The sequence below is a fragment of the Actinomadura rugatobispora genome (assembly GCF_042656285.1).
GTDB classification, from domain to species: Bacteria; Actinomycetota; Actinomycetes; order Streptosporangiales; family Streptosporangiaceae; genus Spirillospora; species Spirillospora rugatobispora.
The window spans coordinates 1-109,316 of sequence record NZ_JBHSON010000021.1 but is presented as its reverse complement, the minus strand read 5'-3'; the positions used below and the strand labels follow the sequence as shown (position 1 = coordinate 109,316).

The 109,316-nt window shown below is 72.4% G+C and carries 118 protein-coding genes and 1 riboswitch (1 of these 119 running past the window's edge); of the genes, 54 read left to right on the top strand and 64 right to left on the bottom strand.

The genetic code is table 11. The features are described 5' to 3' along the window. The 6 genes in view from ACFPZN_RS17330 to ACFPZN_RS17305 are tightly spaced (at most 13 nt apart) and all read left to right on the top strand, a layout consistent with a single transcriptional unit that may run on beyond the window. Positions 1–78, top strand: partial view of a serine/threonine-protein kinase gene (locus ACFPZN_RS17330; protein ID WP_378283009.1) — the 3' end only. The gene continues 2,466 nt to the left of window position 1, outside the view; the window shows 78 of its 2,544 coding nt (coding positions 2,467–2,544); its start codon lies off the left edge, out of view; its stop codon occupies positions 76–78. A gap of 2 nt (positions 79–80) precedes the next feature. Next, positions 81–1,355, top strand: a complete 1,275-nt coding sequence (locus ACFPZN_RS17325) for a protein phosphatase 2C domain-containing protein (RefSeq protein WP_378283008.1) — start codon at positions 81–83, stop codon at positions 1,353–1,355. Then, positions 1,352–2,776 (top strand): VWA domain-containing protein, encoded by a 1,425-nt coding sequence (locus tag ACFPZN_RS17320; protein WP_378283007.1) that lies wholly within the window; start codon positions 1,352–1,354, stop codon positions 2,774–2,776. The genes ACFPZN_RS17325 and ACFPZN_RS17320 overlap by 4 nt, the downstream gene beginning before the upstream one ends. Positions 2,777–2,780: 4 nt before the next feature. After that, complete coding sequence (locus ACFPZN_RS17315) at positions 2,781–3,560, top strand: FHA domain-containing protein (protein ID WP_378283006.1); 780 nt, start codon at positions 2,781–2,783, stop codon at positions 3,558–3,560. Continuing rightward, positions 3,557–5,080: a hypothetical protein gene (locus tag ACFPZN_RS17310; RefSeq protein WP_378283005.1), complete on the top strand. Its 1,524-nt coding sequence runs from the start codon at positions 3,557–3,559 to the stop codon at positions 5,078–5,080. Before ACFPZN_RS17315 ends, ACFPZN_RS17310 begins: the two co-directional genes overlap by 4 nt. A 13-nt stretch (positions 5,081–5,093) precedes the next feature. After that, positions 5,094–5,921, top strand: a complete 828-nt coding sequence (locus ACFPZN_RS17305; RefSeq protein ID WP_378283004.1) for a glutamate ABC transporter substrate-binding protein — start codon at positions 5,094–5,096, stop codon at positions 5,919–5,921. A 2-nt stretch (positions 5,922–5,923) separates the two neighbouring features. On the opposite strand, the gene ACFPZN_RS17300 is transcribed toward ACFPZN_RS17305, so the two are convergent. Then, a complete protein-coding gene (locus tag ACFPZN_RS17300) occupies positions 5,924–6,280 on the bottom strand; it encodes an STAS domain-containing protein (protein ID WP_378283003.1) in 357 nt (118 codons plus the stop codon). Between the two features lie 400 nt (positions 6,281–6,680). Between ACFPZN_RS17300 and ACFPZN_RS17295 the strand changes: the two genes are divergently transcribed. The 7 genes from ACFPZN_RS17295 to hisC all read left to right on the top strand — a co-directional run bounded on the left by ACFPZN_RS17295 (position 6,681) and on the right by hisC (position 12,299). Continuing rightward, positions 6,681–7,352, top strand: coding sequence for a lysophospholipid acyltransferase family protein (locus tag ACFPZN_RS17295; protein WP_378283026.1), 672 nt, complete (start codon positions 6,681–6,683; stop codon positions 7,350–7,352). A 223-nt stretch (positions 7,353–7,575) separates the two neighbouring features. Continuing rightward, on the top strand, positions 7,576–8,295 hold the full coding sequence (locus tag ACFPZN_RS17290) for a hypothetical protein (protein ID WP_378283002.1): 720 nt from the start codon (positions 7,576–7,578) through the stop codon (positions 8,293–8,295). Positions 8,296–8,372: 77 nt separating this feature from the next. Beyond that, a complete protein-coding gene (locus tag ACFPZN_RS17285; RefSeq protein ID WP_378283001.1) occupies positions 8,373–8,573 on the top strand; it encodes a hypothetical protein in 201 nt (66 codons plus the stop codon). 111 nt (positions 8,574–8,684) lie between these two features. Beyond that, a complete protein-coding gene (locus ACFPZN_RS17280) occupies positions 8,685–10,007 on the top strand; it encodes a flotillin family protein (protein ID WP_378283000.1) in 1,323 nt (440 codons plus the stop codon). 107 nt (positions 10,008–10,114) lie between these two features. Then, on the top strand, positions 10,115–10,789 hold the full coding sequence (locus tag ACFPZN_RS17275; protein WP_378282999.1) for an NUDIX hydrolase: 675 nt from the start codon (positions 10,115–10,117) through the stop codon (positions 10,787–10,789). 77 nt (positions 10,790–10,866) lie between these two features. Then, the gene (locus tag ACFPZN_RS17270) at positions 10,867–11,175 is read left to right on the top strand and encodes a DUF6401 family natural product biosynthesis protein (protein WP_378282998.1); all 309 of its coding nucleotides are present in this window, start codon (positions 10,867–10,869) and stop codon (positions 11,173–11,175) included. A gap of 35 nt (positions 11,176–11,210) precedes the next feature. After that, positions 11,211–12,299: a histidinol-phosphate transaminase gene (hisC, locus tag ACFPZN_RS17265; protein WP_378282997.1), complete on the top strand. Its 1,089-nt coding sequence runs from the start codon at positions 11,211–11,213 to the stop codon at positions 12,297–12,299. Between the two features lie 173 nt (positions 12,300–12,472). On the opposite strand, the gene ACFPZN_RS17260 is transcribed toward hisC, so the two are convergent. Both ACFPZN_RS17260 and murA read right to left on the bottom strand, forming a co-directional pair. Continuing rightward, positions 12,473–13,801 carry a transcriptional regulator gene (locus tag ACFPZN_RS17260; protein ID WP_378282996.1) on the bottom strand — a complete coding sequence of 443 codons (1,329 nt, stop codon included), beginning with the start codon at positions 13,799–13,801 and terminating at the stop codon, positions 12,473–12,475. Positions 13,802–14,757: 956 nt separating this feature from the next. Continuing rightward, the gene (murA, locus tag ACFPZN_RS17255) at positions 14,758–16,044 is read right to left on the bottom strand and encodes a UDP-N-acetylglucosamine 1-carboxyvinyltransferase (protein WP_378283025.1); all 1,287 of its coding nucleotides are present in this window, start codon (positions 16,042–16,044) and stop codon (positions 14,758–14,760) included. 344 nt (positions 16,045–16,388) lie between these two features. Between murA and ACFPZN_RS17250 the strand changes: the two genes are divergently transcribed. Beyond that, positions 16,389–17,456 (top strand): suppressor of fused domain protein, encoded by a 1,068-nt coding sequence (locus tag ACFPZN_RS17250; RefSeq protein WP_378282995.1) that lies wholly within the window; start codon positions 16,389–16,391, stop codon positions 17,454–17,456. Here the strand turns inward: ACFPZN_RS17250 and ACFPZN_RS17245 are convergent. The 4 genes from ACFPZN_RS17245 to ACFPZN_RS17230 are packed head-to-tail and all read right to left on the bottom strand — an operon-like array spanning position 17,446 to position 19,863. Continuing rightward, positions 17,446–18,276, bottom strand: coding sequence for an aminoglycoside phosphotransferase (locus tag ACFPZN_RS17245; protein WP_378282994.1), 831 nt, complete (start codon positions 18,274–18,276; stop codon positions 17,446–17,448). The two genes, ACFPZN_RS17250 and ACFPZN_RS17245, sit on opposite strands and share 11 nt — an antisense overlap. After that, positions 18,273–19,214 (bottom strand): hypothetical protein, encoded by a 942-nt coding sequence (locus ACFPZN_RS17240; protein ID WP_378282993.1) that lies wholly within the window; start codon positions 19,212–19,214, stop codon positions 18,273–18,275. Before ACFPZN_RS17240 ends, ACFPZN_RS17245 begins: the two co-directional genes overlap by 4 nt. Positions 19,215–19,237: 23 nt before the next feature. Then, on the bottom strand, positions 19,238–19,591 hold the full coding sequence (locus ACFPZN_RS17235; protein WP_378282992.1) for a hypothetical protein: 354 nt from the start codon (positions 19,589–19,591) through the stop codon (positions 19,238–19,240). After that, positions 19,588–19,863 (bottom strand): hypothetical protein, encoded by a 276-nt coding sequence (locus ACFPZN_RS17230; protein ID WP_378282991.1) that lies wholly within the window; start codon positions 19,861–19,863, stop codon positions 19,588–19,590. Before ACFPZN_RS17230 ends, ACFPZN_RS17235 begins: the two co-directional genes overlap by 4 nt. Before the next feature lie 207 nt (positions 19,864–20,070). On the opposite strand from ACFPZN_RS17230, the gene ACFPZN_RS17225 reads away from it, so the two are divergent. The 3 genes from ACFPZN_RS17225 to ACFPZN_RS17215 all read left to right on the top strand — a co-directional run bounded on the left by ACFPZN_RS17225 (position 20,071) and on the right by ACFPZN_RS17215 (position 23,157). Next, positions 20,071–21,375 (top strand): XRE family transcriptional regulator, encoded by a 1,305-nt coding sequence (locus ACFPZN_RS17225; RefSeq protein ID WP_378282990.1) that lies wholly within the window; start codon positions 20,071–20,073, stop codon positions 21,373–21,375. A gap of 229 nt (positions 21,376–21,604) precedes the next feature. Further along, positions 21,605–22,012 (top strand): YciI family protein, encoded by a 408-nt coding sequence (locus ACFPZN_RS17220; protein WP_378282989.1) that lies wholly within the window; start codon positions 21,605–21,607, stop codon positions 22,010–22,012. An 8-nt stretch (positions 22,013–22,020) separates the two neighbouring features. Next, on the top strand, positions 22,021–23,157 hold the full coding sequence (locus ACFPZN_RS17215) for an RNA polymerase sigma factor (RefSeq protein WP_378283024.1): 1,137 nt from the start codon (positions 22,021–22,023) through the stop codon (positions 23,155–23,157). Positions 23,158–23,163: 6 nt separating this feature from the next. On the opposite strand, the gene ACFPZN_RS17210 is transcribed toward ACFPZN_RS17215, so the two are convergent. Beyond that, the gene (locus ACFPZN_RS17210; protein ID WP_378282988.1) at positions 23,164–24,078 is read right to left on the bottom strand and encodes an NmrA/HSCARG family protein; all 915 of its coding nucleotides are present in this window, start codon (positions 24,076–24,078) and stop codon (positions 23,164–23,166) included. Positions 24,079–24,170: 92 nt separating this feature from the next. Between ACFPZN_RS17210 and ACFPZN_RS17205 the strand changes: the two genes are divergently transcribed. Then, positions 24,171–24,749: a TetR/AcrR family transcriptional regulator gene (locus ACFPZN_RS17205; protein WP_378282987.1), complete on the top strand. Its 579-nt coding sequence runs from the start codon at positions 24,171–24,173 to the stop codon at positions 24,747–24,749. On the opposite strand, the gene ACFPZN_RS17200 is transcribed toward ACFPZN_RS17205, so the two are convergent. Genes ACFPZN_RS17200 through purD form a run of 4 tightly spaced genes read right to left on the bottom strand, consistent with a single transcriptional unit; the run spans position 24,742 to position 29,038 of the window. Further along, on the bottom strand, positions 24,742–25,599 hold the full coding sequence (locus tag ACFPZN_RS17200; protein ID WP_378282986.1) for a phosphoribosylaminoimidazolesuccinocarboxamide synthase: 858 nt from the start codon (positions 25,597–25,599) through the stop codon (positions 24,742–24,744). The genes ACFPZN_RS17205 and ACFPZN_RS17200 overlap by 8 nt on opposite strands. Then, a complete protein-coding gene (locus ACFPZN_RS17195) occupies positions 25,596–26,408 on the bottom strand; it encodes an MOSC domain-containing protein (protein WP_378282985.1) in 813 nt (270 codons plus the stop codon). The genes ACFPZN_RS17200 and ACFPZN_RS17195 overlap by 4 nt, the downstream gene beginning before the upstream one ends. 15 nt (positions 26,409–26,423) lie before the next feature. Then, complete coding sequence (purB, locus tag ACFPZN_RS17190; protein ID WP_378282984.1) at positions 26,424–27,734, bottom strand: adenylosuccinate lyase; 1,311 nt, start codon at positions 27,732–27,734, stop codon at positions 26,424–26,426. 47 nt (positions 27,735–27,781) lie between these two features. Then, positions 27,782–29,038, bottom strand: a complete 1,257-nt coding sequence (purD, locus tag ACFPZN_RS17185) for a phosphoribosylamine--glycine ligase (protein ID WP_378282983.1) — start codon at positions 29,036–29,038, stop codon at positions 27,782–27,784. Positions 29,039–29,447: 409 nt separating this feature from the next. On the opposite strand from purD, the gene ACFPZN_RS17180 reads away from it, so the two are divergent. Beyond that, entirely contained in the window at positions 29,448–30,548 is a 1,101-nt protein-coding gene (locus ACFPZN_RS17180; protein WP_378282982.1) for a magnesium and cobalt transport protein CorA, read from the top strand. 178 nt (positions 30,549–30,726) lie between these two features. Here the strand turns inward: ACFPZN_RS17180 and ACFPZN_RS17175 are convergent, their stop codons facing one another. The 3 genes from ACFPZN_RS17175 to ACFPZN_RS17165 form a co-directional block, all read right to left on the bottom strand. Continuing rightward, entirely contained in the window at positions 30,727–31,653 is a 927-nt protein-coding gene (locus tag ACFPZN_RS17175) for a glycerophosphodiester phosphodiesterase family protein (protein ID WP_378282981.1), read from the bottom strand. Between the two features lie 66 nt (positions 31,654–31,719). Then, on the bottom strand, positions 31,720–33,003 hold the full coding sequence (locus ACFPZN_RS17170) for an adenylosuccinate synthase (RefSeq protein WP_378282980.1): 1,284 nt from the start codon (positions 33,001–33,003) through the stop codon (positions 31,720–31,722). A gap of 114 nt (positions 33,004–33,117) precedes the next feature. Continuing rightward, the gene (locus ACFPZN_RS17165; protein ID WP_378282979.1) at positions 33,118–34,209 is read right to left on the bottom strand and encodes a LuxR C-terminal-related transcriptional regulator; all 1,092 of its coding nucleotides are present in this window, start codon (positions 34,207–34,209) and stop codon (positions 33,118–33,120) included. 145 nt (positions 34,210–34,354) lie between these two features. Between ACFPZN_RS17165 and ACFPZN_RS17160 the strand changes: the two genes are divergently transcribed. Continuing rightward, complete coding sequence (locus tag ACFPZN_RS17160) at positions 34,355–35,788, top strand: FAD/NAD(P)-binding protein (RefSeq protein WP_378282978.1); 1,434 nt, start codon at positions 34,355–34,357, stop codon at positions 35,786–35,788. On the opposite strand, the gene ACFPZN_RS17155 is transcribed toward ACFPZN_RS17160, so the two are convergent. The 4 genes from ACFPZN_RS17155 to fbaA all read right to left on the bottom strand — a co-directional run bounded on the left by ACFPZN_RS17155 (position 35,785) and on the right by fbaA (position 38,441). Beyond that, entirely contained in the window at positions 35,785–36,216 is a 432-nt protein-coding gene (locus tag ACFPZN_RS17155) for a DUF3151 domain-containing protein (protein ID WP_378282977.1), read from the bottom strand. The two genes, ACFPZN_RS17160 and ACFPZN_RS17155, sit on opposite strands and share 4 nt — an antisense overlap. 25 nt (positions 36,217–36,241) lie before the next feature. Beyond that, entirely contained in the window at positions 36,242–36,772 is a 531-nt protein-coding gene (locus ACFPZN_RS17150) for a GNAT family N-acetyltransferase (RefSeq protein WP_378282976.1), read from the bottom strand. A 68-nt stretch (positions 36,773–36,840) separates the two neighbouring features. Then, positions 36,841–37,296, bottom strand: a complete 456-nt coding sequence (locus ACFPZN_RS17145; RefSeq protein ID WP_378282975.1) for a winged helix-turn-helix transcriptional regulator — start codon at positions 37,294–37,296, stop codon at positions 36,841–36,843. Positions 37,297–37,418: 122 nt separating this feature from the next. Next, positions 37,419–38,441 carry a class II fructose-bisphosphate aldolase gene (fbaA, locus tag ACFPZN_RS17140; RefSeq protein ID WP_378282974.1) on the bottom strand — a complete coding sequence of 341 codons (1,023 nt, stop codon included), beginning with the start codon at positions 38,439–38,441 and terminating at the stop codon, positions 37,419–37,421. A gap of 379 nt (positions 38,442–38,820) precedes the next feature. Here fbaA and ACFPZN_RS17135 point away from each other — a divergent pair, with 379 nt between their 5' ends. Beyond that, positions 38,821–39,549 carry a DedA family protein gene (locus ACFPZN_RS17135; protein WP_378282973.1) on the top strand — a complete coding sequence of 243 codons (729 nt, stop codon included), beginning with the start codon at positions 38,821–38,823 and terminating at the stop codon, positions 39,547–39,549. Positions 39,550–39,618: 69 nt separating this feature from the next. Then, the gene (locus tag ACFPZN_RS17130; protein ID WP_378282972.1) at positions 39,619–40,050 is read left to right on the top strand and encodes a hypothetical protein; all 432 of its coding nucleotides are present in this window, start codon (positions 39,619–39,621) and stop codon (positions 40,048–40,050) included. A gap of 47 nt (positions 40,051–40,097) precedes the next feature. Here ACFPZN_RS17130 and pyrE read toward each other — a convergent pair whose 3' ends face one another. Beyond that, a complete protein-coding gene (pyrE, locus tag ACFPZN_RS17125; protein WP_378282971.1) occupies positions 40,098–40,643 on the bottom strand; it encodes an orotate phosphoribosyltransferase in 546 nt (181 codons plus the stop codon). A gap of 90 nt (positions 40,644–40,733) precedes the next feature. Between pyrE and ACFPZN_RS17120 the strand changes: the two genes are divergently transcribed. After that, a complete protein-coding gene (locus ACFPZN_RS17120; protein ID WP_378282970.1) occupies positions 40,734–41,276 on the top strand; it encodes a hypothetical protein in 543 nt (180 codons plus the stop codon). A 14-nt stretch (positions 41,277–41,290) separates the two neighbouring features. Here the strand turns inward: ACFPZN_RS17120 and ACFPZN_RS17115 are convergent, their stop codons facing one another. The 5 genes from ACFPZN_RS17115 to ACFPZN_RS17095 form a co-directional block, all read right to left on the bottom strand. After that, positions 41,291–41,932, bottom strand: coding sequence for a tol-pal system YbgF family protein (locus ACFPZN_RS17115; protein WP_378282969.1), 642 nt, complete (start codon positions 41,930–41,932; stop codon positions 41,291–41,293). Between the two features lie 90 nt (positions 41,933–42,022). Continuing rightward, positions 42,023–43,603: an NYN domain-containing protein gene (locus ACFPZN_RS17110; RefSeq protein WP_378282968.1), complete on the bottom strand. Its 1,581-nt coding sequence runs from the start codon at positions 43,601–43,603 to the stop codon at positions 42,023–42,025. A 457-nt stretch (positions 43,604–44,060) separates the two neighbouring features. Next, positions 44,061–46,730: a sigma-70 family RNA polymerase sigma factor gene (locus ACFPZN_RS17105; RefSeq protein WP_378282967.1), complete on the bottom strand. Its 2,670-nt coding sequence runs from the start codon at positions 46,728–46,730 to the stop codon at positions 44,061–44,063. A 329-nt stretch (positions 46,731–47,059) separates the two neighbouring features. Continuing rightward, positions 47,060–48,745 (bottom strand): alkaline phosphatase D family protein, encoded by a 1,686-nt coding sequence (locus tag ACFPZN_RS17100; protein WP_378282966.1) that lies wholly within the window; start codon positions 48,743–48,745, stop codon positions 47,060–47,062. A gap of 123 nt (positions 48,746–48,868) precedes the next feature. Continuing rightward, positions 48,869–49,732 carry a LysR family transcriptional regulator gene (locus ACFPZN_RS17095; RefSeq protein WP_378282965.1) on the bottom strand — a complete coding sequence of 288 codons (864 nt, stop codon included), beginning with the start codon at positions 49,730–49,732 and terminating at the stop codon, positions 48,869–48,871. Positions 49,733–49,801: 69 nt separating this feature from the next. Between ACFPZN_RS17095 and ACFPZN_RS17090 the strand changes: the two genes are divergently transcribed. Next, positions 49,802–50,536, top strand: coding sequence for an SDR family NAD(P)-dependent oxidoreductase (locus tag ACFPZN_RS17090; protein WP_378282964.1), 735 nt, complete (start codon positions 49,802–49,804; stop codon positions 50,534–50,536). Between the two features lie 4 nt (positions 50,537–50,540). On the opposite strand, the gene ACFPZN_RS17085 is transcribed toward ACFPZN_RS17090, so the two are convergent. Continuing rightward, a complete protein-coding gene (locus ACFPZN_RS17085; RefSeq protein WP_378282963.1) occupies positions 50,541–52,322 on the bottom strand; it encodes an acyl-CoA dehydrogenase family protein in 1,782 nt (593 codons plus the stop codon). Positions 52,323–52,407: 85 nt separating this feature from the next. Here ACFPZN_RS17085 and ACFPZN_RS17080 point away from each other — a divergent pair, with 85 nt between their 5' ends. The 3 genes from ACFPZN_RS17080 (at position 52,408) to ACFPZN_RS17070 (ending at position 56,607) form a co-directional block, all read left to right on the top strand. Next, positions 52,408–53,148: a PaaX domain-containing protein, C- domain protein gene (locus ACFPZN_RS17080; RefSeq protein ID WP_378282962.1), complete on the top strand. Its 741-nt coding sequence runs from the start codon at positions 52,408–52,410 to the stop codon at positions 53,146–53,148. Between the two features lie 251 nt (positions 53,149–53,399). After that, positions 53,400–54,689 carry an IS200/IS605 family accessory protein TnpB-related protein gene (locus ACFPZN_RS17075; RefSeq protein WP_378282961.1) on the top strand — a complete coding sequence of 430 codons (1,290 nt, stop codon included), beginning with the start codon at positions 53,400–53,402 and terminating at the stop codon, positions 54,687–54,689. 445 nt (positions 54,690–55,134) lie between these two features. Then, entirely contained in the window at positions 55,135–56,607 is a 1,473-nt protein-coding gene (locus ACFPZN_RS17070; protein WP_378282960.1) for an amino acid permease, read from the top strand. Between the two features lie 21 nt (positions 56,608–56,628). On the opposite strand, the gene ACFPZN_RS17065 is transcribed toward ACFPZN_RS17070, so the two are convergent. From ACFPZN_RS17065 to ACFPZN_RS17030, 8 genes are all read right to left on the bottom strand, one after another. Beyond that, positions 56,629–57,207, bottom strand: coding sequence for a copper resistance CopC family protein (locus ACFPZN_RS17065; RefSeq protein ID WP_378282959.1), 579 nt, complete (start codon positions 57,205–57,207; stop codon positions 56,629–56,631). 16 nt (positions 57,208–57,223) lie between these two features. After that, complete coding sequence (locus ACFPZN_RS17060) at positions 57,224–57,874, bottom strand: cupredoxin domain-containing protein (RefSeq protein ID WP_378282958.1); 651 nt, start codon at positions 57,872–57,874, stop codon at positions 57,224–57,226. Positions 57,875–57,987: 113 nt separating this feature from the next. Next, positions 57,988–58,968 (bottom strand): cupredoxin domain-containing protein, encoded by a 981-nt coding sequence (locus tag ACFPZN_RS17055; RefSeq protein WP_378282957.1) that lies wholly within the window; start codon positions 58,966–58,968, stop codon positions 57,988–57,990. A gap of 57 nt (positions 58,969–59,025) precedes the next feature. After that, the gene (locus ACFPZN_RS17050) at positions 59,026–60,378 is read right to left on the bottom strand and encodes a copper resistance CopC/CopD family protein (RefSeq protein WP_378282956.1); all 1,353 of its coding nucleotides are present in this window, start codon (positions 60,376–60,378) and stop codon (positions 59,026–59,028) included. Between the two features lie 6 nt (positions 60,379–60,384). Further along, the gene (locus ACFPZN_RS17045; RefSeq protein ID WP_378282955.1) at positions 60,385–60,954 is read right to left on the bottom strand and encodes a hypothetical protein; all 570 of its coding nucleotides are present in this window, start codon (positions 60,952–60,954) and stop codon (positions 60,385–60,387) included. 186 nt (positions 60,955–61,140) lie between these two features. Beyond that, on the bottom strand, positions 61,141–62,277 hold the full coding sequence (locus ACFPZN_RS17040; RefSeq protein ID WP_378282954.1) for a zinc-binding dehydrogenase: 1,137 nt from the start codon (positions 62,275–62,277) through the stop codon (positions 61,141–61,143). Further along, complete coding sequence (locus ACFPZN_RS17035) at positions 62,274–62,687, bottom strand: acyl-CoA thioesterase (RefSeq protein ID WP_378282953.1); 414 nt, start codon at positions 62,685–62,687, stop codon at positions 62,274–62,276. The genes ACFPZN_RS17040 and ACFPZN_RS17035 overlap by 4 nt, the downstream gene beginning before the upstream one ends. Before the next feature lie 52 nt (positions 62,688–62,739). Continuing rightward, positions 62,740–62,901 (bottom strand): hypothetical protein, encoded by a 162-nt coding sequence (locus ACFPZN_RS17030; RefSeq protein WP_378282952.1) that lies wholly within the window; start codon positions 62,899–62,901, stop codon positions 62,740–62,742. A gap of 170 nt (positions 62,902–63,071) precedes the next feature. Here ACFPZN_RS17030 and ACFPZN_RS17025 point away from each other — a divergent pair, with 170 nt between their 5' ends. From ACFPZN_RS17025 to ACFPZN_RS17015, 3 genes are read left to right on the top strand one after another with little or no spacing between them, the layout of a single operon-like run. Further along, positions 63,072–63,674, top strand: coding sequence for a hypothetical protein (locus ACFPZN_RS17025; protein ID WP_378282951.1), 603 nt, complete (start codon positions 63,072–63,074; stop codon positions 63,672–63,674). A gap of 20 nt (positions 63,675–63,694) precedes the next feature. Beyond that, the gene (locus ACFPZN_RS17020) at positions 63,695–64,288 is read left to right on the top strand and encodes a hypothetical protein (protein WP_378282950.1); all 594 of its coding nucleotides are present in this window, start codon (positions 63,695–63,697) and stop codon (positions 64,286–64,288) included. A 40-nt stretch (positions 64,289–64,328) separates the two neighbouring features. Continuing rightward, positions 64,329–65,423, top strand: a complete 1,095-nt coding sequence (locus ACFPZN_RS17015; RefSeq protein WP_378282949.1) for an RDD family protein — start codon at positions 64,329–64,331, stop codon at positions 65,421–65,423. A 124-nt stretch (positions 65,424–65,547) separates the two neighbouring features. On the opposite strand, the gene ACFPZN_RS17010 is transcribed toward ACFPZN_RS17015, so the two are convergent. From ACFPZN_RS17010 to ACFPZN_RS16980, 7 genes are all read right to left on the bottom strand, one after another. Beyond that, entirely contained in the window at positions 65,548–66,810 is a 1,263-nt protein-coding gene (locus tag ACFPZN_RS17010) for an RNA polymerase sigma factor (RefSeq protein WP_378282948.1), read from the bottom strand. A gap of 9 nt (positions 66,811–66,819) precedes the next feature. Further along, the gene (locus ACFPZN_RS17005) at positions 66,820–67,158 is read right to left on the bottom strand and encodes a YciI family protein (RefSeq protein WP_378282947.1); all 339 of its coding nucleotides are present in this window, start codon (positions 67,156–67,158) and stop codon (positions 66,820–66,822) included. Between the two features lie 54 nt (positions 67,159–67,212). Continuing rightward, positions 67,213–68,493, bottom strand: coding sequence for an MFS transporter (locus ACFPZN_RS17000; protein WP_378282946.1), 1,281 nt, complete (start codon positions 68,491–68,493; stop codon positions 67,213–67,215). Continuing rightward, the gene (locus ACFPZN_RS16995; protein ID WP_378282945.1) at positions 68,490–69,872 is read right to left on the bottom strand and encodes an MBL fold metallo-hydrolase; all 1,383 of its coding nucleotides are present in this window, start codon (positions 69,870–69,872) and stop codon (positions 68,490–68,492) included. The genes ACFPZN_RS17000 and ACFPZN_RS16995 overlap by 4 nt, the downstream gene beginning before the upstream one ends. 182 nt (positions 69,873–70,054) lie before the next feature. Further along, a complete protein-coding gene (locus tag ACFPZN_RS16990) occupies positions 70,055–70,735 on the bottom strand; it encodes a cation efflux transmembrane domain-containing protein (protein ID WP_378282944.1) in 681 nt (226 codons plus the stop codon). Beyond that, positions 70,732–71,067: an ArsR/SmtB family transcription factor gene (locus ACFPZN_RS16985; RefSeq protein ID WP_378282943.1), complete on the bottom strand. Its 336-nt coding sequence runs from the start codon at positions 71,065–71,067 to the stop codon at positions 70,732–70,734. Before ACFPZN_RS16985 ends, ACFPZN_RS16990 begins: the two co-directional genes overlap by 4 nt. Positions 71,068–71,080: 13 nt before the next feature. After that, the gene (locus ACFPZN_RS16980; RefSeq protein ID WP_378282942.1) at positions 71,081–71,572 is read right to left on the bottom strand and encodes an ATP-binding protein; all 492 of its coding nucleotides are present in this window, start codon (positions 71,570–71,572) and stop codon (positions 71,081–71,083) included. Positions 71,573–71,671: 99 nt separating this feature from the next. Here ACFPZN_RS16980 and ACFPZN_RS16975 point away from each other — a divergent pair, with 99 nt between their 5' ends. Genes ACFPZN_RS16975 through ACFPZN_RS16965 form a run of 3 tightly spaced genes read left to right on the top strand, consistent with a single transcriptional unit; the run spans position 71,672 to position 72,880 of the window. Further along, on the top strand, positions 71,672–72,490 hold the full coding sequence (locus ACFPZN_RS16975) for a DUF5753 domain-containing protein (protein WP_378282941.1): 819 nt from the start codon (positions 71,672–71,674) through the stop codon (positions 72,488–72,490). Next, positions 72,487–72,681, top strand: coding sequence for a DUF397 domain-containing protein (locus tag ACFPZN_RS16970; protein ID WP_378282940.1), 195 nt, complete (start codon positions 72,487–72,489; stop codon positions 72,679–72,681). Before ACFPZN_RS16975 ends, ACFPZN_RS16970 begins: the two co-directional genes overlap by 4 nt. Continuing rightward, a complete protein-coding gene (locus ACFPZN_RS16965; RefSeq protein WP_378282939.1) occupies positions 72,665–72,880 on the top strand; it encodes a DUF397 domain-containing protein in 216 nt (71 codons plus the stop codon). Before ACFPZN_RS16970 ends, ACFPZN_RS16965 begins: the two co-directional genes overlap by 17 nt. Positions 72,881–72,887: 7 nt before the next feature. Here the strand turns inward: ACFPZN_RS16965 and ACFPZN_RS16960 are convergent, their stop codons facing one another. From ACFPZN_RS16960 to ACFPZN_RS16930, 7 genes are all read right to left on the bottom strand, one after another. Further along, on the bottom strand, positions 72,888–73,631 hold the full coding sequence (locus ACFPZN_RS16960; protein WP_378282938.1) for a hypothetical protein: 744 nt from the start codon (positions 73,629–73,631) through the stop codon (positions 72,888–72,890). A 261-nt stretch (positions 73,632–73,892) separates the two neighbouring features. Continuing rightward, a complete protein-coding gene (locus tag ACFPZN_RS16955; RefSeq protein ID WP_378282937.1) occupies positions 73,893–74,801 on the bottom strand; it encodes an NAD(P)-dependent alcohol dehydrogenase in 909 nt (302 codons plus the stop codon). 392 nt (positions 74,802–75,193) lie between these two features. Further along, entirely contained in the window at positions 75,194–75,388 is a 195-nt protein-coding gene (locus ACFPZN_RS16950; protein WP_378282936.1) for a hypothetical protein, read from the bottom strand. Positions 75,389–75,494: 106 nt separating this feature from the next. Continuing rightward, complete coding sequence (locus tag ACFPZN_RS16945) at positions 75,495–75,914, bottom strand: YybH family protein (RefSeq protein WP_378282935.1); 420 nt, start codon at positions 75,912–75,914, stop codon at positions 75,495–75,497. A gap of 33 nt (positions 75,915–75,947) precedes the next feature. Further along, the gene (locus ACFPZN_RS16940) at positions 75,948–76,310 is read right to left on the bottom strand and encodes a MerR family DNA-binding transcriptional regulator (RefSeq protein ID WP_378282934.1); all 363 of its coding nucleotides are present in this window, start codon (positions 76,308–76,310) and stop codon (positions 75,948–75,950) included. Then, positions 76,307–77,503, bottom strand: coding sequence for an MFS transporter (locus ACFPZN_RS16935; RefSeq protein WP_378282933.1), 1,197 nt, complete (start codon positions 77,501–77,503; stop codon positions 76,307–76,309). Before ACFPZN_RS16935 ends, ACFPZN_RS16940 begins: the two co-directional genes overlap by 4 nt. Positions 77,504–77,559: 56 nt before the next feature. Next, a complete protein-coding gene (locus ACFPZN_RS16930) occupies positions 77,560–78,129 on the bottom strand; it encodes a TetR/AcrR family transcriptional regulator (RefSeq protein WP_378282932.1) in 570 nt (189 codons plus the stop codon). 101 nt (positions 78,130–78,230) lie between these two features. Here ACFPZN_RS16930 and ACFPZN_RS16925 point away from each other — a divergent pair, with 101 nt between their 5' ends. The 4 genes from ACFPZN_RS16925 (at position 78,231) to ACFPZN_RS16910 (ending at position 80,370) form a co-directional block, all read left to right on the top strand. Beyond that, on the top strand, positions 78,231–78,800 hold the full coding sequence (locus ACFPZN_RS16925; protein ID WP_378282931.1) for a dihydrofolate reductase family protein: 570 nt from the start codon (positions 78,231–78,233) through the stop codon (positions 78,798–78,800). Positions 78,801–78,808: 8 nt separating this feature from the next. Continuing rightward, entirely contained in the window at positions 78,809–79,378 is a 570-nt protein-coding gene (locus tag ACFPZN_RS16920) for a dihydrofolate reductase family protein (RefSeq protein WP_378282930.1), read from the top strand. 69 nt (positions 79,379–79,447) lie between these two features. Next, positions 79,448–79,819: a PH domain-containing protein gene (locus ACFPZN_RS16915; RefSeq protein WP_378282929.1), complete on the top strand. Its 372-nt coding sequence runs from the start codon at positions 79,448–79,450 to the stop codon at positions 79,817–79,819. Further along, complete coding sequence (locus ACFPZN_RS16910; RefSeq protein ID WP_378282928.1) at positions 79,819–80,370, top strand: DUF4240 domain-containing protein; 552 nt, start codon at positions 79,819–79,821, stop codon at positions 80,368–80,370. The genes ACFPZN_RS16915 and ACFPZN_RS16910 overlap by 1 nt, the downstream gene beginning before the upstream one ends. 39 nt (positions 80,371–80,409) lie before the next feature. Here ACFPZN_RS16910 and ACFPZN_RS16905 read toward each other — a convergent pair whose 3' ends face one another. Beyond that, positions 80,410–81,408, bottom strand: coding sequence for a ribonucleotide-diphosphate reductase subunit beta (locus ACFPZN_RS16905; RefSeq protein ID WP_378282927.1), 999 nt, complete (start codon positions 81,406–81,408; stop codon positions 80,410–80,412). Further along, positions 81,405–83,786, bottom strand: a complete 2,382-nt coding sequence (locus ACFPZN_RS16900; RefSeq protein WP_378282926.1) for a ribonucleoside-diphosphate reductase subunit alpha — start codon at positions 83,784–83,786, stop codon at positions 81,405–81,407. Before ACFPZN_RS16900 ends, ACFPZN_RS16905 begins: the two co-directional genes overlap by 4 nt. 107 nt (positions 83,787–83,893) lie before the next feature. Beyond that, positions 83,894–84,162, bottom strand: a riboswitch (cobalamin riboswitch). Positions 84,163–84,268: 106 nt separating this feature from the next. Here ACFPZN_RS16900 and ACFPZN_RS16895 point away from each other — a divergent pair. From ACFPZN_RS16895 to ACFPZN_RS16880, 4 genes are all read left to right on the top strand, one after another. Next, on the top strand, positions 84,269–84,886 hold the full coding sequence (locus tag ACFPZN_RS16895; RefSeq protein ID WP_378282925.1) for an MFS transporter: 618 nt from the start codon (positions 84,269–84,271) through the stop codon (positions 84,884–84,886). A gap of 108 nt (positions 84,887–84,994) precedes the next feature. Beyond that, a complete protein-coding gene (locus ACFPZN_RS16890; RefSeq protein ID WP_378282924.1) occupies positions 84,995–85,723 on the top strand; it encodes a YcnI family copper-binding membrane protein in 729 nt (242 codons plus the stop codon). Beyond that, positions 85,720–86,307, top strand: a complete 588-nt coding sequence (locus ACFPZN_RS16885) for a copper resistance CopC family protein (protein ID WP_378282923.1) — start codon at positions 85,720–85,722, stop codon at positions 86,305–86,307. Before ACFPZN_RS16890 ends, ACFPZN_RS16885 begins: the two co-directional genes overlap by 4 nt. 112 nt (positions 86,308–86,419) lie before the next feature. Next, complete coding sequence (locus ACFPZN_RS16880; protein ID WP_378282922.1) at positions 86,420–87,187, top strand: group II truncated hemoglobin; 768 nt, start codon at positions 86,420–86,422, stop codon at positions 87,185–87,187. Here ACFPZN_RS16880 and ACFPZN_RS16875 read toward each other — a convergent pair. Then, positions 87,169–88,548 carry an MFS transporter gene (locus ACFPZN_RS16875; RefSeq protein ID WP_378282921.1) on the bottom strand — a complete coding sequence of 460 codons (1,380 nt, stop codon included), beginning with the start codon at positions 88,546–88,548 and terminating at the stop codon, positions 87,169–87,171. The two genes, ACFPZN_RS16880 and ACFPZN_RS16875, sit on opposite strands and share 19 nt — an antisense overlap. 75 nt (positions 88,549–88,623) lie before the next feature. Here ACFPZN_RS16875 and ACFPZN_RS16870 point away from each other — a divergent pair, with 75 nt between their 5' ends. From ACFPZN_RS16870 to ACFPZN_RS16850, 5 genes are all read left to right on the top strand, one after another. Then, positions 88,624–89,259: a TetR/AcrR family transcriptional regulator gene (locus tag ACFPZN_RS16870; protein ID WP_378282920.1), complete on the top strand. Its 636-nt coding sequence runs from the start codon at positions 88,624–88,626 to the stop codon at positions 89,257–89,259. Between the two features lie 150 nt (positions 89,260–89,409). Beyond that, positions 89,410–91,098, top strand: coding sequence for an AMP-binding protein (locus tag ACFPZN_RS16865; protein WP_378282919.1), 1,689 nt, complete (start codon positions 89,410–89,412; stop codon positions 91,096–91,098). Next, positions 91,095–92,816 carry an AMP-binding protein gene (locus ACFPZN_RS16860; protein ID WP_378282918.1) on the top strand — a complete coding sequence of 574 codons (1,722 nt, stop codon included), beginning with the start codon at positions 91,095–91,097 and terminating at the stop codon, positions 92,814–92,816. Before ACFPZN_RS16865 ends, ACFPZN_RS16860 begins: the two co-directional genes overlap by 4 nt. A gap of 65 nt (positions 92,817–92,881) precedes the next feature. Continuing rightward, on the top strand, positions 92,882–93,730 hold the full coding sequence (locus tag ACFPZN_RS16855) for a LuxR C-terminal-related transcriptional regulator (RefSeq protein WP_378282917.1): 849 nt from the start codon (positions 92,882–92,884) through the stop codon (positions 93,728–93,730). 193 nt (positions 93,731–93,923) lie between these two features. Then, positions 93,924–94,391, top strand: coding sequence for a hypothetical protein (locus ACFPZN_RS16850; RefSeq protein ID WP_378282916.1), 468 nt, complete (start codon positions 93,924–93,926; stop codon positions 94,389–94,391). A gap of 83 nt (positions 94,392–94,474) precedes the next feature. Here ACFPZN_RS16850 and ACFPZN_RS16845 read toward each other — a convergent pair whose 3' ends face one another. From ACFPZN_RS16845 to ACFPZN_RS16830, 4 genes are all read right to left on the bottom strand, one after another. Continuing rightward, complete coding sequence (locus tag ACFPZN_RS16845; protein WP_378282915.1) at positions 94,475–95,038, bottom strand: DUF6069 family protein; 564 nt, start codon at positions 95,036–95,038, stop codon at positions 94,475–94,477. A 42-nt stretch (positions 95,039–95,080) separates the two neighbouring features. After that, the gene (locus ACFPZN_RS16840; protein ID WP_378282914.1) at positions 95,081–95,542 is read right to left on the bottom strand and encodes a nitroreductase/quinone reductase family protein; all 462 of its coding nucleotides are present in this window, start codon (positions 95,540–95,542) and stop codon (positions 95,081–95,083) included. Positions 95,543–95,633: 91 nt separating this feature from the next. Next, entirely contained in the window at positions 95,634–95,759 is a 126-nt protein-coding gene (locus tag ACFPZN_RS16835; protein ID WP_378282913.1) for a hypothetical protein, read from the bottom strand. A 44-nt stretch (positions 95,760–95,803) separates the two neighbouring features. Next, positions 95,804–96,226: a PPOX class F420-dependent oxidoreductase gene (locus ACFPZN_RS16830; RefSeq protein WP_378282912.1), complete on the bottom strand. Its 423-nt coding sequence runs from the start codon at positions 96,224–96,226 to the stop codon at positions 95,804–95,806. Positions 96,227–96,325: 99 nt separating this feature from the next. Between ACFPZN_RS16830 and ACFPZN_RS16825 the strand changes: the two genes are divergently transcribed. After that, a complete protein-coding gene (locus ACFPZN_RS16825; protein ID WP_378282911.1) occupies positions 96,326–96,847 on the top strand; it encodes a MarR family winged helix-turn-helix transcriptional regulator in 522 nt (173 codons plus the stop codon). A gap of 481 nt (positions 96,848–97,328) precedes the next feature. Here the strand turns inward: ACFPZN_RS16825 and ACFPZN_RS16820 are convergent, their stop codons facing one another. Further along, positions 97,329–97,748: a hypothetical protein gene (locus tag ACFPZN_RS16820; RefSeq protein WP_378282910.1), complete on the bottom strand. Its 420-nt coding sequence runs from the start codon at positions 97,746–97,748 to the stop codon at positions 97,329–97,331. A 181-nt stretch (positions 97,749–97,929) separates the two neighbouring features. On the opposite strand from ACFPZN_RS16820, the gene ACFPZN_RS16815 reads away from it, so the two are divergent. Then, positions 97,930–99,006, top strand: a complete 1,077-nt coding sequence (locus ACFPZN_RS16815; protein ID WP_378282909.1) for a hypothetical protein — start codon at positions 97,930–97,932, stop codon at positions 99,004–99,006. Here ACFPZN_RS16815 and ACFPZN_RS16810 read toward each other — a convergent pair. Then, the gene (locus ACFPZN_RS16810; protein ID WP_378282908.1) at positions 98,993–99,403 is read right to left on the bottom strand and encodes a hypothetical protein; all 411 of its coding nucleotides are present in this window, start codon (positions 99,401–99,403) and stop codon (positions 98,993–98,995) included. The two genes, ACFPZN_RS16815 and ACFPZN_RS16810, sit on opposite strands and share 14 nt — an antisense overlap. A gap of 111 nt (positions 99,404–99,514) precedes the next feature. On the opposite strand from ACFPZN_RS16810, the gene ACFPZN_RS16805 reads away from it, so the two are divergent. Next, a complete protein-coding gene (locus ACFPZN_RS16805) occupies positions 99,515–100,312 on the top strand; it encodes an alpha/beta fold hydrolase (RefSeq protein ID WP_378282907.1) in 798 nt (265 codons plus the stop codon). 377 nt (positions 100,313–100,689) lie between these two features. Here ACFPZN_RS16805 and ACFPZN_RS16800 read toward each other — a convergent pair whose 3' ends face one another. Continuing rightward, positions 100,690–100,956, bottom strand: coding sequence for a hypothetical protein (locus ACFPZN_RS16800; protein ID WP_378282906.1), 267 nt, complete (start codon positions 100,954–100,956; stop codon positions 100,690–100,692). Between the two features lie 242 nt (positions 100,957–101,198). Here ACFPZN_RS16800 and ACFPZN_RS16795 point away from each other — a divergent pair, with 242 nt between their 5' ends. Further along, positions 101,199–102,488: an XRE family transcriptional regulator gene (locus ACFPZN_RS16795; protein ID WP_378282905.1), complete on the top strand. Its 1,290-nt coding sequence runs from the start codon at positions 101,199–101,201 to the stop codon at positions 102,486–102,488. A gap of 328 nt (positions 102,489–102,816) precedes the next feature. On the opposite strand, the gene ACFPZN_RS16790 is transcribed toward ACFPZN_RS16795, so the two are convergent. The 4 genes from ACFPZN_RS16790 to ACFPZN_RS16775 all read right to left on the bottom strand — a co-directional run bounded on the left by ACFPZN_RS16790 (position 102,817) and on the right by ACFPZN_RS16775 (position 104,897). Next, complete coding sequence (locus tag ACFPZN_RS16790; RefSeq protein WP_378282904.1) at positions 102,817–103,356, bottom strand: RDD family protein; 540 nt, start codon at positions 103,354–103,356, stop codon at positions 102,817–102,819. A gap of 53 nt (positions 103,357–103,409) precedes the next feature. Then, on the bottom strand, positions 103,410–103,952 hold the full coding sequence (locus ACFPZN_RS16785; protein ID WP_378282903.1) for a hypothetical protein: 543 nt from the start codon (positions 103,950–103,952) through the stop codon (positions 103,410–103,412). Further along, positions 103,909–104,223: a hypothetical protein gene (locus tag ACFPZN_RS16780; protein WP_378282902.1), complete on the bottom strand. Its 315-nt coding sequence runs from the start codon at positions 104,221–104,223 to the stop codon at positions 103,909–103,911. Before ACFPZN_RS16780 ends, ACFPZN_RS16785 begins: the two co-directional genes overlap by 44 nt. A gap of 95 nt (positions 104,224–104,318) precedes the next feature. Further along, complete coding sequence (locus tag ACFPZN_RS16775; RefSeq protein ID WP_378282901.1) at positions 104,319–104,897, bottom strand: TetR/AcrR family transcriptional regulator; 579 nt, start codon at positions 104,895–104,897, stop codon at positions 104,319–104,321. A 77-nt stretch (positions 104,898–104,974) separates the two neighbouring features. On the opposite strand from ACFPZN_RS16775, the gene ACFPZN_RS16770 reads away from it, so the two are divergent. After that, positions 104,975–105,649, top strand: coding sequence for a hypothetical protein (locus ACFPZN_RS16770; RefSeq protein WP_378282900.1), 675 nt, complete (start codon positions 104,975–104,977; stop codon positions 105,647–105,649). Between the two features lie 48 nt (positions 105,650–105,697). Here the strand turns inward: ACFPZN_RS16770 and ACFPZN_RS16765 are convergent, their stop codons facing one another. Next, a complete protein-coding gene (locus tag ACFPZN_RS16765; RefSeq protein WP_378282899.1) occupies positions 105,698–106,207 on the bottom strand; it encodes a MarR family winged helix-turn-helix transcriptional regulator in 510 nt (169 codons plus the stop codon). Between the two features lie 82 nt (positions 106,208–106,289). Between ACFPZN_RS16765 and ACFPZN_RS16760 the strand changes: the two genes are divergently transcribed. Together ACFPZN_RS16760 and ACFPZN_RS16755 are read left to right on the top strand one after the other, a co-directional pair. After that, positions 106,290–106,799: a cupin domain-containing protein gene (locus ACFPZN_RS16760; RefSeq protein ID WP_378282898.1), complete on the top strand. Its 510-nt coding sequence runs from the start codon at positions 106,290–106,292 to the stop codon at positions 106,797–106,799. A 20-nt stretch (positions 106,800–106,819) separates the two neighbouring features. Continuing rightward, the gene (locus ACFPZN_RS16755) at positions 106,820–107,365 is read left to right on the top strand and encodes a dihydrofolate reductase family protein (RefSeq protein WP_378282897.1); all 546 of its coding nucleotides are present in this window, start codon (positions 106,820–106,822) and stop codon (positions 107,363–107,365) included. A gap of 10 nt (positions 107,366–107,375) precedes the next feature. Here ACFPZN_RS16755 and ACFPZN_RS16750 read toward each other — a convergent pair whose 3' ends face one another. Then, entirely contained in the window at positions 107,376–108,545 is a 1,170-nt protein-coding gene (locus ACFPZN_RS16750; RefSeq protein WP_378282896.1) for a Kelch repeat-containing protein, read from the bottom strand. A gap of 135 nt (positions 108,546–108,680) precedes the next feature. Between ACFPZN_RS16750 and ACFPZN_RS16745 the strand changes: the two genes are divergently transcribed. Then, on the top strand, positions 108,681–109,199 hold the full coding sequence (locus ACFPZN_RS16745; protein ID WP_378282895.1) for a DinB family protein: 519 nt from the start codon (positions 108,681–108,683) through the stop codon (positions 109,197–109,199). Positions 109,200–109,316 lie beyond the last annotated feature (117 nt).

Below are 109,316 nucleotides of genomic sequence, written 5' to 3'. Positions count from 1 at the left end.
AAGCTCGCCGACGGTGCCGGTGACCGCCACGCCCTGGTCAAACGGGCCAACGCCGTACGTCCGAGGACGCTGTTCTGACGATGGACGACGGCACGGGTGAGAACGGCGGCGGGCACGAGCCAGCGGGTGACGAGGACGTGGTGCTGTCCTGCCCCTGGTGCGGCGAGCCGCTGGAGCCGGGCGACCGGTTCTGCGAGGCGTGCGGGCGGGCGCCGCACGGTCCGCGCGCCGTCATCGAGATCCCGGAGATCCGTCCCGAAGCGGTGCTGGAGACCTCGTCCCGGCGCACCCGGACCGAACCGGGCCCCGCCTGCGGCGACTGCGGCGGCACCGACATCGATGCCGAGGGCTACTGCGGCGACTGCGGGCTGCGCCGGCCGGCCGGCAACGAGCATGTCGAGATCGAGCTGGCCGGTCCGGCGGCGGGGTGGGTGCGGGCCGCCGGGATCAGCGATCTCGGGCACCGCCGGGGCCGCAACGAGGACGCGATCGCGATGGCCGCGCTGCCCCGCACGGTGTGCGCGGTGGTGTGCGACGGCGTCGCCTCCGCGCCCGGCTCGGACCGGGCCGCCCAGGTCGCCGCCGACACCGGGGTGGTGACGCTGGCCGAGCGGCTGGTCGAGGGCGACGGGCCGGAGGACGCGACGCGCGGCGCCGTCGACCGGGCCAACAGCGCCGTGACCCGTCTCGCCGAGTCGCCGCACAACCCGCCCGCCTGCACCTACGTCTCGGCCGTCGTGGGGCAGGGGAGCGTCACCATCGGCTGGGTCGGCGACAGCCGCGCGTACTGGATCCCCTTCGAGGGCGACGGCGCCGCCCCCAACGGCACGTCGAACGGCACCAACGGCACGAACGGCCACGGTTCGGCGCTGCTCACCCGGGACGACTCCTGGGCCGACCTGATGATCGCGCGCCGCACCATGACCGAGGCCGCCGCCCGCTCCGACCCCCGGGCGCACCTGCTGACCGGCTGGCTGGGCGCCGACGCCGACGTGTTCGCCCCGCACGCGGTGACGTTCCGTCCGCGCGGCCCCGGCATGGTCCTGATCTGCAGCGACGGCCTGTGGAACCACCTGCCCGAGCCGTCCCTCCTGGAGGAGGTCCTGACCAGGGCCGCCGCCTCCCCGTCCCCCGAGCCCCCCGCCGCGTCACCCTCCGCCGAGCCCGGTGCGCGCCTGCTCCCGCTGGCGCGCAGCCTCGTGCAGGCCGCGCTCGACGAGGGCGGGCACGACAACGTCACCGTCGCGCTCATCCCGTACCCGCCGAGAACACCCGCCGTCGCCCCCGCTCCCGCCCAAGCGCGACCGCCCTCCCCCGATGCCCCGGACGGACCCCCCAGGGAGCCCCCCAGATGAGCGACCTACCCGAGTTCACCATCCGTGTCGACCAGAACCCCTACCTCCCGGCGGGAGGCCGGGAGATGCACGCCATCGTCACCGTCGAGGCGTCCGGGGCGGCCCCGGGCACCGCCTCGGGGGCCGGTCCCGCGGACACGGCGGCGTCCTCCGCGGAGGCGGCCGAGGTCATCATCATCGACTCGTCCGGCTCGATGTCGTACTCGGGCAAGATGGCGGCGGCCAAGCGGGCCGCCAAGGCCGCGCTGAACGTGCTGCGCGAGGGCGTGCACTTCGCGGTGGTCGCGGGCGCCAACCAGCCGCGGATGATCTACCCGCGGGAGCAGCGGACGGCCCGGCTGGACGCCGCGACCCGGCAGGAGGCGCTGACCGCGGTGAACCGGCTGGACGCGGCGGGCGGCACCGCGATCGGGTCCTGGCTGCGGCTGGCCGACCGGCTTTTCGAGGACCACCGGGACGCGGTCCGGCACGCGATCCTGCTCACCGACGGCAAGAACCAGCACGAGAGCGACGCCGAACTGGACGCCGCCCTCGAGCAGTGCTCCGGCTCGTTCGTCTGCGACGCGCGCGGCGTCGGCACCGACTGGAACGTGGCCGAGCTCCGCAAGATCGCCTCCGCGCTGCTGGGGACGTTCCTGGACGTCCCCGACCCGCAGGACCTGGAGGCCGACTTCCGCGAGATGACCGCCGCCGCCATGGACAAGCGGGTCGCGGACGTGGTGCTGCGCGTGTGGACGCCGCAGAACGCGAGCCTGCGCTTCCTCAAGCAGATGGTGCCGACCGTGGAGGACCTCACCGCCCGGCGGGCCGGCTCCGGGCAGATCGGGGACTACCCGCTGGGCGCGTGGGGCGCCGAGGGCCGCGAGTACCACCTGTGCGTGGAGGTCCCGGCCGGGGACGTCGGACGGCAGATGCGCGCCGCCTGGGTGAAACTCGTCGTCCCGGACGCCGGCGAGGGGGACCGCGAGCTGGCCGCGGGCAACGTGCTGGCCGAGTGGACCGAGGACGAGGGCAAGTCGACCAGGATCAACGCCCGCGTCGCCATCCACACCGGCCAGTCGGAGCTGGCCGAGGCCATCCAGGAGGGCCTTGAGGCGCGCCGGGAGGGCGACGAGGAGCACGCGACGGCCCGGCTGGGACGCGCGGTGGTGCTGGCCGGAGAGGTCGGCAACGAGCAGATCGCCGGGCTGCTGGACCGGGTCGTGGACGTCATCGACCAGGAGTCGGGGACGGTGCGGCTGAAGAAGGAGGTCTCCAAGGCCGACGAGATGTCGCTGGACACCCGGTCGGTGCGGACCGTGCGGACCGCCCACCGCACCGGGGAGGCCCCGGACGGCAACCCGCGCACCCGTGCCACGCGTCCCACTTCCCAAGGGCCGCCGGGGCCGCAGGGTTCCCGGGCGCCCCGGGACGAGGGGTGAGGCCATGCCGATCTGCCCGAGCGGCCATACGTCCGGCTCCGCCGACTTCTGCGACGTCTGCGGGGAGCTGATCCCGGGGGCACCGCGCGTCCGGCTCGACGCCGGCGCGACCGGGCCGCCGCCGTCCGGGACCGCGCGGGGGACCGGGGCGGAGGGCGGCGAGCCCTGCCCGCTGTGCGGGACGCCGCGCTCGGGGCGCTTCTGCGAGGTGGACGCCTACGATTTCGAGACCGGGGAGGTGAGCGGCAACGCCCAGATGTACGCCGAGCCGCCGTCCACCCCCTCCCCTCCGATCGACACGGCCCGCCCGGAGGCGCTCTGGACGGTCGTGATCAGCGCCGACCGCGCGTACTACGGCTCGGTGATCGCGCTCGGCGGCCCGGACGCCGCCTCGATCGCGTTCCCCCCGTACTGCCCGGAGCGGCGCGTCGACCTGGCCGGAGAGCTGCGCCGGGGCGGAGCGATACGCATCGGGCGGCGCAGCGCGTCCAGGGGCCTGGCCCCTGAGATCGACCTGAGCGTCCCGCCGGAGGACCCGGGCGTCTCCCACATGCACGCCGTGCTGCTCGCCCGGCCGGACGGCACGTGGACGCTCGTCGACCCCGGCTCCATGAACGGCACGACGCTGAACGGCGGCACCAAGCCCGTCGACGTCAACGTCCCGATCCCGGTCGGCGACGGCGACCGGATCCACGTCGGCGCCTGGACCACTCTCACCCTCGTGCTCCGAGCGGGGCCGCCGGGCGGTTCCCCGGCCGGGTCCCGGGGAGGTTCGCCCGCATGAGCAGCCCGCAGACCACGACCACGGCGAAGCCCGCGCCGCGGCCCCCCGAGGCAGGCCGGCCCGCGACGATGTCCGTGGCCCACCCGGGCAGCCTGCTGAGGACGTTCTTCCGGGGCCGCTGGCTGGAGACCGTGCCCGGCCGCATCCGCCTGTACGTGGCGCTGTCGCTGGGCGCCGCCGCCCTCCTCCTGGCCGCGCTGACCATGGCGATCGGGAACGCCCGCGACGGCGTGCAGACCATCGGGCACGACGCGGGCCCGCAGGTCGTCGCCACCGGCGACCTGTTCTTCGCGCTCAGCGACATGGACGCCCAGGTCGCCGACGTGCTGCTGATCGGCCGCGAGCACGGCCTCGGCATCGGCCACGACCGGTCGCTGCAGCTGTACGACCAGCGCCGCCGCGAGGCCGCGCAGGCGCTCGTGCAGGCCGCCCAGCTCGCCGGGCAGGACGCCGACCGGCAGCGGACCGTCCGGGAGACGATGGCGGCGCTCGGCTCGTACGAGCGGCTGGTGGGCGAGGCGCTCGTCCTGGACCGGCAGGCCGCGCACGCCGCCGGGGAGCCGCCCGCCGCCGTCCTGAACGCCTACCGGCAGGCGACCGACCTGATGCGGATGGAACTGCTCCCCCGCGCCTACAACCTCACCCTCGACAGCGGCGCGACCGTGCGGCAGGAGTACGAGGACAAGCGGCAGGCCGTCCAGAACGGCCGGGCCTGGGTCGCCGCCGCCGGCGGGCTGCTCCTGGTGGTGCTGCTCGCCGCGCAGTTCTCCCTCGCCCGCCGCTTCCGCCGGACGGTCAACCCGCCGCTCGCGGTGGCCACGCTCGGCACCCTCCTGCTCGTGGGGACGGGCCTGGGCGTGCTGTCCGCGCACGCCGACCACCTCAGGACGGCCAAGGAGGACGGCTTCGACTCGATGCTGACGCTGTCCCGGGCCCGCGCGATCAGCCACAGCGCGTTCGCCGACGAGAGCCGCTACCTCCTCGACCCGCGGCGCGCCGACACCTACGAGCAGACCTACCTCGACAAGGCGCTCTCGGTGCTCTACCTCGACGCGGGGGAACGCCCGCTCAACCTGGAGACCTACTACTCGCTGGTCGGCCGGACGGTCCAGGTGTACTCCACCAAACCCGACCAGATCGACTTCCTCGGCTTCTACGGCGACCAGGCCGCCAAGGCGCGCACGGCCGCCGAACGGCGCACCCTGGCCCGCACCATGACCGCGTACGCCGCCGTCCTGGACAACGACCGGCGGATGCGGGAGATGGTCGCCGACGGCGACCGGGCGGGCGCGATCAGGCTGCGGATGAGCCAGGGGAACGCCGGCGCGATCAGCGCGTTCCAGGAGTACGACGAGGCCCTCGTGCGGCAGGCCGCGGTGCACCGCGCCGCGTTCGACGGCGCGATCAGGTCGGCCGACGGCGGGCTGCGCGGCTGGACGGTGCTGCCGCCGGTCGCGGCGCTGGCGATCGCGGGGCTGGTCCTCGCGGGCGTGCGGCCCCGGCTGGCCGAGTTCCGCTGAGGAGGAGCAGAGCATGCGAAGGATCGTCCGAAGCGCGGCCGCGGCGACGGCGCTGGCCGCGGCGGTCACGGCGGCCGGCTGCGGCCTGGACGGCGGCGAGCGGGAGTCCGTGGCCGCCAAACGCTCCCTGGTGATCGGCGTGAAGGCCGACCAGCCGGGGCTGGGCCTGCGCGACGCGTCCGGCGCCTACACCGGCTTCGACGTCGACACCGCCCTCTACGTCGCCGGGCGGCTCGGCGTGCCGCGCGACCGGGTCAGGTTCGAGACCACCCCGTCGTCGATCCGCGAGCACGCGCTGGCGGCCGGCACCGTCGACATGATCTTCGCCACGTACTCCATCACCGCGCCCCGCAAGTCCAAGGTCACCTTCGCCGGGCCCTACTACGTCCCGCACCAGGACACCCTGGTCCGCTCCGACGACGACTCGATCCGCAACGTGCGCGACCTCAAGGGCAAGCGGCTCTGCGAGGTCACCGGCTCCAACTCCTGGCGGCGGGTGATCGAGGAACGGAAGATCGCCGCCGAGCGGGTGCGGTCGCCCACCTACAGCGCGTGCATGACCATGCTCGCCGAGGGGCGGATCGACGCCGTCTCCACCGACGACCTGATCCTCGCCGGATTCGCCCGCGGCCGCCCGGTGAAGATCATCAACGCCCCGTTCACCGACGAGAAGTACGGCGTCGGGCTGCGCAAGGGCGACCTGGACGGCTGCGAGGCGGTCAACCGCGCGATCACCCAGATGTACCAGTCGGGCCACGCCCAGCGGCTGCTGGAGAAGTGGTTCGGCGAGTCCGGGCTGCGGCTGACCACCGGCGTCCCCCAGTTCGAGGGCTGCTCCTGACCTCAGGAGGACGAGGTCGCCGACGGCAGCGCGCTGATCGCCTCCCGCAGCGTGTCGTAGATCGGGATGAACTCGTCCACCGCGGTGATCCGGAACACCCGCCGCACCCGCGGCGGCAGCGCCACCAGCGCGATCGCGGTGCCGCGCTCGATGGCCCGCTTGTTGGCGGTGACGATCGCGTTCAGCCCGGTGGAGTCGCAGAAGGTGACCTGCCGCATGTCGACGACCATCGGGCCGCCCGCCTCCAGCGCCTCCGACATCGTGGCCTCGAACGGCTCGCGGGACACCACGTCGATCTCGCCGCGCACCCGAACGACGGAGCAGCGGTCCTGGCGGAGCAGATTCACGTCGAAGTCCATGGGCAACCTCCCGCCCCGAGTATGAGCTACCCGCGACCCGACCCCGTGCGCTCAGGATCGCGCACCCGTGCCCGCAATCCAAGCCCGCTGGGCAAAGGTCCTGGTCGCCCCGTACGTCCCCGACGTTAACCGATCTTCGCCCGTGCGGGGGCCCCGGAACCCCCAATCCGGCCGGGAAAGCTACCGATCGGAAACCTACTTTTGGGTAAGAAATGGCCGGGGATTGGATCGCCCGTCCAATGTCGGCGACTTCCGCCGCGCCCGCCCACCCCCGTACCCGCCCGCCCTGACCTGCGCCATCCCACATTCCGGGACGTTCAAGACCGGGGCAAAAGGTGATGGAGGTGGGGGACGGAACGGCGCAGACGTTACAGTGGCGGTGCCGAATTCTGGAGGCTGGGTGTTCTACACGTTCATGTCGCGCGTCGTCGCCCCGATCCTGCGCGCCCTTTTCCGGCCGCGGGTCGAGGGGGTCGAGAACGTCCCGCTGTACGGGCCGCTCATCGTGGCGAGCAACCACCTGTCGTTCATCGACAGCTTCATCATCCCGCTGGTGCTCCCGCGCCCGGTGACCTACATCGCCAAGGCCGACTACTTCGAGGGCAAGGGCCTCAAGGGCTGGTTCGTCCGCTGGTTCCTGACCACGCTCGGCCACGTCCCCATCAAGCGCGGCGCCCAGCGCGCCGCCATGGGCGCCCTCGAACAGGCCGCGGACGTCCTCGACAACAGCGGCGCCTTCGCCATCTACCCCGAGGGCACCCGCTCCCTCGACGGCCGCCTCTACCGCGGCCGCACCGGCGTCGGCTGGCTCGTCCTCGCCTCCGGCGCCCGCGTCCTCCCCGTCGCCCTCGAAGGCACGGAGAAGGTCCAGCCCATCGGCGCCGGCATGCCCCGCTTCCTGGGCCCCCGCCCCACCGTCCGGATCGGCCCCCCGATCGACTTCTCCCACTACCGCGACCTCCCCCCGGCCAAGGCCCGCCGCGCCATCACCGACGAGATCGTCGAAACCATCCAGAAGATGTCCGGCCAGGAGTACGCCGGCACGTACAACGAGCGCGCCGACTCTCGTTGATTGTGGAGGGGCGACCCTCCACACCACCCGCCCGTCCCTCCACTCCGCTGGCGCTCCGCTACGGGCCGGACAGTATTTGGCGGTCGCCGTTGCGGTCGCTGCGGGGCCGGGCATTCATAGCCGGCGTTGACCAGGGCGTCGGGGGATGGCTGGGCGCCACGGTTGGGTAAAGGGCGTGTCGGCGGGGGTGGTCGCCGGGGTGGCGGTCGTAGTGTCACCAGGCATGGCCCAGAGGCTCCTTTCGACGGCGATGCTCCTGACGGTGACGGCCACGGCCGCGGTCGCGTGCGGCGGTGGCGGTGACGACGATCCGGGGCAGCAGGTGAAGGCGAACGGGCGGGCCGCGCTGGCGGGTACGTCCTACACCTCCGACCAGCTCGAACAGGCGCTGCTCGCCGAGCTTCCCGGTTACCGGAGGGCGGGGGAGCCCGACTCCGGCGAGTACGGCGGGCTGAAGTCCATCCAGAACTTCAACCAGCTGCAGCGCCAGGTCACCATCGACAAGCCGCGGTGCAGCAACGCGGGCGGGGCGCGGCCCGGGTCGCCGCCGATGGACAAGAGCGCGCCGACGGCGATCACCGCGTTCGTCAAGGACAACGGGCAGAACGTCACCGAGACGCTCATGGCGATGCCCGCCGACGCCGCCGAGAAGCACGTGAGCGCCCGTGTGCCTCCGGGGTGCCTGACGTTCCGGACCAAGGTCGGCGACCAGTGGGCCGACCACAAGGTGTTCGAGTCCCCGCCCGGCACCATCGGGGAGGGGTCCCGCACGGTCGGGGTGAGCACGCTCAGCGGGTCGTCCCAGCTCAAGACGTGGTACGTGGTGCTGCGGGGGCGGCGTTACCTGGCCACGATCAGCCTGATCGGGGGGGCGGCGACGCGGGCCGAGGCGGAGCAGCTCGCCCGGCTGGCCGACGCACAGGCCAAGCGCATCCTTCCTTGATCGGGTCCCACTCGCGGCCGGTCGGGCGGAACGGATAGCGTTCCCCTACCTGACGGCGTGAACGAGCGGGGGAGCCCTTGATCGGCAAGGAGGGACGGGTCACCGGCAGGATCGGGCCCGGTCTGGTCGGAGAGGTCATGATCCCGGTCCGCGGCGGGGCGGAGGCGTTCTACGCCCATCCGAGCGATCCGCGCGACGAGTTCACGGTGGGGATGATCGTGGTGGTCGTCGAGTACCACCCGCCGCGCACGGTGTACGTGGCCCAGGCGCTGGTCTAGGGATTCGATACGGGTTCGAGACCTTCGGGGAGAACCGAACGCGCGTTTTCTGCGTCCAAGGGGGCACAACGAGGGGTTTGTTCCACTCCTCCTGGCCCTTGAGGAGGTCGTATGCCCGTGGTCATGGTGGCGGTTCTCGCGGTCGTCGCCGTCATCGTCCTGATCATTCTCTTCAAGATGGTCTGGCGGGTGGCGGAACCGAACGAGGCCCTGATCATCTCGGGGCTCGGTGCCAAGTCCAAGCCGATCGACGGGGTGGACAGCCTCGGCTTCAAGATCATCACCGGCAAGGGCACCTCGGTGCTGCCCGGCTTCCAGGTGGCGCGCCGGCTCCGGCTCGACAGCCGGGCCGCCAACCTCGAGGTCAACTGCGTCACCCAGCAGGGCATCCCGGTCAAGGTGCGCGGCGTGGTCATCTACAAGGTCGGCGACGACTTCGTCTCCATCGCCAACGCCGCCCGGCGCTTCCTGGAGCAGCAGGACTCCATGAACGACGCCATCCACGAGCTGTTCACCGGCCACCTGCGCTCGATCATCGGCAACCTGACCGTCGAGGACCTGATCCTCAACCGGGAGCGGCTGACCAGCGAGACGCGCAGCTCCGCGGCCGACGAGATGAGCAAGCTGGGCCTGGTCGTCGACTCGCTGCAGATCCAGGAGATCGACGACGAGACCGGGTACATCACCAACCTGGGCCGCCCGCACGCCGCCAAGGTGGCCGCGTCGGCCCGGATCGCGGAGGCCGAGCGGGACCAGGAGGCCACCCAGCGCGAGCAGGAGACCGAGCGGCTCAAGGCCGCGGTCATCCGCGACACCGAGATCAAGAAAGCCGAGTACGACGGCCAGGTCAAGCAGGCCGAGCAGCAGGCCCGCCAGGAGGTCATCCAGCGCGAGACCCGCAACGCCGAGCTGGAGGCCGAGCGCACCGAGCGGCAGCTGGAGAGCCAGATCCGCAAGCCCGCCGACGCCAAGGCGTACGAGCAGGTCAAGCTGGCCGAGGCCGAGCGCGAGGAGCGCATCGCCTACGCCCAGGCGGCGGCCACCGAGGTCCAGCTCAAGGCGCAGCGCGAGTCCGAGGCCGTCCGGCTGATGGGTGAGGCCGAGGCGGAGGCCACCCGCCGCAAGGGCCTGGCCGAGGCCGAGGCGATCAAGGCGCGGGCGCAGGCGCTGGCGGAGAACCAGGAGGCCGTCATCGCCCAGCAGCTCGCCGAGAACTGGCCGCAGATCGTCGAGGCCGGCGCGGGCGTGTTCGGCAACGTCGACAACATGGTCGTCCTGAACGGCGCCGAGGGTGTGGAGGAGATGCTCGCCAAGGCCCTCACCCTGGGCGGCACCGGCCTGGGCCTGGCCCGGACCCTGCTCGCCAACATGAACGGCGCCCATGGGCCCAATGGCGTCCCGGTGGTGAAGAGCGCCCCGTCCGACAACGACTGACCCGGTTCGACGGCCCCGCACTCTCCGGAGTGCGGGGCCTTTCGTTTCCCGCAGGGGCCCTTGCTTTCGGGGGTGTGTGGTGGCGCGGCCCCAATAGAGTCGGTGGTATGTCCGTGCCCCGCCTGGCCGTCACCGTTGATCTTGTCGTGCTCACCGTGCGGGAGCAGCGGCTCAGTGCGCTGATGTGGCGGCGTGACCGGGCGCCCTACGACGGGTGCTGGTCGCTTCCGGGCGGGTTCATCCAGTTGGACGAGGACCTGCCGGTGGCCGCTTCGCGCTTGATGGCGGAGCGGGCGGGGTTGGCCGACGTGCGGATCCACCTGGAGCAGCTCGCCACGTACGGCTACCCGGACCGCGACCCGCGGCAGCGCGTGGTGAGCGTGGCGTACCTGGGCCTGGCGCCGGATCTGCCGGCGTCCAGCCGGGCGCAGGTGCTGTGGACGGCCGTGGACGATCTCAAGGAGCGGGACCGGGCGGCGTTCGACCACCGGCGGATCCTGTGCGACGGGGTGGAGCGGGCGCGGGCGAAGCTGGAGTACACCTCGCTGGCGGCGGCGTTCTGCCCGCCCGAGTTCACCGTGGCCGAGCTGCGGCGGGTGTACGAGATCGTGTGGGGGACGCCGCTGGATCCGCGGAACTTCCACCGGAAGGTGACCGGCGCCGACAGGTTCCTGATCCCCACCGGGCGGACCACGACGCGGGACGGCGGGCGGCCCGCGCAGCTGTATTCGCGCGGCGACGCCGAGCAGTTGCGGCCGCCGATGCTGCGGCCCCGTCCCTGACCTGGTCAGGCCACGATCGGGGGATCGTGCGGGCCAGCGGTCCGGCATTGCTAGCTTGGGGCACTATGGATGGCGATTTGTCCGAAGAGCTGGGGTTTCTCGTCCGGGACATCGGTGATGCCGGTATCGCGGAGATGGCCGGTTCGCCGGCGCTGGCGGCGGCCGTCGACCAGCACGCGGCGGCGGTCCGCGACCTGCTCGTGGGTCCCGGCGGCTCCCGGCCCGCGCCGGACGCGCTGATGAACTACCTGCACGGGTTCGCCGAGGAGGCGTTCGAGCGCGGCTGGTGGCCGGACAGCACGCGGGACTGGGAGTTCGTCCGGATCGTCACCATCTGCTGGATGATGCGGCAGGGCGTGCCTCCGTCGTCCCCGGACGGCTCGTAGGCTGAGCGCACGACCGTAGAACGAGGAGGACAACGGTGTCCGAGGCAATCACCCCGCGCTTCCGCTCCGTGCTCGACCGGTTCCAGGCGTACAAGCCCGGCAAGGCCGTGGTGTCGCCCGAGGGGCGCTCGTTCAAGCTGTCGTCGAACGAGTCGCCGCACGGGCCCCTCCCCTCGGTTCTGACCGCGATCAGCGAGGCGGCGCAGCGGGTGAACCGCTACCCGGACAACAACTGCACCGCGCTCGTGGAGGCGATCTCCGCCCGTTACAAGATCCCCGCGGATCACGTAGCGGTGGGCTGCGGGTCGGTCGGGGTCACCCAGATGCTGCTGGAGGCCGTGTCCGAGCCGGGCGCCGAGGTGGTGTACGCGTGGCGGTCGTTCGAGGCGTACCCGCTGCTGGTGGCGCTGGCGGGCGCGGAGCCGGTGCAGGTGCCGCTGCGGGACGAGACCCACGACCTGGACGCCATGGCCGACGCGATCACCGACCGCACCCGACTGATCCTGGTCTGCAACCCGAACAACCCGACCGGCACCGTGGTGCGCCGCGCCGAGTTGGAGAGGTTCCTGGACCGGGTGCCGGCCGACTGCCTGGTGGTCCTGGACGAGGCGTACCGCGAGTACATCCGCGACGCCGACGTCCCCGACGGCTTCGACCTCTACCCGGAGCGTCCCAACCTGGCGGTCCTGCGGACGTTCTCCAAGGCGTACGGGCTGGCGGGCCTGCGGGCGGGCTTCCTGGCGGCGCATCCGGTGGTGGCCGAGGCGATCCGCAAGACGCACCTGCCGTTCAGCGTGAACGCGATCGCGCAGGCGGCGGCGGTGGCGTCCCTGGCGGCGGCGGACGAGCTCCTGGAGCGGGTGGAGAGCACCGTGCAGGAGCGCGAGCGGGTCCGTGACGGCCTACTGGCCGACGGCTGGACGGTGCCCCCGACGGAGGCCAATTTCGTCTGGCTGCGGCTCGGAGAGCGCACCCTGGACTTCTCCGCGGCCTGCGACGCGCAGGGGGTCAGCGTCCGCCCGTTCGCGGGCGAGGGTGCCCGCGTCTCCATCGGGTCGCCCGAGGAGAACGAGGCCTTCCTCGCCGTGGCGAAGGCCTACCCCCACCGCGCTGTGTCCCTGTAACCCCGGCCCAGGCGACTCGCCTGGCGGCTCGTCCCCTGACCGGGGTCAGGCGACCGCGGCATCGCTTCGCGATCTGCCCGGCGAGACTCGCCTTCGGCGTCGCCTCACCGGGCAGGTAACGCGCTCGCGCGGTGGCTGAGGTCCGGCGACCTTGAGAACTGGACGCCTCCCTCTCAGGTCCCGGCCTTGGGGCCCAGCTTTTCGACGATCAGCCGGTAGAGCTGCCGCGGCCGGCCCGGCTGCGGGGTCCGGTTCGGCGGCAGCGGCCAGGCCAGGCCCTCCTCGACCAGCGTGCGCAGCAGGCGCCGGGCGGTGCGGGGGGTGACGCCGAGCATCTTGCCGGCGTTCTCCGCGTCCACGATCAGCGGCTGCTCCTGGTCGCCGAGCTTGTCGGCGAGCCGGGCGAGGATCTCCAGGCCCTTCGGCTTGGCCTGCGGCTGCGCGCGCGGTGGCGTGCGCGGCGCCGGGACGAGCGCGCGGCCGTCGCGGTCCAGGGCGAAGCCCTGCGCGCGCTGCGAGCTCTGCGAGCGGGCCAGCGCGGCGCGGGCATGCGTCTCCGCCTCGTGCGCCGTGCGGCCCATCCCGATGCCGACCTCGATCGCCAGCCCCAGTTCCTCGCGGACGCGCTCGACGAACGGCGGCGTCCGGAAGCCCTCGGTGCTGGCGGTGACCGAGCCCCGGGTGGCGATGACGAGGTAGCTGTGGTCGTCCAGCGGCCACACCGACGCGTTCATCCGGTGCGCCTCCTGGAGGAGCACCCGGTGCAGCGCCAGTTTCAGCTCGTCGCGCCAGTACCTGGGGGTGACGCGGCGCGGGGTCTCGCGCAGCGTCGGCACGTCCACCAGCACGACCACCAGCTGCGACTCCTCCAGCCGGTGGTGGGCGCCGAGCAGCGCCGCGGTCTGCAGCGAGCTGCGGATCGCCGCGCCGGTGGGGCGCACCCGGATGGTCGGCACCCCGGCCATCTCCATGCGTTCGGCGGTGGCGTGCACGCACGTCATCGCGACGGTGGTCGCGCCGCGCCGCCACAGCCGCTCGTGGAAGGCGGCCAGCGTGCCCGGCCCGGCGGCCTCCTCGCGCAGGTGGACCTGCTCGGTGCCGAGGCTGATCTCCGCGTACGCCTCCTCGACCTCGGCCCGGCCGAGCACGTCGATGCTCACCCGTCCCGGGTCGAAGCGCTCGTCGAGGGAGGCCCGCAGCAGCGCGCCCTGCAGGGCGGCGCCGTTCAGCGGCACGTAGGTGGCCGGCATGGTCAGCACGCCGGCCTTGCGGGCGAAGTCGTACGGCACCGGGCTGGCGAACAGGCACACGTCCACCCCGGAGCCCAGCCGTACGACCTTGTCGGCCGCCTCCTGCTCGTCCCGATATGCGGCGGCCACCAGCCGGCTCGGCACCGGCGTGGGACCGTGTCCCATCAGCATGACCCGTTCGACCAGGTCATGCGGGCCGACGACGCCGATCGTGAGATCGGGCGTGACCGATCCCGTTCTCGTGGCCGTCATCGGCGATCGCTCGCTTCCCGACCATGCTCTTGGTGGGGGTCCTGCCCCGGCCATGCGTTCGCGCACGCTCCGCCCAACGGTTGACTCATGGCTTGTCGCCCCTGCCTTCTGACCCTGCACCGCAATCCCGCGATTCGTTCCTCAGTGGGCAGATCGGGTCAGGGCGACCTGGTGTGACGCCCAGACGCGAAATCGAATCAAGAGTGCGGCGAAAAAGTAACCTACGCGACCCCCTAGTCAGTAATTTGTCACCAATCGGTCAGTCTTGATCCTGCATCTTCGGTCGTCCGAAGTTGAAAAACAAGACCCGAAAACACCGCGAGGGCCTGTGCACGGCGCCGATGCGCACTACGGGAGCCCCTGTCACGTCCGATTAGTGTACGCAGGGACCGAAAATCGACCGTCCCGTCTTCGGGGGGCCCTGAAATGCGAGCGATCCGCACTTTTTTCGGTGACCGGAGTGCCGGGACGCGTCCGCACGAAAGTTTTCGCCGGTCATACGGGCGCCGGGACGGCCGGTGACCTCCGAACCGTACGAGGACGCCCCAAACCTTGACCCGCGTGTTGACGTCCACCATCGGCCACGGAACGTGCCCGCGGCGCGGACTCCGGGGCCGGTTCGGGGCCCGGGAAGTCAGATGCGGGTCAGGAGAAGCGGTCAGATCCGCTGTAAGGGGTCTTCTGACCGGCCCGCGGACTCCGGCGTCGGAACGGCCGGAAGTTCCCGCAGGGAGGACGTGAGGACGCCCGGAGACCATCTCCGCTGAGGGGTCCCCGGGCGGGCGCGGCCTCCGGGCGACGCCGGAGGCCGGACGGGCGTTCCGGACGGCGCTTCGCAGGCCCTTTCCGGACGGCGGTTCGGCGCGCTCGGACGGCGTTTCGGAAACCGTGCGAGGCGCTTCGGGGGCGCTTCCGCGGCCGCCTCGCCGGCGGGTGCCGCGGAGGCGCCCCGAGGGTCAGTCGGTCTCGCGGGTGATCTCGGCGCCGAGCTGGGACAGCCGCTCGGCGGTGTGCGCGTGCCCGCGGTCGAGGTAGTAGGCCGAGGTGATCGTGGTCTCGCCCTCGGCGGCCAGGCCGGCCAGGACCAGCGCGCTCCCGCAGCGCAGGTCGTGCGCCTCCACCTCGGCGCCGCGCAGCGAGCCGGGGCCGTTGACCTTGGCCCGGTTGCCGTTGACCTCGATGTCGGCGCCCATCTTCGTCAGCTCGTCGGCCAGCTTGAAGCGGCCGTCGAAGATGCGCTCGTAGATGTAGGAGGGCCCGTCGGCCAGGCAGGACAGCGCCATGATCGGCGACTGCAGGTCGGTGGCGAAGCCCGGGTACTCGTCGGTGATGACGTTTATGGGGCGCAGCCCGCGCTCCCGGCGCACCTGCAGGACCGCGCCCTGCTGGTGGAACTCCAGGCCCATCTGCTCCAGCTTGTCGGCGGCGACGCCGAGGTGCTCCAGGTTGGCGCCCACCAGGTTGAGGTCGCCGCCGGTGATCGCGGCGGCCATCACGAACACGCCGGTGTCGATCCGGTCCGGCATCACGGTGTGCTCGACGGCCGACAGCTCGCCCACGCCCTCGACGGTGACGAAACCGGTGCCGCCGCCGCTGATCCGGGCGCCCATCGCCTGCAGCAGCGCGATGTTGTCGAGCACCTCGGGCTCCAGCGCGGCGTTCTTGATCAGCGTGGTGCCGCGGGCCAGCGCCGCCGCCATGATCAGGTTCTCGGTGCCGGTGTGCGAGGGGGTGTCGCAGTAGAGCGTGCCGCCGCGCAGGTCGCCGGCCTTGATGTGGATCTGGCCCGCGCCGTTGGCGCCCATCTGCTCGGTCACGGTCGCGCCGAGCCGCTTGAAGCCGTTGTAGTGGAAGTCCAGGTTCCGGCTGCCCAGGTTGCAGCCGCCGACGCCCTCGATCACCGCCTCGCCGAGCCGGTGCAGCAGGGCCGGCACGAACAGGAACGAACCCCGGAAACGGGCCGCGATGTCGGCCGGCAGCACGGGGCTGTCCAGCTCCGAGGCGTCGATCACGAGCGTGCGCTCGGCCTCGTGCAGCTCGGCTTTGGCGCCCACCGCGCGGGCGAGTTCCACCGCGCGCCGCACGTCTTCGATGATCGGAACGTTGCGCAGGACCGTGCGGCCCTTGGACGCCATCAGCGAAGCGCCGATCATCGGCAGGACGGCGTTCTTCGCGCCCTGGATGAAAACGGTGCCGTGCAGCCGCCTGCCGCCGCGCACGCGGTAGCGAACCTCGTGGCCCATGCTCATGCCGCCTTACTCCTTAACTGCGGGTACGGTCCTGTCGGTTCAAAACGGACTGCCGCCCTCCGTCCGCTGCGGGAACGGCGGGGTCACGAGGGCCGGGCGCACGCCGGACGGGTCCCCCCCCCGTTATCGCACGTCCTTCATTGCACAACGCGGTCCCAGTAAACCACCGGGACGGAGGCGAACGGTCCGGAGCGCGCCCCATCGGGCGCCAGTCTTGTCTCTTTGACCGGCGAATGTGGCGGGAAGTTCGGGTTTTTGCGCTAAGACTCGGATGTGAGTCGTGACGCACTCCGTCATCTGGGCCCGTACCACCGCTTTCTTCCCTAAGGTGAACGCCCATGGACGAGTCCACGGAGGCCGCGGACGAAGCGCCCGGCTGGCACGCCATCGACCGCGCCCTGGAGCCCCTCTACGGCGATGTCGAGCCGCTCCACTGGGGGACGATCCTCAAGTGGCGGCTGGGCGGGAAGGACCCGCTCGACGGCGTCAGCGCCTACCCCAGGACCGACCCGGTCCCGCACTGGCATTTCGTCTCGTACGGCATGAGCGAGCTCTACGAGAAGGGCGAGGGGAGCGACCCCGAGGAGTCCGGCTGGGGCTTCGAGTTCACCTTCCGCCTGGTCCGCGACCCGTCCGAGACCACCCCGCCGGTCTGGGCGGTCAGTCTCCTGCAGAACCTCGGCCGCTACGTGTTCACCTCCGGCAACTGGTTCGAGCCGGGCCACCACATGGACATCAACGGGCCGATCGCCACGTCCCGGGAGGACTCGGCCATCCGCGCGATCATGTTCGCCGAGGACCCCGAGCTCGGGACGATCTCCACCCCGCACGGCTCCCTGCAGTTCCTCCAGGTGATCGGCCTGGCCCGGGAGGAGTACGAGGCCGCCCGGCAGTGGAACACCATGGCGCTGCTGGACGTCCTGGCGCCGCGGCTGCCGCTCTACGTCACCGACATCGACCGGGGCTCGCTGCTGGCCGATCCGGAGCTGGCGGCGGCGGTCCGCGCCGGCGTCGAGCGGGACGGCTCCAGCAGCGGCCTGCTGTTCGTGGGCACCGCCGGGTGGGAGGAGGAGGGCGGCGGCACGACGCTGCGGCTGGGCGCGCTCCAGGCGCCGATGATCCGCCAGTCCCTGCGCGGGCGGCTGCCGTTCGGGCGGTCGCTGGCGATCCAGGCCCAGGACGGCGGCGTGCTCCACTTCGTGCCCGCCGACGGCTTCGAGGTGGAACGCCTTGAGGGCGGGCTGTCGATCAGTGTCCCGGACGCGGCGCTGAACGGCCTGATCGACGCGATCCGCTCCGAGGCGGGCCGCGTCCCGGTGCCGTCCCTGCCGGGCCTGACCGTCGAGATCGTCCCCACCCGCATGCGCGACCAGTACGGCGAGGAAACCGGCGAGGTCATCGGCTGAGCCGATGGGCGAGGGCCGCGAGCGGCTGATCCAGATCGCCGATGTCGGGATGGCGGCGCAACTGGACGATCACGCACAGCTGCGCGATACGGCCGTCCGGGGTGTCGAGCAGATGCGCGAAGCGCCGGTGGATGTCGGCGGCCAGCTCGGGCACCAGCAGGCTGGTGCACATCAGCGTCGCCGCGTCCGCGCCCACCGGTGCCAGCCCCCAGAACTCCCAGTCCAGCAGGTAAGGGGTATGCGCGGTGAGGTTGGTCCAGCGCAGATCGCCGTGCTGGACGGCCCACCGCCGGACCCGGGTCGGCACACCGGGCCCATAGGCGCGGCGCATCACAGCGGTGATCTGCTCCTGGGTACGGGGCACGCGGTCGGTGCGATGGCGGGCGAGCCGGTCGAGCGAGGTCTCCAGGCTCGTCCACCAGGCCGTGGACAACCGGAGCTGACGGGCACGCCGCGGAGTGAGCGTCTCGTGCGGGGCGCAGGCCGGTTCGTCGACCAGCTCCCACACCTCTGCGCGCACCGACTGCTCGCGGTCGGCCCAGGTCTCGGTCGCCAGCAGCGCAGGGCGGCTCAGCCCCGGAATCGCCGGGGCGGTGATCGGCCCATACCACAAGGCACCGCACGCCCGCTCAGCCGGGACGGCCAGCACGCGCAGCCAACGCGCGCCGCCAGATACCGGGTCGGCAACGCGCCCGGACAAAGTCCGCCCGGCCACGCCCGGCACCAGCCGCCCGTCCACTACCAGCCCGAAGGCACGCAGCGCACGCTCGAACTGCGCCTGCATCCATTGCGTGCGGGGGCCTGTCGGCTGGACGGTCACCGCTCGCCCTCCCCTCCGGTCTGTTCGGCTTCGGCACGGCGAGCACGCAGGGTTTCGCAGCCCAGCACGACCCGGTACCGCGTGCCATCGCGGAAGAAGACAGGCAGCGGCGGTCCGAACAGTTCGTCTCCATTCCGCAGCCAGCCGGAGTGTCCAGCTCGATACGACAGCAGCACGCTACCGTCACTGAGCGTATAGCGGGAGGGAAAGAAGATCCCTTCAGCGGCGTCCAGCACCCACAACCGGTCGATCGCCTCAACGCCGGAGTCGGTGCAGTCCCCGGCGATCAGGGCGCGCGTGATGGTGTGCTCGCCCGTCAGATACCGAGGGTCCAAGGTGACCTTGGCACCGGGAGTCCGGAAGTGCGGATGATGCGGGTGGTCGGCGGGACGAGGAGGAACGACTCCAGCGGCGCGGGCGGCCACACGGCGGGAGGCGTCCCGTCCGTAGACCACGATGTCCAGATCGCGGGCGGTCCCCGGAGGCTTGTACATGGCCGAGCCGTAGACGCCGAACTTGTCGCGGTCAACGCCGCACCAGGTGGCCAGCGCGTCCAGGGCCGCGGCGTGTGCGGCCAGCAGGTACGGGTCCCGGGTGGACCTGGCGGCGACGATGCCGGCGGCGCGGATGCGGGCGATCTTGCCCAGATGCGGGACGAGCGCGTCCGGCTGACGGGCGGCGATCAGCGGCGCGTAAGTGGCGTACGGCAGGTTCAGGGTGCGTTGCCACTCCCGGCCCCAGAATCGGCTCCGCGGCCCCTCACCGTCGCGGCCGGGACGGGCATCGTTGGCAACGTAGCCCACCAGCGCGTACATGGAGTCGCCCATGCTGGTGATCTTCGCCGCGAGCAGGCCGCCGTCGGTGAGCACCATGGAACACGGCGGCAGCATCTGGTGAGGGATGGCCAGGGCGGGCCACCCGCAGGCATGCGATTCCATTGAGTCCACCTTCCACAACGCGTTCAGAGGCGCAGCCGCCGCCGCAGCCACCCACGCCGGGTGCGCCTGGGAGCGGCGTGGATGGGCGCGGCGGGGCGGGGCATCCTGGACGGTGTCGACCGCGCCGCCGCGCCGGTCTTGGGGGGCGTGCGGGAGAAGCGCGGCACCGTCCGGGCGCCGATCGCCTCCAGGTGTCGAGCGAGCTCGGCCGGATCGGGCGCCTCGATCAGACGGTCACGGCCCCACGGGTCCCGCGCCAGTGCCCACCAGGCACCCGTGTACGTGCCGCGCCACGCGCACGCCCCCGGGAACCGGCGCCGCAACTCGGTCACGACCAGGTCGACGTCGAGCGCCGCCCACGGCGCGACGGCGGTCACCGTCCGCCTCCCCCGGCCAGGTTGCCGAGGATGACCTTGGACGCGTCGGTGATCGGTTCGCCCCACGACGTCCAGAACCACATCCGGCCGTCGTCCTCGCGGCGCGCGTGGCAGGTGATCGTGTCCGCCGGGTGCGCCGCGTCGTCGCAGCATCCGCCCGCGTGCGGGTTGGTCACCCGCAGCCCTTTCTCGGTGAGGCCGATGGTGAGGCCACGTGCGACGAGATGCGCGCCGAGTGCGGCCAGCCGCTGCTGCGAGGTCATACGATCCATCTGGGCCGGGTCCCTTCCGGTCAAGGCCCCGGCCGACGCTGTCATCGTCGCGTCCGGGGCCGCCTTGTCTTCGGGACGGGATGCTCCCGCCGCGTCTCAGTGAATCCGGGGTACGTGCCGCAGGTCACCGTGGTATGCAGGAAAAGCAGCGGATACGCTCCGCGTTTCCGTGGCTACCCACCGCCCCCGGCGAGAGGTGCACGCGACATGACCTCCGACAAAAGGATCATCGGCGCGGCCCTGCGCGCAGAGCGCAAAGCCCAGGGCTTGGTCGTCTCCGACCTGGCCGCGCGGTTCCGCGAGGTCGCGCCACCCCACGTCCGGCTGCCCGACCGGGAACACGTGGAGACCACCATCCGAGGGCACGAGCGCGGCGCCCACTCCGTGAGCGAGCGGTACAAGCTGCTGTACTGCCTCGCCCTGGGCAAACCCGAAGAAGAGCTGTTCCCCTCAACTCCGCAGGCGCCGTCCGCCGCGGGTACCGTGGATCAAAGTCCTACTCCCGGTCAGGGGGACGACGACGTGAAACGCCGTGCCGCACTCCAGCTCCTCGCCGCGATCGGCACCGGGGCCAGCGTCCCGCCCGGCGTCCTGGAAGAGCTGCTTTCCGGCGTCGATCACGTTCTCGGCCGCACCGCCGATGTCGAGGAGTGGGAACAGACCGTTCGTGATTACGGTCATCAGATCTATCGGCGGCCGTTCGATGCGCTCATACCCGACCTGATCGCGGATATCGTCGCGGTGGGCGAACTGCTCAAGAAAGGCCGCCCACCCCGTGAGCAGGCCGGTCTTCTGCGGGTGAGCGCCGGACTTACCGGCGTCCTGGCTGAAACGCTGTGCAACGTCGGGGAAGATCGCGCCGCGCGTCGTACGTGGAGCACGGCACGCCGTGCCGCCGACGCGTCCGGCGACCGTGAGCTACGGGTCTGGGTACGGGGTAGAGCCGCCCAGCACGTCAGTTGGGCAGGCAACTCGCACCATGCCGTCATGACCATGGTCGACGACGCCGCCCACATCGCCAACGGCACCCCGTTCTCAGGACTGGCGCGCGGCTACGCCGCCGGGGCCTACCAGGCAGCCTCTCAAGGTGACAACGTCACAGCGCACAAGAGCCTCGACATGCTGAAGCGCACGTTCGAGCAGCTACCCCGCAGTTCCAGCGAACCGACGGTGCTGGATTTTCAAGAAAGCCAATTGCTCTGGAGTGAGGCGTACGTCCGCACGATCTCTGGAGATCGGCGCGCTGTGACGGCGGTCGAGAACGCCCGTGCCCTCTATCCATCCACCGCCAGAGTGCCGATCACCAATCTCGATCTGATGCGCGCCATCGACCTGGTCAAGTCCGGCGAGGTGCGCGAAGGGCTTGATCTGGCCGTCACATCGCTCACCGATCGTCCCCGTCCGGTCCTGGCCACGCGGCAGCTGGTCGGCCAGGTGCTGAGCACGCTGCCCGAACCCGCCCGGACGCTCCCGGCCGCGCGCGACCTTCGCGCACTCAGCGTCGGCGCCTAGAACGGCTCGAGGTCACCACCCGCCGCGTTCTTGAGCGATGCCCGAGCGGGCTCGCTTCCAGCCGCACGGGGACTCCGAGCGCTGACGGCTGGGGTGTGACCTCGGCGTTCAGCGCCACCGGTATGAGAGCCAAAAAATTTCGTGGTGGGGATGTCGAGATCCCGTGGGCGGCTTCGTCCCTGGTGTGAGCGCGACCAGAATGGGTCGCACCAGCGCGAGGAGAACCACGATGGCCAAGTACCTGCTGCTCAAGCACTACCGCGGCGCGCCGGCGGCGGTCAACGACGTGCCCATGGAGAAGTGGACGCCTGAGGAGATCTCGGCCCACGTGCAGTACATGAACGACTTCGCGGCCCGGCTGGAGGAGACCGGCGAGTTCGTCGACGGCCAGGCGCTCGCCCCCGAGGGGACGTGGGTCCGGTACGACGGTGAGGGGCGCCCGCCGGTGACCGACGGCCCGTTCGCCGAGACCAAGGACCTCATCGCGGGCTGGATGGTGATCGACGTCGACGGCTACGAGCGGGCCGTGGAGTTGGCCGGGGAGCTGTCGGCCGCGCCCGGGGCGGGCGGGAAGCCGATCCACGAGTGGCTCGAGCTGCGCCCGTTCCTGACCGAGCCGCCCACCGTCACCGAGTGACCTCTCCCATCGACGAGGTCCTGCTCCGGAGCCTCACGCCGAGCGTGCTCGGGATCCTCGTCCGCCGCGGAGCCGACTTCGCGGCGGGCGAGGACGCCGTGCAGGACGCGCTGGTCGAGGCGGTCCGGGTCTGGCCGGACGACCCGCCGCGTGACCCCAAGGGCTGGCTGGTCACCGTGGCCTGGCGCAAGTTCCTCGACGCGACCCGGGCCGACGCCGCCCGCCGCCGGCGTGAGGACGTCCTGGAGGAGGAGCCGCCGCCCGGGCCCGCGCCCGCGGTGGACGACACGCTCCAGCTCTACTTCTTGTGCGCCCACCCGTCGCTGACGCCGTCGTCGGCGGTCGCGCTCACGCTGCGCGCCGTCGGCGGGCTGACCACCCGCCAGATCGCCCAGGCGTACCTGGTGCCCGAGGCGACCATGGCGCAGCGCATCAGCCGGGCCAAGCGCACCGTCTCCGGCGTGCGGTTCGACCAGCCCGGGGACGTCGCCACCGTGCTGCGCGTCCTCTACCTGGTCTTCAACGAGGGCTACTCCGGTGACGTCGACCTGGCCGCCGAGGCCATCCGGCTGACCCGGCGGCTCGCGGCCGCGATCGACCACCCCGAGGTGGCGGGGCTGCTGGCGCTCATGCTGCTCCACCACGCGCGGCGGGCCACCCGGATCGCGCCTGACGGGAGTTTGGTGCCGCTGGCCGAGCAGGACCGCGGCCGGTGGGACACCGCCTCGATCGCCGAGGGCGTCGAGATCCTCCAGGCGGCCCTGGCGCGCGACCGGCTGGGCGAGTTCCAGGCCCAGGCCGCCATCGCGGCGCTCCACGCCGACGCGCCCACCGCCGAGGAGACCGACTGGGTGCAGATCGTCGAGTGGTACGACGAACTCGCGCGCCTGACCGACAGCCCGGTCGTCCGGCTCAACCGCGCGGTGGCCGTGGGCGAGGCCGACGGGCCGCGCGCCGGGCTGGCGGCGCTCGCGGACCTGGACGACTCGCTGCCCCGGTACGCCGCGGTGGCCGCCTACCTCCACGAGCGTGACGGCGACCTGGCCACGGCGGCACGGCTTTACGCCGAGGCGGCCCAGAAGGCGCCCAACCTGGCCGAGGTCGTCCACCTGACGCGCCAGGCCGCCCGTCTCAACGCTCGCTGATTGCGGTCAGGCCGCGGGGTGCATGTGCTCGCGGGCCCACTCCTCGAAGCTGGTGAGGGGGATGCCGAGGTCCCTCGCGTACTGCGGGCGGGCCGGTTGGCCGTGGACGTTCATCCACTCGTGTGAGGCGCCCATCCCCGGCATTCCGGCGGCCACTGCCTCCTCCTCGGTCATGTCCGGCGCGGACAGCGGCGTGCCCAGGACGCGGGAGAGGACCTCGGCGATCTCCGTCATCGACAGGTAGTCGCTCGCCAGTTCCAGCTCGACCCGGTCGAACAGGCCGGGTTCGGTGAGCGCCGCGGCGGCCGCCCTGCCGATGTCGTCCACCGCGGCCAGGGACAGCCGGGTGCCGGGGTTCAGGACGCTCACCAGGCCGCCCTCGATGCCGCGCGGGAACAGGAACGCCATGGACGGGCGGAAGTTGTCCATGAAGAAGCCCGGCTTGAGGATCGTCCAGTGCGGGAAGCCGGCTTCGCGGACCCGGTCCTGGATCGTGCTCTTGGTGTCCAGGCTGGGCACGATCGCGGACCAGTGGTCGTCCCAGCCGGGGGCCTCGGCGTGCTGGCCCGCGCCGGAGGTGGACGTGTGCACGAACTGCGGCACTCCGGCGGCCTTCGCACCCTCGATGAGGTTGACGGCCTGGGCGATCTCGCCGTCGAAGTCGAAGGCGTCCCCGGTGAAGGGCGCGATCTGCACGGAGAAGACGGCGCGGGCGCCCTCGGCGGCGCGGGTCACCGAGGCGCGGTCGTGGAGGTCGCCGGTGACCAGTTCGGCGCCGAGCGCCTCGACGGCCTTGGCGCGGTCGGTGGACGGGTCGCGGACCAGGGCGCGGACGGGAACGCCCGCCGCGAGCAGGGCGCGGGCGGTGGCGCCCCCCTGCTTTCCGGTGGCGCCGGTGACCAGGACGAAGGCTGAAGACATGATGCTCCCAGGATTAAGTGGCGGGGCCCGCCGTTTTTCACTTCGGTACGATACGGCGGGGCCCGCCACTTAACAACCCTGGAGATGACGCCATGCCCGACCGCCAGCGCGCGGACGCCCGGCGCAACTACGCGCGCATCCTCGCCGTCGCCGAAGAGGAGGTCGCCGCCCACGGCGCCGCCGCCTCCCTGGAACAGATCGCCCGGACCGCGGGGGTCGGGTCGGCGACCGTGCGCCGGCACTTCCCCACCCGCCGCGCCCTGCTGGAGGCCGTCTCCCACCAGCGGATCGAGGCCCTGTGCGTGCGCGCGCAGGAGCTGACCGGCGAGGGCGACAGCCGGAACGCGCTGCTGGAATGGCTGACCGACGTCGTCGCCTACTGCGTCGACGCCCGGGGGCTGGCGGCCGCGCTGCTCTACGACGAGGACCCGCTGCGCGAGAACAGCTGCGCGACGCTGATCGAGGAGGCCGGCGAGCCGCTACTGCGCCGCGCCGTGCGGGACGGCGCGGCCGCGGCGGACGTCACCGTCGCCGACCTGATCGCGCTGATCGTCGGCATCGTCCTCGCGACCGAGCACCACCCCGACCCCGCCGCCGCGGCGGACCGGCTGTTCCGGATGGCCGTGGCGGGGCTGAGCCCGTGCGGCCCGACCGGTGACGCGGTCAGGTGAAGGTGCGGCCGGTGATGCGTTCGTAGGCCTCGACGTACTTGGCGCGGGTGCGTTCGACGATCTCGTCCGGGAGCGGGGGCGGGGCCTCGCCCGACGCCCGGTCCCAGCCGGACTCGGGCGAGGTCAGCCAGTCGCGGACGAACTGCTTGTCGAACGACGGCTGCGCGTGGCCGGTCTCCCAGGCGTCCGCGGGCCAGAAGCGGGACGAGTCGGGCGTGAGGACCTCGTCGGCCAGGATGAGCTCGCCGTCCGGGGCCCGGCCCAGCTCGATCTTGGTGTCGGCGACGATGATGCCGCGCTCGCGGGCCAGCTCGGCGCCGCGCCCGTAGACCGCGACGGTGAGGTCGCGCAGCCGGGCCGCGAGCTCGGGGCCGACCTTGGACTGGACGTCGGCGAAGGTCATCGGCTCGTCGTGCTCGCCCACCGGGGCCTTGGTGGTGGGGGTGAAGATCGGCTCGGGGAGGCGCGAGCCGTCGACCAGGCCGTCCGGGAGCGGGACGCCGCACACCGAGCCGGTCTTGGCGTAGTCGGCCAGGCCGGAGCCGGTCAGGTAGCCGCGGGCCACGCACTCCACCGGGACCATGTCGAGCCGCCGCGCCACCACCGCGCGGCCCGCCCACTCCGCGGGCGCCCCGGGCGGCAGGTCGGTGGACAGGATGTGGTTGGGCAGCAGGCCGGTGAGCCGCTCGAACCACCACAGCGACAGCTGCGTCAGGATCCGCCCCTTGTCGGGGATCGGCGTGTCGAGGACGAAGTCGTACGCCGAGATGGTGTCGCGGGCGACCATCAGCAGCTCGCCGCCGGGCAGCTCGTACAGGTCGCGGACCTTGCCGCTGTGCAGGTGCTTCACCGGTCCTCCTCCACGGTCTCCAGGACCTCCACGGGGTCGCCCACGGCCAGCGGGCCCGGCGTGCGCGGCACCGCGTTCTGGCCGAAGCGGATGCCCCGCTCGTAGGTCCGGTACGAGGCCAGCGTGCGCAGCGGCTCCCGGCCGCGCTCCCCGCTGTCCTGATCGGTCGTCGTGATCACGCAGCGGGCGCAGGACCGGACCATCTCGATCACCGTGCCGCCGACCCGCAGCAGTCTGACCCGGTCCTCGCCGTACGCGCCCAGGCCCTCGACCACCAGGTTGGGCCGGAACCGGTTCATCGGCAGCGGCCCCTGATCGCCCAGCCGGTCGTTCAGGTCGGCCAGGGACTCGGCCGAGATCACCAGCAGCGGGTAGCCGTCGGCGAACAACACCTCCCCGCCGCCCCGGGACGTGGAACGGCGGCCCGTGAAGCGCACGAGGCGGCACTCGGTGTCCAGGAGGGCGGCGAACCAGGCCGCGGCCTCGTCGCCCTGGTCGATCCCCTGGCACTCGTACCGGTGCACGTAGACGTCCCGCACCGGCCCGTCGTCCACGGGCTTGTGGGTGAGCGGCGCGAATGACAGGGCGGGGTCGGCGACGTCCACGGTGAGGACGTCCCCGTCGTACACCGGCCGCATCACCGCCATCCGCCCCAGGTCGCGCTGCGACAGGAACCGGCCCTCCGGGGTGACGAGCATGAACTCGCGGTCGTACCGCAGCCCGGTCGGCAGCAGGTCGGCCGCGCGCAGGGCGGTGCCGCCGCCGCTCTTGAGCGGGTAGACGTTCAGCTCGGTCAACCGGGCAGCCATCGGGTCTCCTGGGGGTCAGGTGAGCGCGGACAGGCGGTCGAACACCGGCCCGAGACGCTCGACGAACCGCTCCGGACGGCACACCTCGTCCAGCCGCCCCTCGTTCAGGCTCAGCCCGGCCTCGGCCGCGTGCGCGCGCAGCGTGTCGCGGAACGGCTCACCGGTCTGCCACGTCTCCATCGCGGCCTTCTGGACGAGCGGGTACGCCTCGTCGTCGCGGGACATGCCCGCCTCGACCAGCTCCAGCAGCACCGTCGAGGTGTAGATCAGCCCGCCGGTCGACTCCAGGTTGGCCAGCATCCGATCGGCGTCCACCACCAGCCCCGACATCAGCCGGTTCGTGAGGTTCAGCATGTAGTCGAGCGCGATGGACGCGTCCGGCAGCGTGATCCGCTCGGTGGAGGAGTGCGAGATGTCGCGCTCGTGCCACAGCGGTATGCCCTCCATCACCGGCACCACCTGCGCCCGCACCACCCGCGCCATCCCCGCCAGCCGCTCGGAGATGATCGGGTTCTTCTTGTGCGGCATGGCCGAGGAGCCCTTCTGGCCCTTGCCGAACGGCTCCCACAGCTCCCGGACCTCGGTGCGCTGCCCGTGCCGCACCTCCAGCGCGATCGCCTCGCACACCGTCGCCATGATCGCCAGCGCGGAGACCCACTCGCTGATGCCGTCCCGGATGACCACCTGCGTGGACACGTCGGCGCTCTTCAGCCCCAGCCTCCGCGCGACATGCCGCTCGATCTCGGGGTCGATGTTGGAGTACGTGCCGACCGCGCCGGAGATCGCCATCACCCCGACGGCCTCGCGGGCGCGGCGGAGGCGGTCGCGGGAGCGCGCCATCGCGAACGCGAAGTCGGCCACCCGGTGGCCCCACACGTCCGGCTCGCCGTGGATGCCGTGCGTGCGGCCCACCCGCAGGGTCGCGCGGTGCTCCAGGGCGTGGTCGCGCAGCGTCCCGACCAGCGTGTCGGCCTTCGCCAGCAGGATGTCGGTCGCCTCGGCCAGCTGGATCGCCAGCGCGGTGTCCAGCAGATCGGACGAGGTCATCCCGAAGTGGACGTACCGGGCCGCCTCGCGCGGCTCGGTGTTGTCCGCCCACGCCGTCAGGAACGCGATCACGTCGTGCTGGGTGACCGCCTCGATCGCGTGCACCGCCTCCGGGGTCGGCGGCGGCGCCTTGCGGATCGGCTCCACCACCTCCGCCGGGATCGTGCCGGCCTCGGCGTGGGCCTCGACCACCAGGGTCTCGACCTGGCACCACAGCTCGTACTTGTGCGCGTCGCTCCAGACGCGGCCCATCTCCGGAAGGGTGTAGCGCTCAATCACCCGACGATTCTCCCAGGTCGTACGGGATGCTCGGGCCCCGCCCCCGATCAGGCCGGACCGGCCTGCGCGGCCTGCAGGGCGATGTCGGTGCGGTGGTGCGAACCGCGGAGGCCGATCCTGCCGGCGGCCTCGTACGCGGCGGCGCGCGCGGCGGCCAGGTCGGGCCCGGAACCCACCACGTTCAGCACCCGGCCGCCCGTGGCCACCAGGCGGCCGTCCTCGTTCAGCGCCGTCCCGGCCTGCAGCACGTACGCCCCCGGCACCCGCTCGGCCTCCTCGATCCCGGTGATCACGTCACCCTTGACCGGGGACGCCGGGTAGCCCTCCGCGGCCACCACCACCGTCACCGCCGCGCCCTCGTGCCAGGCCGGGCGGAACGACGGGTCCAGCCCGCCGATCGCGCACGCCTGCAGCATCCCGGCCAGCGGCGAGGCGAGGCGGTCGAGCACCACCTGCGTCTCCGGGTCGCCGAACCGCGCGTTGAACTCCACGACCCGGACGCCCTTCGCCGTCAGCGCCAGGCCCGCGTACAGCACGCCCACGTACGGGGTCTCGCGGCGCCGCAGCTCCTCGATCGCGGGCAGCACCACGGTGGCCATGACCTCGTCCACCAGCCCCGGCGGCGCCCACGGCAGCGGCGTGTACGCGCCCATGCCCCCGGTGTTGGGGCCCTCGCCGCCGTCGTAGGCGCGCTTGAAGTCCTGCGCGGGCAGCAGCGGCAGCGCCGACCGCCCGTCCGACAGCGCGAACAGCGACACCTCGGGGCCGTCCAGGAACTCCTCGATGACCACCCGGCCGCAGTCGGCCGCGTGCGCCACGGCCTCCGCGTGCTCGACGGTCACCACCACGCCCTTGCCGGCCGCGAGCCCGTCGTCCTTCACCACGTACGGCGGCCCGAACTCCTCCAGCGCCGCCAGCACCTCCGACTCCGACTCGCACACCCGCGCCGCCGCCGTCGGCACCTCCGCCGCCGCCATGATCTCCTTGGCGAACGCCTTCGAGCCCTCGATCCGCGCGGCCTCCCGATCCGGCCCGAAACAGGGGATCCCGGCCCGGCGCAGCGCGTCCCCGACCCCCTCCATCAGCGGCGCCTCCGGGCCGATGACCACCAGCTCGGCGCGCAGCCGGGCGGCCAGCTCGACGACCGCCGTCGGGTCGGCCGCGTTCAGCGCGTGGTTCTCCGCGATGGCGGCCGTCCCCGGATTCCCCGGGGCGCAGTGCAGGGCGGTGACGGCAGGGTCGCGATGCAGGGCGCGGGCGAGCGCGTGCTCGCGGCCGCCGGATCCAAGGACGAGTACTCGCACGCCGGGAGCCTATCCGCCCCGCCGGCACCGGCGCCCGCCCGCGCCGTGACCGCCGCCACACGACCCCCCGGTGAACCCCCCGGCGCGGCCGGACGTCCCACTACCGGGCGGCTTGGGCGCCTTCGGGGGTGCGATTCCCCCGATTCCCAGGCTGGTAGGCTTCTGTCGGCTTACGTGGCTGATGATGGCGAAGGGAGGTGGTCGGGATGAGTCCTGGTGATCCTTGCAATACGCCGGAGATCCCTCACAGTCCGAACTTCCCTGTTCGGAGTGTCCGTCCGTCCGCCTTCGTTCGGCGTCCGGCCCACGCCTTCGCGCGCTCCCCTCGCTAGCCGCCGGGATTCCTCCCCGGCCTCCAGGGTCGAGCGCGCCCAGACGCGCGTGCCGGCCGGCGGGTTAGGAGCACCCCATGGCCATGACACGAGTCCGCCCGGGACGCGCGACCAGGTCGCTGTTCAAGTCGCGCGGCCGCCCGCACGCCCTCCCCGCCTCCGGCCGCTCCGGCGACACCGCCGTCATCGACTGGGCCGCCTACATCGACGGCCACCGCGTCTGCACCGACACCGTCGCCGACGCCGTACGGCTCATCCGCGACGGCCGCCTCACCGCCCAGGAGGAGAGCGCCGGCTTCGTCTGGGTCGGCCTCCACGAGCCCTCCGCCACCGAGCTCTCCGACCTCGCCGAGGTCTTCGGCCTCCACCCGCTCGCCGTCGAGGACGCCATCAACGCCCACCAGCGGCCCAAGCTCGAGCGGTACGACGACGTCAACTTCTTCGTGATGAAGACCGTCGGGTACGTCCGCAAGGAGCCCGGCGCGCCCGAGGTCGTCGAGACCGGCGAGATCATGGTCTTCTGCGGCCCCGACTTCGTCGTCACCGTCCGGCACGGCGCCCACGGCGAACTCGGCCCCGTCCGCACCCGCCTGGAGCACGCCCCCGAGCGGCTCGCCCTGGGCCCCGCCGCGGTCGTCCACGCCATCGCCGACCGCGTCGTCGACGGGTACGTCAACGTCGCCGACGCCGTCCAGGAGGACATCGACGAGGTCGAAGAGGCCGTGTTCTCCCCCGAGCGCACCGACGAGTCCCGCCGCATCTACCGGCTCAAGCGCGAGGTCATCCAGCTCAAGCGCGCCGTCGGCCCGCTCGCCGGGCCCCTGCGCAACCTCGGCTCGCGGCGCTTCGTCCCCACCGAGATCAAGGAGTACCTCCGCGACGTCGAGGACCACCTCACCCGCGTCCGCGAGCAGGTCGAGTCCTACGACGAGCTCCTCAACCCGATCCTGCACGCCCACATGACCCAGGTCACCGTGGCCGACAACAAGGACATGCGGAAGATCTCCGCCTGGGGCGCCATCTTCATGGTCCCCACCGCCATCGCCGCGATCTACGGCATGAACTTCGACTTCATGCCCGAGACCCAGTGGAAGTTCGGCTACCCCATGATCCTCGGCGTCATCGCCATGGTCTGCCTGTCCCTGTACCGCGGCTTCCGAAGGAACGGCTGGCTCTAACACTGTGGAGGGGCGACCCTCCACACCACCCGGGACGGCGCGAAACGCCTCCTCCGCTCGCCTGGGGGCTCGCTGCGGACCCGCTCCCCGCCGCCCTGCCCGTCCCTCCACTCCGCTGGCGCTCCGCTCCGGGCCGGCCAGTGAAAAGCAAGGGCAGAGCGGGGCTGGGGTCGCGGGTCTAGTTGGGGACGGGGAGGGTCGTCTTCAGCCAGGGGTCCGGGACGGGGAGGCCGTGGGCCTGGAGGACGAGCCGTAGGCGGTCCGGGTAGTCGGTGACGATGGCGTCCACGCCGTAGGCGAGGTAGCGGGTCATGTCGTCCGGCTCGTTGACCGTCCAGACCGCGACCGGGAGGGCCAGGCGCTGGGCGCTCTCGACCAGGGACGGGCCGGCCAGGGCCCATTCCGGGGAGAGGGCGGTGGCGCCGATGTCGAGGGCGGCGCCGGCCGGGTCGGTGTGGGGCTGGCCCGCGAACCAGAGGGTGCCGGGCACGGTGGTCCGCCGGTCGATCAGGGCGACCCGGCCCGCGTCGGGGGCGTAGCGGCGGGCCTCGACCAGGACGCGCCAGTCGAAGGCCAGCAGGCGGCTGCGGGCGGTCACGCCGAACGCCTCCAGGACCTCGGCGACCGCGGCGGTGAAACGGGTGATCTCCGTGTCGGGCCAGTCCGGGTCGGTCTTGAGCTCGACCGCCAGGTGGACGCCGGGGACGGCGCTGAGGAGGGCGCAGACCTCGGCGAGCGTGGGCAGCGGGGTGCCCGGGATGGGGAGCTGGGTGAGCGCGAACGGGTCGTCGTCGTGCTGAGGGCGGCGGGTGCCCGCGTCGACGGTCCTGACCTGGGCGAGCGTCAGGTCCCGCAGCGGCCTGCCGACGTAGGGGAACAGCGGGTCGCCGGGACGCACCGGGCCGGTGTCGGCGGTGGTGAGCGGTGACAGCACCTGGTCGTGGCTGAGGACGACGACGTCGTCGGCGGTCAGCCCGACGTCGAACTCGAGCGCGTGCACGCCCAGCGCCAGCGCGTGCGCGAACCCGGGCAGGGTGTTCTCCGGCCGGAGACCCCGAGCGCCCCGATGCCCGTGCAGCTCGACGGCCTCCCCGGTGAAAGTCACGGCAGGCACGCTACAGCCCGTGGCGGAACTCGTCGTGGCCGAACGGTGAGAATCGATCGAACGGGCTCAGATCAGCGGGCGCAGCGACAGCGTCTGGTCGCGGCCGGGGCCGACGCCGATCGCGGAGATCTGGGCGCCGGACATCTCCTCGATGGCGCGGACGTAGGCGCGGGCGTTCTCGGGAAGGTCCTCGAAGGTCTTGGCGCCGGTGATGTCCTCCTGCCAGCCGTCCAGGTACTCGAGGATCGGCTTGGCGTGGTGGAACCCGGTCTGGGTGGTGGGCATCTCGTCGACGCGCTCGCCGTCGACGTCGTAGGCGACGCAGACCGGCACCCGCTCCAGGCCGGACAGGACGTCCAGCTTGGTGAGGAAGTAGTCGGTGACGCCGTTGACCCGGGTGGCGTAGCGGGCGATGACCGCGTCGAACCAGCCGCAGCGGCGGTCGCGGCCGGTGGTGACGCCGTACTCGCCGCCGGTCGTGCGGAGGTATTCGCCCTGCTCGTCGAGCAGTTCGGTCGGGAACGGGCCCGAGCCGACCCGGGTGGTGTACGCCTTGATGATCCCGATCACCTTGGTGACCTTGGTGGGGCCGACGCCCGAGCCCGCGCACGCCCCGCCGGCGGTCGGGCTGGAGGAGGTGACGAACGGGTAGGTGCCGTGGTCGATGTCCAGCAGCGTGCCCTGGGCGCCCTCCAGCAGGACGACCTTGTCGTCGTCGAGGGCCTTGTTGAGCACGAGGGTGGTGTCGGCGACGAACGGGCGCAGCCGCTCGCCGTAGGCCAGGTACTCCTGGACGATCGGGCCGGTGTCGATCCGGCGCCGGTTGTAGACCTTGGTGAGGACCTGGTTCTTCTCGCGCAGCGCGAGGTCGAGCTTCTGGGTGAGGATGTTGGCGTCGAACAGGTCCTGCACCCGGATGCCCATCCGGTTGATCTTGTCGGCGTAGGCGGGGCCGATGCCGCGTCCGGTGGTGCCGATCCGGGCCTTGCCGAGGTAGCGCTCGGTGACCTTGTCCAGCGCACGGTGGTGGGGCATGATCAGGTTGGCGTTGGCGGAGATCAGCAGCCGTTCGCAGCCGATCCCGCGGTCCCGGAGGCCGTCGATCTCCTGGAGCAGCACGGCCGGGTCGATGACCACGCCGTTGCCGATGACGGGGACGACGTCGGGGGACAGCACGCCCGAGGGGAGCAGGTGGAGGGCGTAGCTCTTGTCGCCGATGACCACGGTGTGGCCGGCGTTGTTGCCACCCTGGTAGCGGACGACGTAGTCGACGTCGCCGCCCAATAGGTCGGTGGCCTTGCCCTTGCCCTCGTCTCCCCACTGGGCCCCGACAAGAACGATGGCCGGCATGCCGTTACACCTCTCCCACGACGAAGGCCCCTGATCGCAAGCGCGAAGGGGCCTCTTGCGATCAAATCGTACCCGGGAGCGGGCGATGAAGAAACCGCGCCTCGCCCTGGGGCTTCAGCGGCCGGTGCGGGGCCAGTGGTTCTCGGTGAAGAGGCGGGCGACGAGTTCGCCGCGGCTGGAGACGCGGGCCTTGGCGAAGATCGCCTTGATGTGGTCGCGGACGGTGTGCGGCGAGATGACCAGGGCGGCGGCGATGTCGCCGGTGGGGAGCCCGCGCGCGATCATCTGGGTGATCTCCAGTTCGCGGGGGGAGAGGCCGTACGCCTCGGCGATGATCGGGGCCATGTCGGATCCGGCGGCGGGCTGGATGACCATCGCGGTGCCGCCGGGCGCGCCGCCGGGGCCGTCGAGGGCGGAGGCGTGGCAGATCAGCCACCGGCCGTCGCGGGTGCGGATCCGCACCCGGGCGCCGCCGCGGTCGCGTTCGGCGGCGACGGCGCGGGCCTGGGCGGCGGTGCCGGCGAGCCAGATCGGCAGCCGCAGCCCGGACGGGTAGCGGGCGGACGGCCCGGCGGGCATGAGGTCGATGTACCGGCGGGCCTCGTCGTTGATCGAGATCGGTGCGCCGGACGGGTCGAACAGGACCAGGCCGGGGCCGGGCGCGGCGTCCGGCGCGGGCCGCGGGACGGGACGGGCCAGGTCGCGGAGCCGTCCGGCGAGCGGCGCGGACAGCCCGGCGACGAGCGCGACGTCCGCGGGCCCGAAGGGGGCGCGGCCCTTCTCCCGGAACAGGCTGACGACGCCCCAGGGCCGGTCGCCCGCGCGCAGGACGGCCCGCAGTTCGTCGCCCACGCCCTGGCGGGCCAGCAGCTTGCGGAACTGTGCGCTGCGCGCGGGCAGGTCGCCGGTGCTGGCGCGGATCCCGGCGGCCGGGACGGCGGCGCGGGCCAGTTCCCGGTACGGGACGACGTCCTCTTCCAGGAGGGCGGTCTCCCAGTAGGAGAAGCAGTGCTCGCCGCCGCCCAGGTTCTCCACCAGCATCGGCGCGGTGATCAGTCCCGTCTCGGGGTCGGTGGCGGACCAGGCTGCGGCATCGAAGGGCAGCATCCGGCGCAGGCGCGCGGAGGCGGTGCCGAAGAGCTCCGTGGCGTCCCGGGCGTGGGCGGCCCGTTCCAGGAGGGCCCGCGTGCCGCGCTGTTCGATCATCGTGTCCAGCCTGCCCGGGGAGGTGGAGCGTTCGCACCCCCTCGAATGGGGGATCGCGCCCGGCGCGGATCCCCGAACCGGGGGGATGGGGGCGGCGCGGCCCGGCGACCAGGCTTCCTCAGGTCGGACGAGATCGGAGGAAGGCATGGAGATCGGGATCATCGGGGCGGGCGCGGCGGCCGTGGGGCTGCTGGACGCGCTGCCGCCCGGGACCGCCGAGGCGGTCACCGTGTTCGACCCGGCGCGGCTGCCGTGGCGGGGGCGGCCGTACCAGCCGGATCTGGACTCCGTACGGGTCAACGTCACGCCGGAGATCAGCTCGATCCGGTTCCGGGACGGCGGCCATTACGTGCGGTGGCTGGGGGAGCGCGGGGCCGTCCACATGGACCGGCTGCTGGGCAGGCCGCTGGTGCCGCGCGGCGTGTTCGGCGGCTACCTGGAGGACACGGCGCGGGCGGCGCTCACCAAGTTCGGGCGGGCGCGGGTGGTGCGGGCGGCCGTGACCGGCGTCTCCGCCGGTGAGCGCCTCACGTTGACGACGGGGGACGGGCGCCGCCATGAGGTCGACCGGGTGGTGCTGTGCGTGGGCGGCGGCGCGCCCCTCGACCACTACGGGCTCACCGGCACGCCCGGGTTCGTCCCGGACCCCTACCCGCTGGAGCGGACGCTCGCGGACGTCCCGGCGGGCGGCGACGTGGCCGTCCTCGGCAGCGGCCTGACCGCCGTCGACATCGTGGTGTCGCTGGCCGCGCGCGGGCACACGGGGCGGATCTCGCTGGTGTCGCGGAGCGGGGCGCTGCCGTACGTGTGGCAGCGACCGAGGGAGATCGAGCTGCGGCATCTCACGTTCGAGCGGGTGCGCGCCCTGACCGGCCCGGTGACGCTGGACGCCCTGGCCGGGCTGATGCGCGCCGAGCTGGCGGAACACGGCGAGGACTGGGACGAGCTCGCCGCCCGGATCGCCGCGGACGCCCGGTCCGCCGACACGGCCGGGATCCTGCGCCGCGGGGTCGACGAGGTGGACTCCCCCGCCGTGGGCCGCCAGATCCTGCGGATCACGGCGCACGGCCTCGCCCCGCGGGTGTGGCGGATGCTGCCCGGCGCCGACCGCCGCCTGCTCCGGGAACGCCACTTCCGCACGGCCGTCGGCCTGGCCTCCCCGATGGTCCCGGTGAACGCCGCCGCGCTGCTGGACCTCTTCGACTCCGGGCAGCTCGAAGCGGTGCGGGGCATTCAGAAGATCGAGCCGGGACGCGGGGCGCGCGGCGGGTTCCGGCTCGCGCACGCGGCGGGCGAGCGGACCGCCGACGTCGTGATCAACGCGGTGAACCCGCCCCCGCACGCGGTCCCCCGGACCGCCGAGCCGCTGGTGACGGCGCTGCTGGCGGCGGGGGCCGCGCTGGATCCGTCCGGCGGCCTGCGCACCGACCCGTCCACCGGGCGGCTCCTGGTCGGCGGGCGGCCCGACCCGCGCGTGCACGTGGTCGGCGACCTCGCGGGCGGCGGGTCGTTCGTCACCTCCGGCATCCCGGCCGTCGCCGCCCGGGCGCACCTGGCCGCGGCGTCGCTCGCGCGCTAGGCGCTGGGGGTGCCGTTGAGGGTGTCGGCGGCGGTGGCGCTGCTGTCGCGCAGGAAGGTGCGGCAGCGCTCGGCCTCGTGGTCCTCGCCGATGGCGGCGGCGGCGCGGCCGAGGGCGTGCAGCGCCCGCAGGAACCCGCGGTTGGCCTCGTGCTCCCACGGCACCGGGCCGTGACCCTTCCACCCCGCCCGGCGCAGCTGGTCGAGGCCCCGGTGGTAGCCCGTGCGCGCGTACGCGTACGACTCGATCACGCTGCCGCCGGCGAAGGCGCGATCCGCCAGCGCGGCCCACGCGCCCGGGTACTCCGGATGGCGCGCGGCCACCTCGACCGGGTCGGTGCCGGCGTCCAGGGCCTCGCGGGCCTCGGCGTTGTCCGGCAGTTCGGTCGGTGGCGGGCCGCCGAGCAGATTCTGGGTCATGCGGGTCATGGTAGGTGGCCGGGACCGGGGCCGCTCAACCCGGGGTCACCACCGGGTTCACCGGCGGGTTCGCGGCCGGGACCGGCAGCGGGAGGCTGTAGCGCGCGGCGCCGTCGGCGCCGACCGGGCGGGCGGCGGGCCAGCTGCTGAGGATCGCCAGCGTCGCGGTGCGGTTCTCCAGCAGGACGTCGGCGTCGAACTCGGTGATGCCGCGCCGTCCGGCCAGCGCGGCGAGGTAGCCGACCAGCGCGGTGGCGAGGCCGTGCCGCTGCCACGGGTCGGCGATCAGGACGGCCAGCTCGGCGCGCCAGGGGCGGTCCGGGTCCCGGACGTACTCGGCGATGCCGATCATCTCGCCGTCCAGCAGGGCGGCCATCGCCTCCCGGTCCCAGTGGTCGAGTACGGCGAGGGCGGCCGCGTACTCCTCGGGGATCCGCGGGGTGCCGGACCAGAACCGCGTGTAGAGGCTGTGCCGGGAGAGCCGGGCCGACATCCGGCGCAGCCGCTCCCCGTCGGTGATCCCGTACGGGCGGAAGCGCACCTCGGAGGCGATGAGTTGCTTCATAAAACTCATTGGACCGCAGTGCGTTTCATGAAGCAACTATGTCGGAGGTAAAACCGGGCGGCGGAGTGTCAGAGACCGGCGCCCGGACCGGGACGCGTCTCGACCTCGTCCGGCTGCAGGCGCTTGCCGCACGCGTCGCAGCTCAGGTCGTCGCCCAGGACGCCGCCGCAGCCGGCATGCGCGACGATCACCGGCGGGCCCGCCGGGGCGTAGTGCCGGTCGCCCCACCGCATCAGCACCATCATCGCGGGCCACAGCTCCACGCCCTTGCGGGTCAGCCGGTACTCGTAGCGGTCGGGGCGCTCCTGGTAGGGCACCTTCCGCAGGATCCCCTCGTCGCAGAGCCGGGTGAGCCGGTCGGTCAGCACGTTCCGGGCGATCCCGAGCGCGTCCTGGTAGTCGTCGAAGCGCCGCACGCCCTCGAAGGCGGTACGGATCACCAGCATCGTCCAGCGGTCGCCGACGACCTCCAGCGAGCGGGCGACCGAGCAGTTCTGTGAGTCGTAGGTGCGGGGCAGTACCACGCTCCGAGCCTACCCAGGTTGTGTGACACAACGAACCCGTGAACGGTGCGGGAACCGGTCCGCGACGGCAAAGGCCGGCGGGCCCGGAGCGGGCCCGCCGGCCTCGGCGGTCTCGGGGGCGATTACTTGATCTTCTGGCCGGCCGACTGCAGGCTCTGGCAGGCCTCGACGACCCGCTCGGCCATGTTGGCCTCGGCGGCCTTGCCGTACGAGCGCGGGTCGTACTGCTTCTTGTTGCCGACCTCGCCGTCGATCTTCAGGACGCCGTCGTAGTTGCTGAACATGTGCGCGGCGATCGGGCGGGTGAAGGCGTACTGGGTGTCGGTGTCGACGTTCATCTTGATCACGCCGTACGACACCGCCTCCCGGATCTCCTCCAGGGACGAGCCGGAACCGCCGTGGAAGACCAGGTCGAACGGCCGGTCCTTGCCGTGCTTGGCGCCGACCGCCTCCTGGATCTCCTTGAGGACCTCGGGACGCAGCTTCACCGCGCCCGGCTTGTAGACCCCGTGCACGTTGCCGAACGTCGCCGCCAGCATGTAGCGGCCCTTCTCACCGATGCCGACCGCCTCCGCGGTGGCCAGCGCGTCGCCGGCGGTGGTGTAGAGCTTCTCGTTGATCTCGTTGGCGACGCCGTCCTCCTCGCCGCCGACCACGCCGATCTCCATCTCCATGATGATCTGGGCCTTGGCGCACTCGGCCAGCAGCTCCGCGGCGATCTGGAGGTTCTCCTCCAGCGGCACCGCCGAGCCGTCCCACATGTGCGACTGGAACAGCGGCCGCTCGCCGCGCGCCACCCGCTCCTGGGAGACCTTGATGAGCGGCCGCATGAAGCCGTCCAGCTTGTCCTTGGGGCAGTGGTCGGTGTGCAGGGCGATGTTGACCGGGTACTTCTCGGCCACCACGTGGGCGAACTCGGCCAGCGCCACCGACCCGGTCGTCATGTCCTTGACGGCCGAACCGGAGAGGTACTCGGCGCCGCCGGTGGAGACCTGGATGATCCCGTCGCTCTCGGCGTCGGCGAAACCGCGCAGCGCCGCGTTCAGCGTCTGGCTGGAGGTGACGTTGATGGCGGGGTAGGCGAAGCCCTCCTGCTTGGCACGGTCGAGCATCTCCGCGTAGACCTCGGGCGTTGCGATGGGCATTTCAGCGTCCTTTCTTACGCAGCGGTGCCGCCGGGCATCCGGCCGGGCGGTGCGCCCCGGCCCGCGCGCCCCGGCCGAGGCCGGAGGGACGCGGGGCCCGGGCAGGGCGTGCCGTCCACGGTCAGTATCTCGTGCCGATCCTCACCCGCCATAAGGGTGGGCTCCACAGCCGCCAGTATCCCGGATTACCCGTCACGGCGTCCGCCAAGCCCCCGTGCGAACGACGCAGAAGCCCGCAGAGGCGCGCGGGCGTTCCGGACGACCCCGGACATGGCGGATACATGTCACGTTCCCCGTAGAGCCCTACAAAAGCGTCCAGGCCCAACCGGGTCCGCGCCGCTCACGGGAAGGCGGAGGCCCCGCGGGTACTCTCGCTGGCGTGGACCCTGCACTCGTCCCGCTCGACCTCGTCGAGTGGCTGCATCCCACGCCCTGGCTGGAGCTCTTCGGAGCCTTCGCCACGGCCGGCGTCATCGCCGTCATCTTCGCCGAGACCGGGCTGCTCTTCGGGTGCGTCCTCCCCGGCGACTCGCTGCTGTTCACCGCGGGCCTGCTCACCGCCGTCCCGGTGGCCGCCGAGCAGGAGGGCACTCCGCTCTCGCTGACCTGGCTGATGATCGGCGGGCCGATCGCCGCCGTCCTCGGCGCCCAGCTCGGGCACTGGCTCGGCGCCCGCTACGGCCGCAGGCTCTTCGACCGCCCCGACTCCAGGATCTTCCGGCAGGAATGGGCGGAGAAGGCCGAGTACTACTTCGCGCGCTTCGGCCCCGCCCGCGCCGTGGTCCTCGCCCGCTTCATCCCGATCGTCCGGACGTTCCTCAACCCGCTCGCCGGGATGGTCGGGATGAGCTCCCGCCGGTTCCTCCTCTGGAACCTCGTCGGCGCCGTGATCTGGACAGAGTCGCTCTTCCTCGCCGGGCACCTCCTCGGCGCCTCGGTGCCCGGCCTGCAGCACTACATCCTCCCGGGGATCGCGGTACTGCTGGTGCTGTCGATGATCCCGATCGCCCGCGAGATGGTCCGCGGCAGGCGCGGATCGGGCAACGGTACGAATAAGAATGCCTCTGAAGAGTCACGTCCGTCGCTCAGCGGTGACAGTTATCGCTAACCTCCCCATGTGGGACGTCATCGGTCGGACCCTAGGGGTCTCGCGCGCATACTCATAGCGGCCGTAGCCGTGCTGCTCGCATTAGGGCTGTTGGTCGCGGGCGGCATCGCGCTGGTGAACGCGCTGACCTCCAGTTCGCACGATCCTGGGCCCGCGGGCACCGCGGGCTCCAGCGATCCCGGGCAGGTGGAGCCGACCGCGAGCGAGCCGGCGTCCCCCCGGACGACGAGGTCGGCCCGTACCAGCTCCAGCACCGCGTCGGTCACGCCGCTGCTGATCCGCGTCACGGGTGCCCCCACCCAGGTCTACGTGCGGGTCCCCGGCAGCGGTGAGGTGCTCCAGCAGGGCGTCCTCAACACCGGCGAGGCGCTCCAGTACGAGCAGGCTCCCCTCAACGTGGTCGCGAACAACGGCGCCGCGGTCGAGGTCGTCATCTACGGCAAGAAGCAGCCGCAGAAGGCGGCCGGCGAACGCGGCGAGTGGTTCGTTCCCGAAAGGTGAGCCGGCGGTCCTCGCCCCCGCGAGGATCGCCGTCGCGCCGCCCGGCGTCAGCCGGTGGCCGCCACGCCGAGATCGGCGACCGTGAACGGGTACCGGTACTCCAGGCCCGCCGCGGCGATCCGCTCGGCGGCGCCCCGCTCGACGATCGTGGCGACCGCGACGACCTCGGCGCCGGCCTCGCGCAGCGCCTCCACCGCCGTGAGCACCGAGCCGCCCGTCGTCGAGGTGTCCTCGACGGCCAGCACCCGCCGTCCGGTGACGTCCGGGCCCTCGATCCGGCGCTGCAACCCGTGCGCCTTCCCCGCCTTGCGCACCACGAACGCGTCCAGCGCGCGCCCCCGGGCCGCCGCCGCGTGCAGCATCGCGGCCGCGACCGGATCGGCGCCCAGCGTGAGCCCGCCGACGGCCTCGTAGTCCAGGTCCGCGGTGGCGTCCAGCATCACCCGTCCCACCAGCGGTGCCGCCGCGCCGTCCAGCGTCACCCGGCGCAGGTCCACGTACCAGGACGCGCGCTTCCCCGACGACAGCACGAAGTCGCCGTGCACGACGGCCTTGGACTTGATCTCTTCCAGCAGGTCATCACGTTCGCTCACATCGAGCCACCCTATTCGGGCCTCCCACACGCGCCGCACGCTGCCCTGAACTCCGGCCCGAACCCGGTACGGTTGGTCACGGGAGGTGACGTGACCCCCGGAACCCTCGTGCTCCTGCACTCCCCGTACGCCCGCTCCGCCGCCTGGGGCGACCTGCCCGAGATGCTCCGGCTGCACGGGCTTGACGTCGTCACCCCGGACGTCCCCGACAGCTCAGGCCCCCGCTACGTGGCGCGCGCCTCGCTGGTGATCTCCGCGACCGCCCCCACCGCGCCCCTGGTGCTCGTCGCCCGCGGCGGCGCCGGCCCGCTGCTGCCGGGCATCGCCCTCGCGCAACGCGCGGCCCACCGCAAGGTGGGCGGCTACGTCTTCCTGGACGCCGAACTGCCCCGCCTGGGCCACGGGCACGCCCACGACCACGACGAGCCCTCGGTACCGGTGCCGCCCGATTGGCCCGAGGCCCCCTGCGGCTACCTCCGCACCACCACGCGCGGGGCGCAAGGGACCGGTGGTGACGCCGGGACGGCCGACCCCGCGCTCCGCGAGGCCCGCCTGCGCGGCTGGTCCGTGGTGGAGCAGCCCCCGAAAACCTCCCTGGCCCGAACCCTCAACGACCTGATAGCGACCCTCTGACACCGCCGCAGCGGTCAGGCGTTCTTCAGGAGGTCGTCGAGGAGGGCGTCGTAGTCGTCCTCCTCGCGGCCCAGGTCGACGCGGGCGCGGTAGCGCAGGCGCAGGAGGGCCTCCAGGCTGTCCTCGGCCAGGGCGACGTCGTCGGGGCCCGGGGTGAGGGAGCGGTCCTCGTCCTCGGGCGTGCCGCCGGTGCCCGCCCCGACGCCGACCGCGCGGTCGCGCAGGGCCAGGACCACGTCGGCGCCGCCGGTGGCCCACTCGTGCGCGCCCGCCGCGTCGCCCTGGGCGTACAGCACCTCGGCGACGGCCCGGTAGACCTCCGGGTCGCGCGGCTTGTCGGCGCGGATCTGCTCGACGAGCTTGCGCGCGTCGTCGGCCTGGCCCAGTTCGAACAGCGCGTCGGCGAGGTAGGCGCGGGCGTCGCCGTAGGTCTCGCCGCCGTCCTCGAGGGCGGCGCGGTACAGCTCGGCCGCCCTGGCGTGATCTCCCGCGTGCTGCCATTGCTCGCCCGCCCGCAGCAGCACATTGGCACGCGACACCCCGCCGGACACCGACTCGGCGAGTTCGGAGAGCCGCCGTGCCGCCGAGATGTGATCGCCCGTGCGCAGGGTGTCGAACTCCAGATCGTCGAGATCGTCTTCCGTCACATGCGTCACGCTTCAACGCTACCCGTCGCTCGGCGAGCGAAGCGGGTGAATCGAGGAGGATCGTGAATTACCTACGCGTACGGTGTCGCCGTCAGCGGTTCACCTGCGGGAACGTTCGAGGGCGTCCCAGAAGCCGCGGCGCAGCGCGTGGCGGACCTCGTCGTGCAGCAGGAAGTCGATGGGCAGCGCCGACCCCTGGAGCAGCCGCGCCTCCAGGTCGGAGGGCATCCGCGGCTTGCGGGCCAGCACCGCCTCCAGCCACAGCGCGGGCGCGTCGCGGGCCACGGACTCGCCGAAGTCCTGGCCCTCCTGGTGGGCGGCCTTGACCGCGTCCGCGAGCGTCGGGGCGGACTGCTGCACGGCGGGGACGGGCGTGATCTGCTGCGGCCCGGTGTAGGGACCGTGCTGCTGCGCCGGCGGGACGGACGAGGTGGGCGGCAGGTACTGGGGGCCCGTGCTCGGCTGCGGCGGGGGCGCGGAGGTCACGGGGCCCGTCGTGCTGGGGCCGAGGACGCTCGGGCCCGTGATGCCGGGGCCGGTCGTGCTGGGGCTGGGCGTCGGGGCCGCGTGCAGGGGGGACGGGGGGATGCTCGGCGGGGGCGGTGCCGGAGGCGCCGGGGGTGTCTGCGGCGCGCTGGAGGCGCTCGGCCCGGAGCCGTTGCCGTTGCCGTTGCCCGGGACGGGATAGGCGCCCGTGCCCATGCCTGGGGTGGAGCCGTTGACGCTGCCGTTGCCCAGGTTGGAGTATCCGGTCCCGGGGGTGAAACCGCCGGTGGTGCTGGAGCCGAAGCCGAGGTTGGACGGCGTGTCGTATCCGGACGAGCCGAGGCCGTAGGTGGAACCGGTGTCGGACACGTAGCCCAGGCCGGGAGGCGGCTGCGGGGACGGGTCCGGGGCGGACTGCCCGACGGGCTGCGCCGGACCGGTCAGCGGGGTGGACGGGGGCGCGCCGTTGTGCGCGTCGGCGGTGTGGAGCGGGCCGATGTGGCCGCCGGTGCCGTGGCCGTTCGACAGCGGGCTGGGGATGTCCGCCGGCGTGCCCGCGCCGATCGCCCCGATGGCCCCGATCCCGGTGCCCCCGACGGAAGGCGCCTCGATGGCGGGGCTCTCGCGGACGGCGCCCGTGTCGCGGACGCCTTCGAGACCGGCCAGCAGGCTGACGTACGGCCGCAGATGCCCGGACCCGACCTCGATGAGGTCGTCGCACTCCTGGCGGAGCGAGCGCGCGATCGTCCAGCCGCCGTCCATGGTGACGTGCACGACCGTGACCCGGACGCCGAAGTCCTGGGCGTCGACCACGACCTGGGCGAGGTCCTCGTCGCCGCTGACCACCACCGCGTCGGCCAGCGCGCCGTTGCGGGCCAGCGTCATCAGGTCGCGGTGGATCTCGGTGTCGACGCCCTCGCGCCGCCCGGGGCGGACCCGGCCCAGCCGCAGCTTGAGACCGGGCAGGTCGGCCAGGGCCTCGTGCTCGGGGGCGCGCCGGCCCTCGACCGTGGCCTCGTACCAGTAGCAGCGCAGCAGCGGGAGGCCGGTGCGTTCGCGGGCCAGGTTGCCCAGCAGTTGCAGCAGGCCGCCGAAGTCCCACGAGACGGTCTCGCGATGGCGGGTGCCGTGCACCGCCATGGCGCCGTCGGCCAGCAGGTAGCCGGCGTCTACGAACAGCGCGCAGCGATCCATGCGACATCGCCCTTCCTCAACGCGGGACCTCTCCGGAAGCCCATTCCTCGGTCAGGGTGGCGCGGGTGACCATCGTGCGGCGGTCTCCCCCTCCTGCTCTCGGGGACGCGGGCGGAGAAAGCCCCGGGCTTATAGCGTAGTGAAGCCCGTTAGCCCCGTAGGCGAATACGGCGATTCGCCACTCTTTCATGACACTTAGCCATATGCGAGCCACCCGGACTCACAAATCCGCGGTCGGCGGTGCGCTCCCGCGACGAACCGGCGGACCTGGTTCGCGAACGCGGGGGAGCCGTGCGCACCGGAGGGCGCGACGCCGTGCCACGTCACGGCATCGCCTTAGTGATCGTCTTTCCTGATCGAGGTGTCAGCGCGGACGCTACCAGCCGTTCCGGTCTGTCCCTAATGAGTGCACATGATTTTTACACGAAGAATCGGTTGACGGCCGTCCGGACTGCGGTCAGTGACCTCCGGGGGCGGTAACGGTGACCGCTCCGGTGATCACCGCATCGCGCCGGGTCACGAGCGCCAAACCGGGACTCTGACCGAGCGTGGCGGTGAAGTCATCGATATCTGTCCCGAAAGTCATGGCCGGGCCGATCGCCCCCGTCGCGGAACCGTCGAGAACGTTTCCCGGCGAACCGTCGCCGCCCGCCGGGACCAGTTCCCGGCCGTTCAGCAGCAGCTGGTCGCCGTCCAGTCCCGCGTCCCCCTCCCACGCCACCAGTCCGATCCGGGCCGGACGGGACGAGGGCAGCAGGCCGTGCAGCGGGATGCCGAGGCCGCCGGGCGCCTCCGGGCCGAGCGGGCGCGCGCCGTCCAGCACCATCGCCCGCCCGTGCGGGGCGGCCGGGTCCTCGACCACGGCCACCAGGCTCCACCCGGCGTAGTGCCCGGCCCGGGGAACGTCCGTGAGCGGCCCCCCATGGGCGACGTCCCCGGCCCACCACGTACCGCCGCCGTGCCGCTGCACGAGCGCCGTCACCTCGGCGAACGCCTGGTAGGCGCCGGTGGACCCGGGTAGCCGAACCCACTCCACCTCGTTGGCGCGGACGGTCTCGTACCGCTCCGCCCCCGGGGGCCGCACCCTGGCGACCCGCGCCCTGCCCGCGCCGCCGGGGAGCTGCCGGGGGTGGTGGGGACTGACGCTGCCCGACCAGTAGAGGCCCGCCCACAGCACCTTCGCGCCGTCCGGGAAGGCCACCCGCGCGGCGCTGGAGCTCGTGGTGGTCTCGTCGTCGTCCCGGTCGACCGGGTGCATCGCCCAGAAGTCGTTGTCGCGGGCCTGGCCCTTGCGGGCGAGCGCGCGGCGGCATCCGGGGACGCGCTCGTCGCAGCCGAGCAGCGCGTTGCCCGCCTCCAGGGCGCGGACCCGGCCGTCGGCGGCGAAGCGCGCGGACAGGCCCTCGGCCGCGACGCCCGCCGGCGCCTCGGCGGAGGCCCGCGCGGGGCCGGAGCGCAGCGTCATCGTGGGCGGGGTCCGGTACGGCGCGGACGATCCCACCTGGACGTGCAGGTAGGCCGTGGTCGTCGCCCCCGGCTCCAGCGGCGCGCGGGTGCAGCGCACGCGGTTACCGTCGCCGCTCGGGCCCGCGGTCGTGCCCGTGCCCGTACTTGTGGCCCCGCCCGCGGTCGTATCCGCGCCCGCGGTCGTGCCCGTACTTGTGCCCGTATTTGTGGCCGTACTTGTGCCCGCGTCCGTGCCTGGGCTTGGACTTGTGCCGGGGCGGCCTGGGCGGCAGGTCCACCCGTCCCCTGGGGGGCGTGCCGGGGTGAACATCGCCGCGTTCCTTCCCGTCGCGCCTCCCGGGTAGGTCACGTCCGGGGGAAGGTCGACATCGGCGGTCAGGTCCCGTGACCGGCCGGCGCCCGCGTTCCGCACCGCCATCGCGAGGATCCCGGCCTCTTCGCGGAGAAGGACTCCCACCGTTCCGAGGCTTGCCGTCAGTCGGGCAGGGCTGCCCGGAGGGGGAGGTGGCGCCGGGACTGCCGGGGCTGCCGGGGGAGCCGCCGGGGGTCGGGGTGGCTCCCCCGGCGCGCTCGGGCCGGCCGTTGGTGGCTGGGGACGGGGCTGTGGACCAGCCCCCGGCGCTTTTGGGTCCGCTCCCGGGGGGCTCACCGCCGCCGGCGGAGGCGGGCCGGGCCTGTTGGGCTCGTCGCCCGAGACCAGGACCAGGGCCATCGCGACCGTGGCCGCGACCGCCGCGGCGCCCACCCCGAGGCCCTGCTGCTGCAGCGTGGGCATCCGCCGCAGCGCGTGCCACCAGGCGGCGTAGGCGCCGCCCGTCGCGGCGCCCTCCTTGGACGCCAGGAGGGCGGCCGACGCCGTACCGAGGATGAACGGCCCGACGGCGTCCCGCAGCCGCGTGTTGACGTCGACGAGTTCGCCGTAGACGGCCGTGCAGGACTCGCAGTCGTCCAGGTGCCGCTCGACGGTGCGGGAGTCGCGCCTGGCGAGGCCGCGGCGCACGTACGCGCCGAGCATGTCCAGGACGGGGCGGCAGCGCTCGTCGATCGCCGCAGCCGCCTCCCCGCCCGCGCCGGACGCCGCGTCCGGCGGATCGGCCAGGTGCATCCGCAGGTACGCCTGCCGCAGCCCCTCCCTGGCCCGGTACACCAGCGCCGCGACGCCGTTCGCCGACAGGCCGAGGATCGGCGCGATGTCGGCCGGCCGGGCGCCCTCGATCTCGGTGTGCCAGAGCACCGCCTGCCAGCGCTCGGGGAGCGACTGGAAGGCCCGGACGATCATCGTGCGCTCCAGCCCCTCCAGGGCCGGGTCGACGAACGGCACCCCCGGGTCGTACAGCTCGATCCGGTCGGTCGACTGCAGCCGCCGCTCCCGGCGGTGGCGGTCGTAGACGGTGCGGCGGACGGCGGTGAGCAGGTAGGGCCGGAACCCCGACCGCGGCCCCCCGCCCCGGCCCAGCACGTCGAGGATCTTGGCGAAGGTCTCCTGGACGGCGTCCTCGGCCGCGTCCCCCTCGGCCAGCTGCCGGGCCAGCCCCCGCGCCGCCCCGATGTGCCGCTCGTACAGGAGCCCGTACGCGTTGACCTCGCCGGCACGGATCCGGGAGATGAGCACCGCGTCGCTGGACTCCGCCAAGGGCAGGTTTGACGCGGTCTCGCTCACGATCACTCCTTGCCTTACCCGGAATATGACTCGCCCATTGTTACTACATGACCACCGAACGTCGCTGAAGAAGATTCCGCAAACCGCGTCATGGTCAAACAGGCTCGCCGTCATCCTTTGCGTGAGGATTTTCCGAAGGTCGCCGCCCGGCGACGACTCCCGGCGCCGCCGGGAGTCGCCCGTGAAACCCACAGAACGCCATCGGCGTCCTGGGCCGCTCCCGAGGAGGGGGCAAGGGCGGGGACGCCGATGGTCCGGCGAGGTGCGTCCGCTCCGTTGAGGGGGCGGAGCGGACGCACCTCACGCCGCGGGCGTCTCGGTTCGCCGGGTCAGCAGATGTGGGCGCGGCCCATCTCGCCGATCTCGGTCGCCGACAGCGGCGTGTCCCAGCGCACCTGGGAACGGCGTCCGGCCAGCTCGACGGTCGCGATGGCGTTCTCGAACCAGGGCCCGTCGGTGATCTTCCACTTCAGCGGCGGCACCGGCACCTTCGCGGACTTGGCCAGCATCCGGAACATCCCCGGCAGCAGCGGCGTGCCCGCGACCTTGTTGGCCGTGCGGAACTTGCCGGCCAGCGGGTTGCGCAGCGGCGAGCACACCACCTGCGTGATCGCCGTCCCGCCGATGGCCCGGCCCGCCGCGTCGGTCCGGCCGGTGTCGGGCTTGGTGACCCGGGCGAGGTAGGAGTAGTGGATGTCGCCGGACAGAAACGAGATGCTCACCGGGGCCGTGCCGCGCTCGCCCCGCGCCACGGCCAGCACGTAGTCGGCCATCGCGCGGAACGAGCGGTCGAACGCCGCCCAGTGCTCCAGGTCGGCGGCCTGCCGGATCCCCTCGGCGAGCTGGGCGCCGCGCTTGCCCCAGGCGCCGTCGGCCATCGCCTCGTTCCACGCCTCGGCGTGGTGGATGGAGCGCGGCAGCAGGTAGGGCAGCGAACTGGCGATCAGCAGGTGCTCCATGCCGCCCTGGACCTGCCCGTCCAGCCAGGCGAACTCCTCCTCGTCCAGCATCCCGCGGCTGTCGGCGGTCAGCAGCCGCGACGCCCGGCTGTCGACGACGATCAGGCGGGTGCCGCCCCAGTCGTGCGCGTAGCTCCAGCGGGCGGTGGCCGGCTCCCGGTCGGCCCGCTCGGCGAACTCGTCGATGATCTTCCCGACGTCGCCGCCCTCCGCGGCCGCGAGGCGCACCGCCACGTACACCGGGTCGGCGGCGCGCTCCTCGGGGGAGAGGTTGCCGAGGTGCTGGTAGACCCAGTACGAGCCGATGCCGCCGGTGATCCGGGCCCGCCACCAGGGCTTCTTCCACATCTCCTGGCGCCAGGCGTGGGAGGTGTTCCAGTCGTCGCGGACGTCGTGGTCGTCGAACACGGTGAACGTCGGCAGCGTCGACAGCAGCCAGCGCACGGCCGGGTCCTCCTGCCAGGCCAGCTCGTAGAGCTTGGTGTACTCCTCGAAGTCGGCCACCTCGCCCTTCGGCTCGGTGTCGGGGCCGCGGCGCTCGTGCAGGTAGGCGAGCATCTCCTCGCCGAGCTCGTCGGCGTAGATCTGGTCGCCGACCATCAGCAGCGCGTCGGGCCAGGCGCGGCCGCCGTCGCCGCGGCCGCCCGCGTCGGCGGCCTGCTGGGCGGCGAGGTGGTGGGCGAACGCGGACAGCGCGTCCAGGCCGTGCACCCCGGCCCGGTCGGGGGAGCGGCGGCACGAGCCGAAGGAGACCCGGACCATCCCGGCCGTGTCCATCGTCCGGATCTGGCTGGCGGGGAACGGCGAGCCGGGCTCCGGCCACACCGTCTCGCCGTCCAGCGCGACCGCGTACGGGACCCGGGCGCCCGGGTCCAGCCCGTCGATCTCGACGAGCGCGTAGTGGTGGCCGTGCGCGGTGAAGGTGCGCGCGGCGGCCTCCACGCCGGGCGCCCCGGTGGACACGCGGACCTCGCACGGACGGTCGGTCTCGACCCAGATCGTCGCCGTGCGCTCGGACACGTGCCGGAGCAGGGGACCCAGTACCAAAGCGGTCATAACACGTTTCTCTAGCGGACGGACGGTGGCCGCGTCCATCGTTTCGGCGGTTCCGGCCCGGGGTGCCCCGCCGCTGTATCGGCTGCGCCACCGGCGGGGGTACGGCTGGCTGTACCGGTGACGTTACCCGCGGACACGACGCCCCGCGGCCGCACCCCCGGCGGCCGCGGCCCCGGCGGCGCGCACCAGGGCGGCCACGGCGGGCGACCGGGTCCGCTCCGGCCAGGCGATCACGACCGTGACCGCGGGCGCGTCCGGCACCGGCACGCACACCAGGTCGCGGCGCAGGTGGTCGGCCACCGACTCCGGCGCCAGCATCGCGACCCGGCCCAGCGCGATCATCTGCATCAGGTGCCCGGCCTCGGGCATCCCGTCCCGCTCCCGGTCGAAGAGGCGTTCGCCGTCCAGGTCGGCGAGGGTGACGTGCCCGCGCCCGGCCAGCCGGTGCCCGCGCGGCACGATCAGGACCTGCCCCTCGGTCACGAGCTCCTCGGTGTCGAAGCCGGTCAGGTCCTCGTAGGGGGTGTGCAGCAGCCCGGCGTCCGCCGATCCGTCGCGCAGCGCCCGGCCGCGCTCCCCGATCCCGCACATCATCACCTCGACGGGCACGGGGTCGGGTTCGGCGGCCTCGTAGGCGTCCAGGATCGCGGGGAGCAGGCCGCCGTCCCCGCCCGGCTTCATGACCAGGACGATCCGTTCCGTGCCGGCGCCCGCGCGGCGGGTCCGGCGGACGGCGGCGTCCACCGCCTCCAGGGCGCGCCGCGCCTCGCGCAGCAGCACCTCGCCGGGGCCGGTGAGCGTGACGCCGCGGGGCGTGCGCTCCAGCAGCAGGACGCCGAGCCTGCGTTCGAGCCGCTGGATCGCCCGTGACAGCGGCGGCTGCGCGATGCCCAGGCGGGCGGCGGCCCGCCCGAAGTGCAGCTCCTCGGCGACGGCGGCGAAGTAGGCGAGCTCCCGCGTCTCGATCCGGTCCGGACCATCGGCCATACCGCCAGGGTATTGCCCGGGACCGGGATGATCCTGGACCGGGCGCGGAGGGCGGTGTGCAATCGGGCCATGACCGATGACACGAAGATCGCTCTGGTGACGGGTGCCAACAAGGGGATCGGCTTCGAGATCGCCGCCGGGCTCGCAGGACTCGGCATGACCGTCCTGGTCGGGGCCCGGGACGAGGGGCGCCGCGCGGACGCGGTGGCCCGCCTGAAGAACGCCCGCGGCATCGCCCTGGACGTCACCGACCAGTCCACCGTCGACGCCGCCGCGGCGGAGATCGGCGACCGCTACGGCCGCCTCGACGTGCTGGTCAACAACGCGGGCGTCCCCGGGACGCTGACCCCGCCGAGCGCGTGCGAGGTGGCGGAGATCAAGGAGGTGTTCGAGGCCAACCTGTTCGGGGTGGTGCGGGTGACCAACGCCATGCTGCCGCTGCTGCGGCGGTCCCCGTCCGCGCGCATCGTGAACGTGTCCAGCGGCACCGGTTCCCTCACCAACATGACCGACCCGGGGCACTACTTCACCGCGATGCCCGCCGCGGCGGCGTACGTGTCGTCCAAGTCGGCGCTGAACATGCTGACCGTGCAGTACGCCAAGGAGTTGCGCGCCGACGGCGTCCTGGTGAACTGCGCGATCCCGGGGCCCTGCAACACCGATTTCCTCAAGGGGCTGGACCTGGGCATCCCGATCACGCGCACCGCCGCGGACGGCGCCGCCATCGCCGTGAAGCTCGCCACCCTGGGCCCGGACGGCCCGACCGGCGGAGCCTTCGACGACAACGGCGCCTATCCCTGGTGAGGCGCTAGGAGCGGTCGTCGAGCAACGCGCCGCCGGCCAGTTCCTCGAAGCGGTCGAGGTCCTCGGACGGGGCGTCGATGCCGCGCAGCGCGCCCTGGTCGGCCAGCCGGGCGCCCGCGTACAGGCGGGCGACCAGCGCTTTGCGGTCGGTGCCCAGCTCGGACCGCTCCCACCCGGCCTGCTCCAGCAGCAGCGCCGCCGCGTACACGTCGGCCATGTACTGGGCGAGCGGGTAGAGGCGGGCCTCGGCGGTGGCCCGGTCGAGGCCGTGCCACCGCTCGATCGCCTTGCGCAGGTCGCCGATGCGCTCGCGGACGAGGCCGGCGGTCGCGCCGTCGCCCTCCGGCGCCCGGGCGGCTGCGCTCTCGAGCCGGTCGAGGAACGGCAGGTGCGCCCGCTCGCGTTCCATCGCGCGCCGCACGTCCAGGCACAGGACGTTGTCGCCGCCCTCCCAGATCGGGTTGACCTGGGCGTCGCGCAGGATCCGGGCCACCGGCCACTGCTCGATGTAGCCGTTGCCGCCGTGGATCTCGATGGCGTCGCTGGCGGCGGTCACGCCGAGCCGCGCGGTGCGCAGCTTGATGAGGGCGGCGCCGATCCGGAGCCGGGGCCGGCCCAGGTAGCCGTCGAAGACCAGGGCCTGGGCGGCCTCGGTCTCCACGATCAGCTCGGCGAGCTTGCGGCGCATCAGCGGCTGCTCGTACAGCGGTGCCCCGAACGCCTCGCGGGCCCGCGCGTAGCACAGCGACTCGACCAGCGAGCGGCGGGCGCAGCCCAGGCCCATCGCGGCGATGCCGAGCCGGGCGCCGTTGGTGAGCTCCATCATGCGGGCCAGGCCCTTGCCGTCGCCCGCCGCTCCTTCCACCGGGGCGCTGGAGGCGGGGGCGAGGAGGAACGCCTCGGCGTCGGTGAACTCGATCTCGGCCGAGGCGACCGAGCGGGTGCCGAGCTTGTCCTTGAGGCGGCGGACGCGGATGCCGTTGCGCGACCCGTCCCGCCGTTCCCGCAGCACGAGGAACGGCGCGATGCCCCGCACGCCGTCCACCGCTCCTTCGGGTTTGGCCAGGACGACGAACGCCGAGCCGTTGGCGTTGGACGCGAACCACTTGAAGCCGTTCAGCCGCCAGGTGTCGTCGCCGTCCGGCGTGGCGGTCGACTCCAGGGCGCCGAGGTCGGAGCCGCCGGACCGTTCGGTGAGCATCTGCGCGGCCTCGCCGGAGAACTCCCCGGCCGCGAACAGCTCGCGCACGCGTTCCTTGACGTCCTCGGGGGCGAACGGCTCGGTCAGCCCGACGACCATGTCGCCGCCCGTGCCGAGCGCGCAGGCCATGCCGATGTCGGCCTGGTCGAGCAGGTAGCTCCAGGCCACGCCCAGCGGCGCCGGGTCCACGCCCGCCGCCTTCGCCTCGGCGACGAAGCCGGGACGGGTGAACCCGGTCGCGACCAGGTCGGCGCGGGCGGCCTCGAACGACGGCGGCATCACGACCCGGCTGATGTCCCGGCCCCACCGGTCGTACTTCTCCAGGCGGGGCGGGTCGCGGTCGGTCTCCTCGGCCCGCTCGGCGATCGGGCCGCCCATGAGCGCGCCCAGCTCGGTCAGCCGCGGCTCGGCCCAGGCGAGGCCGTCCGCGCCGAGGTGGCGCCGCATGAGGAGGCGCAGCGTGGGGTCGCAGGTGTACCAGTTGAGGCCCGCGGCCCCCTGGTAGCGCTCGGTCGCGTACCGGCGGGCCTTCTCCGGGCCGCCGAACGGGAGCCGGTCCACGGGCTCGATCAGATAGGACGCCATGGCCGGACATTACACTCTCGCTACAGTCGACGAAAGTCTGTAATTTCATCCTGGACGGTTCCGTGCCGGTAAGGTCCTGCCCCACATGGCGAACACTCTGGAACTCAGACCGCTGACGGCGCGCTCGGTCGTCCTGAGCACGCTCCTCGGCCTGCACCCGCCCCGCATCGGCGCCCGCCAGGCGGTCCGGGTCGGCGAGCTGTTCGGCATCGCCGAGGGCACGATCCGGGTCGCGCTGTCGCGGATGGTGGCCTCGGGCGACCTCGTCCAGGACGAGAAGGGCCGCTACGAGCTCACCGACCGGCTCCGCAACCGCCAGACCCGCCAGGACGAGAGCCGCTTCCCCCGCACCCGCCCCTGGGACGGCACCTGGGAGATCGCCGTCATCACCGCCGAACGCCGCTCCCCCGCCGAGCGCGCCGCGCTGCGCCAGGCGATGTCCGCGCTCCGCCTCGCCGAGCTCCGCGAGGGCACCTGGCTGCGTCCGGCCAACCTCAGCCGCCCCGGACGGCCCGAGATCGTCCAGCGGCAGTGCACCTTCCTGGAGGGGCGGCCCGAACGCGACCCCGCCGCCCTCGCCGCCGTCCTCTGGGACCTGGACGCCTGGACGGCCACCGCCGGCGACCTGCGCGCCGCCCTCGACCAGGCCGACACTCTGGCCGAGCAGTTCACCGTCTCCGCCGCCGTCCTGCGCCACCTGCTGCGCGATCCGCTGCTGCCCCCGCCGCTGCTCCACTCCGGCTGGCCCGGCCCCGGCCTGCGCGAGCACTACGAGCGTTTCGAGGCCGCCTTCGAACGCCTCCTGAGCGAGCACATCTTCGCCTGAGGCGCTCTGGGCCCGCACGCCCGAGCCCCTCACAGGACCTTGCTCCAATCGTGATCGGCTCCCCTGGCGCGGCCGCCGAAGCGAGGGAAGGAGACAGGGAGAGGTCGGGGGTTCGGAACTGTTGGCGGGAGGGTGTTCGGGGGGTGTCCATGACTACCCGTGCGTGCCCATCCCATGGCGGCGTGCCGCCACGGTGTCCGAGTGGTGCGAGTCGATTGCATGTTCGAATCCTGTCACTTAAAGTGTTTGTCATGTCGCGCACCGCTTCCGGTGGTGTGGTCGCCGAGACGGCGCCCCGCCACGCCGCCCCCGGCCGCACAGCCCGCCGCCCAGGCGGCGGGGTGCGTGCGATCGCGGCGCCGTTCGTGGCGGCGGGCCCGTCGGGGGTGGCGGTGCGTGACCGTCTCAAGGGCCTGACGGCTGAGGACGAGCGGGTGTTGCGGCTGGCGGGGGCGTATCTGGGTTCGCTGGCGGCCCGGGATCTGAAGGTCCGGTGCGGTGATGGCCTGGAGCATGATGCGGGCCGGTGGGCGGCGCGTAAGCGGGAGTTGACCGGGGTGTCGTCGGCGCGGTGGGCCGGTTCGATCACCAAGGCCACCCATGACCAGTGGGCCTTGGCCCGCCGCGCCCAGCACGCGCACGTCCAGGGTTTGGAGTCGGGGGTGCGGACGCTGGAGCACCGGCTGTCGCTGCCGATCGGAGCCGAAGGCACCAGACGCGTCCCGGGCGGGTACGGGTCGCGGCGCGAGTGGTTTGCCAAGTCCCGCCGCCTGGGCGTCCTGAAGGACCGGCTCGCCCGTGAGCGGGCCGACCGGGACGCCGGGATCGTGCACGTGGTGCGCGGCGGCAAGAGACTCGCCCGCCTCCGCCACCATCTCGGCGATGCCGGGCTCACCGAGCGGCGGTGGCGGGAGCGCTGGGAGGCCCGGCGATCGTTCCTGGCCGCCGATGGCGAGAGCGGGAAGCGGTACGGTAACGAGACCATCCGCCTCACCCCCGGCGGCCAGGTGTCGATCCGCCTCCCCGCCCCGCTGGCCCATCTGGCCAATGCTCCGCACGGCCGCTACGTTCTCGCCGCCCGCGTCGCGTTCCGGCACCGGGGAGCCGAGTGCGCCGACCGCATCGAGGCCGACCGTGCCGTGGCCTACCGCATCCACCACGACCCCGAACGTGACCGCTGGTATCTCACCGCGTCCTGGCAGCGCACCCCCGCCCGAACCCTCCCCCTCCAGACGGCGTGCGCGCGGGGTGTGATCGGGGTGGACGCCAACGCCGACCACCTGGCCGCATGGCGGCTCGACGCCTGCGGCAACCCCGTCGGCGACCCGCACCGGTTCGACTACACCCTGACCGGTACCGCCTCGCATCGCGACGCGCAGATCCGGCACGCTCTGACCCGCCTGCTGCACTGGGCCGCGTCCTGCGGCGTGGCCGCCATCGCCATCGAAGACCTCGACTTCGCGGACCACAAGACGCGGGAGAGGCACGGGCGGTGCAGGCGGTTCCGGCAGCTGATCTCCGGCTTCCCACCGGGAAACTGAAGGCACGGCTGGTGTCGATGGCGGCCGAAGCGGGCTTGGCGGTCGTGGCCGTCGACCCGGCCTACACATCCCAGTGGGGTGCCCAGCACTGGCAGAAGCCACTGCGCACCCCACGCCGTGAAGTTTCCCGGCACGATGCCGCGAGCATCGCGATCGGGCGACGCGCCCTCGGGCACCCGATCCGGCGACGGACGGCACCGCCCCGCGACGACCGGAGTGATCGTCGCGGGCATCGGACCGTCCAGGCCGGACCAGGCGCACGGGAGCGTGAGGGAACCCGCCCACCCGTCACGGACCGTGCACACGATGCACCCGGCCGAGCGGGCAGACGAACGCGGGAGACCAGCGCATCCAACACCGTTCGGGATACGCGCAGTTCCGGGAGCCGACATCGACTGTCACTCCCGGACACTGTTTAGGAACGGTCACCAGAGGAGGTACCGCCATGGCCACCGCCCACAGCACGTTCCGCTCCCTGGTCCGGCGCAAGCCCATCGACCGCATCGAGGACGACACCGGCGAGACCGGCGGCCTGCGCCGCACGCTGGGCCTCTGGCAGCTCACCGCGATCGGCATCGGCGGCATCATCGGCGCCGGGATCTTCTCCCTCGCGGGCGCCGTCGCCAACGAGACGGCCGGACCGGCCGTGGTGATCTCGTTCCTGATCGCCGGGATCGCCAGCGCCGCCGCCGCGCTGTCGTACGCCGAGTTCGCCGGGCTCATCCCGAGGGCCGGGTCCGCCTACACCTACGGGTATGTCGTCCTCGGCGAGTTCGCCGCCTGGTTCATCGGCTGGGACCTGCTCCTGGAGTACACCGCCATCGTCGCGGTCGTCGCGATCGGCATCTCCGGCTACTTCAACGACCTGCTCGGCTTCATCGACGTCGACCTGCCGCTGTGGATGGTCGGCGCCCCCGGCACCGAAACCGAGGGCGTCGCCGCCGGCAGCTACAAGATCAACCTGTTCGCGGCGCTGCTGTGCCTGCTCATCGCCTACGTCCTCAACCTGGGCATGAAGAGCGCGGCCCGGTTCGAGACGGCGCTGGTCTACCTCAAGGTCGGCATCGTGCTGCTGGTCATCGTGGTCGGCGTCTTCAAGATCAACACCGGCAACTACGCGCCGTTCTTCCCGTTCGGGCTGGGCGGGGCGGTCACCGGGGCGGCGACCGTCTTCTTCGCGGTCTTCGGCTACGACGCCATGTCCACCGCGGCCGAGGAGTCCCATGACGCCCGCCGGCACATGCCCAAGGCGATCATCTACTCGCTCGCGGTCTCGATGGTCCTGTACGTGCTGGCCTGCCTGGTGCTGACCGGCATGGTCGACTACCGCGACATCAACCCCACCGCCGCGTTCTCCTCGGCGTTCGCGTCGGTCGGCATGAAGACGGTCGGGCTGGTCATCGCGGTGGGCGCCATCCTCGGGATCCTCACCGTGCTGTTCACGTTCATGATGGGCGCGGCCCGGGTGTGGTTCTCGATGAGCCGGGACGGGCTGCTGCCCGGCTGGTTCGCCAAGACCCACCCGACCCGCAGGGTGCCCACCCGGATCACCTGGATCCTCGGTGCCGGGTCCGCGCTGATCGCCGGGTTCCTGCCGATCGGCGAGGCCGCCGAGCTGACCAACATCGGCATCCTGCTGGCCTTCATCGTGGTCTGCGTCGCGGTGATCGTGCTCCGCTACCGCCGTCCCGACCTGCCGCGCGAGTTCCGCCTCCCGTGGATGCCGGTGATCCCGGCGGTCGGCGTGGTGTTCTCGGTCTGGCTGATCACGTTCCTGGCCTGGCAGACCTGGGTGCGGTTCGCGCTCTGGTTCCTGATCGGCCTGGTCGTCTACTTCGCCTACAGCCGCCGGCACTCCCTGCTCGCCGCCGCCCCGCCGGAGCCGCCGGCGGAGCGGGACGAGCGGCCCGCCCGCTAGGTCAGGCGGCGCGGGCGGCGGTCACCGGTCCTCTCCGCGCGGGCGCCGGATCGCGTACCCGATGCCCGCGGCGACGGCGGCGGCGAACACCGCCAGCAGGGCGAGGTACCAGAACCCGCTCGCGCCGGACTCCTCCCGCGCGGCCGGAACGGCGGCCGGTCGCGCGGACGGGGGCGGGGACGCGGCCCCGGCTCCGGAGGCCCCGCGGACGGTCAGATGGACGACCCCGCTCGCGACGTGCCCGTCGGCCGCGCTCACCGCGCGCCAGGCGACCACGACCGGCCCGCGCACGGTGTCCGGGACCTTGCCCAGGTCGGCGACGAGCGTGTCGTCCCTCCCCGCGGGCTTGCTGAGCGCGAGCCGGGTCGCGCCCAGCGTGACCAGTGACGTCTCCGCCGACGGCGGCTCGGTGAAGGTGAGGGTCATGGTGCCGGGCAGCGTGGCGAGCACCGCGCCCTCGGCGGGATCGGACGAGCGCAGCTCGGCGTGCGCCCGGACGGGGGTGGCGGTGAACGCGATCAGCGACGCGGCGGCGCACAGCGGCAGCAGGCGGCGCGCGGACCGGGAAGCCGGCGGGCGCCGCGGGACGGGCAGGGGCATGACAGGTGTCCTCCGGTCAGTCGTCGAGGTGTTCGGGGCCGGCGGCCGGTGAGGTGAGCAGGAGCAGGCAGAACACCGCGACCGCGCAGACCAGCCCGGCGATCGGCAGCAGCGGGTTCACCGACTTGCCGGGGGCGGCGGACGCGTTCGCGGCGGGCTGCGGCTGCGCGGCCGCCGGCGCGGACGGCGTGGACGTCGTCGACGGTGCGGGCGTGGACGTCCCGTCCCGCGGCGTCGAACTCGCGGAGGCGGTGGGCCTCGCCGTGCGCGAGGGCGCCGGATCGTGCCCGGCGTGCCCGCTCGGCGCCGGGGTGGCCGCCCGCGGCTGGACGACGATGCGCCCCCGCATCGCCGGGTGGACCGAGCAGTAGTACGCGTACGTCCCCGCCACGCGGAAGGTGAAGCTCCAGGAGCGGCCGCGCTGCAGCATCGGGGACCGCAGTGCCTGCGGTCCGCTGGTGGTCACCACGTCGTGCGGGATCTGGTCCAGGTTGGTCCAGGTGACGGTGTCGCCGACGCGGATCGTCAGGGTGGACGGGCTGTAGGCGGTGTTCTGCATCCGCACCTGCGCGGTGTCGGCCCTGGCCGGTTCGGCGGCGGGGCCGAGCAGGCCCGCCAGCAGGGACGGCGAGCCCAGCGCCAGGACGAGCCCGATGCGCTTGGCCATGGGTTTCTCCCAACTGTTCGACTGTCGAGGTCTCGGGGCACAATGGCCGCGGGTGCGGCGGACCGGCCGACTGCGACTCGGCCGGTCCGCCGCACGTTCCGGACCGGCGTCGCTCAGCAGCCGCCGCCGAGCAGCCCGTCGAGACCGGGCTTGAGCATGTCCTGGACGAGGACGGTGTGGCTCTTCAGGTAGGAGTCCAGCGCCAGCGCGTCCGTGACCTGCTCACCGGGGGAGCGCTGCAGGTGGGCCGCGTAGACGTGCTGCAGCAGCGGCTGGAGGCCCTTGAGGAACTCCTGCGCCCCCTTCACGCCCGACTCCGCGATCATCTGCACCCACGCGGTGTGGGTCTTGACGTAGGCGTCGAGCGCGAGCGCGTCGGCGACCTGCTGCGAGGGTGAACGCTGCAGGTGCGCGGCGTAGACGTGCTGCAGGATCACCGTGAGCACCTCGCTCGCCGCGCCCGGCGAGCACGGCGTGCCACCGCCCGGCGGCGGCGCCGTCGGTGCTCCGGTCGGCCCGGCCGTCGGCCCGGGGGTGGGGTGGCCCGTCGGGTGACCGGTGGGCGCGGCCGTGGGGGACGCGGTGGGTGCCGGCGACGACCCGCCGCCCGTGACCGTCACGCCCGCCTTCATGTCCGGGTGGTAGGCGCAGTAGTACGCGTAGGTGCCGGGGGTGCTGAAGGTGTACGAGAACGACTCGCCCTGCTTGATCTCCCCGGAGTCGATCTTCGTGGGGCCCGAGGTGGTCGTGACCGTGTGCGGGGCGGCGTCGTCGTTCACCCAGGTGACCTTCTGCCCGGCGGGCACCTGGAGCGTGCTCCGCGAGTAGGTGTTGTTCTTCATCCGGATGACGATCGGCTCCGCCGCCGCGCTCTGTGCGGGACCGCCCGGCGCGGCTGCGGGCACCGCCTGCGCGGGCTGCTGGAGCCCGCCGGTCTGGGAGGCCGGACGGGACGCGCCCAGCCCGCCGCCGGACTCGTCCCGGTTGGTCAGGCCGACCAGGCTCAGCAGGGCCAGCGCGATCGCGAGGGCGGCGCACACGACCAGTGCGAGCCGTCCCCGGGCGGCGGCCGGGGGTGCGGGAGGTTGTCTCACGGGGGGTTTCCTTCCATGGGGACGGTCGCGGCCCGGACGGCCGCGACGATCAGGGGGTCAGCGGCCGGGGGAGGCCGTGACCAGCAGGGCGGCGGCGAGCAGCACGACGCACAGCAGCGCCGTCTCGATCGCCACCGAGTAGAGGAACGGGCGCACGGTCGCCGCGTTGCTGCGCAGCGACACGGCCGCGTCCAGCCGGGCGGCGACCCACCGCTTGCTGCGCTGCGCCGCGCCGAGCACCAGCGCGAACACGGCCAGCTTCGCCAGCAGCAGCCGCCCGTAGTCCGTGGTGAGCAGGCCGCCGAACGAGCCGACGAGCTGCCAGGTCAGCAGCAGCCCGGAGGCCGCGATGGTCAGGACGGAGACGAGCGCGAGCGTGGAGTAGCGGGGCACGACCTCGGCCAGTTCCGCCGGACGGCGCCGCCGCAGCACGCCGACGAGCAGGACGGCCAGCCCGCCGAACCACAGCGAGACGCCGGCCAGGTGCAGCAGGTCCGCGGTCTGGCTGAGGAAAGGCCGCGGCGAGGCGGCGGCGTGCGCCGTCATGCCGGTGGTCCGCAGCAGTCCGAACCCGACCGCGAGCGCGGCGATCCGCCACGCGGGCCGCCGTACGGCCTGGTCCCCGCCGCGCATCGCCCAGGCGAGGACCACGGCCGCCAGCAGCCACAGCAGTCCCTTGACCGCCCCCACCTCGCCGATGCGGTCGGTCAGGACGGCGCCGAGCAGGCCGGGGTCGACGACGTCCGACAGCGGTCTCACCCGGGTGTGGACGGCCTGCAGCCCGAGGCCGGCGACGGCGGCGAGGGCTCCGGCCGTCCAGGCCGTGACGAGGGCGCCGCGGACCCGGCGGTCCCAGGCCCCGCGCGGCCACAGCAGCGCCAGGAAGGCGAGCCCGCCCACGAACAGCGCCAGCCCCACGAAGCCGATCACCTTCACCGCGACCAGCAGGGGCCGTACGGCGGGGTCCTCGCGCGGCACGGGTTCGGCGGCGGGGGGCGGGGCGACCACGGGCGCGGGCACCGCGTCCACGGTGAAGCGGAGCGTTCCACGCGCGGTGTGACCGTCGGTCTCGCTGCTCGAACGCCACGCCACCGCGACCTTGCCCGAAAGGGGACGGTCGAGCCGGGACAGATCCGCGACGAGCGTGCGCGGCGCGCCGGACGCGCGGCTCAACGGAAGCTTCTCCCCCGCGACCTCGACCGACGAGCCCCGTTCCGACACCGCCTCGCCGAAGGTGAGCGACAACCGCCGGGGCGCCTCGGCGAGCTCAGCGCCTTCCTTGGGATCGGACCTGGTCAGTTCGGCGTGGGCGTGCGACACGGAGCCGGGAAGTACCAGCCAGAACAGGACGGCGGCCATCACGCAGAGCGCGACCCGGTACCGGCGCGGCCGCGAGCGGGGTACGGCCATCCCCGGTCACCTCCCCGGACGCGCGGACGGCGCCGGCGCGGTCGCGGGCTGCGGGCAGGCCGCCGCACCGCCCAGCAACGGCACCAGCAGCGGGTCCAGAACACCGGGCGGGGCCGGAGTCGTCCCCAGCGGCAGGACGGGCCCGATCAGCGGCCCGGTCACCGAGTTCACCGTGGGCCCGAGCAGCCCGGGGCACGGAGTCTGGGCGGGCGGCTTTTCCGGAGGGGGCGTCGAGCCGGGCGGCGCCGGGGTGTGCCCGGGCGGATGCGGCGTCGCGCCGTCCCCCGGCATCGGCGGATGGGACGGTGGCGTTCCCGGCGGGTCGTGCACGGCCGGGGGCGGTGCCGCGCCGACGTCCGAAGCGGGCGGGGGCGGGACGGGCTCGGCGGGCTCGGGCGACGACGGCACCAGCGGCTCGATCGGCGCGGCGTTCGGCGGTGTCGTCGCGGGCGGCCCCGCGGCGCCGGCGGTCCAGGAAACGCCGAGGCCGGAGGCGTACCCCACGAGGATCACGACGGTGCCGACGAGCACGGCGGAGACGAGAGCGCCCCGCCGGTCGGGTGAGACGGTTGCCATGGCGCGGCCTCAACGCGGCCGGGCGGCGGCGTGACGAAATGTGGCCATTGTGCTTCTCCCAGTGATCGGAGCAATGGGAGGCCACGTTTCCCGAGCGATGATCGCGCTATGTGAAGGTCCTGTTACAAGGTCACCAATTAACCTGCACTCGCCGCATCACGCTCAGTGAAATGCCCGCTTCGCGAGTCAGAGCAGGACGACCTGCCGCACGGCCTCGCCGGAGTGCAGCCGGTCGAAGCCCGCGTTGACCTCGTCCAGCGTGAGCCGGTGCGACAGCAGCGCGTCCACCGGCAGGCTCCCGGCGCGGTACAGGCCGATGAACCGGGGCACGTCCCGGCGGGGCACGCTGGACCCCAGGTAGCTGCCGCGCAGCGTGCGCTCCTCGGCGACCAGGCTGAGCGCGGGCAGCGTCACCGGCTCGCCGGGCGCGGGCAGCCCGACCGTCACCGTCGTGCCGCCGGGACGGGTCGCCGCGTACGCCTGCTCCAGCACCGGCACCACCCCGGTGGTGTCGACGACCTTCTCCGCGCCGCCACCGGTGAGCTCGCGCACTTGCTCCACCGCGTCCACGCCACCGGTGACCGCGTGCGCGGCCCCCAGGCCCAGCGCCAGCTCCAGCTTGGACGGGACGACGTCGACCGCCACGATCGTCGACGCCCCCGCGGCCTTGGCGGCCAGCAGTGCGGCCAGCCCGACACCGCCGAGCCCGAACACCGCGACGCTGTCGCCCGGCTTGACGTCCGCGCTGTAGAACGCGGCGCCCGCCCCGGTGAGGACGGCGCAGCCGAACAGCGCGGCGATCTCGTACGGCAGGTCCGGGTCGACCTTCACCGCCGACCGCGACGACACCACCGTGTACTCCGAGAACGCGGAGACGCCCAGGTGGTGGTACGGGCGCGTGCCGTCCCCGGCGGTGAACCGCGTCCCGCCGCCGAGCAGCGTCCCGGCGCCGTTGGCCCGCGCGCCCGGCCCGCACAGCGCGGGCCGTCCGCCGACGCACCGCTCGCAGCTCCCGCACGCGGGGACGAACGCCAGGATCACGTGGTCGCCGGGCGCGAACTCGGCGCCGTCCCCGGCCGCCACGACCTCACCGGCCGCCTCGTGGCCGAGCGCCATCGGCAGCGGCCGCGGCCGCGACCCGTTGATGACCGACAGGTCGGAGTGGCACAGCCCCGCCGCGCGCACCCTGACCAGCAGCTCGCCCGGACCCGGCGGGTCGAGCCGCAGCGTCGCGACCTCGATCGGCGCGGACGCCGCGTACGGCTCGGGCCGTCCCGACTCCACCAGCACCGCGGCCCGCGTCTCGACGATGCCCCCGCTCACGCGACCACCAGTTTCTGCATCTCGGCGCGGATCGGCTCGGGGACCGCGACCGGACGGCGGCTCTCCCGCCCGACGAACACGTGCACGAAGTACCCCTCGGCGACCAGCGTCCCGTCCGAGCGGTACAGGCCGATCTCCCAGCGCACGCTGGAGCGTCCCAGCTTCCCGATGCGCAGGCCCAGGGAGATCGTGTCGGGGAAGGCGACCTCCGCCTTGTACGAGCAGTGCGACTCCACGCACAGCCCGATCGTCTCCGCCGTGCCCGGGTCGAACCCCGCCGTCGTGATCATCCACTCGTTGACGGCGGTGTCCATCAGCGAGTAGTGGACGACGTTGTTCACGTGCCCGTAGAGGTCGTTGTCCTTCCAGCGGGTGGGGACGGTCACCCAGTGCAAGTAGTCGTCGTTCACGCGACCAGCATAGATACCGGCCGGTAACGCGAGATCGGTGAAATCGCCCGCCTCAGTGCGGCCGCCGCCCGCCGCCGCCACGGAACCTCGCCAGCACCCCGCGCATCTTCGCCTGCGTACGCGGGTCGCGGGCCATCCGCTCGGCGCGGGCCCGCGCCTGCCGTCCCTGCGGGCTGTGCAGGAAACGCTTGAGCTTGGAGACGATCGAAGCCATCTCTCCTCCTCCGCCAGGTTGTGCCGGGCGCGTGGGGGCGGATCCGGCGGCCTCATCCGGACAACGAACCGTTCCGGCCGAAGGTTGCAGGCGTCATGCCCCAACCCCGGGCCGCCAACCGGCATCGGATAGATCAACGAGCCGCTTGTCACCTCCACGGAAGGCCGACCATGACGCTCCCGTCCAGGATCGGCGCCGCCGGCCTGCTGCTCCTCGCCGCGGCGGCGCTGGTCACGCTCAACCCGTTCCGCTGGATCGTGTTCGGCGACGCGCTGCACTACCGGCTGGGCACAACGGCCCTCGGCCTGCTCCTCCTCGTCGTCGCCTGCGTCGTGACCATGGTCAAGACGGCGGATTGGCGCCGGTGGACCGCACTGCCCCTGGCCGTCTGCTCCACGCTCGCCGCCCTCTGGTGCGCGTACAACGCCCTCGGCTACCTCATCTTCGCGAACCCCGACAAGCTGCAGCCCGTGGCGGTGTCGCCCGACGGCCGGCTCAAAGTCGTCCTGCACGACAACTCCGGCTGGGCCGGCTACGACCAGGGCCTTTACGTGCAGTCGACCGACGGCTTCTTCAGCAAGCGCGCCTACCTGGGCTGCCGCAACCTGTACGAGGGCGAGACAAAGTTCGACCGGGTGAGGTTCACGGCCCCGGACACGGTGGTCGTCAAGGCGGGCGAAGAGGAGTGGACACTGCGCTTCGACCCGAAGGACGTCAAGACCATCAACACGACCTCCGAAAACTTCTGCAAGCAGGACCTCTACACCGGCTGACACGACGCGAAAGGCTCGGGATGCGACTCTCCAAAGTTCTGGGGGCCGCCGGCCTTCTGCTGCTCGCCGTGGTGGGCCTGGCGTGGCTGAATCCGTTCCGCTGGGTCGGGGCCGGGGACCTGATGTCGTTCACGCCCTTCGCGGTGGCCGCCGCCCTGGCCCTGATCATGGCGGCGGGGTTCTTCGCCGCGCCGAAGGTCCGGAGGGGATGGCGCTGGGCCACGTGGGCCGCGTCCGTCTGCGTTGGCATGGTGGCGGTGCTGAGCGTGATGACCGGGTGGTTCGTCCTGGCGTTCAGGGACACCGACATGCGGGTGGCGGCGGTGTCACCCGACGGACGGTTCAAGCTGATCGTCCACGAGACCTCCAACGTGATCGACCCGGTGGAGGGCCTGTACGTGCAGTCCACCGACGGGCCGTTGAGCAGGCGCGCCTACTTCGGCTGCTTCAACCACGACGCGACCGAGCCGCTGGAATGGGCGCGATTCACGGGCCCGGACACCGTCACGGTCAAGGCCGAGGGGCAATGGACCCTCCGGTTCGACCCGGACGAGGTCCGAGCCATCGACACCCTTCCCGACGGCATGTGCGCGCAGGGCCTCTACACGGGTTGACCGTTCCCTGTTTCGGTCCGTTGTGCTTCCATGGCTCACCGTGCCGCAACCCCTGTACGTCCCCTCGGAAACGCCCGTACAAGAGCTCCCCCAGCACGACGACCGCGTCGTCCTGGTCCTGGCGAGCACGCGGCGGCGCGTCGTGGCCCGGCTCGTCGACCTCCTGGCCACGTGCCTCACGGCGATGGCCGTCCTGTCCCCCGCCTTCGCCTTCGCGCTCTGGACCGAGGACAGCTCCAGTGCGCTGATGGCCGTGTCGCTGGCGACGGCCATGGTGCTCGTCTTCCCCGCGATCATCGCGCTGCGCGTGGGACGGTACGTGTGGTGGGGCTGCACCGTGGGCCAGCGCGTCGCCGGACTCCGCGTCGTGTGCAAGGACGACGGCACGAGCCTGCCGAACTGGAGGCAGGCGTTCAGAAGATGGATCATTCCCCAGCAGGCGCAGGGCTTCCCGCTGGTGACCGACTTCTGGACGCACAAGATGGACAAGCGGCTGGGCCAGTGCGTCCACGACCAGAAGGCCGGAACGGTCGTCGTCCGAGCCCTGCCCGACGAACGCACGCACCGCATCGTCCTCGGCTCCGCCCTGGGAGTCATCGGGGCGGCCGTGGTGGCCACGCCCCTCGTGTTCGGAGCGCTGGAGGCCAGGGGCCCGGCCTTCGAGGTGAACACCTTCTACGACGACGACATCCGGTTCGAGAACCGCCGCAACGGCCTCGCCGTGGCGTACGAGCGGACCGCCGCCAAGGTCCTGGACGACGAGAAGGGCTGCCTCGCGGGCGCCACCACCGACCAGGCCCGGTCCGTCCTGCGCCAAGCAGGATGCGAGGGCCGTATCGAGGCCGCGTTCAGGACCACCGACGGCGTGCTGGTCGGCGGCCACGTCCTGAAGTTCCCCGACGCCGCTGCCGCCTCGACCGCGCAGCAGCGCCTGACGTTCACCGACCTGCGCTTCGTCCCCGGCGGCCGCATCGACCCTCCGGGCGGTGCGAACATCGGCCAGGTCGGGGACGAGGACCGCTACGTGGTCGTCACGATGGCCGTCTCGCCCAAGCAGCCGGAGGCGCCCGTCAAGGCCAAGAACGCCTTCGCCCTCATCCACGCCCCGGTCCTGAGCACCATCGTCTGGTTCTGATCAGCGAAGGTCCTGGCCCGCGGGACGCCACGGCCCCGAGCAGCACCGGCCACGCCCTCGCCGAGGACGGCGGCACGGCCGCCCAGCTCATGGCCGCACCCCCACTGGAAACCGCCTGACCAGTTCAGGTGAGGTGTTGGTCCAGCCGGTGCCGGAGGAGGGCCTGCTGCGCCGGGTTGGTGGTCAGGGCCAGGGCTTGCTCGTCGGCGGTGTGGGCGGCTTCGGGGTCGCCGAGGGCGCGCAGGAGTTCGGCACGGGTGGCGTGGTAGAGCGAATAGCGCTGTAGGGTGCGCTGCTCGCCTGGGGGCAGGGCGTCGAGGGCGGCGAGCGCGTTGGCCGGGCCGCCGCGGGGCGGCGGGGCGTGGTGGACGGCGATGGCGCGGTGCAGCCGGTGGATCGGGGACGGCGCCAGCGCCAGCAGCATGTCGTAGAGCACCAGGATCTGGGCCCAGTCGGTGTCGTCCCAGCTCGGGGCCTCCGCGTGGCAGGCGACGATGGCGGCCTGCACCTGGTAGGGGCCGGGCCGTTTGCGGGCGGCGGCGCGTTCCAGCAGGCCGATCGCCTCGCCGATCGCGGGCCCGTCCCAGCGGGCGCGGTCCTGGTCGCGCAGCGGCACCAGGTCTCCGGCGGCGGTGAAGCGGGCGGCGGCGCGGGCCTGGTGCAGCCGGATGAGCGCGAGCAGCCCCAGCACTTCGGGCTGCCCGGGCATCAGCCAGGCGAGCTGGGCGGCGAGCCATTCGGCGTCGCCGGCCAGGTTGGCCGCGTGCGGGCGGTCGCCGGCGCTGGTCAGGTAGCCCTCGTTGAACAGCAGGTAGACGACGGCCAGGACCTGGCCGAGCCGGTCGGGCAGTTCGGTGTCAGAGGGGACGCGGTAGGGGATGCCCGCTTCGGCGATCTTGCGTTTGGCGCGCGTGATGCGCTGCGCGACGGTGGACTCGGGGACCACGAACGCGGCGGCGATCTGCGCGGTGGTCAGCCCGCACACCGTCCGCAGCGTCAGCGCGATCTGCGCGGACCGCGGCAGGGCCGGATGGCAGCAGGTGAAGATCAGCTTCAGCCGGTCGTCGGGGTCGGGCCGGGGCGGCCACCGCAGCCGGGCGAGCTTGTCGCGGTGGGCGGCCTGGCGGCGCAGGACATCGATGCCGCGGTGGCGGGCGACGGTCAGCAGCCAGGCGTCGGGATGCTCGGGGACGCCTTCGGCGGGCCAGCGGCGCAGCGCGGTCTCCACGGCGTCGGCGACGACGTCCTCGGCGGCCGCGAAGTCGCCCAGGACCCGTACCAGGCAGGCCGTCAGCCGGCCCGCGTGCTCGCGCACCACGCGGGCCAACTCGGCGTGCGCCTCGTCGCCCGCCTGGCGGCGCGCGCCGGGGCGGCGGTCGGCGGTCATGCGGGCGGCTCAGGTGATGGGACGGATCTCGACGACGGGGCAGGCCGGCCAGGCGCGGGCGATGGCGAGGGCCTGATCCAGGTCGTCGACCTCGATCTCGGCGTAACCGGAGACGACCTCCTTGCCCTCCACGAAGGGGCCGTCGGTGACCACCGGCCCGCCGCCGTCCAGACGCACCGTGGTGGCGGTCTCGGCCGGGTGCAGGTACGCGTGGTGGGTGATCTGCGCGGCGTGATCGGCGAACCACAGCCCGACCCGCTCGAACGCCGCCTGGCGCTCGCTCTCGCCCATGGCCTCCAGGTCGTGCGCGAACTCCTCGGTCTCGACGAACATCAGCACGTATTTCACGGTTCTGGTCCTTCCCAGATGATGGTGGATGAGCCGGAGCATTCCGGCTGCCTGTCATCCCCAAGACGAACGGCGCCGCCGCCGATCCGACACCTTGCGCGGGAAATCTCCACTTTCTTTTTCGGTGATCCAGCGGGCGGCGAGCAGGCCGGAGCCGGCGGTGAGGACGGCGGCGGCGATGACGGTGGCGTTGAGGCCGAGGGCGTCGGCGAGGACCCCGGCGACCAGGGCTCCGGCGGCGTAGCCGATGTCGCGCCAGAACCGGTAGGTGCCCAGCGCTTTCGCTCGCCAGGCGGGATGGGCATGATCGGACACCGAGGCGATCAGTGCCGGGTAGACCATCGCCGTCCCGACGCCCAGGAAGACGGCCGACATGATCCCCGCCAGCAGAGGCCGGTCCAGCAAGACCAGCGCCAGAACGAACCCCCCGGCCTGGACGAGCATGCCGGCCACGATGAGGGGTTTGCGGCCGATGCGGTCGGCGAGGTGGCCGGTGTAGATCTGCCCGATCCCCCACAGCAGCGGGTAGAGGCCCTTGATCAGGCCGACGGCGGCCAGGCCGAGGCCGTGGTCGGTGAACAGCAGCGGGAACACGCCCCAGGTGAGGCCGTCGTTGAGGTTGTTGACCAGCCCGGCCTGGCTGGCGCCGCGCAGCGAGCGGTCGCGCCAGGAGGTGCGCGCGAAGGCGGTGGCCAGGCCGGTCGGCTCGGTGGCGGGCCGTGGGTGCCGGGCCAGTTCGAGCGCGAGGTGGGCGGCGGTGTCGCGGACGATCAGGGACAGGGCCAGGCCGGCGGCGACGAACACGACGCCGATCAGTTCGGGGGCGGGCCGCAGGCCGTAGACGGTGGCCAGATAGCCGGTGGCCAGGGCGGTGGCGCCGACGGCGACGTACCCGGCGGCCTCGTTCAGCCCGGTGGCCAGGCCCCGCCGCGCCGGGCCGACCAGGTCGATCTTCATGTTGACGGTCATCGACCAGGTCAGGCCCTGGTTGATGCCCAGCAGCACGTTCGCGGCGATGATCCAGTTCCACGACGGTGCCCACGCCAGCGCGAACGGCACCGGCACGCCGGCCAGCCAGCCCGCGATCAGCAGGTGCCTGCGGCGGAACCGGGCGGTCAGCGCGCCCGCGGCCAGGTTGGTCAGGGCCTTGGTCACGCCGAAGGCGATGATGAAGGAGAACACGACCAGGTCGCTGGTCAGCCCGAACACCCTGGTACCGATCAGCGGGACGGTGGTGCGCTCCAGCCCGACCAGCGCGCCCACGCACACGTTGACGACGACCAGCAGGGTGAACTGCAGCCAGTTCTCGCGCAGCCCCAGCCTGGTGGTGCTCACACCGCGGGCTCCAGGCGCAGGCCGTGGGCGGCGGCGTACTCGTCGGGGGTGCCCCGCAGGACGGTGAGGTCGGTGTGCCCGGCGCGTTCTAGGACGCTGGCGGCGGTCATGGCGCGCTCGCCGTGCGCGCAGGCCACCACCGCGCCCGCCGGGGCGTCACCGGCATGGTCGGCGAGGTCGCCGAGTTCGAGGTTCAGGGCACCGGGCACGTGCCCCGCGTCGTACTCGGACCGCTGGCGCACGTCGACGTACGGGGCCGCCGGGGCCTGGTCGGCCGTGACGAACGCGGTGGTGGCCTCGGCGGACGTCCAGGCGGGCATCCCACCGGCCAGGTGCCCGGCCAGGCGCTCGTACCCGATCTTGTACGCGGGCCAGACGATCTCGTCCAGGTCCTGGTCCGCACCGGCGACGAAGGCGATGGGGGCGGTGGCGGGCAGCAACCAGCCCAGCCAGGTGGCGAACTGGTCGCGCAGCGCGATGGACAGGGCGCCCGGGATGTGCCCGGCCGCGAAGTCGGCCGCCGGACGGACGTCCACCACGTACCCGCCGTCGTCCAGCAGCGCCTTGACCTGCCCGGCGTCCAGTTCCGGCAGTGACGGCGCCGCCGTGAGCACGGCGGGGCCGCGCCGGTTGAGCTCGTTGAGGCGGGCGAAGTACTTCGGGTAGGAGCCCAGGCCGTCCACCAGCCGCCGCACGAAGGTGTCCTCGTCGGGCGCGGCCAGCAGCGGGTTGTTCCGCTTCTGGGCACCGATGGTGGTGGTGCGTTCGCCGCCGGGCGGTGCAGAGCAGAACGAGCCCGCCCCGTGCGTGGGCCACACCGCGGTGTCGTCCGGCAGCGTGACCAGGTGGCGCAGCGACCGGTACTGGGCGCGGGCCAGGACCTCGGTACGGTCGGCGCCCAGCAGGTCGGTGCGGGCGGCCGAGTCCACGATCAGCGAGCCGCCGGTGAACACTCCCAGCACGCGCGTCCCGTCCAGCAGCAGGAAGGACAGGTGCTCGTCGGTGTGCCCGGGCGTGGCCACCGCGCGCAGCGTCAGCCCGCCCAGATCGACCTCGTCGCCATCGTCCAGGCCACGGTGCGGAAAGGCACGGTGCCCGGCGGCCGGGGCCAGCACGGTCGCCCCCGTGTCGTGCCCGAGCTGGAGGGCCCCGGACAGGAAGTCGGCGTGCAGATGCGTCTCGGCCGCGTACGCCACGGTCAGTCCGCGCCGCCGCGCCGCGGTGTGCAGGTCGCGCAGATCCCGACTCGCGTCCACGGCCAGGGCGCGTCCGTCGCCCAGATCGACCAGGTAGGCGCTGTTGCCCAGCCCCTCGTCGACCAGCGGCACCAGGTGATCCTCGGCGAAGCCCATGCGGTCCTCCCATCCGCTCGGCGGCATCACCCACCACATTCCATGGATTTGCGGAGGAAACCATGGCGGGGACCGGCAATGCGCCACGACGTCGCCCGGCTTCTGCGCAAGGTGGACGTGCGTCCGGTGGAGGAGTACCGGGCCGGGCACAAGCGTCCCGGTCGCCGAACTGGCCGACCAGCCCGTAGAGGTCGGACAACCCGCCTGGCTCAGCAGCAGGCGCAGCCGGGGCCGCAGGACTGCGGCACGGCGGCGGGAACCGCGCAGCAGGCGTCCCCGCGCCACGCCTCGCGGCCTTCCTTGACGGCGACGGCGGCGATGACCAGCGCGGCGATCGGGTCGGCCCAGGCCCACCCGAACAGCGTGTTGACCGCCAGCCCGACCAGCAGCACCGCCGACAGGTAGGTGCACAGCAGGGTCTGCTTGGAGTCGGCGACCGCGCTGGCCGACCCCAGTTCGCGTCCCGCGCGGCGCTGCGCGTACGACAGGCCCGGCATGATCGCCAGGCTGAGCCCGGCCAGCACCAGCCCGGCCGTGGAGTGCTCGGCGTCGCCTCCGCCCAGCAGCGCGGCGATGGCATCGGCGGTCACGTAGGCGGCCAGCGCGAAGAACGACACCGCGATGATCCGCAGCGCCCTCCCCTCCCGCCGCGCGACCACCTCGGGTTCGCGGGCGGAGAACTGCCAGGCCACCGCGGTGGCCGAGGCCACCTCGATCACCGAGTCCAGCCCGAACGCCACCAGCGCCCCCGACGAGGCGACGCTGCCGGCCGTGATCGCGATGGCGGCCTCGACCAGGTTGTAGGCGATGGTGGCGGCCACCAGCAGGCGCACCCGCCGGGCCAGCACCGCCCGCCGCCGCGGCGAGGGCCCCAGCGACAGCGCCGTCATGTCCGCGCGGTATTGCCGTAGGTGGGGCACAGCGCGACGGCCCGGTCGGTGGCGGACAGCAGGTGCTCGGCCGCGCGCAGCAGGTCCAGCAGTTCGGGGGCGGCGATGAAGTAGAAGGACTGGCGGCCCTCGGCCCGGTAGTCCACCAGCTCGCAGCCGCGCAGGCAGGCCAGATGCTTGGACACCGTGGACTGTGCCAGCCCCAGTTCACGGGTCAGGTCCACCACCCTGGCCTCGCCCCGGGCCAGCCGTTGCACGATCGACAACCGCACCGGGTCGGCCAGCGAATGGAACAGCGCCGCCGCCGGCGCCAGCCCGTCCAACGAAGTCATTCCACAATCGGAATCAATCGCCATACCGCGATGATAGCTCTGGTGCGTGGTCGGTCAAGGAGATGCGCGCCCAGACCCACTTGCCCTGCGGCTCGGTCCTCTGGACGCCGCATCCGTCCGAGAGCGCCTGGACGATCGGCAGTCCCCACCCGCCCGTACCGTCGTCGTGCCCGTCGTCCAGGGCCCGCGCATCGGGCTCGATGTCGTCCAGCGTCAGCTCTTTGACGGGAGTGGCCACCGGCATCGCGTCGGAGGAGTCCCACACCGCCAGCAGCACGGCCGCCTCGCCCTCGCGCGCGAACCGCACCCGGATCTCCCCGTCCGGCGTGGTCTGCACGGCGTTGGCCACCAATTCCCCGGCGATGAGAACCGCGTCGTCGACAAGGCGGTCGAGCCCCCAGCCCGCGAGCCGATATTCGATCAAGGACCGAACCTGCCCCGGCGCCGTCCAAGCGGCAAGACACACAATGTCCAGATCGCCGGTAATCCCGGTAATGCCGCCCATATTCCTCACCCCTATTCTCTGATTCCTGGGGCAACTGTGGACTTGACCGGCTAGCTTGTCGCGTGTCGATGAAACTCCCGACACACCGGAGCGTGACCCATGGCCCCCGTAGAGTCGCTGAACCCGGATCACTCTTTCAAGCACTGGATCGCCTCTGACCTGCGCTTCTTTCGGGAGCGCGAAGGGCTCTCGCTCTCCCAGATGGGCCAGATCATGAAATGCAATCGGCACACCGTGTCGAACATCGAGCACGCCCGCGACACCTGGAACATGAACGAAGATCAGGCGGATCGTCTCGACGCCTTCCTCCGGCTCAATGGACATTTCGCGCGTCTCGTCCGCTACGCCCGCACCGCCCACGACCCCGACTGGTTCGCCGAGTACGCCAAGCACGAGGCAAAGGCCTTGGTCATCAGGCTCTACCGGCTCTCGCTGATCCCTGGAATCCTCCAGACGCCTGACTACGCCCGCGCGGCCATCACCGCCTCGCGCATGGTCACAGACATTGAGGCTGCGGTGAACGCTCGAATGGAACGGTTCGAGGTGCTGATGCGCCCGAAGCCGCCGACGCTGTGGGTGGTGCTCGACGAGGCCGCTCTTTACCGGCCCATAGGTGGGCCATCTGTAATGGGCGAACAACTCGCAAGGCTGCGTGAGGTGGTAGAGCTCCCGCACGTGATGGTGAGGATCGTTCCACGATCCACAGGCTTCTATCTAGGGCTGGAGGGTTCCTTCAACAGCCTGACCATGGAATCTGGGGAAATGTCCTTCGTGGAGGCTCCCGGTGGAGGGAGGCTGATACAGGGCACTAGGGAAGTTCGCGAGTTCACGGTACGTTGGGACCGTATCGGGGCAAGCGCCCTACCCTGGGACCTGTCTCGAGACCTGATCACACAGGCGATGGAGCGGTTCACATGATCACTTGGCGTAAGTCGACTTACAGCGGCGGCGGCGGTTCGGGTGGCCAGGACTGCGTCGAGTTGGCCAGGCTTGCTGGAGCGGTTGGTGTTCGTGACAGCAGGGCCCCCGAAGCCGGGCATTTGGCACTGGCGCCGGAGGCATTCACGCGTCTGGTGGCTCAGGTGAAGCGCGATGAGTTGGGCGTCTGATTCCGGTCGGATCACCTGGCGTAAGTCCAGCCACAGTGGCGGCACCACGGCGCAGTCCGACTGCGTTGAGCTGGCACGGCTTTCCGGGGCGGTTGGTGTTCGTGACAGTAAGGCTCCGGAGGCTGGGCATCTGGCCCTGACGGCGGAGGCGTTCGCGCGGCTGGTTGCTCGGGTGAGGCGGGACGAGTTGCGCGGCTGATCCTGGATCAGGGGGCGGGCGGAGTGAGGCGCTGATCCATCTCGTGGAGGAACAGGTCGGGGTCGATGCCCGGTGTGGCGGCCCAGATCGCGCATCCGTGGTCGCGCATGTTCCGCTCGGCGCGCCTTCCGAGCCGTGTCCAGACCGCCGAGTCGTCCACCACCGCGACGCCCAGGAACTTCCCGTCGCACCCGACGGTCATGATGTCGTCCCACGGTATGGCGATCCGGTACTCCGGCAGCTCAAGTTGCAGGACGGTGGAAGTGCAGGCGACGTGAGCGGGCCGCCGCAGTTCCCGCCAGGCCCAGATCGTGCGCTCGATGAGGTAGATCCCGGCACCCAGGAACACCGGCGCCGATGCCGCCTGCCACCACGGGAAGGCCGCCCACCCCGTCTCGTCGGCGTCCCTGTCGGCAAGACTCACGAGCAGGGGGACGCCGCCGAGGAAGAACGACATCGGCACCGTGGCCGCCATCACGATCACGCCGAGGACGAGGCGGCGGCGCGCCAGGCCGAAGATCACGGCCGGCTCCGGTGTCCCGTCCACGTCCACGGTGCCGTGCTCGGGCGGCACGCGCGAGCGTCCCGTCACCGGAATCAGGACGAGGCAGACGATCAGCGTTGCGACACCGAGCAGCAGTGCCCCGACGAGGACGGTCAGCGCCACCTCAGCCGGTATCAGCGCTATCAGGAGCGCCATGCCGCCCACGACGGCGGCCGTGGTCACACCGAGCGTTTTCGCTCTGCCCATCGCGTCCCCCCCCGGCGGTGAAGATCGAGAGGTTAGACGCTGAAACCGGGGCGCAGGGTCGCGCCCGGGAGGCAGGAGTCCGAAGCGGTGATGGTCCATGCGCCGACCTCGTTGTAGGCCGAGCCGCCACTGCGAATGGCCGCGGGTGAGGCTGGCCACGAACTCTCTTGTCGCCGATCACGCCGGGACCGCGACCAGCCTGTGACCAGGCGAGTACGCCAGAGCCCTGGGGCTCATCGGCCCGAGCGCGGAGGCCCGACGTCAGTGGGGCGTCACGACGACCTTGCCGAGGGCGTGTCCCTCGCCGACGTGGCGCAGCGCCTCGGGGACGTCGTCGAGCGTGAAGGTGCGGTCGATGTGGATGTCGACCTTGCCCGCGGCGCAGAGGTCGGCAAGCGGCTCGAACCGCGCGGGGCCCAGACGCACCACGAGAACTCCCATCCTCCGCCCGGTGAGTAGGCCGGCGATCGATCCGATCGTCCCGATGTTGAGCACCACCGGTACGGAGCCGCCCACGCACCAGTACCGGCCGCCGCGAGCCAGCGCCCGCCCGCAGGCGAGCGGCGAGCGGGTGGCGACGAGGTCCAGCACGAGGTCGTACCGCTCGCCGGTCCGGGCGAAGTCCTGGCTCCGGTAGTCGATCACCTCGTCGGCGCCCAACGACCGCATGAAGTCGAGCTTGGCTGCGTTGTCGACTCCGGTCACATGGGCGCCGGCGCGTTTGGCCAGCTGGATCGCGAACGATCCCGAGCCGCCGCCGGCGCCGTTGATCAGTACCCGGCGCCCCGCACCGGCGGGAGCCGTTCCCTGCAGCGCGATCGCCCCCGCCTGCGGGATCGTCGACGCCTCGGCGAAGGTCAACTGCTTCGGCTTATGAGCGAGAGCCGATTCGGGCGCCACCGCGAACTCGGCGAAGCCGCCCTTCAGGCCGAGATTGTCGCCGTACACCTCGTCTCCCACGTCGAAGCGAGACACCCCCGAGCCCACGGCCTCCACCCGCCCGGCGATGTCCGAGCCGAGCGTCCTGCGCGCCGGCTTGCGCAGTCCACCGATCCGCGAGTACAGGGGATCGCCGCGCAAGGTCTCCCAATCCGAGAGATTGAGCGACGTCGCCGCCACTCGCACGAGGACCTGCCCCGGAGCCAGCGACGGCGTCGGCACGTCCTCCACGCGCAGCGCGTCCGTCGAGCCGTACCTGTCGTAGACAACCGCTCGCATCTCGTCTCCCGGCTCGGAAGCATCGCCCGAGCGGAGGGTAGCCGTCTCCGCAACCGCGGAACCAGGGCTCCGGCGTGGTCGAGTGATCCGCCTGGGTGTCCGAAAGTGGTCGGCGGGTGCCGCACACCGGGCATCCGGGTGAGCCAGACCGCCGACTGCGGCAGCCGGCTCGCGCCGATCGGTCCCGGGCGGCCCAACGAGGACGAGGCGGCGGGCCAGGCCGAAGGGATCACGGTCGGCTCCGGCGCCCCGCCCGCGTCCACGGTGCCGTGCTCGGGCGGCACACGCGAGACGAGGCAGACCGTCAGCTCAGGAACGTCACGGCCGCCCGCGGGCCAGGGGGGTCAGGAGTCCGACGTGGTGATGGTCCACGCGCCGACCTCGTTGTAGGCCGAGTCGTAGATGGGGGAGCCGTCGCCGGGCTTGAGGTCGTAGTGGTGGAGGTTGCCACCCCAGTAGCGCAGGATCCGGCCGAGTTCCTTGTCGGCGCTGCCGTCGAACGCGGTGTCGCCCATGTCGACTTCGAGTACGAACTTCATCGCTCACCTTCCTGTTCGGGGTCCTTCAAGTTTCTCATTGAAGTTGCTTGTGAGGGTTTGAAGGAGTTGGTTGGCAGGTTGGCCGCATTTCCTTGGGACGAAAGTCTCAAGTGGCGGTCGCGGTGAAGTCGGTCAGGCCGTTCTCTCGGGTGTTGTGGGCGGCGCGGATGCGCCATCCGTCCGGGGTTCTTACCAGGACGAAGGTGATGAGGCCGCGGCGGTCTTCGGCGGGGGCGCCGGGGAGGCGGTGGTCGGGCCAGGTCCAGACGGTGTGGACGAGCGCGACGTCGGCCGTGACCTCCTGGATGTCGACGACGTCCTGCGTGTAGTTCTTCTTCTGGTCGAGGACGGACGGCGGCACGTCCTTGTGCCCCGCCACGTTCTCCGCGCGCGTCCGCCACCAGAGGCCCCGGTGGGTGATGAAGTCGGAGTCCTCGGTGAAGAGGGCGCCCCACTCGTCCATCTCGTGCCGGATCCACAGGTCGGTGTGCCTGGCCATCAGGGCCCTGATCGCGTTCTCGTCCATGGCACGATGCTCTGACCTCGACCTTGGTCGAGGTCAAGGGGGTGTGGTGTTCCGGGCCAGCCGCGCGGCCTCGGAACGGAGGCGTTCGCGCAGGTCGGTGAGGGCGTCGATGCGTTCGTCCAGGGTGGCCAGGCGCTCGTTGAAGATCGCGAGGGTGTCGCCGCAACCGTCGGTGGCGGGCGGCCCGCCGAGGCAGTGGACGAACCGCAGCACGTCCTGCGAGCCGAGGCCCGCGCGCAGCAGCCGGGCGATGTCGCGGACGAGGGGCACGGTGCCGGGCTCGTAGATCCGGTAGCCGTTGCGGTCCCGTTCCGCGGTGATGAGGCCCTGCTGCTCGTAGTAGCGCAGGGCCCGCGTGGACACCCCGGCGCGGCGTGCCACCTCACCGATCCTCATGCGCGCGCTCCCTCCCGCGGACGGTTCCGAAAGGCCATCGCGAACAACGCCAGGGAGGCCAGGACGCATCCCGCCGCCGTCCCGGTCACCGCGACCGGGCCGCCGGTCTCCAGTGCCAGGCCGCCGAGGCCGCCGGCGAGCGCGAAGCCGAGGAACATGGCGCTGTTGTTGAGCGCGATGAGTTCGTTCGCGGCCTCGGGGGCGCCGCCGCGTTCCAGCAGCCATGCCTGCGTCGCGGGCGCGATCCCCCAGGTCGCCAGTCCGTACAGGGTGAGGGCCAGCGCCACCACGGGCGTCGGGTAAGGGCCGCCGGCGAGGCCGAGGAGGGTCATGAGGGCGGGCGCGGCCAGCACTCCGAGCAGCATCAGCCGCAGCGCGCGCAGGGCGCCGAGCGCGTCCACGAGCCGGCCGCCCGCGAGCGCGCCGACGATCCCGGCGGCGCCGACCGCGGTGATCAGGGGCGCGACCGCGGCGCCGCGCAGCCCGCCGAGCCTGGCGGCGATTTCGGTGACGTAGACGTACGACATCATGCCGCCCGCGCCGGAGGGGATCATCGCCGCCAGCGCGGGGAGCGTCCCGGGGTGGCGCAGGACGGCGAGCCGGTCCCGGAGACGGCCCGGGGCGGCGCCCGGTACCCGCGGCACCGTCGCGAGCAGCGCGACACCGGCCGCGGCGGCGAGCGCGGCGACGAACAGCATCGTGGACCGCCAGCCGAGGGCGCCGCCGATCCAGGTGCCGAGCGGCACGCCCGCGACGAGCGCGGTGGTCAGGCCGGCGCCGACGACGGCGAGGAAGCGTCCCCGGCGGCCCTCGGGCGCGGCGGTGGCGGCGAGCGCGAACGCGGCGGGCGCGGCGGTGGCGGCGGCCAGGCCGGAGACGATCCGCGCCGCCATGAGCGTCCCGTACGTCGGGGCCGCCGCGGCGGCGAGGTTGGCCGCGGCGAACACGGCCGCGGAGGCGGTGAGGACCGCGCGCCGCGGCAGCCGCGCGGTGAGCAGCGCGGCGAACGGCGCGCCGAGCGCGTACGTGAGCGCGAACGCGGTCACCAGCTGGCCGCTCGCGGCGACGGTGACGTCCAGGTCGCGGGAGATGGCGGGGAGGATCCCGGCGATGACCAGGTCGTCGGTGCCGATCGAGAACGCCAGCAGGAAGAGGGCGGGCAGCCACAGCGGGCGCGTCGTGTGCGAGGCCATGGCGGGACGGTAGGAGGTTGACGCCTGCGTCAAGGTCAAGCCCGCCGGGGCCGGTTTCAGGGGACGATGCGTTCGACCGTGGCGGTGATCAGGTCGGCGATCTCGTCCTCGGGGAAGACGTCCGGGAGGGTGAGGCGCTCGACGATCAGCCAGTTGAGGGCCAGGTAGAGCAGGACGACCGTGGTGGTGTCGCCGGGCATGCCGGACTCGTGGTGGAAGTCGATGTTGGCCTTGAGGTCGGCCTTGATCTGCTCGGTGAGGACCGCGCGCAGCTCGGGGCGGCGGGTGGCCTCCAGGCGCAGTTCCAGCAGGGCGAGGTAGCCGGAGCGGAACTCGGTGATGCGGCCGACGAGTTCGTGCATGAGCCGGCCGACCATGGCGCGGTCGCGGGGGCCGTGCATGAGGTCGGTGATGGCGGACGGGTCGGGCGTGAGCCGCTCGTAGACGCGCCCGCCGGCCTGGGTGAGCAGGTCGTCGCGGTTGGCGAAGTAGTTCGAGGCGGTGCCGGGGGGGACGGCGGCCCGGGTGTCGACGGCGCGGAAGGTCAGGCCGCGGGCGCCCTGGTCGGCGAGGACCTCGATGGCGGCGTCGATCAGCGCGGCGCGGCGGGCCGGGTTCTGGCGCATGGGGGGTCACTCCTCCGGGTTGACACCACTCTGGCTGTAGTACTACGTTCAAACCACTTCAAGCAGAGTACTACAGATGGCTTGGAAAGGGGGCGGGTCGCATGCGCGGGCTCACCTACTTCGTCGGCGCGTCGATCGACGGGTTCATCGCCGGACCCGGCGGCTCGATCTCGGACTTCTTCCCGCTGCCGGACGGGATGCTCGACCTCCTCGTCCAGGAGTATCCGGACACCATCCCCACCCACCTGCACGAAACGGTCGGCGCACGGCCGAACGGCCGGTTCGACACGGTCGTGATGGGCCGCGCCACCTACGAGCCCGGTGTGCGGGAGGGCGTCACCAGCCCGTACGGCCACCTCAGGCAGTACGTGGTCTCCAGCACGATGAAAAGCTCCCCTGACCCCGCCCTGGAGCTGATCCGGGACGATCCGGCGGCCGCGGTCCGCGCGCTCAAGTGCGAGGAGGGCGCCGGCGTCTGGCTCGCCGGCGGCGCCGCCCTGGCCGGGACGCTGCTGGACGAGATCGACGAGCTGGTGGTGAAGGTCTACCCGTTCGTCATGGGCTCGGGTATCCCGCTGTTCACCGCGCCCTTCGCCTCCGGCCGGTTCAGGTTGGCCGACCACCGCACGGTCGCCGGCGGCGCCGCCGTCAACACCTACGCCAAGCAGTGAGGAACCGCATGCGCAAGCTCGTCTACTACGTCGCCGTCACGATCGACGGCTTCATCGCCGGGCCCGGCGGTGAGTTCGACTTCTTCCCGATCGAGCCGGACGTCATGCGGGTGCTCACCCCCGAGCTGCCTGAGACCGTCCCGACGGCGTTCCGGGAGCAGGCCGGGGTCGCCGACCTGCCCAACCGCCGCTTCGACACGGTCGTGATGGGGCGGGGCACCTACGACCCCGCCTTCAAGGAGGGCATCACCAGCCCGTACGCCCACCTGAAGCAGTACGTCTTCTCGCGGAGCCTGGCCGGCACCGATTCCGAGGTGGAGATCGTCTCGGCCGATGCGGCGGAGTTCGTCCGGGGGCTCAAGCGGCAGGAGGGCGCGGACATCTGGCTGTGCGGCGGCGGTGACCTCGCCGCCCAGCTGGCCGGGGAGATCGACGAGATGATCATCAAGCGGAACCCGATCGTGATCGGCGACGGGATCCGCCTGTTCGACGGGCCGTTCGAGGCGCACCGCTTCGCCCTCACCGAGACCCGCCCGTTCGAGTCGGGGGTGGTCGTCATGCGGTACGCCAAGAACTAGGCCCTGGAACGGGACGCGGGCCCGGCTCGTCCTAGGGGAAAGGGCGGCACGACTCACGGGGAGGCCGGAATGGGGCGCGGCGGGATTCCGCACGACAGGTCGGGGCAGCTCAAGCAGATCGAGAGCGGGCTGCTCCCGGGGGAGCAGATCATCGCGGTCTACGACGCCGTCGGCGCCGGGACGGGCTTCATCGGCCTCACCGACCGCCGCGTGATCATCCAGGACAAGTCGTTCGTCGGCAAGAGGATCGCGATCACCAGCGTCCCGTACTCGCGGATCAGCTCGGTCAGCGTGGTCAGCAACAAGTCGTTCGCGGGGTCGTTCTTCTCCTCCGGCGCGATCGCGATCCACGTGGGCACCCAGCTCTACGAGGTCGAGTTCCGCGGCGAGGAGAAGACCCACCACGTGCACAACGTGATCATGCATCACATCTCGCTCTGATGATGACGCCGGACGAGTTCTGGACGCTGCTGGACGGCTCCGCGGCCGCGGCGGATCGCACCGGGTGGCTGACCGCCCGGCTGGCACGGCTCCCGGCCGCGGAGATCATCGAGTTCGAGGTCCACCTGACCGCCCAGCGCAGGCGGGTCGACACCCGCCTGATGTGGGGCGCCGCCTGGAACATCATGGAGGGCTGGTGTTCCGACGACGGCTTCTGGTACTTCCAGCCCTGGCTGGTCGGCCTGGGCCGGGACGCGTTCGAGCGCGTCGCCGCCGACCCTGACGCGCTCGCCGGACTCCCTGAGGTCCGCCGCCTGGCCGGCCGTCCGATGAAGGAGTGGTCCGACGACGAGTGGCCCCAGTGGGAGTCGCTCAACTACGTCGCGCTGCACGCCTACGAGCGCGCCACCGGCGACGACCTGGACGAGGCCCTGGAGGCCCGCGGCCTCGGCCGCGTCTGTGACGCCGCCCCCGAGGACCCCCGCTGGGACTACGACGACCCCACCGAACGACGGGCCCGCCTTCCGCGGCTCACCGCTCTCCTGGGCTGAGCCCCGGGCGGGAGCACGCACGCGCCCCCGCCCGGGGCGTCAGAAGGCTTCGTCGAAGGTGACGGTGCCTTCCACGCCTCTTTGGTAGGCGGAGACGCGGCGTTCGAAGAAGTTGGACAGTTCCTGGACGTCCTGGAGTTCCATGAACGCGAACGGGTTGGACGAGCCGTACCGGACGGGCAGGCCCAGCCGGGTGAGGCGCTGGTCGGCCACGTACTCCAGGTAGCCGCGCATGTCGCCGGCGCTCATCCCGGGCAGGCCGTCCCCGCACAGGTCGCGGGCGAACTCCAGTTCCGCCTCGACCGCCTCCTCCAGCATGCGGGTGACCTGCGCGGTCAGCTCGGCGTCGAACAGGGCGGGTTCTTCGGCGCGGACGGTGTCGACGACGGAGAAGGCGAACTCCATGTGCTGGCTTTCGTCGCGGAAGACCCAGTTGGTCCCGGAGGCGAGGCCGTTGAGGAGGCCGCGGGAGCGGAGCCAGTAGACGTAGGCGAACGCTCCGTAGAAGAACAGGCCCTCGATGCACGCGGCGAAGCAGATGAGGTTGAGGAGGAAGGAGCGGCGGTCGGCGGGTGTTCGCAGCTCGGCGAGGGCTCCAATGGAGTCGATCCAGCGGAAGCAGAACTCCGCCTTGGCCTTGATGGACGGGATGTGCTCGATGGCCGCGAACGCCCGCGCGCGCTCGTCGGCGTCGGGAAGGTAGGTGTCCAGCAGGGTCAGGTAGAACTGGACGTGCACCGCCTCCTCGAACAGCTGCCGTGACAGGTACAGCCTGGCCTCGGGGGCGTTCAGGTGTTTGTAGAGGTTCAGGACGAGGTTGTTGGCCACGATTGAGTCGCCGGTGGCGAAGAAGGCGACCAGCCGGTTGACCAGGTGGACTTCCTCGGGGGTGAGCTTGGTCAGGTCGGGGAGGTCCGAGGCGAGGTCGACCTCCTCTACCGTCCAGGTGTTGCGGATGGCGGCGCGGTAGCGCTCGTAGAAGTCGGGGTAGCGCATGGGCCGGAGGGTGAGGTCCATGCCCGGGTCCAGGAGCGTCACTGGCACGCCTCGCAGGTCTCGGGGTTCTCCAGGGAGCACATGACTGCTTCCTCGGGGGCGGTGACCGTTGTCTGGGTGATGCGGGTCGCGGGGCGCGAACGCAGGTAGTAGGTCGTTTTCAGGCCGCTGCGCCATGCGTAGGCGTACATCGAGGAGAGCTTGCCTATGGTGGGCGTCTCCATGAAGAGGTTCAGCGACTGGCTCTGGTCGATGTAGGGCGTGCGGGCCGCGGCAAGGTCGATGAGGGACTTCTGGGGGAGTTCCCAGGCGGTCCTGTAGAGGGTGCGGAGTTCCTCGGGAAGGTCGACGATCCCCTGGACCGACCCGTTGGAGCGCTTGATGGCGTCCCGGACGGCGGGCGTCCACAGGCCCAGCTGTTTGAGGTCCTTCACCAGGTAGCCGTTGATCTGGAGGAACTCGCCCGACAGCGTCTCGCGCTTGAACAGGTTGGACACCTGCGGCTCGATGCACTCGTAGCAGCCCGCGATGGACGCGATCGTGGCGGTCGGCGCGATCGCGATCAGCAGCGAGTTGCGCAGCCCGACCTCGGCGACCCGGGCCCGCAGCGCGTCCCACTCGGCGGCGCGGGACGGCGACGCGTCCGGGAAGTGGTCCGGGTGGAGCGTGCCGCGCGCGGTGCGGGTGCTCGCGTACGCGGGCAGCGGCCCGTTCTCGGCCGCCAGGTCGGCGGACGCCCCGTAGGCCGCCAGCGCGATCTCCTCGGCGATCCGGGTGGACAGCTCCAGCGCCTCGGCCGAGTCGAACGGCAGCCGCAGCGTGAAGAACACGTCCGCCAGCCCCATCACGCCCAGCCCGACCGGCCGCCACCGCCGGTTGGCGTCCGCGGCCTCCGGGGTCGGGTAGAAGCCGCGGTCGATCGTGCGGTCCAGGAAGCGGACGGCGGTGCGGACGGTGGACCGCAGCCGCTCCCAGTCCACCCCGTCCGGGCTGCTGCCGTGTGGGGGGCGACCCCCACGCCCCCGCACGAGGTGCGCGGCGAGGTTGACCGAGCCGAGGTTGCACACGGCGGTCTCGTCGCCGCCGGTCACCTCCAGGATCTCGGTGCACAGGTTGGACAGGTGGACGACGCGGTCCGGCTCGGCGGTCTGGTTGCAGGCCCGGTTGGCGGCGTCCTTGAAGGTCATCCAGCCGTTGCCGGTCTCGGCGAGCGTCCGCATCATGCGCCCGTAGAGGCGGCGCGCGGGGACCCGCCGCACGTACCGGCCCTCCTCCTCGGCGCGCCGGTACGCGGCGTCGAAGTCCTCGCCCCACAGGTCGGTGAGCTCGGGCACCTCCTTGGGGTCGAACAGCGACCAGGTCCCGTCGGCCTCGACCCGGCGCATGAACTCGTCGGGGATCCAGTTGGCGAGGTTGAGGTTGTGGGTGCGGCGGGCGTCCTCGCCGGTGTTGTCGCGCAGCTCCAGGAACTCCTCGACGTCGGCGTGCCAGGGCTCCAGGTAGACGCAGGCGGCGCCCTTGCGGCGGCCGCCCTGGTTGACGGCGGCGACGGAGGCGTCGAGGGTGCGCAGCCACGGGACGATCCCGTTGGAGTGCCCGTTGGTGCCGCGGATCAGCGACCCGCGGGAGCGGATCCGCGTCCAGGAGACGCCGATGCCGCCCGCGTACTTGCTGAGCCGCGCGACCTGCCCGTACCGCTCGTAGATCGACTCCAGCTCGTCGCGGGGCGAGTCGAGCAGGAAGCACGACGACAGCTGGGGGCGGGCGGCGGCGGAGTTGAACAGGGTGGGGGAGCTGGGCAGGTACGACAGGGTGCTGAGCAGCCCGTACAGTTCGGCGGCCTCGGCGGTGCCATCGACGTGCTCGCCCGAGGGGGGACGACCCCCCACGCCCCCCGGAGCGACTTCGTCGCATGCGAGGCCGCAGGCGACGCGGAGCAGGAAGTGCTGGGGTCGTTCCAGGACGCGGCGGGTGCTCGGGTGCCGCAGCAGGTAGCGGTCGTAGAGGGTGCGGAGCCCGAAGTACTCGAAGCGGTCGTCGGCGGACTCGTCGATCAGCGCGTCCAGCTCGGCGGCGCGGGCGGCGACGAACGCGGCGGACGCGTCGGCCAGCAGGCCCTGGGCGTGCGTGGCCGCGATCGACTCGGAGAAGGTCCGCACCCCTTCCGCCGCGGCCTCGTCGGCGATCTTCAGGCCGAGCAGGCGGGCGGCGACCTTGGAGTAGGCGGGTTCGGCGGCGACCAGGGCGGCGGCCTCGGCGATCGCCTGGTCGCGGTGCCCGGCGTCGCCGCGTACGGCCGCCAGGACCCGTTCCGGGTCGGCCCCGGGCAGGCCCGCGCAGGCCCGCTCCACCTCCGCGGCCCACCGGGCGCGGTCGTCGTTCAGGGGACGGGCGGGCGGTGCGATGACGTGCTGTGTCACGTGTTCTGCTCTCTCCCTCGCGAGCTGCTCGCCTCGCCGGGGGGCGCGCACGCGAACGGGAGCACGGCGGCGCGCCGTGCCCGTCCACCGGCCCTCCCGCGAGGCCTGGACGAACATCGGTGCGGGCAGGTCTTCGGACTCGCGGGCACCACGCCTCCGGTCGTCCGGAGTCCGTGACCTAGTGGCCGTCGCTTCCCGGCGCGCCACCTGGGGGTGGGCGCGCCAGTGCCGATGACGGCGGTCGTTCCCGCTCACCGCTGCGGGGCAGTCCCGGAATTGGCGGCGCCGATGGCGTGCGGCGCCCCGCACCGGGTTCCCTCTTACGACGCCCGCGCCGCTCGGCGGCGCCGGGCGAACCAGCACGGGCAAGACCCTACATCTAGTCGATCGATCTTGCGACAACCCCATATGTTGGGCGTGTTGGGCGCTACCCGGGGGGAGGTATAGAGATCGCGCACCGGGAGTGGGACGATGGGCGGGCCATGTCCCCGCACCCGCCGCATCCGCTCTTCCGGACCTCGCGGGCGGTCGCCTTCGCCGCCGTCTGCGTCACGCTGGCGACCCTGGGACACACCCTGACCTCCACCGCCGCGGTCCCGCTCTGGGCGATCGCGGCCGGATTCGGCGGGGTGCTGGCGGTGACACTGGCGCTGGCGGGCCACGAGCGCTCGCTGGCCACGATCCTGGGCGGGCTTCTGGGCGGCCAGTTCGCGCTGCACAGCCTGTACGCGGCGGCCACCGCCCCGCCCCTGCCCGCCGATCCGGCGGCGGTGGAACGGCACCACGCGGTCGCGTCCCTCCCCGGGCACGAGTCGAGCTTGGCGATGACCCTCGCGCACGTGGTCGCGGCCGTCGTCTCGGCCTGGTGGCTGCGGCGCGGCGAACGGGCCGCCTGGACGCTGGCCCGGCGCGTCATGGTGCTGGCCGGGCGGCCGTTGCGGGTCCTGCTGGCGCTGCTCGGCGCCGAACCGGCGGCGCCCGCGCCCCGTACCCCGGTGGTGAGGGCGGTCGTCCCGGCCGCCTCCGCCGGTGGCGTTCTCCGGCACCAGGTCGTACGGCGGGGCCCGCCCCGGCGTTCGAGGGCGCTCGCGCACGGCTGACCCCGGGTAGGGACGGCCGGCGGACGAGCGCCGTACGCCACCGGGCACGCCGCCTCTCGGCGCGCCCGGCTTTCCCGTACGTCTCGAACGCCCGATCGGAGACTTCCCATGCCCATGCGCGCCCATTCCCGTGCCGTCCGCAGATCCGCGGCGGTCGCGGCCCTGACCGCCGTGTCGGTGACCGGCCTGGCCACCGGCGCCGCCGCGCACGTCACCGCCAACCCCCGCACCGCCGAGCAGGGCTCGTTCGCCAAGGTGTCCTTCCGGGTGCCGAACGAGCGCGACGACGCCGAGACCGTCAAGCTGGTGATCGACATGCCCGCCGGCCACCCGATCGAGCACGTGTCGGTGCGCCAGGTGCCCGGCTGGACGGTCAAGGTCGAGAAGGCGAAGCTCGCGGCCCCCGTCAAGATCGAGGGCGGCGAGCTGACCGAGGCCGTCTCCCGGATCACCTGGTCCGGCGGGAAGATCGGCGCCGGGCGGTTCGAGGAGTTCGACGTCTCGATGGGGCCGCTGCCGTCCAACGCGGAGCGGGTGCTGTTCAAGGCCGAGCAGACCTACTCCAGCGACGAGGTCGTGAAGTGGGACCAGGATCCCGGCAGCGGCCAGAACGAACCGGAGCACCCCGCGCCGGAACTCAAGCTCACCCCGAAGGGCGCCCCGGCCGGCCCGGCCGGCGCCGCGCTGATCACCGCCCAGCCCGCGCGCGCCGTCCTGGCCGGCGACGACTCCGCCGACGGCACCGCCCGCCTCCTCGGCGGCCTGGGCCTCGCGGTCGGGATCGCGGGCCTCGGCGTCGGCGCCTTCGGACTCACCCGTGCAAGGAGGCACGCATGACCATCCGTCCCACTCTGCTCCGCACCGGGCTGGCGGGCGCGCTCGCGGCGGCGACGCTGACGCTGGGCGCGGCGCCCGCGTCCGCGCACACCGCCCTGAAGTCGTCCGACCCGAAGTCGGGCGCGGAGATCGCGCCGCCCGGTGAGATCACGCTGACCTACACCGAGACGATCCGGCTGCCCCGGGTCGTGCTGACCGGTCCGGGCGGCTCCCGGCACGAGAACGGGCCCGCGAAGGCGGTCGGCGACACGGTCACCCAGCCGGTGAACGGCACGCTGCCCAACGGCACGTACACGGTCGGCTGGCGGGTGGTGTCCGCCGACGGGCACCCGGTCACGGGCACGCTCAAGTTCACCGTGAAGGGCTCGACGGCCGCCGAGGGCCAGGGGCAAGGGCAGGCCCCGGCCGGGAACGCGGGCGCCCCCGCGACGCCCGCCGCGTCCTCGCCGTCCCCGAGCAACGCCGCCGGGCAGGAGGAGTCGGGCGGCTCCTCGTCCGGATGGGTGTGGATCGGCGTGGGGGGACTGCTGGTGGTCCTGGTGGTCGGTGGCGTGGCCTGGGCCCGCCGCCCGAGCCAGGACTGAGGCAAGCCGGAACCGCGCGGCACCGCGCGGTTCCGGCTCCGGCCAACCGATCGCGGCGGCGACGACGGCTCCAATACCGTGATCACCCGAGCCGAGCGAGATGGGGATCGCGATGATCGTCGAGTACATCCGCTACCGCATCGACCAGGCCGACGCCGCGGACTTCGAGGCCGCGTACGCGCGCGCCGCCGAGCCGCTGTCGGCCGCCCCGCAGTGCGTCGACTACGAACTCTCCCGCTGCGTGGACGAACCCGAGTGGTACGTCCTGCGGATCGCCTGGACCTCGGCGGACGACCATCTGCAGGGCTTCCGGGGCGGGGAGCACTTCCAGTCCTTCTTCGCCGAGATCCGCCCGTACGTGCAGCGGATCGAGGAGATGCGCCACTACGAGCGCACCGCCGTGCGCGGCACCGGCGCCTCCGTACCGAGCCTGTACGAGTGGGCGGGCGGAGCCGAGGCGTTCGCGCGGCTCACCGACGTGTTCTACGCGCGGGTGCTCAAGGACGACCTCATCGGCCCGCTCTTCGCGGGCATGGACCCGGGCCACCCCGAGTACGTGGCGATGTGGCTGGCCGAGGTCTTCGGCGGCCCCGCCCGCTACAGCGGCGAGCGCGGCGGCTACCACCACATGGTCGTCCAGCATCTCGGCAAGGGCATCGGCGAGCCGCAGCGCCGCCGCTGGGTGAGCCTGCTGATGGACGCCGCCGACGAGGTCGGCCTGCCCGGCGACCCCGAGTTCCGTGCCGCGTTCTCCGGCTACATCGAGTGGGGCACGCGGATCGCCCTGGCCAACTCCCAGCCGGGCGCGACGCCGCCCATGCAGGCCCCGGTGCCGCGCTGGGGCTGGGGCGTCGCGCCGCCCTACATCCCCCAGAGCTGAGCGTCGCTGGAGTCGAGCCGCGTCCGCCAGAGCACGATGATCCCGGCCGTTCCGGCGCATGCGGCGACGGCCATGCCCCAGCGCATGCCCGGCAGCGCGTACCCCGACAGCGCCCACGAGGCGGTGGCCAGCGCGGGCCCGACCGCGAAGCCGAGCTGGCGGGCCAGGCTCTGCGCCGCGCCCGCCGTCCCCGCCAGCGCGCCCGGCGCCCGCGACATGATCATCGCGAAGTTGGGCCCGGCGAACAGCCCGGTGCCGATCCCGGCCACGGCCAGCCGCCAGCTCAGGTCGGCCGGGCGCCAGCCGCCGTCCAGCGGGACGAGCAGCAGCGTGCCCAGCGTGGTGACGACCAGGCCGAGCAGCGTCGTCCGGGCGGCGCCCCAGCGGTCCCCGAGCAGGCCGCCGACCGGGCCCGCGAGCACCATCCCGGCGGGGAACGCCAGGATCGCCGCCCCGGCCGCCGCCGCCGGCAGGCCCAGCACCCGCTGGAGGTAGAACGGCGCGAGGAACTCCACCATGGAGATCGCGAGCGCGTTCAGCAGCACCAGCGCCACCGGTCCCGGCAGGCCCGGGGCGCGCGTCAGGTCCCGGAACGGCGCGCTCGCGGCGCTCCGCCACCACGCCAGCGCGGGCGGCACCGCCAGCCCGGCCAGGCCGAGCCACCCCGGCCCGTGGCTCGCGCCGAGCGACAGGCCGAGCAGCAGCGCGCCGGTCGCGGCGCCCAGCAGCGCGGTCTCGCCCGCGAACGAGCGGTCCGGACGGCGCGGCGGCGTCGCGTCCGGCGGCATCTGGACCAGCGCGATCGCGATGACCAGCAGGCCGATCGGGGCGTTCAGGTAGAAGATCCACGGCCAGCCCCAGGTGCCGGCGATCAGCCCGCCCGCCGCCGGTCCGCTGACCGCGCCCAGCGGTCCGAGCGTCATGACCAGCGCCGATGCCCGTCCGGCGTACTCCGGCCGGACCGCCCGGGTCGAGATCATCGGGATGAGGGCGAAGAGCACCCCGGCGCACGCGCCCTGCGCGATCCGCGCCGCGACCAGCACGGCGAGGGCGGGCGCCGCCCCGGCCGCCAGGCTGCTCGCGGTGAATCCGGCGACGGCGAGGACGAGCGCCGAGCGCGCGCCCGCCCCGTCCAGCCACCGCCCGGCCGGGAGGGTGAGGGCGACCAGGGGCAGCAGGTAGCCCAGGACGACCCATTCGGTCGCGGCGGTGCGCACGCCGAAGTCGCGTTCCATGGCCGGAAGCGCGACCGCGACGACGCTGGTGTCGAGCGTCGCCATGAAGACGACCAGCGCCGTCCCCGCCACCAGCCACCAGCGATTGCGCGGCCGCCGCCCGTCGTCCATGCCGAGCCCCCTCATCAACTACACACCATGTGCACTTAAAAACTACACAGCATGTGCACTTGCTTCAACGGGCAGGGGCAGTCTGGAAGCATGTCCGGCATGGTCAAGCCGATCGAGGAGCCCCGGAACGCGCGCGGCCGCCGCTCCCGCGCCGCGCTGCTGGCCGCCGCCCGGGAGATCGTCGAGACCGAGGGCGTCACCGCCGCCACCATGGCCGCCGTCGCCGAGCGCGCCGGGGTCACCCGCCGCGCCGTCTACCTGCACTTCGCGTCCCGCGCCGACCTGATCAGCGCGCTGTTCGACCACGTCAACGAGGCCGAGGACATCCAGGGCCGGTTCGCCCCGGTCGGCGACGCGCCCGACGCCGTCACCGCGCTGGAGGAGTTCGCGCGGCGGCACGCCGCGTACATGCCCCGCATCCTCGCCGTCGCCCGCGCCGTCGAGCGCGTCGCCCCCACCGACCCCGACGCCGCCCGGCACTGGGAGACCGCGATGTACTGGCGGTACGAGACCAACCGCGCCCTCGTCCGCCGCCTCCACGACGAGGGGGTGCTCGCCCCCGGCTGGACGGTCGACACCGCCGCCGACATGCTCCTCGCCCTCATCTCCAACGGCGTCAGCGAGACCCTCCTCGTCGAACGCGGCTGGACCCCCGCACAGGTCGGCGACCACATGGCCCGCCTCCTCCGCTCCACCTTCGTCTCGCCCCCCGCGCCGGACTCATAAAACGGCGCCCAGGGGTAAGGAAGAGCGCATCAGGAGCGAGGCGGGCTCGCAGGCACCCCGCGACTACCCCCCTTCGGGGGTGGTGCCGGGTCGGAGCTTGACCAACGATCCTTCTGACGGGGTGGCTGTCCGGCTACGAGGAGGAGTCACATGGCGGCAGTGGAGTTTCGTGCGGCCCGCGACTTCTTGCTCGCCCATCGCGACGACTACGCGACGGCGTACGAGAAGTTCCGCTGGCCGGTGCTGACCGGGTTCAACTGGGCGCTCGACTGGTTCGACAAGATCGCCGAGGACAACGACCGGCCCGCGCTGTGGATCGTGGAGGAGGACGGGTCGGAGGCCCGCTACACCTTCGCCGACGTCTCCCGGCGCTCCAGCCAGGTCGCCAACCGGCTGCGCGCCGCCGGGGTGCGCCGCGGCGACCGCGTCATCCTCATGCTCGGCAACCAGGTCGAGCTGTGGGAGACGATCCTGGCCGCCATGAAGCTGGGCGCCGTCCTGATCCCGACCACCCCGCTCCTCGGGACCGCGGACCTGCGCGACCGGCTGACCAGGGGACGGGCCCGCCACGTCGTGGCCGGATCCGACGCCGCCCACAAGTTCGCCGACATCCCCGGCGACTACACGCGCATCGCGGTCGGCCCGGAGGTCGAGGGGTGGCTGCGCTACGACGAGGCGTACGACGCCGACACCGCCTTCACCCCGTACGGGATCACCTTCTCCAGCGACACGCTCCTGCTGTACTTCACCTCGGGCACCACGGCCCGTCCCAAACTGGTGGAGCACACGCACGCGAGCTACCCCGTGGGCCACCTGTCGACGATGTACTGGATCGGGCTGCGCCCGGGGGACGTCCACCTCAACATCTCGTCGGCCGGCTGGGCCAAGCACGCCTGGAGCAACGTCTTCGCCCCCTGGAACGCCGAGGCGTGCGTCTTCATCTTCAACTACACCCGCTTCGACGCCGACCGCCTGCTGAACGAGCTGGAACGCTGCGGCGTCACCAGCTTCTGCGCCCCGCCCACCGTGTGGCGGATGCTGATCCAGGCCGACCTGACCCGGCTGGCCACCCCGCCCCGCGAGGTCGTCGCGGCCGGGGAGCCGCTGAACCCGGAGGTCATCGAACGGGTCCGCGACGCGTGGGGCGTGACGATCCGGGACGGCTTCGGGCAGACCGAGACGACCGTGCAGATCGCCAACTCGCCGGGCCAGCGGGTCAAGCCCGGCTCGATGGGACGTCCCGTGCCCGGCTACCGGATCACGCTGGTGGACCCGGTGTCCGGGGAGCCCGCCGAGGAGGGCGAGATCTGCGTCGACCTCAACGACGACCACCGCCCGCTCGGGCTGATGACCGGCTACCACGGCGACGAGGAGCGCACCGCCGAGGCGATGGCCGGGGGCCGCTACCACACCGGCGACATCGGCTCGCTGGACGCCGACGGCTACATCACCTACGTGGGCCGCGCCGACGACGTCTTCAAGGCGTCCGACTACAAGATCTCCCCGTTCGAGCTGGAGAGCGTGCTGATCGAGCACGAGGCCGTGGCCGAGGCCGCGGTCGTCCCGTCGCCGGACCCGGTGCGGCTCGCGGTGCCCAAGGCGTACGTCACCCTGGCCGCCGGCTGGGAGCCCACGGCCGAGACCGCGGCGGCGATCTTCGAGCACAGCCGGGCGCAGCTGTCGGCGTTCAAGCGGATCCGGCTGCTGGAGTTCGGCACCCTGCCCAAGACGATCTCCGGCAAGATCCGGCGGGTGGAGCTGCGCGCGAGCGAGGTGGACAAGCATCCCGACCCCACCACCCGCCCGGAAGGCGAGTTCCGGGAGGAGGACCTGCGATGACCGAGCGAAGCGAGGGCGGCGCGGCTGCCTTTCCGGGGGGTGTGGGGGGTCGTCCCCCCACAGGCGGCTCGTCGACGGAATTGGCCTATGCGTCGGGCACGTCGGGCAGGCCGCTGCTGGGCGACACCATCGGCGCGAACTTCGCCCGCACCGCCGCCGCGTTCGGTGACCGGGACGCGCTGGTCGAGTACGCCACCGGGCGGCGCTGGACGTACGAGCAGCTCGCCGCCGAGGTCGACTCGGTCGCGCTGGGGCTGCTGGAGCTGGGCGTGGCCAAGGGCGACCGGGTCGGGATCTGGGCGCCCAACTGCGCCGAGTGGGTGTTCGTCCAGTACGCGACCGCCCGGATCGGGGCGATCCTGGTCAACATCAACCCCGCCTACCGGGTGCACGAGCTGGAGTTCGTGCTGAACCAGTCGGGGGTGCGGACGCTGGTGGCCGCGCCCTCGTTCAAGACCTCCGACTACGCGGCGATGATCGAGGAGGTCCGGCCGCGCTGCGAGGCGCTGCGGGACGTCGTGCTGATCGGCCGGGAGTCGTGGCAGGCGCTGCACGACGCGGGCTGGGTCGGGGACCCGGCGCGGCTGGCCGAGGCGGGCGCGGGGCTCAGCGCCGACGACCCGATCAACATCCAGTACACCAGCGGGACGACCGGGTTCCCCAAGGGCGCGACGCTGTCCCACCACAACATCCTCAACAACGGCTTCTTCGTCGGCGAGCTGTGCGGCTACGACGCGGAGGACCGGATCTGCGTGCCGGTGCCGTTCTACCACTGCTTCGGCATGGTGATGGGCAACCTGGCGGCCACCAGCCATGGCGCGTGCGTGGTGATCCCGGCGCCGGCGTTCGACCCGGCGGCGACGCTGGCGGCGGTCGCGGCGGAGCGCTGCACCTCGCTGTACGGGGTACCGACGATGTTCATCGCCGAGCTGAACGACGACTCGTTCGCCGACCACGACCTGTCCTCGCTGCGCACCGGGATCATGGCCGGGTCGCCGTGCCCGGTGGAGGTGATGAAGCAGGTCATCGAGCGGATGGGCATGGCCGAGGTGGCGATCTGCTACGGCATGACCGAGACCTCCCCGGTGTCGACCCAGACCCGCGCGGACGACTCCCTGGACCGCCGGGTGTCGACGGTCGGGACCGTCCACCCGCATCTGGAGGTCAAGATCGTCGACCCGGTGACGCGCGCGACCGTGCCGCGCGGGACGCCCGGGGAGCTGTGCACCCGGGGCTACTCGGTGATGCTCGGCTACTGGGAGGAGCCGGACAGGACCGCCGAGGCGATCGACGCGGCCCGCTGGATGCACACCGGCGACCTGGCCGTCATGGACGCCGAGGGCTATGTCAACATCACCGGCCGGATCAAGGACATGGTCATCCGGGGCGGCGAGAACGTGTACCCGCGCGAGGTCGAGGAGTTTCTCTACACCCATCCGGACATCGTGGACGCGCAGGTCATCGGGGTGCCGGACGAGAAGTACGGCGAGGAGTTGATGGCCTGGGTGCGGCTGCGCCCCGGCGCCGGGCCGCTGACCGCCGAGGCGCTGCGCGAGTTCTGCTCGGGGCGGCTGGCGCACTACAAGATCCCCCGGTACGTCCATCCGGTGGACGAGTTCCCGATGACCGTCACCGGGAAGGTCCGGAAGGTCCAGATGCGGGAGGAGGCGGTCGGGATCCTGGGCCTGGACGAGGCGGCCCGCACCCGGCACGCCTGACCGCCGCGTGATCCGGATCACCGTTCCCCCTTCACTCCGCGGCGCCGTCCGGGCATGCTCTGAGCATGGGTGACGACTCCGCGGCGGTGCGCACGGCCGTCCTGTCGCTGCAGCGCGCGACCGGCCTCCCGATGGTGTTCGGCGGCGCGCTCAGCGGCCGCGACCGGATGCGGATCAGCGAGCTGGTCGGCGGCACCACGGGCTCCCTCGACGGGCTGGTGGTCCGCCGGAACTACGGGCTGGGCGGCAAGGCGATGGCGCTGGGCCGTCCCGTGTGGGTGAGCGACTACCCGCGCGCGTCGACGATCAGCCACGACTACGACGGCCCGGTGGGCGCCGAGGGGCTGCTGTCGATCGTGGCGGTGCCGATCGTGGTGCGCCGCCAGATCCGCGGGGTGCTGTACGGGGCGCTGCGCGAACCGCTGTCGATCGCCGACCGGGTGCTGGCGATGACCGTCCAGGCGGCCCGCGACCTGGAGCAGGACCTCGCGGTACAGGACGAGGCCGACCAGGCGCTGGCGCGGGCGGCGGCCCCGTCCGAGGCCGGTCCGGCGGCGGCGCGCTGGGAGGAGGTCCGGGCCGTGCACGCCGAGCTGCGCGGCCTCGCCGACCAGATCACCGATCCCGGTGTCCGCGCCCGCCTGCTGGAGGCGTCCACCCGCCTGGCCGCCGCCGGCGCCGACCCGTCCAGCGCGCCCGAGACGGAGCGCCCGCCGGGGCCGTCGCTGTCGCCGCGCGAGCTGGACGTCCTGTCGTACGTGGCGATCGGCTGCACGAACGCGCAGGTCGCGCGCCAGCTCGGGCTCCTCCCCGCGACGGTGAAGAGCTACCTGAAGTCGGCGATGCGCAAGCTGAACAGCCACACCCGCATGGAGGCGGTGAACGACGCGCGCCGCGCGGGCCTGCTCCCTTGACAGCACCCTTTGACAGGTCCCGGTCACGTCCCGGCATAACCCGTGGTCGTCCTTGCTGCGAATCTGACACATCCGTTGGGCACGGGTCGTTCATGCCGGTTCCCGGCCGCCGCCGCCCGCGATTTCTACTGCCGCCATCCCGTCTCAACAAGATCGACGGCTGGGCGGTACGCAGATTCGGCGAAGGGGCACCGTGTCCGAGAGCGAGAGCGCACCCGACGACCAGATGATCGGCGATCTGATCGCGGCGCTGGAGAAGCATCTGGAGCGGCTGTCGGAGGCCGTCCGCTGGCACGACACCGCGATCGGCCGCGCGCCGAGCCCGAACCTGCTGGTCAACGCGGGCTGGGCGTACGGGAAGGGGCTGACCGAGCTGGAGATCTCCGGTCAGGCGCTCACCATGGAGCCGGCCTTCCTCTCCGCGACCATCAGGGCGGCGACCGGCGAGGCGCAGCGCGACCTGCTGCGCCAGGCGGGCGACCTGGTCGCCGACGTCCGCCGCGAGGCCGAGGAACTGCTGGACTCCCTCGACGCCGCCCTGCTGGCCGACCTCCCCGACGACGGCCGCGCCACCCTGTACGACACCCGCGACTGGTGGCGCGGCTACGTGGAGTCCCTCCACAAGATGGACGACAACCTCCGCTTCATGAACGGCGACTGACCGCGGGGCCGACGGTGTTCTCCCGAACGTGCCCCCAGGGCCAAAGTAGTTTTGTGATCAGTCACGGTTGCGGTTCGTGCTCGTCACGAGTCGGGTGTACCGCAGCGCGGTAGTGCATCCCTGGCATTCAAGGGTTTTCCCGACCCGGAGCATCTCGACCTCGGGTTGGCGGCTTGACGCCGTGGGGCCCCGCGACTTGATCCCGGGTTCAGGACGTGGCGGTGCTCTCGGCCGGGCTGGGCGCCGGGCAGCAGGGCGGCCGGCCAGGCGATCCCGACGACCAGGTGCATGGCGGCCAGGGCGAGGGCGGTGGCGGCGTCGGCCGAGACCGCGAACGGCATCGCCGCGGAGACGAGGGCGACGGCCGGCCCGGCCCAGGCGGCCCAGCGCGGGAAGGCCGGGAACCAGCGGGCGAGCAGCCACACGATCGCGGCGCCGGCCAGCATCGGGACCACGGTCCCCAGCGCGACCATGGCGGCGTTGAGGTCGTAGGGCGCCTCGATGTCCAGGGACGCGCCCGCGGCGGTCCCGATCCACAGCAGCAGCAGGTCGATGACCAGCGCCGCGGCGGTGGCCGCCAGGACGCGGGCGGGCTGGAGCGGGCGGCGGGCGGTGGTGCGCGCGGCGGATGTTCGGGTGTGGCTCATGTGCCGGCTCCTTGGCGTGCGCAGTGGGCCCCGGGCCCGGTGTCAGGGGGCGGGGCGGGGTGACAGGCGGATGATCGGCAGGATCCGGTCGGTCTTGTCCTGGTAGGAGGCGAACTGGGCGGAGGCGGCGGCGATCTGCTCCCACGCCTGCGCGCGTTCGGCGCCGTGCAGCTGGTCGGCGACCACCGGGATCGTGCGGCCGTCGACCTCGATCCGGGCCTGGTCGGGGTGGGCGGCGAGGTTGTGGTACCAGGCGGGGTTCCCGGCGGCGCCGGCGGCGGAGGCGACGATCAGCCAGGTTCCGTCCGGGCCGGGGAACCAGCCGACCGGGGTGGTGCGCTCGGCACCGCTCTTGGCGCCGATGGTCGTCAGGACCAGGGCGTTGAAGCCCATGGCCTTGCCGGTCTTGCGGATCCGCCGGGCCAGCAGGGTGTTGACCCAGCGCATCATCCGCCCGGACGGCCGGCGCGCGCCGCGGGTTCCGGCGGGAGTGTCGAAGCTCATCTGACCTCTCCAAACAGGCACAGGGGGTTGGTGGCCGCGGGGGCCGCCGTGGTGGTGGGCGCCGCCCGCGGCCGGCGGGCGGCGCTGGGAATCAGGCCCCAGCGGTGAGCGCGGCGCGGAAGCGGAACCGGCCGGGGATCAGCTCGCCGTCGGCGCGGGCCTTGTCCAGGGCGGCCGCCCACCAGGCCAGGTCCTCGAGCATCACCTGCAGGCCCACCGCGGTGGCGGGACCACCACGGCCACAGCCTGCGAGACGGGCCGTTACTGCCCGGCGCCGGGCTGGTGGACGGTGCGCTGCACCACGACCTGCCGGTCGTGGGTGAAGGGCAGGCCCTCCAGGTTGAAGCTCCACGACAGCGTCGGGGTGATCTTCATGTACGGGGCGTTGCCGAACTGGCCCTGGCGTTCGACCAGCTCGGCCTCGCCGTAGATGCGCAGGTACCGCGGCGTCCACGGATCGGTGGAGACCAGGTCGTCGATCACGATGGCGACCTTGGGGTTGCCGGCCTGCACGTTGCGAAACTTGCGGGTCCTGGCCGGGTCCATGCCGCCCACGTACACGTGCGTCCCGTCGAACTCGAATCCCACCGGCGCCACGTCGGGCTGCCCGTCCGGGGCCGCGGTGGCGATCCGGGCCAGCCGCTGGGACCGCAGATAGGCGGTTTCCTCTTCGGTGAACGACACAGCGAACCTCCTGGTGGACGTCGTGACCTGCACATTTGGTCTGGTTAAGCCAGCGTACTGTACGCGGCATTAACCATATTTCCCGTGTACTGTATTCCTGTGGACAACACGGGGCAAACGGTCACGGAGGGGCATGCCGCGGGGCTCGGCTGCGCCGCCGGCGCGCCGCGCATCGGCGCGGACCCGGCGGACATGGACGTGGCGACCGGGCTGGTGCAGCTGACCAGCCTGGTCCAGGGCATCTACGCCGCCGTGTCCGCGCGCCACGACCTGACCCCAGCCCAGGCCAAGCTGCTGTGCGTGCTGCTGGACGGCCCTCGTGGCATGGCCGACCTCGCCCGCTGCTTCGGGGTCGAGAAGGCCGCCCTGACCGGCCTGATGGACCGCGCCGAGCGCCGCGGACTGGCCCAGCGCGCCCCCGTGCCCGGTGACCGCCGCGCCCTGCAGGCAGTCCTCACCCGCACCGGCCGCCAGGCCGCGACCGCGTTCCACGCCGAGGTCAGCGCCGAACTCGCCCACCTCACCGCACCCCTTAACCCGGCCGACAGCGAGCAGTTCCGCGCCACCATGGCCGGCATCATCCAGCGCTGCCGCGCCGCCTCCGAACCCGGACCGCGCTGAATCTCGCCAGCAGGGCCGCGGCGGGCAAAGCCCCTCACAGCCACGTGGCCGCCCGGCGCATCGGCCTTCGGAGAGCCTGAGTGCAGAAGTCGCGGTCCAGTTGGGCGGCGACGGCCAGGACGGCGAAGAGCAGCGCCGAGCCCGGCAGGGTCGTAGATTCCCGTCAGCGGCCCGGTCAGCGGCTCCAGGTGGATCCCGGCACCTTGTAGGCCGGCGGCGAGGGTCATGAGGTCGGCGGCGTTGGGGGCGGGGCGCTTGAGCTCGTGGACGGTGAAGATGACGGCCTGACGGCTGGCGCGACCGGCGGCAGGGCCTGCCATGCCGTGCCGGGCCTTCGCCCGCTCGGAACGCGGCCGTCCGGTGCTCGCTGCGGGGTCTCGCAGAACGGGTCAGTCATGGCGAGCACGAAGAGTGTCGGTCGCTACGCATAGCTACTTTGGTCCTGGGGTCACCTCGGGAGAACACCCCCGGGCCGCGTGCGTCAGGGGCCGGATGCGGGCGCGTGGCCGCAGGCGGCCTTGAGCGTCTCGTTGTTGATGTAGCCGCCGCCCGCCGTCATGCCGTCGTTGTACGCGGTCGACGTGGTGCCGGGCGGCAGTCTGCTCAGTGAGGCGGCGGCCGCGTCCAGCTCGGCCGCGATCTTGCTGGCCTCGGCCGGGCCGCCCTTGTCGATCCTCGTGCCCAGGCTGCGGATCCTGGACGCGGCGTCCCGGAAGAACGGGGCGTCGGCGGAGGACAGGGCGACAACCTGACCGGAGGACCGCATCTTCCGGCTCACGGAGTCCAGTTCGTCGAAGAGGGCGTTGCACGGGAAGAGCCGTTCCTGGATCCCGCCGCATCCGGTGGACGTGAGAACCACGCCCGCGAGGGCGACGGCGCCGGCCAGTCTGGTCATGGACATATGCGTGGGCGTTCCTTCGGAGAAGTTGCGTGCATGGAATATCAGACGCGTACTTCACCATCTTTGGATCCCCTGCCGCCCACAATAAAGGGACAAATGAAAAGGCGTAATGTCCTTGACTTGTCCGCGCTCCTCCAGGATTCCGGCCGCGGTGTCGGAGGTCTGTGGCACAGTGCGTGCCATGCCTCATACCTACCGCGCCCTGGCAAGCGAACTCGTACGGCTCCGCGCGCTCACCTCCGAACGCGCCGAAGCAGGGCTGGCGAAGGTGGCCGAGTGGGGTGACCTCGACGAGGAGGCCGAACTCCCCGACCTTTTCGAGGCCCTGCGGGAGTTCGGGCTCACGATCCACGTGCCCGACAAGGTGAACACGCTGCTGGACGGCTACACCTGGCTCATCGAGGAGGCGGTGGCCTGCGCGGGCGGCTCGATGATCATCGACGACATCGAGCTCTTCGAGGACGAGGACGACGAGGACGAGGACGACCTCCTCCACTTCCGCCGCGACGGCCACTCCATCTGGTGGAGCCTGGAGCACCAGTCGGCCCGCTACCTCGACCTGATGACGGTCTGGGAGAACCTGCACGACCTCGCCCCGGGCGGCTCCGACCCGCGCGGCTATTTCCAGATCATGGAGGAGGGGCAGGGCTCGGTCGGTTACTACCTGCTGATCACGCCCGAGCAGGCCAGGGCCCTCCGCGACGGGCTGGGCCTGCCGCTCGACGAGCACGGCATCTTCGGCCCGCCCGGCAACCCCCCGACGGCCGAGCCCGGCACGCTCGACTACTACATGCAGGACGACCGCCGCTACATGGACGACGAGTCCTGCGCCTTCCTGGACGCGTGGCTCGCCGACATGGACGCCGAACTCGACCGCTGGCGTGCCCGCCACCTGCCCGCCGACTTCCCCTTCGACTTCACCCCCGCCTCGCTCTCCGCCCTCAAAGCCCTGCTCCTCGCCGGCCCCGACCTCCCCGACGACTTCGCCGACGGGGCCGTCCGCTACATCGGCGAGACCGCCGTGCGCACCTGGCCGTGCCGCTGGGCCTACCGGCACTCCAGGGGCGACAACCCGTACACGGGAGTGCCGCTGATCCGCTCCAACACCCCGGGCGACCTGATGAGCGTCGTCGTGCCGCGCGACATCATCGAGGCGCTGCTGAGCGGGCGCGACCCGGGCCGGCTGAACGAGGACCTGGAGGAGATCCCGGACGCGGTCAGCCGATACGAGAGGGCGGTCAGCCTCAAGAACGGCTAGAGGACGCCTTCAGGCGATCCGGGACCAGCGCGCTGGCCAGGCCCATCGTGGAGCCGCCCGCCCCGAGCACCCCCAGCGCCAGGAGCGTCACGCCGATGACCCACAGGCCGCTGCCGTCGTCGCGCGACCAGTCCAGCCCGGCGGCCAGGGCCGTCCCGAGCACGCTCCCGGCCAGGGCGGCGACCACCCGCCGCCCCCACACCGCGACGGCGCCCGTCCCGAGCAGGACGACCGCCAGCCCGACCACCTGCCACGCCTGGTAGGGCCCGGTCTCGATCCCGTCGGGCTGGACGTCCCGCTTCTGGTCCCACCCAAGCCAGACCAGCCAGTTGAGCATGCTCACCGCGAACACCAGGACCGTCACACCCAGATGCGAGACCACACCGCGAAGGTTCATAACCGAACCCTCCCTCCAAGCCCCGCCCGTCCCCACCGCCGAACTACTCAACCTCGCTGAGTACTTCACCGTGCGGCGATGATTTCCGGTGACGCCCAGGGTCTTGTCCGTATGACCACCACTCACACCCTTGAGGCGCCGGGCGTGCGCCTGTACTACGAGGTCCGCGGCTCGGGGCCGCTCCTTCTGCTGACGGGCTCGCCGATGGGCGCCGCGATGTTCGGGCCCCTCGCCGACGCGCTGGCGGGCGACTTCACCGTCGTCACGCACGACCCGCGCGGCATCTCGGGCAGCCGCCTGGACGACCCGGAGCAGGACTCCACACCCGACCTGCGGGCCGCCGACCTCGTCGCCCTCCTGGACGCCCTCGGCGCCGAGTCCGCGGACGTGTTCGGCAGCAGCGGCGGCGCGGTCACCGGCCTGGCGCTCGTCGCAAGCCACCCCGGCCGCGTCCGCACGCTCGTGGCGCACGAGCCGCCGCTGCTCGACCTCCTCCCGGACGCCGCCGAACGGCACGCGGCCACCGAGGACATCGTCGAGACCTTCCACCGCGACGGCGCGGGCGCCGCCTGGGTGAAGTTCATGATCGCCGCCGGATTCGACGTGCCCGAAGAAGCCTCCGGCCCTCCAGGCGAGCCCACCGAGCAGGACCTGGCCGACAACGCGCGCTTCTTCAGCCACGAGCTGCGCGGCACCACCCACTACGTCCCGGACGTGGCCGCCCTGAAGGCCGCGTCGTCCCGCGTCGTCGTCGGCGTCGGCGCGGACTCCAAGGGCCTGGTCACCTACCGGACCTCCCTGGCCATCGCCGACCTCCTCGGCACGGAGCCGGCCGAGTTCCCCGGCGAGCACGGCGGCTTCCTGGGACAGCCCAACGAATTCGCCGAAGCCCTGCGCAAGATTCTCTGATGAGAACGGGACGGTCCGAGACCACCCGCGCCGGTGGCCCCGGGCCGTCCCGCGTCAAAACCCCAGCAACCGCCGAATCAATCCCCGCCGCCGTGGCGCCCTGGGAGGAACAGGTCGGCCCCGTCCTTCCGCGCTGGCCCTGTCGGTCCTGAACCGCATCTGGATCACCTGGGGCCCGCGCACGATCTCCAGCCGCCGTGCCATCTCAGCAGGACTGGCCGCCTCCACCAGACTGTCCCGCCCGTGCCGATCCGCCGCAACGGCCCACCACGACCCCGTCCGCGCGCCCCACCACACCCGCGCCCCCGGGAACCGCCGCTCCAGCAGGACCACGATTCGCCCGACCTCGAACTCCACCCGCACGTCACCCGCGACCGTCACCGCTCACCACCCCCGGCCAGCCGCACCATCACGAAGATCCGCGCGTCCGTGATGTGATCCGACTCCGCGATCGGCTCACCCCCCGAACCGAAGAACCACAACCGCCCCCCATCCTCCGCACGCGGATTACACGTGACCGTGTAATCCGCCCCCGCGTTCCGCACCACCAGCCCTCGCACCGTCAACTCCACCGCGAAACCGTGCGCACCCAAATGCGCACCCAACGCAGCGAGCGGATCCGTCTCGGCCGTACGCTCTCCCATGGGCCGGACCTCCTTTCCGGTCAAGGGCTCGGCCGGTGCTGAACTCACCGCGTCCGAGCCCGCCTCATGCCTGGCACCGCGAGGAAGAAATCTCGGTGCTCATCCGGTCACTGTCAGTGAATCGGCCGCGCGGGGTGCGAGGACAGAGGATTATGGCGACCAGTAGGGGACCCTCCCCTGGTCCCCTTCATGGCCGAAGGGTGTCCGCCATGACGAGTCACGAGGAACGCCCAGAGTGGGCCGTGCGCCTGGAGACCGAACGCGAGGCGCGCGGCTGGGGACGGTGGGCCATGGCCCGCCGCCTGCTCACCGCCGTGGGCATCGACCATCACGACCCGACGCGGGTCAAGAACCTCGGCCGGCAGATCCTCGGGTACGAGAAGGGGGAGCACTTCCCCCGCGACTGGTCCACCGCCTACGCGACCGCGCTCGACTTGGACGAAGAAGACCTCTTCCCAGAGGAAGAGGCGTACACCCTGCCGGTGGGTACCGTAAACGAGAGCCCTGTTCCCGAGCATGGGAGCGACGAAGTGAAGCGTCGCGCAGCATTGCAGCTCATCGGAGCGATCGGCGCGGGGACGGCCGTCCCCCCGGGCGTTCTGGAACAAGTCCTGGCGGGCATCGAGGACGCGCTCGACGGCCCGCTGGACCTCCCTGAGTGGGAGCGCGTCGTCCACGAGCACGGCCAGCGGATCGTCACCCGCCCTGCCGGCGCCCTGGTCGGAGACCTGACCGCCGACATCATCGCGGTCGGGGAACTGCTCAAACGCAAGCACACGACCCCGGAACGTGCCGGTCTGCTCCGAGTCAGCTCCAACCTCTCGGGCCTCCTGGCCATCGACGTGGGCGACATGGGCGACCAGCGTGCCGCACGCGTCACATGGAACACGGCCAAGCGAGCCGCTGACGCGTCGGGCGACCACGACTTGCGAGTGTGGGTACGAGGCCGGGCCGCGGAGGAAGCGGCCTGGGCAAGGCGACCCGCTCGTGTCGTCACCGACCTGGTGAACGAGGCGGTGGCGCTGGCGGGCGACCCGCCGTCGCGAGGACTGCGATCGGGAGGGCTGGCACGTGCTCACTCAGCCCACGCCTACATGGCGGCCGACCGCGGTGACGCTTCCCAGGCGCGTGCTTCGATCGCCGATCTGCATCGGACTTTCGAGCGGATGCCGCAGTCGGACGAGCTCTCGGCCCTGTCGTTCAGAGAGAGCCAACTGCGCTGGGTGGAGTCCTTCGTCCACACCCGTACGGGTCACAAGCAGGCGGACGCGACATTGTCGCGGGCGATGTCGCTGTATCCAGCCGAGGCGCAGGGGCCCCTCGCGAACCTCGCGCTGATGCAGGCCGCGCATCTCGTCCGGACACGTGAGATCGACGCCGGCCTCAAACGGGCGCTCACCGCGTTGGAGGACACGCACATCGCCACGACCGCACGCCTCTCGCTGGCCAACATGGTCCTGCAGGCGCTCCCCGAGCAGGCGCGCTCGCATCCGGCGGCCCGTGAGCTGAGGGAATTGACCACCGCCGCCTGACACTTACCTCCCGGCCTAGGGTTTCGGGTAGGGAACGGGTGTTGGGTCACCGAGGACCAGTACCACTCCGCGCTCGGTGACCTTCTGATCGCGCGGGCGGACACCTACGTCTGGCTCGATCTTCCCCGCCGGACCGTCATGTTCCGGGTCGTTCGCGAGTCGTTGAACCGGGCGGTGACCGGCCGCGAGCCGTGGAACGGCAACCGGGAGACCTTCCGGGACCGGCTCGACGCCGACCACCCCGTCCGCTGGGCCTGGGCGCGGCACGGGGTGAAACGGCGGCGGACGGCTGATAGGCTGCGCCGCCCGAGTCGCTCCCCTCGCCTGGTCAGGGCAACTTGCGGTCGTCCACGACGACGGTCCCGATCAGGCGGTGGCGCCACGGCCGCCGTGAGCGGACGGCCCAGGCTCCGAAATCCACGATCGTGGTCGCGACCACCAGTGATTCGGGTTGGGAGCGTTGCAACACGCGCAGTCCGAGCCTCCTGGCGAGCGTGCTCAGTCCGGGCGGGGTGCCGTCGCGTGCGGTCACCGTTCGCAGCCCCATCACGCGCTGCCCCGGGGTTCGGCCCCCCAGCACGGACGGGACGACCTCATACCCGAGTTCGAGCAGGAGCGACCACCATTCGGGGGTGCTCTGGGGCAAGGGGTTCCGCGGCATGAAGAACCATTTCAGCACCCTTTCGCGGCTCGGCGGAGCCTGCGGGGGCGTCTCCTCCACGTCGGCCTGGTCTTGCCGGAAGCTGCGGATCGCGTTCCGCAGTGGGGGACCCCAGAGCGGCGCGGACACCGCCACGAGCAGCACCATGTCGATCGACTCCGCGGCGGCCCGCCGCCGGAAAGGAGCCGGAATGATCTCGTTCGCCATGATCAATGACACCACGGCGAGCACACCCCTGGCGATCGCCGTCCGTGACCGGTTCAGGCTCCGCGGCGGGGCGGGACGGAACGGTGGTAGGCCCGTGCCTCGCTGCTGTGCAGCAGGACGACGGGGGTGGCCAGCATCAGGAGCAGGGCGCTGGGAATCGCCTGCGCGAACACCAGCAGTGCGAGGCCGATCAGCCCGTAGACGCCCGCCAGCACGGTGGCGAGCCGGCGCGACCAGGATTTGCCGCGCTTGACCTGGTCGGCGGTGACGAAGTGGGCGGCGGCCACCGCGCCCCACAGCGCGATCCAGCCGCCCCACGATCGCAGTCCGCCGAGCAGGTCGTCGCCGGTCACCGCGAGGAACAGCAGCATGGCGGCCAGCCCCCACGACAGCCAGCCCAACACCGTGCCCGCGTGTTCCACCGACGCGGGCACCGGGACCTCTGGACGGCGGGACCGGGCGAACACCCCGTTGTGGGCGCGCACGTCCCGGTGCAGCAGTGGCCCGCCGCCGAACAGCATCACCAGGATGGCCATGATGCTCGTGGCGATGTCACCGCCGGTGGCCCGGAACACCGCGATGTGGCCGAGGAGCACGGCGGCCGCGACCGCGACCCTCCACGCGGCTTTGGAGGGGCGGCGACCGGCCGGCGCCGCCGAGGACCAGCGCGGCGGCGATGGCCGGCAGCGCGGCCGAGTTCTTGGTCGCGGTGTCCCAGTCGGATCCGCCGAAGAAGCCGCCCTCGCCGACCGCCAGGGCGATCACACCGCCCAGCAGCGTCAGCGGCGCCACCCCGAACGGCAGGCAACCGAGCGAGCCGACCGCGTCCGACGTCGTTTCACCGCCCGGTTCCCGGCTCTGCGTCACAGCGGACCATCCCGTCAGCACGACCTCGCTTGATCGACCACCGGAACGACGCTGAGCGGGCCGGAGTCGGCCAACCGGGCCGAAGGGCCGCCGGACTAGCGGGTGTCGCCGAGGGCGTCCAGGTGGCGGGTGAGGGCGGCGCGCATGCGGGTGGGCGTGGCGCGTTCGGGGCGCATGGCGGCGTGGACGGCCAAGCCGTCGACGAGCGCGTGGAGGCGGTCGGTCTCCAGTTCCACGTCGCTGCCGGGAGCCAGCGCCCGCGCCAGTTCGCGGCAGCCCGCGTGCAGGACGTCGTGGGCCTTCTCGCACAGCGCGCGCAGCTCTGGGTCGACGAGGGCGCGTGCGTTGAACGCGAGCCACACCTGGTTCTCCGCGGCCCGTTCCTCGTCCAGGGGGAGCACCTCACCCAGGATCCGCTCGGCCCGCTCGCGGGGGCCGGCCTCCGGGCCGATCCGGGCGATCCGTGCCTCGATCCGCTCGATGATCAGGTGGAGCGTGAAGTTCAGCAGCTCGGACTGGGTGCCGAAGTAGTGCCGCAGCGATCCCATCGAGAGCCCGGCCTCGGCGGCCACGTTCCGTACCGAGGCGCGGTCCAGCCCGTCGCGCCGGACCACCCGCCAGACGGCCGCGGCCACTTCCTCCCGGCGTGCGGCCGGGTCCACCACTTTCGGCATGGACTCTTTATAGCACAGTCGTGCTAGCATCCGGTTTGTAGCACAGTCGTGCTATGACAATCTCCGGAAGGATTCGCATGTCCTCTCGCACGCTCCGCGTCCTGAGCACGCTGGTCGGGGTACCGCTGCTGCTGAGCGGGTGCGGCTTCGCCGTGGCCGCCGCCGCGCAGGCCGGGTCGGACGGTTCCTTCGCCACCCCGGGACAGCGGTTCGCCACTTCCGCCGCCGCCCTGAAGACCGACGAGATCCAGGTGGGCGCGGACACGGCGCACGCCGACGATCCCGACCCCGACATCGGCGAGGCCGCCAAGGTGACGATCGTGGTGCGCGCCGCCGACCCCGGGACGCCGATCTTCGTCGGCATCGGCCCCAAGGCCCAGGTCGAGGCGTACCTGCGTGGAACTTCCTACGACGAGTTCGTCTCGGCCCGGCTGGCCCCGCTGCGGCCGTCGTTCCGCCGCGTGCCCGGGACGGCCGCCTCGCCGCCGGACGCCCAGACCTTCTGGGTGGCGCGATCGTCCGGGACGGGCACCCGCCGGTTGGCATGGGACAAGACGCAGGGAGCCTGGTCCGCGGTCGCGATGCGCCTGGACGGACGGCCTGGCGTGGACGTCCACGCCTCCATCGGGTTGCGTTTCGGCTTCCTGGCCCCGGTAGCCGCCGGCACCCTGGCCGGTGGCGCCCTGATGCTCGGCTACGCCGTGTTCGCTCACCGAAGGAGCCGTGGCGCACCGGCCCGCCGGGAAGGCTGACCGTGACCCGCGGGCCGCGGATCGTCCATCGCGCGGGGCCGGACCTTTTCAGCCGCTCAGGCCGCGCAGGAGTTTGCGGAGCAGGTCGTCCAGGGTGCCCAGTTCCTGGTCGTCCAGGGCTGACAGCAGGCGAGTGACGTTGGCGGTGTGCTCCGTCATCGCGGTGTCCACGGTGGCGTATCCGCGTTCGGTCAGGCGGATCTGGAAGCTGCGCCGATCGCCGGGGTCCAGTGTGCGTTCGACGAACTCCGCCTTTTCCAGCCGGTCCAGCCGGTTGGTCATCCCGGCCCGGGAGAGCATCAGCAGTTGCGACAGCTGGGAAGGGCTCTGGATGTAGGGCTCGCCCGAGCGTCGCAGCGCCGCGAGCACGTCGAACTCGCCGCGCTGGAGGCCGAAGGTGGTGAACACCTTCTCCTGGGCCGGGCCCAGGAGGAGGGAGAGGCGGCCGAGGCGGCCGGCGGCGGCGATCGCGGTCAGGTCGAGGTCGGGGCGTTCGCGGTGCCAGGCCTCGATGACGCCGTCGACCGCGTCCGGGGAGTCTGCGCTTGCGGAGTCCATGGACCCACTGTACTTCGATGGCGACACTATTCGATCCAGAATAGTTTGACATCGTACTATCAGACGTGGAATCATCCTTGCCATGAGCGAGCCACAGCATCCGCACCACACGGCCGGAGCCCGGCCGGTCCTGGTACGCCGCGACGAGGCCGAGGTCCTCGGTCCGGCGCCGGGCACCCTGAGGCTGCTGGCCGACCTCCCGGCCACCGGCGGCTTCCTGACCAGTCACCGCAGCACCCTGGGCCGGGGCAAGGACGGGGCGACCCCGCACTACCACCGGGACTCGGCCGAGATGTTCTTCATCCTCGACGGGCGTCTGCAGGTGCTCATCGACGACGAGGTGGTCACCGCGAGGGAGGGAGACCTCCTGGTCGTGCCACCGCACACCACCCACGCCTTCGCGGCGGCACCGGATTCGGCCGCCGACGTGCTGATCGTGCTCACCCCTGGCGTCGAGCGGTTCGACTACTTCCGCCTGCTCGACCGGGTCCGCCGCGGCCAGGCCGACCCGCAGGAGATCCAGCGCACGCAGGAACGCTTCGACAACCACTTCGTGGACAGCGCCGCCTGGCGCCACGTCCGCGCGGCCTGACCACAACCCAGGGAGTCATCATGCGCAAGATCATCGCCTCGACCTATGCCACGCTCGACGGCTTCATCGACAATCCGCACGAGTGGTCGCTGCAGTACAACAGCGAGGACGCCATGGGCTACGCCTTCGCCATGACCACCGGCTGCGACGCGCTGCTGCTCGGCCGCGTCACCTACGAGGGCATGGCCCAGGCCTGGCCGAACATGGGCGGCAACCCCTACGCCGACCACGTCAACGCCATGACCAAGTACGTCGTGGCCTCCCAGCCGGTCGACACCACCGCCTGGAACCCCACGGTCGTCATCCCCGGCGGCGAACTGGCCGACCAGGTCGCCAAGATCAAGGAGCAGGACGGCCAGGACATCCTCATCTGGGGCAACGGCCGGCTGACCGACGGCCTCGCCGCCCACGGCCTGCTGGACGAATACCGGGTCTGGATCTACCCCGTCCTCAAGGGCCGGGGCGAGCCCCTCTTCCGCCCCGACAGCGTCATCGGGATCGAACTGGCCGACACCACCACCTTCACCTCCGGCGTCGTCGTCCACACCTACAGGCCGACCGCGTAGCGGTCGAGGGTCAGGGGGTGAAGACCTCGGCTGTGGCGGTCAACTGGAGGGCCGCGCCGCTGGCCGTGGCGAGCGGGCCGAAAGTGATGCCTCCCGCGGCCAGCACGCGCCCGTCGCCGAGGCCCACGGCCGCGAAGTCCCAGCGGCCCGTGCTCAGCCCCTCGGTGACGCTCCAGGTCCGCGCGGCCGGGTCGTAGACGAACGCCTCCCGGTAGCCGACGTCCACGCAGCCGGAGTCGGTGCCCCCCACCACCAGCACGTTCCCGGACGGCAGCGGCACGGCGCAGTGGAAGCTCAGGGCCCACGGCATGTCCTCGGCCGCGCTCCACCGGCCGGTCGCCGGGTCGTAGCGTTCGGTCGAGGACAGGCTGTACGGGCTGTAGGCCCAGTTCTGGAAGATGCCCTGCCCGCCGCCGGTCAGCAGCACCGTGCCGTCCGGCAGCGGCACGGCCCGCGCGTCGATCCGCGGCGTGACCAGGTTCCCGGTCGGCGTCCACGTTCCGGCCGCGGGATCGTAGGTCTCGCAGTGGGCGATGCCGGCGCCGTCGTCGCGGGTGACGATCACCGTGCCCCCGGCGACCAGCACCCGGCCGTCGCCCAGCGGGACGGCGGGGTGCCCGGTGCGGACGTCGGTCATCGGGCCGGTCTCGGACCAGGTGCCGGTGTCCGGGTCGAACAGCTCGGCCGAGTCGAGCGTCCGGTACGACTCCGCGCTGCGGATCGAGGTGCCGCCCGCGACCAGTACCTTCCCGTCGGGCAGCGGGGTCGCGGAGTGGAAGTAGCGGGCCTGGCGCATGCTTCCGGTCGGCGTCCACGTTCCCGTCGCCGGATCGTAGATCTCGGCCGAGGCGAGTTCGCCCGGCGGCAGGGAGAACGCCCCGCCGACCCCGCCGGCGGCCAGGACCCGGCCGTCCGCGAGGAGGGTGAGCGTGTGCAGCCTGCGGGTCGTGGTGAGGCTCGCGGTGGGCGTCCAGGTGTTGGCGGCCGGGTCGTACACCGTCGCCTCGCCGAACGCGTTGCGCCGCGCGTCCTCGCCGCCGGCCAGCAGGACCTCGCCGCCGCCGAGCAGCACCGCCGTGTTCGTGGCCAGCCACGTGGCCTTCGGCAGTTCGCCCGCCGCCGACCACCCGCCCGGCGCAGCCGCGGCCTCGGCCGTGCGCGCCGCCCCCGTCGCTCCCATGACCACGACACCCTCCAGTCTCGGTACGACCACCGAGTGTCGGGCATCGAGCCCGCTGAGTGATATGTCGAATACTGAGGGTTAAGGGTGGCAGGGGCGCCAGGGTGAACTCACCGCGGCTCTATCGTTGCGGTCATGGTCGACATGCCGTCGATGGAACCCGCGGTCTTCCACGCGCCGTTCCGCGATCAGTTCGAGACGTTCCTCGATGAGCACCGGTCCGCGCTGCACGACAGCCTGGACGGGCTGACCGAGGAGCAGGCGCGCCGGTCGCTGGTCGCGTCCAAGACCACGCTGCTGGGGCTGGTCAAGCACGCCGCGTTCGTGGAGAAGGTCTGGTTCGACGAGGCGGTCGCGTGCCGGTCGCGGGCCGAGATCGGCATTCCGGACTCGCCCGACGAGTCCTACGATCTCGACGACGGTGACACGATCGCCTCCGTCCAGCGGGCCTACCGGAAGGCGTGCGCGGCGTCCCGCCGGGCCACGGCGGAGCTGGCGCTGGACGACCTCGTGCGGGGCAACCGCCGGGGCCCGCTTCCACTGCGCTGGGTCTACCTCCACATGCTGCGTGAGCTGGCCCAGCACTGCGGCCACGCGGACATCCTCCGCGAGCAGGTCCTCCGTGAGGACGCGGAAGGCCAAGCCGCTCCCTAGTAGGACTTTGTTAGTTCGGTATCATATGGGATGATCTTGGTGTGACTCCGGCTGAGCTGGCTGAGGTTCGTGGCCGTCTTGAGGACTTCGCGGGTGAGATTTTCACGCCGTTCGCGC

Bases quoted from the DNA above. Each gene is read 5' to 3' on its own strand.
- ACFPZN_RS17325 (WP_378283008.1), top strand. From the start codon at position 81: ATGGACGACGGCACGGGTGAGAACGGCGGCGGGCACGAGCCAGCGGGT.
- ACFPZN_RS17320 (WP_378283007.1), top strand. From the start codon at position 1,352: ATGAGCGACCTACCCGAGTTCACCATCCGTGTCGACCAGAACCCCTAC.
- ACFPZN_RS17315 (WP_378283006.1), top strand. From the start codon at position 2,781: ATGCCGATCTGCCCGAGCGGCCATACGTCCGGCTCCGCCGACTTCTGC.
- ACFPZN_RS17310 (WP_378283005.1), top strand. From the start codon at position 3,557: ATGAGCAGCCCGCAGACCACGACCACGGCGAAGCCCGCGCCGCGGCCC.
- ACFPZN_RS17305 (WP_378283004.1), top strand. From the start codon at position 5,094: ATGCGAAGGATCGTCCGAAGCGCGGCCGCGGCGACGGCGCTGGCCGCG.
- ACFPZN_RS17300 (WP_378283003.1), bottom strand. From the start codon at position 6,280: ATGGACTTCGACGTGAATCTGCTCCGCCAGGACCGCTGCTCCGTCGTT.
- ACFPZN_RS17290 (WP_378283002.1), top strand. From the start codon at position 7,576: ATGGCCCAGAGGCTCCTTTCGACGGCGATGCTCCTGACGGTGACGGCC.
- ACFPZN_RS17280 (WP_378283000.1), top strand. From the start codon at position 8,685: ATGCCCGTGGTCATGGTGGCGGTTCTCGCGGTCGTCGCCGTCATCGTC.
- ACFPZN_RS17275 (WP_378282999.1), top strand. From the start codon at position 10,115: ATGTCCGTGCCCCGCCTGGCCGTCACCGTTGATCTTGTCGTGCTCACC.
- ACFPZN_RS17260 (WP_378282996.1), bottom strand. From the start codon at position 13,801: ATGACGGCCACGAGAACGGGATCGGTCACGCCCGATCTCACGATCGGC.
- murA (WP_378283025.1), bottom strand. From the start codon at position 16,044: ATGGGCCACGAGGTTCGCTACCGCGTGCGCGGCGGCAGGCGGCTGCAC.
- ACFPZN_RS17250 (WP_378282995.1), top strand. From the start codon at position 16,389: ATGGACGAGTCCACGGAGGCCGCGGACGAAGCGCCCGGCTGGCACGCC.
- ACFPZN_RS17240 (WP_378282993.1), bottom strand. From the start codon at position 19,214: ATGGAATCGCATGCCTGCGGGTGGCCCGCCCTGGCCATCCCTCACCAG.
- ACFPZN_RS17230 (WP_378282991.1), bottom strand. From the start codon at position 19,863: ATGGATCGTATGACCTCGCAGCAGCGGCTGGCCGCACTCGGCGCGCAT.
- ACFPZN_RS17225 (WP_378282990.1), top strand. From the start codon at position 20,071: ATGACCTCCGACAAAAGGATCATCGGCGCGGCCCTGCGCGCAGAGCGC.
- ACFPZN_RS17220 (WP_378282989.1), top strand. From the start codon at position 21,605: ATGGCCAAGTACCTGCTGCTCAAGCACTACCGCGGCGCGCCGGCGGCG.
- ACFPZN_RS17210 (WP_378282988.1), bottom strand. From the start codon at position 24,078: ATGTCTTCAGCCTTCGTCCTGGTCACCGGCGCCACCGGAAAGCAGGGG.
- ACFPZN_RS17205 (WP_378282987.1), top strand. From the start codon at position 24,171: ATGCCCGACCGCCAGCGCGCGGACGCCCGGCGCAACTACGCGCGCATC.
- ACFPZN_RS17195 (WP_378282985.1), bottom strand. From the start codon at position 26,408: ATGGCTGCCCGGTTGACCGAGCTGAACGTCTACCCGCTCAAGAGCGGC.
- ACFPZN_RS17180 (WP_378282982.1), top strand. From the start codon at position 29,448: ATGGCCATGACACGAGTCCGCCCGGGACGCGCGACCAGGTCGCTGTTC.
- ACFPZN_RS17170 (WP_378282980.1), bottom strand. From the start codon at position 33,003: ATGCCGGCCATCGTTCTTGTCGGGGCCCAGTGGGGAGACGAGGGCAAG.
- ACFPZN_RS17165 (WP_378282979.1), bottom strand. From the start codon at position 34,209: ATGATCGAACAGCGCGGCACGCGGGCCCTCCTGGAACGGGCCGCCCAC.
- ACFPZN_RS17160 (WP_378282978.1), top strand. From the start codon at position 34,355: ATGGAGATCGGGATCATCGGGGCGGGCGCGGCGGCCGTGGGGCTGCTG.
- ACFPZN_RS17155 (WP_378282977.1), bottom strand. From the start codon at position 36,216: ATGACCCGCATGACCCAGAATCTGCTCGGCGGCCCGCCACCGACCGAA.
- ACFPZN_RS17150 (WP_378282976.1), bottom strand. From the start codon at position 36,772: ATGAAGCAACTCATCGCCTCCGAGGTGCGCTTCCGCCCGTACGGGATC.
- fbaA (WP_378282974.1), bottom strand. From the start codon at position 38,441: ATGCCCATCGCAACGCCCGAGGTCTACGCGGAGATGCTCGACCGTGCC.
- ACFPZN_RS17110 (WP_378282968.1), bottom strand. From the start codon at position 43,603: ATGGATCGCTGCGCGCTGTTCGTAGACGCCGGCTACCTGCTGGCCGAC.
- ACFPZN_RS17100 (WP_378282966.1), bottom strand. From the start codon at position 48,745: ATGACCGCTTTGGTACTGGGTCCCCTGCTCCGGCACGTGTCCGAGCGC.
- ACFPZN_RS17095 (WP_378282965.1), bottom strand. From the start codon at position 49,732: ATGGCCGATGGTCCGGACCGGATCGAGACGCGGGAGCTCGCCTACTTC.
- ACFPZN_RS17090 (WP_378282964.1), top strand. From the start codon at position 49,802: ATGACCGATGACACGAAGATCGCTCTGGTGACGGGTGCCAACAAGGGG.
- ACFPZN_RS17085 (WP_378282963.1), bottom strand. From the start codon at position 52,322: ATGGCGTCCTATCTGATCGAGCCCGTGGACCGGCTCCCGTTCGGCGGC.
- ACFPZN_RS17080 (WP_378282962.1), top strand. From the start codon at position 52,408: ATGGCGAACACTCTGGAACTCAGACCGCTGACGGCGCGCTCGGTCGTC.
- ACFPZN_RS17075 (WP_378282961.1), top strand. From the start codon at position 53,400: ATGTCGCGCACCGCTTCCGGTGGTGTGGTCGCCGAGACGGCGCCCCGC.
- ACFPZN_RS17070 (WP_378282960.1), top strand. From the start codon at position 55,135: ATGGCCACCGCCCACAGCACGTTCCGCTCCCTGGTCCGGCGCAAGCCC.
- ACFPZN_RS17065 (WP_378282959.1), bottom strand. From the start codon at position 57,207: ATGCCCCTGCCCGTCCCGCGGCGCCCGCCGGCTTCCCGGTCCGCGCGC.
- ACFPZN_RS17060 (WP_378282958.1), bottom strand. From the start codon at position 57,874: ATGGCCAAGCGCATCGGGCTCGTCCTGGCGCTGGGCTCGCCGTCCCTG.
- ACFPZN_RS17050 (WP_378282956.1), bottom strand. From the start codon at position 60,378: ATGGCCGTACCCCGCTCGCGGCCGCGCCGGTACCGGGTCGCGCTCTGC.
- ACFPZN_RS17045 (WP_378282955.1), bottom strand. From the start codon at position 60,954: ATGGCAACCGTCTCACCCGACCGGCGGGGCGCTCTCGTCTCCGCCGTG.
- ACFPZN_RS17030 (WP_378282952.1), bottom strand. From the start codon at position 62,901: ATGGCTTCGATCGTCTCCAAGCTCAAGCGTTTCCTGCACAGCCCGCAG.
- ACFPZN_RS17025 (WP_378282951.1), top strand. From the start codon at position 63,072: ATGACGCTCCCGTCCAGGATCGGCGCCGCCGGCCTGCTGCTCCTCGCC.
- ACFPZN_RS17020 (WP_378282950.1), top strand. From the start codon at position 63,695: ATGCGACTCTCCAAAGTTCTGGGGGCCGCCGGCCTTCTGCTGCTCGCC.
- ACFPZN_RS17010 (WP_378282948.1), bottom strand. From the start codon at position 66,810: ATGACCGCCGACCGCCGCCCCGGCGCGCGCCGCCAGGCGGGCGACGAG.
- ACFPZN_RS16995 (WP_378282945.1), bottom strand. From the start codon at position 69,872: ATGCCGCCGAGCGGATGGGAGGACCGCATGGGCTTCGCCGAGGATCAC.
- ACFPZN_RS16990 (WP_378282944.1), bottom strand. From the start codon at position 70,735: ATGACGGCGCTGTCGCTGGGGCCCTCGCCGCGGCGGCGGGCGGTGCTG.
- ACFPZN_RS16985 (WP_378282943.1), bottom strand. From the start codon at position 71,067: ATGACTTCGTTGGACGGGCTGGCGCCGGCGGCGGCGCTGTTCCATTCG.
- ACFPZN_RS16980 (WP_378282942.1), bottom strand. From the start codon at position 71,572: ATGGGCGGCATTACCGGGATTACCGGCGATCTGGACATTGTGTGTCTT.
- ACFPZN_RS16975 (WP_378282941.1), top strand. From the start codon at position 71,672: ATGGCCCCCGTAGAGTCGCTGAACCCGGATCACTCTTTCAAGCACTGG.
- ACFPZN_RS16970 (WP_378282940.1), top strand. From the start codon at position 72,487: ATGATCACTTGGCGTAAGTCGACTTACAGCGGCGGCGGCGGTTCGGGT.
- ACFPZN_RS16965 (WP_378282939.1), top strand. From the start codon at position 72,665: ATGAGTTGGGCGTCTGATTCCGGTCGGATCACCTGGCGTAAGTCCAGC.
- ACFPZN_RS16960 (WP_378282938.1), bottom strand. From the start codon at position 73,631: ATGGGCAGAGCGAAAACGCTCGGTGTGACCACGGCCGCCGTCGTGGGC.
- ACFPZN_RS16950 (WP_378282936.1), bottom strand. From the start codon at position 75,388: ATGAAGTTCGTACTCGAAGTCGACATGGGCGACACCGCGTTCGACGGC.
- ACFPZN_RS16945 (WP_378282935.1), bottom strand. From the start codon at position 75,914: ATGGACGAGAACGCGATCAGGGCCCTGATGGCCAGGCACACCGACCTG.
- ACFPZN_RS16940 (WP_378282934.1), bottom strand. From the start codon at position 76,310: ATGAGGATCGGTGAGGTGGCACGCCGCGCCGGGGTGTCCACGCGGGCC.
- ACFPZN_RS16935 (WP_378282933.1), bottom strand. From the start codon at position 77,503: ATGGCCTCGCACACGACGCGCCCGCTGTGGCTGCCCGCCCTCTTCCTG.
- ACFPZN_RS16930 (WP_378282932.1), bottom strand. From the start codon at position 78,129: ATGCGCCAGAACCCGGCCCGCCGCGCCGCGCTGATCGACGCCGCCATC.
- ACFPZN_RS16925 (WP_378282931.1), top strand. From the start codon at position 78,231: ATGCGCGGGCTCACCTACTTCGTCGGCGCGTCGATCGACGGGTTCATC.
- ACFPZN_RS16920 (WP_378282930.1), top strand. From the start codon at position 78,809: ATGCGCAAGCTCGTCTACTACGTCGCCGTCACGATCGACGGCTTCATC.
- ACFPZN_RS16915 (WP_378282929.1), top strand. From the start codon at position 79,448: ATGGGGCGCGGCGGGATTCCGCACGACAGGTCGGGGCAGCTCAAGCAG.
- ACFPZN_RS16910 (WP_378282928.1), top strand. From the start codon at position 79,819: ATGATGACGCCGGACGAGTTCTGGACGCTGCTGGACGGCTCCGCGGCC.
- ACFPZN_RS16895 (WP_378282925.1), top strand. From the start codon at position 84,269: ATGTCCCCGCACCCGCCGCATCCGCTCTTCCGGACCTCGCGGGCGGTC.
- ACFPZN_RS16890 (WP_378282924.1), top strand. From the start codon at position 84,995: ATGCCCATGCGCGCCCATTCCCGTGCCGTCCGCAGATCCGCGGCGGTC.
- ACFPZN_RS16885 (WP_378282923.1), top strand. From the start codon at position 85,720: ATGACCATCCGTCCCACTCTGCTCCGCACCGGGCTGGCGGGCGCGCTC.
- ACFPZN_RS16880 (WP_378282922.1), top strand. From the start codon at position 86,420: ATGATCGTCGAGTACATCCGCTACCGCATCGACCAGGCCGACGCCGCG.
- ACFPZN_RS16875 (WP_378282921.1), bottom strand. From the start codon at position 88,548: ATGAGGGGGCTCGGCATGGACGACGGGCGGCGGCCGCGCAATCGCTGG.
- ACFPZN_RS16870 (WP_378282920.1), top strand. From the start codon at position 88,624: ATGTCCGGCATGGTCAAGCCGATCGAGGAGCCCCGGAACGCGCGCGGC.
- ACFPZN_RS16865 (WP_378282919.1), top strand. From the start codon at position 89,410: ATGGCGGCAGTGGAGTTTCGTGCGGCCCGCGACTTCTTGCTCGCCCAT.
- ACFPZN_RS16860 (WP_378282918.1), top strand. From the start codon at position 91,095: ATGACCGAGCGAAGCGAGGGCGGCGCGGCTGCCTTTCCGGGGGGTGTG.
- ACFPZN_RS16855 (WP_378282917.1), top strand. From the start codon at position 92,882: ATGGGTGACGACTCCGCGGCGGTGCGCACGGCCGTCCTGTCGCTGCAG.
- ACFPZN_RS16845 (WP_378282915.1), bottom strand. From the start codon at position 95,038: ATGAGCCACACCCGAACATCCGCCGCGCGCACCACCGCCCGCCGCCCG.
- ACFPZN_RS16840 (WP_378282914.1), bottom strand. From the start codon at position 95,542: ATGAGCTTCGACACTCCCGCCGGAACCCGCGGCGCGCGCCGGCCGTCC.
- ACFPZN_RS16820 (WP_378282910.1), bottom strand. From the start codon at position 97,748: ATGTCCATGACCAGACTGGCCGGCGCCGTCGCCCTCGCGGGCGTGGTT.
- ACFPZN_RS16815 (WP_378282909.1), top strand. From the start codon at position 97,930: ATGCCTCATACCTACCGCGCCCTGGCAAGCGAACTCGTACGGCTCCGC.
- ACFPZN_RS16810 (WP_378282908.1), bottom strand. From the start codon at position 99,403: ATGAACCTTCGCGGTGTGGTCTCGCATCTGGGTGTGACGGTCCTGGTG.
- ACFPZN_RS16805 (WP_378282907.1), top strand. From the start codon at position 99,515: ATGACCACCACTCACACCCTTGAGGCGCCGGGCGTGCGCCTGTACTAC.
- ACFPZN_RS16800 (WP_378282906.1), bottom strand. From the start codon at position 100,956: ATGGGAGAGCGTACGGCCGAGACGGATCCGCTCGCTGCGTTGGGTGCG.
- ACFPZN_RS16790 (WP_378282904.1), bottom strand. From the start codon at position 103,356: ATGGCGAACGAGATCATTCCGGCTCCTTTCCGGCGGCGGGCCGCCGCG.
- ACFPZN_RS16775 (WP_378282901.1), bottom strand. From the start codon at position 104,897: ATGCCGAAAGTGGTGGACCCGGCCGCACGCCGGGAGGAAGTGGCCGCG.
- ACFPZN_RS16770 (WP_378282900.1), top strand. From the start codon at position 104,975: ATGTCCTCTCGCACGCTCCGCGTCCTGAGCACGCTGGTCGGGGTACCG.
- ACFPZN_RS16765 (WP_378282899.1), bottom strand. From the start codon at position 106,207: ATGGACTCCGCAAGCGCAGACTCCCCGGACGCGGTCGACGGCGTCATC.
- ACFPZN_RS16760 (WP_378282898.1), top strand. From the start codon at position 106,290: ATGAGCGAGCCACAGCATCCGCACCACACGGCCGGAGCCCGGCCGGTC.
- ACFPZN_RS16755 (WP_378282897.1), top strand. From the start codon at position 106,820: ATGCGCAAGATCATCGCCTCGACCTATGCCACGCTCGACGGCTTCATC.
- ACFPZN_RS16750 (WP_378282896.1), bottom strand. From the start codon at position 108,545: ATGGGAGCGACGGGGGCGGCGCGCACGGCCGAGGCCGCGGCTGCGCCG.
- ACFPZN_RS16745 (WP_378282895.1), top strand. From the start codon at position 108,681: ATGGTCGACATGCCGTCGATGGAACCCGCGGTCTTCCACGCGCCGTTC.